Genomic DNA, 115,343 nt, shown 5'->3' with positions numbered 1-115,343 from the left:
TCGAGTAGTCGCGGACCATTTGGTCCAGCATCTTCTGGGGGTCCTCAGCTTGGTCGAGCAAGGCATTGATGTTCGCCTTGGCGAGCTGTGCGATCCGCCCGAAAATGGACTGCTTAACCATGGTGTTGCCTTTCGTCCTGCTCAGTGGTGCCCACTGAATCCAGTGATCAGTTCTTGTACCGCTTCTACGTGGGGGACAGACCCCCCACCTAGTCTTCGTGAGTTAGAAGCTGCCGGAGTCGCCGCCGCCGAAGTCACCTCCGCCGCCTCCGCCGTCGCCACCGAAGAATCCTCCGCCGCCTCCGCCGCCTCCGCCGTCGCCACCGAAGAATCCGCCTCCGCCACCGCCGTCGTTTCCACCGCCCCAGCCGCCTCCGCCGCCGTGCAGGATGGAGTTGATGAGGATGCCGCCGAGGATTGCTCCGCCGAGGCCACCGCCATTGCCTCCGCCGCCGAACATTCCGCCACGGCCGTAGCCTTGGTTGGCGAAGCCGCCGAATTGATCGACGTCGGACTGTGCCAATTGTGCGGCTTGTGATGCCAGCGCCTGGGCCTGCTGGGCGTACGTCAGCGCGGTGACCGGGTCATTGCGGGAAATGGACAGGGCGTAGTCGAGATTCCGTTGGGCTTCGGCCAAGCGGGTACGGGCCTCGGGGCCAACGCCGCCGCGTCGCGCCGCTATGTAGTCCGAGGTAGCGCTGATCTGGGACTGGGCAGCCATGATGGTCTGCTGGAGCGCGGCCTGTGCGCGCCTTGCCTGTTCCTGTTGGTCACGGATTCCCGAGAGGGACTGGTCCAAGGCCTGGTGCGCCTTCTCCACCCGGTCCAGGGTGGCAATGGGATCGATCTTCCCGCCCTGGATTTCAATTTTGACCTGCGCCAGCGCGGCTTCGACTCCGGCCACCGGGCCAGCCAGTTCCGGATGTTCGCCGGACTGGATCATCGCTTTGGCCTGTGCCAGGTCCTGGCTGGTCTCCACCACGGCGCCCTCTAGCGAATTCCGGGCTTCGTCGAGGCTGCCCGCGACCTTGGAGATGGCGTCGATCAGCACGTTGGTCTGGTGCAGGCCCTCTTCCGCAGCGCGGACTGCTACTGCGGCAAGGCTGCTTTCACCCGCGGCGAGCTTTTCCTGTGCCGTAGTTGTCGCGTGCCGAACGAAGGCAAGCCGGTCCTTTGCCTGGGTGATGTTGTCGCTCACGTGGCCAAGTGCGCTGTCTGCGTACTTCTCGCGCAGGCCGTTGAGCGATTGCTCCGCGCTGCTGATCTTTGCCTCGGCTTCGTTGGCGCCGGCAGCAACAGTGGCCAAAGCCTGGGGCGCGTTCTTCTCAAGCTCTCGCAGGGAATCGAAATCGGCTTTCTGCTCGCGCAGCGACTCGAGGGCAGCCTCCGAGCGTCGGATGATTTCACCAAGCCAACTGCGCTGCTGCTCTTCGGTGTCCGGGATGTGGTCGTCGAGTTGTTGCTGCAGCTTGAAGGATTCGGTCATGTGGTTCTTTGCTTCCAGCAAGGCCTTGGTGAAGTTCCCGACGGCGGCATCGCCATATTGCGCCTGGGCGAAGCCGAGCTCCTGCTCGCTGGACTTGATGGTGTCATCCGCTTCGATGAGCAGGGTGCCGGCTTTGCGCCGCAATTCCGCGATGCTCAAGGCGGCCAGGGGATCGAGCTGTTCTCCCTGCGGGCCGTAGCTGGCACTGGATGCCTGGATCTTCTTGCGGCGATTGCGGAAGTACAGGTACGTGCCTACGCCTCCAGCCGCAACCACGCCGGCGCCGATCAAAACGACTGCACCCGAGTCGCCGCTCGGGACTGTGCCGCTGCCCCCGCCAGCGGCATCGCCGACTGCGGCTGCTGTGTCAATGGCGGCCTGGGCGTAGTCCCGCTTGCCCGCGCCCAAGTTGGCCGCGATGGCATTGGACGAAATGGTTGACCTTTTGGAATAGATCGCACTGGCCGAGTTGGGGGCGAAGTAGTACTGACCGGCGGTGGAGATGGCCAGAATGACGTCCGCCCGGCCCATGCCCTTCTTGGTGGCCACTGCCGTGGCCCAAGCCTCGGGGGAGGAGGGGTTTTCGAAGGAATTCACCGTGACCACGTACAAATTGTATTTGTGGTCTTTCAAGAGCTTTTGGATGGCGTCCTGGACCTCGCCCTTCCGGCTTCCCAAAACGTTCGCGTTGTCCACGATGTTCTGGCCGGACGGGATGGTCACCGGGTCGGCTGCCCAGGCTGCTGCGGCCGGAAAGGCCAGCATTCCAGCCAAGCCGATGACGGCGAGTACACGTTTCAACATTGACCGCATGTGCAACCCTTCAGCACGTCTGCGATTGGTCCGGGCCGGAACAATCGAAACAGAATGCATCAGCGCCCCCACGCATGGTTATCAAGCCGCAGGTCGCTGTGGCAATTCCACTTGATACTATGGTGCACCTTTTGGAGCGTCCACAGCGGTAAATATGCCGCCAGCGAAACGGGGAGAGATCCGCCCTTCTCCAGCGTTGAGGGGGCTAGCCGGCGCCATTCGAGGGCACAAGACCGTTCCGATGACGGCGTTCAGCAAGCTCCCAGCGAACGTCGACTCTTGATCCAGCAAGAGCGACGATAGTTAAGGGGACGAGGAAGAAAGGAAGTCCCATGACGGAGAACCCAGCACAGGGCGCCGCGCCTGAGAACAATGGCCCCGAGAACCATGGTCCTGAGAGCACCGGCAAGGCGGAGGCGGACAAGCAAGCCAACTCCCAGCCTACGGCCCCGCTGCCGGCATACCAGCCGGGTCAGGATTTCACAGCGAAGCCCGAATACCCGGCGCAGCCCGAGTATCCGGCGCAGCCGGAATACCCGGCGCAGACCCCGGTCGCTCCGGCACCGTGGGCCCAGGCGCCGTCCGAAAACGCTACCGAGCAGATCCAGGCTCAGCACAGCGCGCCGCAGAACGGAGCGCCCCAACACGGCGCACCCCAGCACAGCGCGGGACCGCAACACCCCTACCCGCAACACCAGCCTTTCTACGGGGGACCGAACCCCGCGCAGCACTATCCCACGCAACAGTTCCCGGCCCACCCGGGCGGTCCGGCGGCTACCCCTAAGCGCAAGCCGGTCTTCGGCGTCGGAACCTTGGTGGCCTGCATCCTGGCAGCCGGTCTCGTGGGTGGAGGCGTTGTGGCCGCCAGCGATCAGTTGTTCAGTAGCCGGACCCCGGCGGCCGCCAGCAGCAACCAGACGGGAACGGTGATCGTCAATAACACGGACGATGTCAACGCCATCACCGCAGCCGCCGCCAAAGCCACGCCCAGCGTCGTGACCATCATGGCCTCGAGCGGAAACCAGGGTGGAACCGGTTCGGGCATCATCCTCGACGACCAGGGCCACATCCTGACCAACACCCACGTGGTGACCCTTGACGGAGCCAGCGCCAACGCCGCGATTGAAGTGCGGTTGAGCGATGGACGCGTCCTGAAGGCGACGGTAGTGGGTACGGACCCGCTTTCGGACCTCGCCATCATCAAGGTGGACAACGCCTCCGGTCTCGTGCCAGCTACCCTGGGTGATTCCAGCAAGATCAACGTCGGGGACAACGCAATCGCCATCGGCGCTCCGCTCGGCCTGCCCGGCACGGTCACCGACGGCATCGTCTCCACGCTCAACCGCACCATCAGCGTGGCATCCTCGGCTGTTCCCAACGGCGGCTCCGACAATTCGCAAAGTGGCGGCCAAGGCGGATTCCAATTCGCCCCTCCAGGCGGCGGCCAGAGCCAGAGTAGTGCGGGCCAGGGCACGGTGTCGCTCAACGTCATCCAGACCGACGCGCCGATCAACCCGGGCAACTCCGGTGGAGCGCTTGTCAACACCAAGGGCGAGATCATCGGTGTGAACGTGGCGATCGCTTCCGCCGGCAGCAGCAGTTCCTCGTCTTCGTCCAGCGGCAACATCGGTGTGGGCTTCAGCATCCCCATCAACAACGCGAAGCGTATTGCGCAGGAACTCATCAAGAACGGCAAGGCCACCCACGGGCAGTTCGGCGTCAGCGTCCAGCCTAAGTCGGCTACGGGAAGCAGTTCCGGGTTCTCGGTGGGGGCGCAGGTCGCAGCCGTGACCGCGGGCTCCGCCGCTGAGAAGGCCGGACTCAAGGTGGGCGACGTCGTCACCAAGTTCGCCGGGATGGACATCACCGATCCCGAGCAGCTCACCGCTGCGGTCCGTGAGCAGCCAGCAGGCGCAACGGTCAAGGTGACCGTCCAGCGCGGCAGTCAGACGCAGGAACTCGACGTGACCTTGGATGCAGCTCCGTAACGGCTGCCCTGTAATAGCCATGCAGTAGCAGTGGATTCCAGCGGGGCAAGCAGTTAGCGGTCGACGACGGCGGGCGGCACCACAGCGGTGCGGCCCGCCGTCTCCGTGTGCTCTTACGCCTGTAGGCGGGAGCCATCCACGAAACAGGAGTTAATGCGGGTACCCGGCGTTGTCCGACTTGTCCCGCAATATGCTTAGCTAGGACGAGCCCGTACGCTGGGCACTCTTGGCCATGCGCCTAGTTGCTGGCCATCCCCGAGCATGGAAGGCTGCCTCGAACACAGTGGGAGATACATTGAAGATTGTTGTTCTGGTCAAGCACGTCCCGGACGCGCAGTTCGACCGACACCTCACCGGCCCAGGCAACACCACGGACCGCGACGAGAGCATCCTGTCCGAACTGGACGAGTATGCGCTTGAAGCTGCGTTGCAGCTCAGCGAGGCCCGCGGCGGTGCGAAGGCCGGCAACGAGGTCATCGCCTTGAGCATGGGTCCCGCCGGTGCCGTGAACGCCGTCAAGAAGTCCTTGCAAATCGGTGCCTCCTCAGGAGCGCATTTGAGCGACGACGCCTTGGCCGGTTCCGACGCCGCCGCCACCTCGCTGGCCCTCGCCGCGGCAATCCGTTATCTCGGCGCCGACTCGCCCGTGGACCTCGTCCTGACCGGCATGGCCTCGACAGACGGCGAAACGTCCTTGGTTCCGGCGCAACTCGCTGAGCGTCTCGGACTCCCTCAAGTCACTTTTGCTTCCTCCCTGGAAGTCAATGGCGAACATGTCGTCGCGCGCCGTGACGGTGACGCCCACGCGGACACCGTGGAGGCAACGTTGCCCGCGCTGGTATCCGTGACGGACCAGATCAACGAGCCGCGATACCCCAACTTCAAGGGCATCCTTGCCGCCAAGAAGAAGAAAATCACGGCACTCACCCTGGCCGACATCGGCGTCGATGCCGCGCAGGTGGGCGCTGCGGGTTCGTTGACCGCCGTCGAGACCGCTGAGGCGCGCCCGCCGCGCACGGCCGGCACCATCATTACCGACGAAGGCGACGCCGGCATCAAGCTGGTTGAGTTCCTGGCCGCCCAGAAGCTGCTCTAAGAGGATTCCGACACATGGCAAAAGCACTTGTATTCATTGACAACCCGGGCGCGGCGCTCAAGAAGAGCAGCCTGGAACTCCTGACGATCGCACGTTCCCTCGGGGAAGCGGTGGTCGCCTTCAACGGCGAGCTGCACGACGACGTCGCCGCCGCCCTGGGGGCGCACGGAGCCTCGGTTCTCTACCGCCCGTCCGCTACGGACCTGGACGACTACCTGGTTGCGCCGAAAGCCGCATATCTTGCTGCGGCAGTTGCGGCCTCCGGGGCCGGGACCGTCCTGCTCGAGAACACGGCCGACGGCAAGGAAATCGCGGCCCGTCTCGGCGTGAAGCTCAACGCCGGCGTCATCACCGATGTGGTGGGCGTCGACGCCGATGGCACGGCCCACAAGTCGGTCCTGGCCGGCTCATACACCACCACGGCCAAGGCGCGCACCGCCGTCGCCGTGCTCACGGTCAAGCCGAACAGTGTCGACGTCGAGGCCCCGGCCGCGGCAGGCACGCCTGAAGCCGTCACTATCGACGTCCCGGCCGATGCCACCGCGAATGCCGCGCGGGTCACCGGGCGCGCGGAAAAGCCGGCCAGCGGCCGTCCCGAGCTTACCGAAGCCCGGATCGTGGTTGCCGGTGGACGCGGTGTCGACGGCGACTTCGGTCCCTTGGAAGAACTGGCCGACGCGCTGGGCGGTGCACTCGGGGCTTCCCGTGCCGCCACGGATGCAGGCTGGATCGGCCACGACTACCAGGTTGGCCAGACGGGCAAGACCGTGTCCCCGCAGCTCTACATCTCGGCGGGCATCTCCGGAGCGATCCAGCAGAAGGCCGGGATGCAGACCTCCAAGGTCATCGTCGCGATCAACAAGGATGCGGAATCGCCGATCTTCGAAATCGCGGACTTCGGCATCATCGGTGACCTCTTCAAGGTTGTTCCGCAGGCCACCGAAGAGATCAAAAAGCGGAAAGGCTGATCCCTTTGTCTTCTGACGCTATGTCAGCAAAGAGCCCGTTCAACGCCTCCACGGAGCGCGTTGAGCGGGTGCTTTGTTTTACCGCCCACCCGGACGACGTCGACTTTGGCGCGGCCGGCACCATTGCTGCCTGGACCGCTGCCGGCGTCGAGGTCAGCTACTGCGTCGTGACCGACGGCGACGCCGGAGGCTTCGATCCTGCCCACCGCGAAGAGATCATTGCGATGCGCGCAGACGAGCAGAGACAAGCCGCTGCCCTCGTCGGCGTGACGGATGTGCACTACCTCCATGAGCGCGATGGCTACCTCGAACCGACGCATGAGGTCATCAAGCAAGTGGTGAAGCTCATCCGCGAAATCCGCCCCGACGTGGTCCTGGCCATGCACCCGGAACGCAATTGGGACAGGATCCAGAAGAGCCATCCGGACCACCTCGCCGTGGGGGAGATCGTGACCCGCGCGGTGTACCCCGCGCTTGAGAACCCTTTTGCCTACCCGGAACTGGCAGAAGCCGGTCTCGATGCCTACAAACTGCCATGGCTGTGGCTCTTCGCCGGTCCCGAAACCCGTGAGAACTATTTCGTGGATGTCACTGAACACATCGACGCGAAACTGGCTGCCATTCGGATCCACGCGAGCCAGCACCCCGATCTGGAAGGCATGGAACGGGCTGTCCGGGGCATGCTCCGGCACAATGCCTCGCGTGCCGGCATGCCGGACGGGCGCAGCGCCGAGGCGTTCCATGTGGTGGAAATCAACGGTTCCCAAACCATCGCCGGTTTCTGAAATTGCTGATGTGTAACCTGTGTCATATGCTTAGTCTCGTTTAAATCATATTTAATTGAGGAAGGCAGACTTTGATGGCGAAGACTGCACAACAGCCGGTATTGGTGATCATGGGCGTCTCCGGTTCCGGTAAATCGACAGTGGCCGGCGTATTGGCCGGCCGGCTGGGTTGGGACCTCGCCGAAGGCGACGACCTGCACCCGGAAGCGAACGTGGCAAAGATGCAGGCAGGGCACGCACTCAGCGATGAGGACCGTTGGCCCTGGCTGGACATCATTGCCGAATGGATCAGGGAGCGCACTGCAGCAGGAAAGCCGGGCATCATCACGTGCTCGGCCTTGAAGAAGCGTTACCGGGACGTCCTGCGCGGCGAGGGCGTCGTGTTCGTCTTCCTCCAGGGGAGCAAGGACAAGATTTCCGACCGGCTGGCTTCGCGCCACGGACACTTCATGCCTCCTTCGTTGCTGGAATCCCAGTTCGATGCATTGGAGGAACCTACGGAGGAAGAGAACCACATCTCACTGTGCGTCTCGGCTTCTCCGGCGGAAGAGGCAGACGAAATCATCGAACGGCTCGGCCTTGAGGCACAGCAGGCCCATCCGGTCGGTGGCGCTGCGTGAACTGGACCGGGCACGACACCCAACTCCTCGTGGTCGCGGCCATCGGCATTGCGCTGATTGTCCTGCTGATCGCAAAATTCAAGGTCCACCCCTTCCTATCCCTCGTGCTGGGTTCGGCATTCGTCGGCCTGGCATCCGGAGTTGGACTCGACAAGGTCATCAGCAACTTCGAAGACGGCGTAGGTGGCGTCCTCAAGGAAGTCGGACTCCTGATTGCCCTCGGCGCCATGCTGGGTAAGCTCCTGGCGGACTCCGGCGGTGCCAACCGGGTAGTGGATACCCTGCTGGAAAAGGCCAAGGGCAACAGGGTCGTCTGGATGATGACCCTGGTGGCGGTCATCATCGGCCTGCCGATGTTCTTCGAGATTGGCCTCGTACTGCTCCTGCCGGTGATCGTCCTGGTCACCCAGCGCTCCAAGATGAAGCTCATGCGCATCGCCATTCCGGCGCTTGCCGGCCTTTCCGTGCTGCACGGCCTCGTGCCGCCGCACCCCGGGCCACTCATCGCCATCAGCGCGGTGAAGGCTGAACTGGGTACCACCTTGGCTCTGGGACTCCTGGTCGCCATCCCCACGGTGATCATTTGTGGTCCGCTGTTTTCCCGTTTGGCCGCGCGTTGGGTTCCTGTGGATGCCCCGGCGGTGGCCGGCGGCGTCGACACCCAGCACGCCGTCGACCTCAGCGAAGTCAAGCGCCAGCCGAGCTTCCTCGTCACCCTGCTGACCATCATCTTCCCGGTGGTGCTCATGCTGCTGAAGGCCATCGCGGACATTGCCTGGCCGGACGCTGCGCATGCCCCCATGATCCGCACCGTCCTGGATTTCATCGGCCAGCCCCTGGCTGCCATGACGTTGGCCGTGCTCGCCGCGATGGTGACATTTGGCTATACCGTTGGATTCACCGGTAGCAAGATCACGTCCAAGCTCAGCGCGAGCCTCGGACCGATCGCCGCGATCCTTTTGATCGTGGGCGCCGGCGGCGGCTTCAAGCAGACCCTCATCGGGGCCGGCGTCGGCGACGCAGTCAAGAAGTGGGCCGAGGGCGCCAATATGTCCGTGCTGGTCCTGGGCTTCATTGTGGCAGTGGCGCTCCGCCTGGCCACGGGCTCGGCAACGGTCGCCACGGTGACGGCCGCGGGCATCGTGGCTCCGCTGGCCAGCAGCCTGACCCTGACGCACGCAGCGCTCCTCGCCTTGGCGATCGGTGCCGGCTCGCTCTTCCTGTCCCACGTCAACGACGCCGGGTTCTGGCTTGTGAAGGAACTTTTCGGCCTGACGGTCGGGCAGACGTTCAAGACGTGGTCGGTCATGGAGACGCTCATCTCGGTGGTCGGTTTCTCCTTCATCATGGTGCTCTCGCTGATCATTTAGCGGGGCTACCCAGCAGCCAGTACGACGGCGGCCCGCCCCCTGTGTTTCCAGTGGGGACGGGCCGCCGTCGCGCTATTCAGGAGAGATGCCCTAACTGAGCTTTTCTGCTGCGTAGACCTTGATGCCTTCCAGCAGGTAGGGCGCCAGACCGACGCGGACCTTGTCGTAATTGGCGGTGAACCGGGGGTCGTCCACATACATCTGTCCCAAGCCCACGTAGGATTCAGCGTTTGGCGTCCAACTGGCGCAGATCCACTTGTAATGCCGGCCGACGGCTGCCTGGACGTCCGGGTGGTCCGCCGGAAGGGCGGCGTCGAAACACCGGGCGAGATCCTGGTTCAGGGCCGCGTACTCCTCCATGAAGGCCTGTTTTTGATTCGTTGTCATCGCCGAGTGCCGTGCCTTGCTCACGTCGACGGCCCGATCGCCCCAGCGTTCGCGCGCCTCGGCTTCGTAGGGGTTGTTGTCGAAATCCTTGAAGATGTTCTCCGCGGTCATGGTTTCTCCTTGACGTAGTGCTGCGATAGTGGCGTCGACCGTCCGGGACATCCGGTCCAGTCGCTCGCGCTCGGCCAGCAGCCAGTTCCTGTGCACGGCAAGTGCCTCCACAGGATCGGTCTGGCCATCCAGAACTTCGCCGATGGTCTCGAGCCCAAGGCCAAGTTCACGAAGCAGAAGGATCTGCTGCAGGCGCAGCAGCTCAGGCTGGCCGTAGTACCGGTAGCCGTTGTGTCCCGTATGGGCAGGCTCCAAGAGTCCGAGTTGGTCATAGTGGCGCAAGGTTCGCGAGGAAACCTTGCTGGCCTTGGCCAGTTCGGAAATGGTCCAGGTATCTGCCTTGTCCTGCTTCATATGTCCAGCGTAGAAGTTGACGCTACGTCAAGGTCAAGACCCGTCGCCAGGAACCCTCGTCGGCGAATTCCGTCGTTACTACGTGAGAGGCGCTGCGGCGACCGTCGGGAGCGTCGGTTTCTTGGAGCCGCCCACGGGTTCCACCGTGATGCCGATGGCTGCCGCGCTGGAAATGCCGGAGACAACCGCCGGATGGCTCAAGGCTTGGGCGTCCATGAGTCCCTGGGATACGGGGTCGGAGCCGTCCTTGGGAATAAGCCACATCTGATAGACCTTGCCGGCCGGGGGCGCCGGAACTCCGTTCATGCGGACCACCACAGCGTTCTTCGAGCTGGAGATGGACACGGTGGCAGTGCCGCCGCCGTTGACGTTGACGGTGGCTTGCCGGACATCGCCGGCCTGCAGTACTTGGTTCACGGGATCGTTCTGCCCGGCTACATAGACGCCCACGCCCACACCGCCAAGCGCGATTACCGCAGCCGCCGCAGCGGCTGCCACCCAACCACGGACGCCGCCGAAACGTCGGCGATCCCGTCGGTTCCGGGCCGCGGCGAGGTCCACGACGTCGGGGGTAACGTGCATCGTGGGGCCGGCCGGCGCTTCGGGAACGGAAGATGGTGCGGACGCTGTGCCGGTTTGTGCGGTACGGGGTTGTTGCGGGAGTTGCCGCAGAATGTCCTGCAAGAGCCCGGGCCGCGGTTCGGCCTCGTCGGCGAAGGAGGTGGCGAGGGTTTCGCGTGACTGCCTGACCCGCTCAAGGAACGCCGAGCGTTCGGGCGCGGTGGCAATGTAGTTGTCGATTTCCGCTCGCTCGGCGTCGCTCAAGGCGTCGAGGGCATAGATCTCGGCAAGCTCCAAGACACGGCCTTCGGCAAGATCAGTGGCTATGTCGGTGGCAAACATCCTGCGGAGGTGACCTTCCTTCCCGGCATTCTGCTTGTTGTCATCGTGTTCGGTCATGTCAGCTCACCCCCAGGCAAGTCTTGAGTCGAAGAAGTCCATCGCGGATGCGGGACTTGATGGTCGGAATCGCGGCACCGAGTTGATCGGCGACCTCCCGGTAGGTGAGCCCGCCATAGTAGGCGAGCCGCACGGATTCCAATTGCGTTTCCGTAAGGGTGCCAAGGCAGCGGGTGACGGCCTCGGCCTCAAGCCGGCTGCTGGCTTCTTCTTCCACCGAATCGTGGTCAAGGAGCTGGCTCGCAGCGCCATATTTCGCTTCGCGGTCCGTAGCGGACTGGGCCGAGCGGACGCGGTCGATCGCGCGCCGATGGGTGATGGTCATGAGCCACGCGAGGGGACTGCCCGCCTCGGGGTTGAATTTGGCCGCGTTCTGCCAGACCTGGATGAAAACTTCCTGGGTGGTATCTTCGCTCAAGCCCGCATCCACCAAGACGCGCTTGGCCATGCCGAAGACCCGCCGCGCAGTGAGCCGGTAGAACTCGCTGAAGGCAGCCCGGTCACCGTCGGCCATCAACCCCAGCAATTCCGCAAGCTGCGCATTGGAGCCGGCTATCAGGCCGGGGGCCTCGGGGCCTTGCACATTCGGTGTATCCATCACCGTCCAGCATAGGTTGCCCGTGACCCTGGCAGTACCAGAAGCACTGCGAGTCTTGAGAGTAGTCACCTGCGCCCCTTCCGCGGCCGTCGCTTCGCCGGCTCCTTGCTTCGCAGGCCAGGAGCCTGCCCAGGCTGTCGGTGCCTGCATAGGGTATTCGGTGCAGGGGGAGTTTTGGATGGGTGATCCGCGGAGGTGAGCTATCGGGGCGGCCAGGCCATCCCGCTAGAGCTTCGCGCCGGCAAAACCATGCTGACGCCAGGCCTCGTACACCGCGATTGAGGCGGCATTGGCAAGGTTCAGCGAGCGGAGGGACGGCAGCATGGGGAGCCGAACGCGGGCCGTGACGTGCGGGTCCTGTTTCAGCCAGTCCGGAAGACCGACGGACTCGGGTCCGAACAGCAAAACATCGCCCTCCTCGTAAGCAATGTCCGTATAGGAGGATTCGCCGTCGGACGTGAATGCGAAGACGCGCTCGGGTTGCAAAGCCGCCCACGCAGCCTCGATGTCCTTGTGCACCGTGACCACCGCGAGGTCATGGTAGTCCAGCCCCGCGCGGCGCAGCTTCGCGTCGGAGAAGTCGAAGCCCAGCGGCTCCACGAGGTGGAGCTCCGCGCCGGTGATGGCGGCGAGCCGGATGGCGTTTCCCGTGTTGCCCGGGATTTCAGGGGTGTGGAAGAGGATGCGGAACACGTATCAATCCTAGCCAGCGAAAATACAGGGTTGTTCCCGCAGGCTCAGTGCATGCCTCGCAGCAGCCGGGCCAGGACCGGGACAACCACAGTGTTGGGCACCGGGCCTGAACTCAGGAACTGCTTGAGGCCGCGGGCCAGCCCGGAGGCATTGACGATTTGCACCGAACCGAAATCTCCGTCCGCGCGCCGGTAATGGTCGATGACCGGCTCGTGCGGGTTGCCGTCCTGGCTATGGACTACTACCCAACCCGTCACATTCAGTTCCGGGAAGATCTCCTGCATGTGGCGGACGATCAGCTCGAGTTGCGGCGGTGGCACCGAACGGCCGCCATGCTTGAGCGCCACACCGTCCCAGGCGTAGGCGCCCTTGGGCAGCAGCATGGAACCGATCAGCGCCAGGCGGTAGCCGGCAAGCAGGGCGTGATCGATGTGGCTGTCGTCCGAGGGGGAGCGGAGCCCGTTGACGAGGCGTGCTGAGGGGATGGCCGGCAGGATCTGGCGGCTGATGAGCTGGACTGTCCGCATTTCGCGCTGAATGCGGGCTTCGGCGCCGAAGATTCCACGCTTCCGGGGAATCCCGTGGATCTGCAGGGCGGCCTCGCCCTTGGAGAGCAGGGGCACCTCGAGGGGATCATCGAAAGGCGGGACATAGACGGGAGCGTCTCCGGCGGTGTTGCGCGGGGCATTCGGCCGGTGGACCCCGGTGGTGCGGGTTTCCGATCCGGGGGCGCCGGCCCCGCCGTAGTCCGGTCTTTGCGTTGGGAAGGGGGTCGACCTGCCCGAAACGCCGCTCGCATAGCGGCGGTCGTACTCCGCACGTCGTTTGGGATCAATCAGGGTCTCGTAAGCGAGCGTGACCTGTCGAAAGACTTCAGGATCACCGCCATGGTCCGGGTGGGCGTTCCTCGCAGCCTTTCGGTAGGCCACTTTGATCTCCTTGTCCGTCGCTGTGACGGGAACCCGGAGGATCTGATAGTGGGAACTGCTGCCCTGAGCCAACCACGGGCCTTTCTCTGGGATTCTGAAGATTCCCGCCGCCCCGGTGCGGAGTGGCGATCTTGGCAAGTCTAGCCAGCCCACCATGAGAACGACGGCGGCCCGGGCTTTAGTTCCCCGGGTCCCGCCCGTGCCGGTGGCATGATTCATGCTGTGAACTCCTCGGCCGGCCCCAATCATCCCTTTGAGCTACCAGGCGCCGGCACTGAAGGCCTGAATGGCTCGCCCCGCCGGAGGATCGTGCTGGCGGTCAATCCCGCTGCAGCGTTTGGCCGGCACGCCCTTGCCGGGGACGAAGCCGCCCGCTGCCTCCGCGCCGCGGGTCTCGACGTCGTCGTACTTCGGCGCAACAGCATGGACGCCCTGCGGGAAGCGGTAGACGAAGCGCTTCGCGCAGGCGCCGGAGCCTTGGTGGTGGTGGGTGGCGACGGCATGGTCCATTTGGGCGTCAACTCTCTTGGCAGGACCGGGTTGCCGCTCGGGATTGTTCCCGTGGGTACGGGAAACGACGTAGCCCGGATGCTTGGACTGCCTTTGCAGGACATCGCGGGATCGTGTGCCCGCGTGATCTCGGCGCTCGCCGACGGCGGCCGGGTCCTCGACGCAGGCCGCATCACCGCTGGCGGACGGACCATATGGTTCGCCGGGGCCGTATCCGCGGGATTCGACGCCGCTGTCAATGAACGGGCCAACTCCTGGAGGTGGCCCCGCGGTACGCTCCGCTACACGCTGGCGATGCTCCGGGAGCTCGGATCGTTCCGGGCCATCAACTACACCGTGACGGCCGACGGCGCGGCATCGAGGGAGGGCGCCATGCTGATTTCGGTGGCCAACGGCCAGTCGATCGGCGGTGGGATGCGCATCGTCCCGGATGCCGCGCCCGACGACGGGTTGCTGGATCTGTTTATCGTCAAGCCTTTGTCCCGGCTAGCCTTCCTTGCGGTCTTCCCGAAGGTCTTCTCCGGCCGGCATACCTCGCACCCGGCGGTGGAAATCCGCCGGGTCCGCTCAGTGCGCCTTGCCGCCGAGAACGTGGTGGCCTACGCCGACGGTGAGCGGATCGGACTCCTTCCCGTGGAAATCGACGTGGTTCCGGGCGCCCTGCGGGTCCTGGCCTGACCAGGCCGGTCAGCGACGGGCGGCCACGGCCAAGCGGTTGAGCGCGAGTGCGCCCACGAGCAGTCCGAAGTCGCGGAGGGCGACGTCGAAGAAGTTCCCGAGCACCAGCAGGTTCACGATGATGCCCAGAAGCCACACGGCCACCAGGAGCGAGCCGAAGCGCGGACGCACAGCTACCGCAATGCCGGCCACAATCTCCACGACGCCCACGATGTACATGAAGGTCTGGGCCGGGACCGGAATCACGGAGGTGGCCGCGGGGGCCAAGTAGATCGTCCAGTGGGTGAGTAGGTTGGCGAACTTGTCCAGGCCGAAAATGATCGGCGCCACGGTGAACACGGTCCGAAGGAGCAGGAATGCCTGCCGCTGGGGATCCATGGACATCAGCGATCCGGTTTTCGCTTGAGCTGGGGATGATGCGGTGTTCATGATTGCTTCTTTCTAAAAATGGATAATTTGATTTTAGAAAGTTCGGAAGGATTAAGCAATGAGTGTTGATTTTAGAGTTAAGCTGGATGCATGACCGGACTTCCCTGGCTGCGTCGACTCTCCGCTGTGGCATCCCTCGACGACGGCAACCGCCGCCGCTTGTACGAGCACGTCTGCGCCGCAAGCGATGCAGTCAGCCGCGACGACGCCGCGATGGCTCTCGGGCTTCCCCGCAGCACTGCCTCCTTCCACCTGGACCGGTTGGTCCGCGACGGGCTCCTGAATGTTGAATTCCGCAAGCTCGGGGGCAAGGTTGGTCCGGGTTCCGGGCGCCCCGCGAAGCTGTATGCGCCCGTCATTGATGAGATCGGCGCCTCTGTTCCGGAGCGCCACTATGACCTCGCCGGGGAAGTGATGGCCTCTGCCATCCAGGACTTGATGGCGAAGGGTGGTTCCCCGCGGGAAGCGCTCCTCGAAACCGCCTACGCCCGGGGCCGCGAGGCCGGCAGTACGGAGCCGCACTTCGAGGATGTCCTGGCGAGCTATGGTTACAGGCCGGAAGCTGACGACGACGGCGGGTACTCCTTGGTCAATTGCCCGTTCCACAGGCTGGCCGAAAGCCACACGAACGTGGTCTGCGCCATGAACGGCGCCTTCCTGAGCGGAGCGGCAGCCGCGTGCGGAATTGCCGAGGACCGGATCGCCGATGACAACCGCGAAGGCCATTGCTGCGCAAGGATCCTTCCGACATCGTGATCCGTCCCGCGGATTAGGGGAGCGGCCTAGGGGGGTCTGCCTGGGCAGGCGCCTTCCGCGCCGGAGCCTGAATTCGCGGGCCTCGATAGACTTGGGTGGTGCCTGTTTACCTGGACCATGCCGCCACCACGCCCCTTGCTGCAATTGCCCTCACTGCCATGACCCGCGAGCTGGCACGGACCGGCAATCCGTCGTCGTTGCACGCTTCCGGACGGCGTGCCCGGCGATCCGTGGAAGACGCGCGCGAGGCCATTGCGGCAGCGGCCGGGGCGCATCCTTCCGAGCTCATCTTCACGTCCGGAGGCACCGAGGCTGACAACCTTGCCGTCAAGGGGATGTATTGGGCCCGCCGCGACGAAGATGGCCGGCGCAAGCGGATCCTTTGCTCCGCGGTCGAGCACCATGCGGTGCAGGACACTGTCGAATGGCTTGAACGGCACGAAGGGGCCGAAGCGGTGTGGCTCCCCGTCGATTCCCAGGGCGTTGTGCGGCTGGACGCTGTGCGGGCGGAGATCGAACGTGATCCGGGATCGGTGGCCCTGGTCACCGTCATGTGGGCAAATAACGAGGTAGGCAGCATCCAGCCCGTCAAGGAGATCGTGGAAATCGCCGCCGCCCACGGCATCCCCGTGCACTCGGACGCAGTCCAGGCGTTCGGATCGATTCCCCTCAGCTTCCGCGAATCAGGGCTCGCCGCGATGTCGGTTTCCAGCCACAAAATCGGCGGACCCGTGGGCGTGGGCGCCCTCTTCCTGGGGCGGTCCACCAAGGTAACTCCGGTCCAGCACGGAGGAGGGCAAGAGCGCGATGTCCGCTCGGGAACCCTGGATACGGCGTCGATCGCGGCATTTGCCGCCGCAGCAGAGTCAGTCGCTCAAAACCTGGTGGCAGAGCGCGAGCGAATCAGCGTCTTGCGGGACCGGATCATCGACGGCGTCAAGGTTGCCGTTCCCGAGGCGGTGTTGCGCGGAACTCCCGGCGACGCCCGGCTGCCGGGCAACGCGCATTTCACGTTCCCGGGCTGTGAAGGTGATTCCTTGCTGTTCCTCCTGGACCTCGCGGGCATCGAATCGTCCACCGGATCCGCCTGCACTGCGGGAGTCCCCAGGCCCTCGCACGTCTTGCTGGCCATGGGGCTGGATGAGGACACTGCCCGCGGGGCACAGCGATTCAGCCTGGGGCACTCTTCGATCGACGCCGACGTCGACGCCCTGCTCAAGGCCCTGCCGGACGCGTACGCCCGGGCGAAGCTCGCCGGAATGGCCGGTCACGAGTCCAGCATCCAGACCGCAGCCACTGTGGCCCGGGGCTACGGTAGCGACCCTGCCAGCGGCCCGGCAGGCGATCAGGTCCCGGGCAACAACTGATCCAGCGGAACGGCAGGATCAGTCAGGCGGTCCACGTCTACCGGGATGCGCCCCGAAATCAGTGCCTTGACGGGCTTCTGTACCCGTTGCTGGTTGACACTCATGCCCGCCACCACGGCGCCGTCCCGCAGCCAGAAGGCAAGGAAGCTGTTCTCCTCCAATGAGCCGCGGATGACGGGTACGGAACCTGCCGCGAGGGTGGGATATCCCCAGTACTCCATCGAGACCTCGAACTGGTCCGTATAGAAATACGGGACCAAGTCGAGCAGGGCGTCCTGTCCCAGCATCGCTTTGGCAGCGACCTTGCCGCCGTTGAGGGCGTTGAACCAGTGCTCGCTGCGGTGGTGCTCGCCGGTGAACGGGTGGAGGGCATTGGCGACGTCGCCAGCCGCGAACACGTCCGGACTGCTGGTCCGGAGCGAAGAATCCACCACGATTCCGTTCCGGATGTCCAGGCCGGCGGCTTCGGCCAGGGCGGTGTCCGGTGCGACGCCGACGGCCACCACCACGAGGTCGGCAGGGAGGACCTCGCCGGAGTCGGTGACAACGGCGGTCGCCACGCCCCCAACGCCGGTGATTTCCGCTGCGCTCGCGGGGAGTCGGAACTGTACGCCGTGCTTTTCGTGCAGGCTCCGGAAGAAACCGCCCAATTCGGGGCCGATGGCCATGCTGAGCGGCACATCTTCCAGGCCCATCAGCGTCACGGTGTTGCCATATGTGCTGGCGGCCGCGGCAAGCTCCATGCCGATCCAACCCGAGCCGACCATCACCACATGCCGGCCTCCGCCTGACAGCTCTTCCTTGAGCCTGCGCGAGTCATTGAAAGTCCGGAACGTCATCACACCGGCAAGATCGGAACCGGGGAGCGGAATCCGGCGCGGCTGCGCCCCCGTGGCGATAAGGAGCTTGCTGAACTGAAGCTCGGTTCCTGAACCCAGCTGTACCGTGTGGGCGGCAGGATCGGCAGCCGCGACGGAATCTCCAAGGAGGAGCTCGACGTCGTTCTCCAGGTACCAGCCGGCCGCCAGCACCGGGACGGTATCCTCGCCGGCTTTGCCCAGGAGGAACTCCTTGGAGAGGGGAGGGCGCAAGTAGGGCCGCTCATTCTCGGCGCAGACCACGGTGATGCGGCCCTGGAAACCTTCGGAGCGCAGGGTCTTGGCAGCCGTCGCGCCGGCCAGCCCGCCGCCTGCAATGACGATGTGTTCAGTGTCCATGGTGACTCGATTCGCGAGGCGTGGGCGGTTCGCTTGGGCAGTCCGCGTGTGCGTGAAAGCAGCACGCGGTCGCAATCTAAAACTGTTAGTTTTGACTTTAGAATCGTCCGCGACGGTGGTCAAGGCATTTTTGGGGCGGATTCCCGCGGACGCTAGAATGGTTGGGCGCGCTTACTCTCTTCAGCCGCAATTCTTCTCTCCAACATCAACAGAAAGCCAGCATGCGAGTTCTTGCAGCCATGAGCGGCGGAGTCGACTCCGCCGTTGCCGCCGCCCGCGCCGTCGAGGCAGGGCACGACGTCGTTGGCGTCCACTTGGCGCTGTCCCGCATGCCCGGAACGCTGCGCACGGGCAGCCGCGGCTGCTGCACCATCGAAGACTCCCGCGACGCCTGGCGCGCCTGCGACGTGCTGGGGATTCCCTACTATGTTTGGGACTTCTCAGAGCGCTTCAAGGAAGACGTTGTCCAGGACTTCATCGATGAATACGCCGCGGGCCGCACTCCCAATCCCTGCATGCGCTGCAATGAGCGGATCAAGTTCGCCGCCCTGCTGGAGAAGGCGATCGCCCTGGGTTTCGACGCGGTCTGCACAGGCCACTACGCCAAGGTCATCCAGGACGCGGACGGCAATCCCGAACTCCACCGTGCGGCCGACTGGGCCAAGGACCAAAGCTATGTGCTCGGCGTCCTGACCCACGAACAGCTCAAGCACTCCATGTTCCCGCTGGCGGAGACTCCTTCCAAGGCCGAGGTCCGCGCAGAGGCCGAGCGCCGCGGCCTGTCCGTGGCGAACAAGCCGGACAGCCATGACATCTGCTTCATTCCGGACGGCGATACCGCAGGCTGGCTCGCCGAGAAGATCGACATGACCACGGGCGACATCGTGGACGAGGCCGGAACCAAGGTAGGGGAGCATCCGGGGGCCAACGCCTTTACCGTAGGCCAGCGCCGCGGCCTCAAGCTGGGCACCCCGGCCGCCGACGGCAAGCCGCGCTTCGTGCTGGAAATCCGGCCCAAGGAAAACAAAGTAGTTGTCGGGCCCGAAGCGCTGCTCGCCATCGACGAGATCCGCGGAATCAAGGTGTCCTGGGCCGGCCTGCCCATCGCCGAGGTCGCTACCGGCGCCGAGTTCGACTGCTATGCCCAGGTGCGCGCCCATGGCGATCCCGTTCCTGCCAAGGCATCTGTAGAACGGCACGTCGACGACTCCGGCATCGAGCGCGAAGGCCTCGTGGTGACTCTTATCGATCCCCTTCGCGGGGTGGCTCCCGGGCAGACCATCGTGCTGTACCAAGGCACCCGGGTCCTGGGCCAGGCAACTATCGACGCCGCCCGGTCCCTCCAGCGCGCGGAGCTCTAGGGCCTCGACTTCCCGGTGATTTGTTCTCCGGGAAGCCGCCCGCAAAATTGTGAGCGCTAACGGGATCCTCTTGCCAACGTTCTGACCGGCGTGCGATGGTCGTCCTTGCCAACCGAACGGACAGTCAAAAGTAAATTTTGTGTCTCAACTCACAAAATCAAACGTTTCACCAGAAAAGCTTCTGATTGAATCGTGGAGTCAGGAGTATGTGCTCCGAGAAAATTACCCACGGCGGTTCGCCGTATCCATCGAACAGAAAGTTCACTGATGGCAATGAACAAAAAAGCCTTGCGCAGCGTTATCGCGTTCGCGGGCATCTCCGTATTCGCTTTGACGGCCTGCACGGGCCCGTCGGGCGGCGGCGGTTCGGCTTCTTCAGCTGCCAGCGGCCCGATCGCTTATGGCACCACCGATAAGGTGACCGCACTCGATCCCGCGGGCTCGTATGACAACGGTTCCTTCATGGTGATGAACCAGGTCTATTCCTTCCTGCTCAACTCGAAGCCAGGAAGCGCCGACCCCGTTCCGGACCTGGCAGCGTCGGCGTCGTTCACGTCGCCCACCGAGTACACCGTCAAAATGAAGCCCGGACTCAAGTGGGCCAATGGCCACACGCTGGACTCCACCGACGTCAAGTTTTCGTTCGACCGGCAGCTCAAGATCAACGATCCCGCTGGTCCTGCAAGCCTGCTCGCAAACCTGGACAGCGTCAGCACCCCTGACGCCAACACGGCCGTTTTCAAGCTGAAGCTCGCCAACGACCAGACGTTCCCGCAGATCCTCAGCAGCCCGGCCGCGCCGATTGTCGACCACCAGGTCTTCCCGGCCGACAAACTGCTTTCTGATGACGACATCATCAAGGCCAAGGCGTTCTACGGCCAGTACACGATCGACAGCTACAAGAAGAACGAGCTCATCAGCCTCAAGGCCTACCCTGACTACCAGGGTGTCCTGGGGAAGCCGGCGAATGACGCCGCCACGATCAAGTACTACGCTGAGCCGACCAACATGAAGCTGGACATCCAGCAGGGCAACATCGACGTTGCCAACCGAAGCCTCAGCGCCACCGACGTCGACGACCTCAAGAAGGACTCGAAGGTCAAGGTCAACGTTGGTCCCGGCGGCGAGATCCGCTACATCACGTTCAACTTCGACACCATGCCGTTTGGCGCCAAGGCGCCCAGTGCCGACCCGGCCAAGGCACTTGCCGTGCGCCAGGCGATCGCCAACCTCGTTGACCGCCAGGCAATCGCGGACCAGGTCTACAAGGGCACATACCTGCCGCTGTACTCCAACGTCCCCAGCGGCTTCCTGGGCGCCAACGAGTCGTTCAAGGATGCCTACGGCGACAACGGAAAGCCGAGCTTGGACAAAGCCAAGAAGGTCCTTTCCGATGCCGGCGTCAAGGACGTCGTCACGTTGAACCTCCAGTACAACCCGGACCACTACGGCAAGTCCTCGGGCGACGAGTACGCCATGATCAAGGACCAGCTTGAGAAGTCGGGCCTCTTCAAGGTCAACCTGCAGTCCACCGAATGGGTGACCTACAGCAAGGCCAGCCGTGCCGACGAGTACCCGCTGTTCCAGTTCGGTTGGTTCCCTGACTTCAGCGACCCCGACAACTACCTGACCCCGTTCTTCCCGAACGGTGGCTTCTTGAAGAACCACTTCAACGACCCCGCCGTGACGGACCTGATCAACAAGCAGCTGACCACCACGGACAAGTCGGCTCGCGAATCGACCATCAAGGACGCCCAGAACGCTTTGGCAAAGGACATTTCCACTTTGCCGCTGCTCCAGGGTGCCCAGGTTGCCATCTCGGCGCAGGGCGTGAACGGCGTCGACAAGACGCTTGACGCTTCCTTCAAGTTCCGATTGGGAACTATTTCAAAGTAAGCAGCCGGTAGGGGGAGGCGGGTGCCAACAGGTGCTTTGCCTCCCCTTATTGCTGATTGCCTCACATATGAGCAAAACCCCGCGCGATCCGCGGGCAATGAACTTTAGGTAGCAATGACAACACTAATAGAGGTGCCCGACGTCGAACCGGACGCGGTCGCTCCCAAAAGCAAATCAGCGGGCGGGGGTCTGGGCAGGTATATCGTGATCAGGTTCTTCCTGATCATTCCCACGATCTTCATCCTCGTGACTCTGGTTTTCTTCCTCATGCGGGTCATCGGAGACCCCATCACCGCAGCGCAGGGCGGCCGGCTTCCTCCGGATGTCCTGGCGCAGCGAATCCACGACGCCGGTTACGACCGGCCGATCATCCTCCAGTACTTCGAATACCTGGGCCAGTTGGTCACAGGCAACTTCGGCACCACGATCACGGACCGGCGCCCCGTCGTCGAAATGCTGTCGACCTTCGGTGCAGCCACCCTTGAACTGTCCATCAACGCGCTGATCGTGGCGCTCGCGGTCGGCATCCCGCTGGGCATGATTGCCGCGCAACGGCGCGACAAGGCAACAGATGCCTTCCTGCGATGCTTCGCCATCCTCTGCTACGCCACTCCGGTCTTCTTCTCCGGACTCCTCCTCAAGCTGACGTTCTCCGTCTGGCTCGGCTGGCTCCCCGTGGCCGGGCGCGTGTCCACGCGCACTGAACTGGCCATGGGCCAACTGGCCGCTCCCACCGGCATTTATTGGCTCGACGCCCTGCGCAGCGGCAATTTCAACGCACTCGGCGACGTCGTGTCGCACGCGGTGCTTCCCGCTGTTGCCCTGGGTCTCCTGACCGCCGGTGTCTTCCTGCGCCTCGTCCGTACGAACGTCATCGGAACGCTTGGCAAGGATTACGTCGAGGCCGGCCGTTCCCGTGGCGTCAGCGAGTTCCGGCTCGTGACAAAGCACGCCTACAAGCCGGCGCTCATCCCCATCATCACCGTCATGGGCTTGCAAATCGCCCTGTTGCTCGGCGGAGCGGTGCTCACCGAGACCACCTTCGAATGGAAGGGACTCGGCTACCAGTTGGTCCAGTACCTGAACGCAAGGGACTTCGTGGCGGTCCAGGGCATCGTGGTGCTGTTGGCCGTCATCGTCGCATCTACCAACTTCGTCGTGGACGTCGTCGCCGCGCTGATCGACCCGCGAGTGAGGTACTGACATGAGCACTGCAGCAATTTCAGGACGGAAGAAGTCCTTCCTGTCCGGACTCCCTGTCATTTCCCACGTCAACAAGAGCGTTGGACTCCAGCGGGGCATGCTCATCACCGGGCTTGTCCTGACCGGGCTCTTCCTCCTCTCCACCGTGCTCGCGCCGTTCATCGCGCCTTACGGCTATTCCCAACTGAGTGACGCTTCCGGTTCGTTCCCCACCCAGGAGGCCCCCAGCAACAAGCACCTGCTCGGCACCACTGTCGGCGGCTATGACGTCCTCTCCCGCGTCCTGTGGGGTTCACAGACCGCCGTCACCGTGATCGTCGTCGCCGTGGCGATGTCCATCTTCCTCGGTGTGGCGCTGGGCCTGCTCAGTGGTTACTTTGGCGGCTGGCTGGACCGGGTGCTGGTAGTCATTGCCGATGCCATTTATGCCTTTCCTTCGCTGCTCTTGGCGATCGTCATGTCCATCGTCATCAGCCGTGGCCAGTCGAGCTTCTGGGGCGGCATCCTCGCCTGCGCCTTCTCGATCACCGTGGTGTTCGTTCCACAGTATTTCCGCGTGATCCGGGCCGAAACCATCAGGCTCAAGGCCGAGCCGTTCGTGGAATCGGCCATGGTCCTGGGCGCGTCCAGCCTCCGGATCATCACCCGGCACATCTTCAAGAACGCCACCAGGACACTTCCGCTGATGTTCACCCTGAACGCCTCCGAAGCGATCCTGACCCTTGCCGGCCTGGGCTTCCTGGGCTTCGGCATTGAACCGTCCTCAGCCGCAGAGTGGGGCTTCGACCTCAACAAGGCCATGGCAGACGCGTCCTCCGGCATTTGGTGGACTGGCGTCTTCCCCGGCATCGCGATCGTCCTCACGGTGCTGGGACTGACCTTGGTCGGCGAGAGCATCAACGATCTCAACGATCCCCGCCTACGCGGTCGCAAGCGTGCCGGGGGCAAGGCCTCCCGCTCCAAGGCCGCGGCAGGAAGCGACGGCAAGAACACAGGGGCCACCACCGCTCCTGAACCAGAAGCAGGTAAGGCATGACCACCAACATCGGCAACATTTCGGACCAGCCGCTGCCATCCGGGCAGCCAGTCCTGGACATCGAACGGCTCAAAGTCACCTTTGCCACGGACAGCGGCGACGTCTACGCGGTCAAGGACGTCAGCCTCGAGGTCAAAGCCGGCGAAGTGCTGGCGATCGTGGGGGAGTCAGGTTCCGGCAAGACCGTCACGGCCAAGACCATCCTCGGATTGCTCCCGGAAACAGCCATCAGCTCGGGAGCCGTGCTGATCAACGGCAACAATGTCATCAGCGTCAGCGCGTCCAAACTGCGCAAGATCCGTGGCCGTGACGTGGCGATGGTCTTCCAGGAACCGTCAACGGCCCTGAACCCGGTGTTCACAGTCGGCTGGCAGATCGCCGAAGGCATCCGGGCCCATGCCTCGGACGGACACCGCGTCTCGGCCAAGGAAGCCAAGAAACGGGCCACCGAAGCCCTGCGGAAGGTGGGTATCCCCGATCCAGAAATCCGCGTCAACTACTATCCCCACCAGCTTTCCGGAGGCCAGAAGCAACGCGTAGTCATCGCGGCTGCGCTCGCCTTGAACCCGGGTTTGATCGTGGCGGACGAGCCGACGACGGCCCTGGACGTCACGGTCCAGGCCGAGATCCTGCAGTTGCTCCGGGACCTGCGGGACAAGTACGGCACCTCGATTGTGCTCATCACGCACAATATGGGTGTCGTGGCCGACCTGGCCGACCGCGTCGTGGTCATGTATCAAGGCGACGTCGTCGAAGAGGCCACCGCCAAGGTCCTCTTCGCCGAGCCCAAGCAGGAGTACACCAGGAAGCTGCTGGCCGCCGTGCCGCACCTCGGCCGCAATTCAGCGTCCGAAGGGGCCACCGAACGGATGCACCAAACCGGAAAGGTCCTGGTTGAGGCCAAGAACCTCACCATCGAGTATCCGGGCCGCCTCGGCAAGCCAGGGTTCAAGGCCGTGGACAACGTCAGCTTCACGGTCTCCGAGAACGAGGTCTTTGGCCTGGTTGGCGAGTCCGGTTCCGGCAAGTCCACCATCGGCCGGGCCATCGCCGGCCTCAACAGGGCGACCGGCGGCAGCCTCAAGGTCCTCGGCTACGAAATGCTGGGCTTCAAGGAGCACACGTTCAAGCCGCTTCGCAAGGACATCGGCTTTGTCTTCCAGGACCCGGCCGCCTCGTTCAACCCCCACCTGACCATCGGTGAGTGCGTAGCGGAACCGCTGCTCATCCATACCCACCCAAGCCCGGCTCAAGCGCGCCTGCGTGTGGCGCAGTTGCTCGAATCGGTGCAGCTGCCGGCGTCGTACGCTGAACGCTTCCCGCACGAGCTCTCCGGCGGGCAGCGCCAGCGTGCTTCGCTGGCGCGTTCGCTCGCGCTCAACCCGCGCCTCCTGATCGCCGACGAGCCCACCTCGGCCCTCGACGTTTCCGTGCAGGCAAAGGTCCTGGAACTGTTCAAGGACATCCAGGAAGAGTTCGGTTTTGCCGCGCTGTTCATCAGCCACGACCTCGCGGTCGTGGACATTCTCTCCCATTGGGTGGGCGTGTTGTACAAGGGCGAGCTCGTGGAGCAAGGGATCGGCAGCCAGATCATGGGCAATCCACAGCACGACTACACCCGCAGGCTCATCGCCTCGCTGCCGGTGCCGGATCCTGACGAACAGGCCCGACGCCGGGAAGAGCACCGCGCGCTGCTGGGCATCTAGCCCTACATTCCCGCAAGAACACATGCCCGCCCTTCTCCGCGAAGGGCGGGCATGTCCGTTCGGCCGCGGCTATTCGGACACGATGGTGATGTTGAAGAGCTTGTCCTTCGGCTGGCGCACGAAGATCCGGAGCCACAGCGGCATCCACATTTCAAGGCCGCGGGCGACGTCGAGCCCGCCCAGGTCGTGGATGTGTTCCGGGAGCCAGCCGAACTCCCGCAGGAGCGCGACGACGGTGGCTTTCGCGTCGTCGTCGTTCCCCGCCACGAAGACGTCATGGGCACCATCGGCGAGCCTGAGTGGATCAACCATCAGGGGAGCAGTCAAGGTGTTGAGGGTCTTGACCACACGGGCCTTGGGGAAGGAACGCTGGATGGTTTCGGCGATGCTGTCGGTATTGCAGACGGAGAGCGACGGCGGGAATCCGGCGGAAAAGTCCAGCGGGTTGGACACATCCACCAGGACCTTACCCGCCAGGTTCGCCGCACCGGCTTCACTCAACGCCGCGAGCGAGACCATGCCCGGGGTTGCGTTGACCACGATCTCGGCCAGGGCTGCAGCCTGCGCGAATGAGCCGGAGCTTGCTCCCGGACCTGCCTGCGCCGCCCACTCCGTCCCCTTGGGATTGCCGGCCTCCCGGGAACCCATCATGACCTCGTGGCCTACCGCCACCAATTTGCTGGCCAGTGCATGCCCCACCATTCCGGTGCCAAGAACTGCGATTTTCATGCGTGCTCTCCTTATCATCGGCGCGGACATGCCCATTCTGCCCCTCAAGGCTCGGCCAGCACACCCTAGACTGGAGGAATGACCGAGCAGAACCACGCCCTCCCCGACGCCGACTCCTTCGATCCTTCCGCCAGCTCCCTCGCCGGCCGTGTGGACCAGGCCGTCATGGACGAGTTGCTCTCCATCCGCTCCAGCATCGACAACATCGACGCCACCCTCGTCTTCCTCCTTGCAGAACGCTTCAAGGCCACCCAGAAAGTGGGCGTCCTCAAGGCGACACACCAGCTTCCTGCTGGGGATCCGGGGCGCGAGTCGGCCCAGATTGCGCGGCTCCGCCGGCTCGCCGAAGAAGCGAACCTCGATCCTGCCTTCGCCGAGAAATTCCTGAATTTCATCATCAGTGAGGTCATCCGGCACCACGAAGCAATCGCCGAAGGCCACCAGGCTTCCATCGCGCAGGCCTGAACACGTGCCTGCCGAAACCGCGCAGAGCCAGGTCACCGCCACGGCATTGGGTCCTTGGCCCGGCACGGATCCTGCTGAGGCAGCACGGGTCATCCGCGGCGAGCTGGGCAGCCCGCACCTGCCGTTCCTGGCCGAGCTTCCGGACCGTGGCGTCGGCTCCGACGCCCTCGGCCGGACGGCATCGCTTCTGGTTGAGTTGGCCATCGATGTGCAGCCGCACGGCTGGCGCCTGGTTGACCGCCCGGGGAAAGACCTTCGGCGTGCGATGTCTGCCCTTTCGACGGACATCAACGTCTTGGCCGACGTTGCCGGCTCGGAGGAATCCTCCGCCGAGGCACTGAAGATTCAGTTGCGCGGCCCCCTGAGCCTCGCGGCGGGCCTCTACCTGCACAACGGGGAGCGCGCTCTGCTTGACTACGGTGCCCGCAGGGACATTGCGGAATCCTTGGCCGCCGGCGTCGCCGAGCACGTATCCCGGGTCCGCGCTGCCGTGCCGGGCGCGGAGATAGTGGTCCAGCTCGACGAACCGGACATTTCTTCCGTGTTGGCCGGCACTATTCCCACGGCGAGCGGCTACCGCACCCTGCGCTCCATCCCGGGCGAGGAGGCCACGGGAGCCTGGCGGTTGGTGATCGACGCGCTGCGGGCAGCCGGAGTAGGCGAGATAGTGATTTCCGTTCCGGAGATCGAAGCCCCGATCCAGCAGATCCTCTCCTCCGGAGCCGACGGCGTCGCTCTTCCGCTCAAAGCACTCACCACGCGCCAATGGGAACAGCTTGCCACGGCGGTGGAAGCGGGCAAACGCCTGTGGGCCGGCGCCCTGCCCATAGACAATCCGCGGGCAACCCTGCCACGCACCGCCGAGCTAGTGGACACCGTCTGGCGGCCCTGGCGCCAACTCGGCCTACCGGCGTCGAGCTTGGGGGCCGTGCGTGTCACGCCTTCGGACGGGCTGGCCGGGTACTCGCCGTCGGGGGCCAAAGAGGTTCTGAACCGCTTGACCCAGATTGCGGATGGGCTGAACCAGCTCGCGCTCGGCTAGCCTGCTGTCCGGCCGCTTCTAGATGCGCCGTTCCCAACGGTCCGGCTCGGCGTAACGGGGGAGCCCGACGACGGCAGTGGCGGTTCGCGCGGCGGCAGCACCATCCGTCGCGGGTAGCGCGGGCGCCAAACGGTAGTCGAAGGAGCCCGCATAGACCAGGACCAGGCCGACGTGTGGCTGAAGGACCTTCACTTGGATCCGGTGCTTGCCTTCTGCCGCATCCCACCACTGCTCCGCGTAGGCCTTCGCATCAAGGGAAGCCGGCAAAGTGAGCCTCAGCGGACCCAGGAACAAACGCGAGGCGCCCGAGACACCGCGAAGCCGCCCCTCCGGAGTCACATCCAGGTCCAATGCCGTGGCCAGCCTGCGATACCGGCCCAAATAGTCGACCAGACGGGCGCCGCCGTCGTTGGTGGTCTCGGCGACAGTGGTGTCATGGAACAACCGGGTGTGCCCGGGAAAGAAGATTTCACGCCGGGCCGTGAGGCTGGACCGTCCGAACGGATCAAAGTGCGCATGGTTTTCGATGCGGAACGGGACGCGTTCGCCGTACTCCGGGAAGAACGCCTCTTCCCCGGCAACCGTGGCAAGGAGGGGACGGAGCCACTTCTGCCGGCAACCGACCACGTCGAACACGCCCTCGCCGATTCCGTAGGATCCGGAGCCCGGGGCCAGGGAGAAATAGTCCTGGAGTTCAGGCTGCAACTGCCGGAACTTGCCGCCCAGCGCCAACTCGTAGATGGGTGTGCTCATGTGCTTTCCTCGGATTCCGGGTTATTGAGATCTGGACTCGGCGCCTGGCCGGGCTACAAGCGGCCCGCAGCCTTTAGCCGAATGTACGCATCCGCCAGGAGCGGCGGCAATTCCAAGGGCTCGGCGTCGACTACCTCCGCACCAAGCTGGCGCAATTGAGCGCTGACGGCCTCACGGTCCAGTAGAGCGCGTTCGGCGGCCGAGGCACGGAAGACCTGGCTCGCCGTTGTGCGTTCCTCCTTCATCCGCCCCAGCAAGGGGTCCCGGACCGATCCGATCAGCACGACGTGCTGCCGCACCAGTTGCGCCACCAAGGGGATGAGACCTTCTTCGGGGGCGCCGCTGTCGAGCGAGGTCAACAGGACCACGAGGGAACGGTGCGCCGAAATGGCCCGTACTTGGGCCGGGATACGGGCCCAATCCATCTCGATCAGTTCCGCCTCGAGCGGAGCCATGGCCTGGACCAAGGAGCCGAGGAGATTGCCTTTTGCCGCTGAGTCGACGCGTCCGCGGACGCGCCTGTCGAAGGCGAAGAAGTCAACGCGGTCTCCGCCTCGCTCAGCCAGCACCGCCAGCAAGAGAGCCGCTTCCATTCCGGTATCCAGGCGGGGCTCGTCATCGATTCGGGCTGCTGCCGTGCGCGAGGTGTCGAGCATGATCACCACGCGGCGGTCCCGTTCCGGGCGCCAGGTCCGGACGACGACGGCGGTGCGCCGGGCGGTTGCCCGCCAGTCGATGGAGCGCACGTCGTCGCCCCGGACGTAGTCGCGGAGGGAATCGAACTCCGTGCCGGCCCCACGGATCTGCACAGCCGCTTTGCCGTCGAGCTCCCGCAGTTTCCGCAGCTTGGACGGCAAATGCCGCTTGGAATGGAACGGCGGCAGGACGCACAGGCGGCCGGGGAGGGCCACGGTCCGTTGCCTGGCAGCCAGGCCAAGCGGGCCAAAGGACCGCAGCGTGACGTGCGGCGCGGTCAGCTCGCCGCGCCGGGTGGGCCGCAGCCGTACCGCCATTCGCCGCCGCTCACCAGCCGGGATCTCGACGCGCTGGACCGCGGCGACGGTCCCGGCGGAGGGCTGCCAGGCGTCACGAACCAGCCCGCGGAAGGTCCGCCGGTTGCCGTTTTCCAGCGTCAGGACGGATTCCGTTTCCGAGTGCAGGGTGACGTTCCCGGGATCCTTTCGCTGCAGGTCGATCTTGGCCGGCGATGCGGCCAGCAAGAGGTCGGACAACACCAGGGCCAGCAGTGCGGCGGTGGTGAGGAGGACCGTACCCCAGGCGGGAAACAGCACCAAAGGGGCCAACGCGGCGAAAGCCAGCAGCACAAAGCGGCCTGTGATCGCCATTCAGTGCGACCTGTCGTAGAGGGTCATGAGGTGGACAGTCATGAGGCGCGGCTTCATCAGCGCGGCACGGGAACAGAGGCCAGGATGCTGCCGAGGACATCATCCACGTGCACACCGTCCATTTGGGCTTCAGGACGAAGACCCACGCGGTGCCTCAAACACGGCAGGGAGAGTGCTTTGACGTCGTCCGGGGTGACGAAGTTGCGTCCGGACAACCATGCCCACGCACGCGAAGTGTTCAGCAGCGCTGTGGCGCCACGCGGGGAGACTCCCAGCTGGAACGACGGCGCCGCTCGCGTCGCCCGCACGACGTCCACGATATAGCCGAGGATCTCGGGGGCCACTGTCACCCCGGCCACCGCGTCCCGGGCATTTTGGAGTTCGGCGACCCCCGCCACTGGCCTGACTCCCGCAGCCAGCAAGTTGCGCGGATCAAAACCCTCCGAATGCCTGCGGACTACTTCGATTTCTTCGGCACGTCCGGGCAGCGGCATGGAGAGCTTGAGGAGGAAGCGGTCCAGTTGGGCCTCAGGCAGGGGATAGGTGCCCTCGTACTCCACGGGGTTCTGCGTGGCGGCAACAATGAACGGCGACGGCAAGGGCCGGGAGAGTCCGTCCACGGATACTTGGCGCTCCTCCATCGCTTCCAGCAGGGAAGCCTGGGTCTTGGGAGGCGTTCGGTTGATTTCGTCCGCCAGCATGATGTTGGTGAAGACCGGACCTTCGCGGAAGGTGAATTCCGATGTGTGAGAATCGTAGACGAGCGAACCCGTGACGTCGCCCGGCATGAGGTCCGGCGTGAACTGGACGCGCTTCGTATCCAGGCTCAGCGCAGTGGACAAGGCACGAACAAGCAGGGTCTTGGCAACGCCCGGAACACCCTCAAGCAGTACGTGGCCCCCGCAGAGCAGTGCGATGAGCATGCCCGTCACCGTTGCATCCTGCCCGACGACGGCTTTGCCTACTTCGTGACGGACGTCCAGCAGGGCTTTGCGGGCAGGGTCGGACTGGGTAGGAGCTTGCGATGGTGGCCCCTGCGACGCCGGGCCTCCCGAGTAGCCATAGTTTCCGTCGCTGAAGCTGTTTGCTTGATTGCTTTGTGCTTGATTACTCATGGGGCGGTTGCCTCCTGCTCGAGTTTTTCGATGCTTTGTGCCCATTGGACCAGTTCGGATTCGGTGCGGGGCCGGTGGTCCAGCAGTAGCGTCCGCAGCTCCGGTGCCGGCCGGTTGATCTTTCGGGCCACCGCATCGAGGACGGCATCTGCGCCGGACTCGGGACCGAGCCGGAAGTGTTTGGCAAGCCTGGTCAAAGTGCCGGACCGCAGATTATCGGCTGCCTGGCCGACGGCGCGGGAATCCTGGTAGAGGCGGGCGCGGCCTTCGGCGGTCTCTACAGCCTTGACCACCACAGGCAGCGGCTCGAACACGAGCGGACCAAGCCGCCTGCCCCGCCACAGCACAGCGAGCAACGCGATCACCGCCAACCACAATCCCAGGAAGCCAACCCACGGTGGTGCCAATTCATTCAGTGTGGGCGGTCCGCTGTCACCTGGTACGTCTCCGAGGCCCGGCAGATACCAGACGAGATCCGGTGTTGGCCCGAGGGTTCGGAGGGCCAAAGCGGCATTGCCTTCCACCTGCAAGAGATCGTTGCTCAGCAAGGCTGCGCTGCCGAGAACCACCAGCCGGCCGTCCGCGCTGGCCGCGTACATCCCGCCGTCGTTGCTACTAGGCCTGTAGCAGGTCACATCGGCACCTGTGTAGAGGAGTGCGCCCTTGCCGGAGACACGCCCCGCGGCGAGTGGATCCGCTTGCACGCATCCCGCTTCCAACGTTGACGTGCCGTTGGGAACCACTCCGGCGTTATGGATTTCGCTGCTCAGTCCTGTCAGGGTTCGGAGGCCGGGGGCCACGACCACCACGCGGGCGGCCGATTGCAGCAAACTGTGCAACTGGGCGGAGTCGAGATAACCATTGAGGTCATACAAGAAGACGGTGGCACCTGGTTTTCTCGCCAGCAGCGAGGTTGTCGCCGCGAACGAATCGGATTCCGTGACCGTGACTCCGTGCCGCCGGAGGATTTCGGCGGCGGCCATGGCACCATCCGGGGCGGGATTGCGGGCAGAGAGGGTTGCCTTGTCCGTGTTCGCGGGGGATTGGGTCAGGGTGACAACGCCCAGTACCGTGACGATTCCCCCGATGATGATCCAGGCCATATGGCGGCGCAACCAGCCCCGCAACTGCGCGGACCACCGGAGTGTTTGAGTGTCCGGTGTCATCGCGGCACCGCCAAACCGCTGGCGGCCTGCCCGGCGAAATCAGGTTTCATGGCCGATAACCGGGTGTCCAAAACCAGCACGGCAGCATGATCGGAAGCGGTGGCGGCTGCCTTCCCGTATTTCACGCCATCGAAGATCTTGGCCGCTTCCTCAAGCCGCGAACTGGCTGCCCCGAACGCGCGCCCCAATTGGGCAGCCGCCTCATCCGCGGTCCGGCCAGCCTGGGTATCAATGACTGCCCGGTCCTCCGCAGAGCGAACCACGGCGCGGAACTGTTCGACGACGGCAGTTTGCCAGTCCCCGCGGCTTGCCGCAGCAGATGCCCGGGCGCGGAAGGCATCGGCATCAGCTGTTGCCTCGCCGTCGAAAACCTCGGCTGATGTCTTCTTCCGGGCGTTGAGCCTCGGCCTGACCACAATCACGGCAACCACGATGAGGACTACGGCCAATGCGGCGATCAACGGCATGCCGATATTTGGCCCGCTGATGGAATTGCCATTCAAAGATCGGAGCCAGTCGATGAACTGGTTCCACATCTGATCGATCCAGCTGGGTTTGGCCGATGCGTACTGCGGCTTGGACAGTTCCTCAACCGCCCACCGTTGGGCCTCCCCGCGGTCCGGATCGACGGGAGGCTCGGAGGCGGAGAAAGAAACGGCGAAGGACACGGAGGCCGGAATCATCCTGTTGGGGAACCCTGACCAGGCATCGGCGGCCATGATTGCGCACCGGCTTGACGTGCCCTGCGGCGGCCCGGAACGCCGTCGGGCTCTTCTCCGGTCTCTAGAAGCCGCAGCAGTTCCACGTCCAGTCCGTCACGTCGCATCCTGAGGTCCATGTAGATCAGGGCTGCCACGGAGGTTTGGAAAGCGAAGCCGACTGCACTTATGAGGACCCCTACGACCTGCGAAAGCACCAGCAGGACCACGGTTGTCGTGGTCACTTGCTGGGCGCTGGCATGAGGCGAAAAGACCGCCGTTAATCCGCCGGACGCCAAGCTCAGGGGAATCTGGATGACCGACCCGATGATACCCACCATGAAGGCCACCAGCAGCGTGATTCCAAGGATCCGCCACCAGTTGCTGGTTGTAAGGGCCCAGGAACGCCGAAGACCGGCGAAGACGCCAAGCTCTTCTACGGTCACCGCGGCCGGAGCCACCAGCACCTTGATGTAAATCCAGATGAACACGGCCAAGGCACCGAATCCCAAAGGAAGGACCAGAAGCAGCCCGACGGGTCCCGTCGCGCTCAGGATGAGGACGGCGAGCACGGACACCGCCACGACGAACAGGAATGATCCGGCAAGCAAGAGGAAGGCGAGGCCAACGAGCGGCCAGATTCGTGAACGGGCAAGGGACCACATTTGCTTGAACCCGGTCGGGCGGTTTAGCGCCGACCTGGCCACGGGGATTGCCATAACGCCCTGAAGGATTGAGGTGAGCACCATGGTGAGCAATGAAATGCCCATGATCCCGGCAGCAAAACCGATGACCGGACCCAGGTAGTTCATCGCTTGGGCCTGCGAAGTGAAACCTCCTACGGGAGGCTGGCCCATCCCGAGCATGCCCAGCGTGGCCACCCCGCTCGATGCACCGATGATGGCTTGGACAATAAGGGCGGAGCCGAACATGGTTTTGGCGTTCCGGCGGATGGTCTGGAAGGCGCCGTCCATGATCTCACCGAAGAAGAGCGGACGGAGGGGCACGATTCCGGGTTTCGGGGGAGCCACATAGCGGGGCTGCTGGCCATAGGGCGGCGGACCCCCGGCCGGCCAACGCGGATCGACCGGCGCGCCCCACGATTGCCCCGGATACTGTGGCGCGCCCCATTGCGGCTGGGTGCCCCACTGTGGCTGGGTGCCTTGCTGTGGAGGACCCCACTGTGGCTGGCCGCCTGGCTGGGCGCCCCACTGCGGCTGCGGTCCCTGTTCAGGCCGGTACCCCGGATCTGGCTGTGACACGTTTTCCTCCCCAAAAGATGCGTCCGCAGCAATGCACGGACCCCGAAAGGGGCCGTTCGCACCAGCCTATAGTTCCGCCGTCGCGCCTCATAGCCCATTCGCTTGCGGGCTGCTGCGCGCCATGCCGTGATTGGGCTCAACGGGACAAAGGCTTGGTGATAAGGGAATATATAACTATGAAGGCACGCATCCTGGTGGTAGACGACGACGAAGCGCTGGCCGAAATGATCGGCATCGTGCTGCGGAACGACGGCTTCGACCCGGTTTTTTGCGCGGACGGCGGGCAAGCGCTGGAGGTCTTCCGCTCCTCAAAGCCAGATCTGGTACTGCTTGACCTGATGCTGCCCGGATCGGACGGCATCGAAGTGTGCCGCCAGATCCGCGGGGAGTCAGACGTTCCCATTGTCATGCTCACCGCCAAATCGGATACCTCCGACGTTGTCCGCGGCCTTGAATCCGGTGCTGATGACTACGTGCCCAAGCCTTTCAAGCCGGCCGAACTCGTGGCTCGCGTCCGCGCCCGGCTGCGCCCGGGAGACCAGAAGGCGCCCGAGACCCTGCGGATTGCCGACGTCACAATCGACGTCGCGGGCCATTTGGTGACCCGCGGCGGAGAGCGGATTTCGCTGACCCCGCTGGAATTCGATCTCTTGGTCGCCCTCGCGCGCAAGCCCTGGCAGGTCTTCACCCGTGAACTGCTCCTTGAGCAGGTATGGGGCTACCGCCACGCTGCCGACACCCGGCTGGTCAATGTCCATGTCCAGCGCCTGCGGTCCAAGATCGAGCGCGATCCGGAAGCTCCTGAAGTTGTATTGACGGTTCGTGGTGTCGGATATAAAGCAGGCGCCTGAGTCTTCCACCGGCGAGTCCGGCACTGACCAAGAGGCCGCGGCGGCCAAGGGGAAACATCCTGCTTCAGGGCATCCTGTCCCGGAGCACACGGACGCCCGGGCACTGAACCTCCCCTGGATCCTGGAGCGCACTCGGATCTGGACGCGCCGCGCCCTGATCCTCGCATTGCGTGTCTCCCGGCTTGTGGTGACCGGACTTCGCCATATTCGGCCCGGAATCCGGTATTTGTGGCGCGCCCTGCTGCGCCGTTGGCGCCGCTCGCTCGAATTCAGGACCGTCGCGGTGACGATCGTGCTGTCGATGGCGTCATTTGCGGTGGTCGGCGCGTACCTCTCAAACCAAATAGCGAACAACCTGTTCCAGGAGCGTTTGAAGCAAGCCGAATCCGAGAGCCGCTACTACGTCAAGCAAGTCCAGGACACTTTCGACGGTTCACAGGCCAACGACCAATCAAGTGTCATCACCCTCGTCTACGACACGCTCAAAGCGGTGGAGGGCAACGGCTCGGTCATCCAGCGGAGATACGTCTTCGAAGCGATGCCCGAACAAACCAAGCCCCGCAACCGGTGGGTGGAATCGCGGGCCTCGGATCAATTGACGGTCCGTGTCATTCCTCCGGCACTGCGCAAGTCGGTGCAGGATTCGGGCAAGGACCAGTACTGGGCTTCAACTGAGTTCCCCGTCGGCAACGAGGATCACCCCGGCATCGCTGTCGGCAACAAGGTCACGTTCAACGGCACGGTCTACGAGCTCTATCTCCTCTATGACCTGGATACCGCCCAACAAACCCTGGACGAAATCCAGAACGTGCTGTGGGCGGGTGGCGCCGCGCTCATCCTGATGATCGGCGGTATTGCCTGGTACGTGACCAGGAACGTCGTGAGTCCAGTGAGCCACGCCGCCGTCGTCTCCGAGAAGCTGGCCGCAGGCCAGTTGCAGGAGCGAATGGTGGTCAAGGGTGAAGACGAGGTAGCCAGGCTGGGCGCCTCGTTCAACCACATGGCCGCGAGCCTGCAAGAGCAGATTACACAGCTGGCCACCTTGTCCCAGATGCAGCAGCGGTTCGTGTCCGATGTGTCCCATGAGCTGCGGACACCGCTCACGACCGTTCGGATGGCAGCCGAAGTGTTGTTTGATGCCCGCGATGACTTCGACCCCATCAACAAGCGCTCCGCAGAACTGCTCTACAACCAGGTGGAGCGTTTCCAGTCGTTGCTCTCGGACCTGCTGGAGATTTCACGCTTCGACGCCGGGGCGGCGGTGTTGGATTCCGAGCCGACGGACATCTTCCAGGTCGTCTCCCATGTCATCGACGGTGCCTCGCCCGTCGCCGCGGAGTACGGCTCCGAAGTGCGCCTTACCTCGCGCCACAAGCGCATCATCGTTGAGATGGACGCCCGCCGGATCGACCGCATCCTGCGGAACCTGCTGCTCAACGCCGTCGAACACGGCGAGGGGAAGCCTGTCCACGTTTCCGTTGCGGCCAACCACGATGCCGTCGCCATCTCCGTGCGTGACTTCGGCATAGGGATGAGCCCGGCAGAAGCAGCGCGGGTCTTCGATCGTTTCTGGCGTGCCGATCCCGCACGTGCCCGGACCACGGGTGGCAGCGGACTGGGACTTTCCATCGCCGCGGAGGACACCAAGCTCCACAACGGTTGGTTGCAGGCCTGGGGTCGCAAGGGATCCGGTTCAAACTTCCGTCTGACGCTGCCTCTCAAGAAGGGCGGCACCATCGTGAAATCACCGCTGCAGCTTGAACCCGCAGACATCCATTTGCCGGGCGCCGCTCCGGAGCGCCAGATGCTCGTTTTGGGTGCGGGCGACCCGCCCCCGGAGCGGGTTTCCGCCGCGGACCCGAGGCCGGGAGATGCTCCGTTGCTGCCGCCTGCACTGCCTCCGGCGGGCAACAACGACGGCGACAAAGCCCCGGGGGGAACGGGACTATGAATTCACTACGGAATTCACGACGCTCTCACCTGTCCCGACGCCCGCATCTGTTAAGGGCCGTGATTGCCGTTCTTGCCGTCCTCATGGTGGTCCTTAGTTCCTGTGCGCAGATCCCACGGTCTGGTCCGGTGGGAAAGAGCAAGGACGAAAGCGCGGGCAACCCGAACGCCCCCGTCTTCTTCCCTCCGCCACCACATCCCGGAGCCACCCCGGAGTCCATCATCGAGGACTTCTATGGTGCAGGCAGTGGTTACGAAGGCGACTACGCGGTGGCCCGGCAATACCTCACGCAGGCGCTGTCCGTCAGCTGGAAGTCCGACAAGCGGACGCTCGTTTTCCGCAAGGCGACCGTCGTCAAGACCGGTGTGGAAAACGAGTTCAAGTACCAGCTGGACCTCGCTTACGCGGTGGACGCCGACGGCGTTGCAACGCAGTTCCCGGAAGGTACCACCGAAACAATTCCGGTGACCCTGGAACAGGTCGACGGCGAGTGGCGGATCTCAGCGGTTCCGGACGGCACCGCCATCCCGGAAGAGACGTTCAAAGTCATCTACGCGGCCCAGCCCATCTATTTCTACGACCCTACGTTTACGTATGCGGTTCCGGACGTCCGGTGGTTCATCAAGAAGAACACTGTCAAAGCGATGACCAGCGCCTTGCTCGACGGTCCTGCGCCTTACCTCCAGGGCGCGGTCGTCAGTGCTTTTCCTTCCGGCATGAAGCTGGCCAGGGAGTCGGTGCCGGTGGTGTCGGGAGCAGCCCAGGTGGACCTTTCCGCGAAGGAACTCGTGGATGCCTCTGCCGAGGACCGGCAGCGCATGCAAAACCAGCTGACCCTGACCTTCCGTAGCCAGCCGGACGTGGTGAACGTTCAGCTGCGGGCTGACCAGGATCTTGTCCGGGTGGAGGACAACGGCTCGGTCCTGCCGCCCGTGCTTGAAAAGAATGCTCCTGCGCGCCAAATCGCCGTCAGCAATGACGAACTCGTGCGCTACGAGAACAACAGGGTGTCGGCCCTTCCGGACATGCAGCCGGTGGCCGGACTGAACCCGAGCGCTCCCGCTGAGTCCCCGACGTCCCAGGCCGTGGCCTTCCTTAACGGTGCCGGAACCGTCCTGTATTCGATGATTCCGGGCCAGCCCGCCCGTCAACTGACAACCAGGAGCACCCTGAGCCATCCCTCCTTCAGCCCGCAGGACTGGGTCTGGACGGCAGGTCCAGGAGCTAGCGGGGCCACCGAGGTCGTGGCGTTCAAACCGTCCAACGTCCCCCAAGGCCAGGCCGTCCCCACGGTGACGATAACGCCGCCATGGCTGGCAGGGCGCGTGGTGAGGGACTTCCGGGTATCCCGCGAGGGGACGCGCGCTCTGGTCATCTCCGAGATGAACGGCAAGTCATCGGTGCAGGTGACCGGTATTTTACGCAACCCTGACGGCACCCCGAAGGACCTGACTGCACCGTTGACTTTGTTCTCTTCCACCCCTGTTGATCAAGGGGTTTGGGTCAATTCAACGACAGTCGCGGTGATGAAAGCCTCGTCAACCGAGAACGTGGTTCCCGAACTGTTGTCCTTGACATCGAGCCAGCCGCAGTTGTTACCGGCATGGCCGAACCTGACGACTATCAGCGCAGGCAACGGACCGGAGCAGATTTTCGGGCAGTCAGGGGCAGGCGTGTTCCAACGAGTGGGCAACGGCTGGGAACTGCAACTCAAGGGCCCGGTAGACCCTTCCTTCCCGGGCTAGTCCCCACCGCCTCCCTAACCTCGCTTCGCTCGGCCAGGGAACCCTGGCGGCGTGGGCCCACCCACCGCCAACGTCGCCATTTGTCCTCACAGGTCTTGTTTTCCACATAGCGCGTTTCGGGAGTGTTGGCCGCGGGCGAGGATCCGGATGCTTGGGGCATGGGTACTTACAGCCGTTGCCGAGTGCGTGACCCTGACCTCGCCGTCGTCCCGAGTGACGCCGCGCGGCATCGGGGCGTCTATTCTGCTCGATGGGCAAGGCTCGCGCAGGGCGTTGGTGAGGCCTTCGTCGAGTTGCTGGCCGTTCTGGCTCCCGTGGAATGTGTGTGCTGTGGTTCCGAGGATTCGGCGCTGTGCGGGGCCTGTGCGCGGCACTTGCGCCTTCTGTGTACCCGTCCGTTCCGCGCTGAAGGGCAGGCACCGGCCTTGCTCACGGCGGATGGGTCCGTGATGCTGCCAGTTGTCGCGGGCGGACACTATCGGGACGAACTGGCCCAGGCCCTGCTTTCTTTCAAGCATCTGGGCCAGGGACGGCTGGCCTCGGTGCTCGCGCCTGCACTGGGCAAGGCCATCCGGTCTGCCGTTGGCGACGGGGTAGGCATCTGTCTTGTACCTGTTCCCAGCAGCAACGCGGCCTTCCGGCGCCGCGGATTCAGTCCGGTCCATCTCTTGCTCGGCCGCTTGCGGCGCTTGGACGCTTTGCCGGGTCTGCAAATGACGGATGCGTTGAAGAAGGCGCCCGGGTTCGGGGCCCGAGGCACCGGAACCCTGGGACAAAGAAACGGGCAAAAGGGCTTGGGCCGCGGAGAGCGTGTGCGGCGTGTCCGCGGCTCCATGACCGTTCGGCTGTTCCGCAAAGGTTCCTTGGAGGGTAGGGCATGCGTCATCGTCGACGACGTCCTCACCACTGGTGCCACCCTCGCCGAAGCCGCCCGGGCAGTGTCGGTGGCTGGAGGCGTGGTGTGTGGCGCGGTGGTCCTTGCGGCCACTCGGCCGCCAGCCGGTAGCGACCTTCCTACGGGTGCGCCGGACACTCAGCCCGAACCGACTCAAACAAAAAATAAGTGACGAAAGGATGAATTACCCGTGTCGATGAACTAACGTCGGTTATGGGTACCAAGAACAGATGTACCTGTCGATAGCGGCTCGGAAAGGGGCTCGACTGTCCGTCAGATCAGCCCCGAGAAGCGCCCTTATCGTGTCACCTGAGTTGTTTGGAGGGCACCATGGAGTTCATGATCAGCGGCCGTAATCTGACCGTTTCGGATCGCTTCCGCGAGTATGCCGGCGAGAAGATTTCAAAGATTGAATCGCTTGGGGACAAGGTCCAGAGGGTTGACGCGAAGGTTTCAAAAGAAACCAACCCGCGCCAGACACCGGGCCAGCTCACGGTGGAAGTGACAGTTCTGGGCCGGGGCCCTGTGATCCGGGCCGAAGCGAGCGCCGCTGACAAGTTTGCCGCCTTTGATCTCGCCTATAGCAAGCTGCTGGAAAGACTCCGCAGGGCCAAGGACCGCAAGAAGGTCCACCACGGCCGCCACACCCCCAAAGCCGTTCGTGAGGCTACTGCGACGCTTGAGCCCGCCAGTGCGAGCGAACCCATTTACGTAGAGGCCAGCAACCACCAGGAGCCAACGACGCCACCGGTGGAGACCTCGCCCTACGACGTCGACAACGACATTCCGGCCGGTGATTCCCCGGTCCTGATTCGTCGCAAGGTTTTCCCCGCCGCTTCGCTCACCCTTGATGACGCGGTGGACAACATGGAATTGGTGGGCCACAATTTCTACCTGTTCGTGGACAAGGAAACCAACACGCCGTCGGTTGTCTACCGTCGTCGTGGCTGGACATATGGAGTAATCACCCTGGACTCCACATGCGAACCAGGAGACGAACCCGTGGAGGAAAAGATCCACGCTTACCGTTCGAATGACCAGGCCGCCACGGCCTAGGCCGCATACGTATTTCCCATGAAAGGACTGGCATGGCCGCTTCGCTGAGCCTGTTGCAGGCACGGCGGATTGCATTGGCAGCCCAAGGACTGGACAAGGAACGGCCCACCGGCCCCGTGACTTCACGGACGGTGGGCCGCACCTTTGCCCGCCTCCAGGTGGTGCAGATCGACTCCGTCAATGTCCTCTCCCGCAGTCACTACCTTCCTTTCTTCTCAAGACTTGGAAACTACGACCGAAGCATCCTTCATGCCATGGCCGGGCGAAGTCCGCGGCGCATGATGGAGTACTGGGCGCACGAGGCGAGCTTCATCCGCCCGGAACACTTTCAGGATCTGCTGCTGTGGCAAAACCGTGCGTGGGTAGGCGCCGCCCACTTGGAACGCGGAATCCGGGAGGACATGGCCAACCGGATCCTCGGCGCCCTCGCAACCGGGCGTCCCCTGACGGCCGCTCAATTGACCGCGCACCTGGGGCACCAGGAAGATCGGCAGCACGATAACTGGGGCTGGAACTGGAACCTGGTCAAAAGGGTTTTGGAGCACTTGTTTGAAGAGGGACTCGTGACGGCTGCGTCGAGGACAGAGCAGTTCGAACGCCGGTACACGCTGACATCGCGGGTCCTCCCACCGGGATTGCCTGCGGTCATCGCTCGCGCAGGAGCGCTCCCGGACGCGGGCTCCGATCTGTCGGCGGTGGCCATGGACCGGCTGATCGACGCCGCAGCCCAGGCCCATGGCATCGGAACAATCCGCTGCTTCGCCGATTACTTCCGGACCCCGGTGAAGGCAGCGGCAGCGTCGATCGACAGGCTCGTTGCCGCCGGGCGTCTGGAGCCGGCCACCGTGCGTGGCTGGGACCGGGCTTTGTTCCGGCATGTGGACGCACGGCTTCCCCGGGCCGCCACGGGCCGCGCATTGCTCAGCCCGTTTGATTCACTGGTCTTTGAGCGTAGAAGGCTCGAGGAGTTGTTCGGCTTCCATTACCGGATCGAAATCTACACACCTGCGGAGAAGCGCAAGTTCGGCTACTACGTGCTGCCTTTCCTCCTCCGTGACGCCGTTGTCGCGCGCGTAGATCTCAAGGCCGACCGCTCGGCCAAGCAGCTTCTGGTGCGTGCCGCCCATGCCGAGCCGGACGCCCCGGCGGACACCGCCGTCGAGCTTTCTGCTGAACTGCGGCTTATGGCCGAGTGGTTGGGGCTCGACGACGTCGTGGTGTCACCGATGGGCGATCTCTCACCGGCGCTTTCCTCGGCAGTGGCCCGCGGCTGAGATCCAGACGTGTCCGGCAGCGGCCTGCGGGCGCCCGGCGCTCCGCTCTCAGGGAAACGAGGCCGCGTGGCGTTGGTCTCTCCCGTAGACTGAAACCGCCAGAATTCGGCAGCTTGAGACTGGGAGCAACTTTACGTGGCATCACTTATCGAAAAACTTCTCCGCACGGGTGACAAAAAAACCCTGAGGCAACTGCGGACCTATGCCGATTCCATCAACGCCCTCGAAGACTCCTTCAAGACCTTCTCCGACGCCGAATTGCGCGAGGAGACGGACAGGCTACGCGCCCGTCACGACGACGGTGAGCAGCTGGACGATCTCTTGCCGGAGGCTTTCGCAGCTGTGCGTGAAGCTTCCTCCCGCACCCTTGGGATGCGCCACTTCGATGTCCAGCTCATGGGTGGGGCCGCTCTGCACCTCGGCAATATCGCCGAAATGAAGACCGGTGAAGGAAAGACCCTCGTGGCCACCGCTCCGGCCTTCCTCAATGCCTTGACTGGCAAGGGCGTGCACGTCGTTACAGTCAACGACTACCTCGCCGAATACCAGTCCGAACTCATGGGCCGTGTCTACCGCTTCCTTGGCCTCAGCAGCGGTTGCATCCTGTCCAACCAGGATCCCGAAGTGCGCCGTCAGATGTACGCGGCAGACATCACCTACGGCACCAACAACGAATTCGGCTTCGACTACTTGCGCGACAACATGGCGTGGGACAAATCCGAGCTGGTGCAGCGCGGCCACCACTTCGCGATTGTCGACGAAGTGGACTCCATCCTCATCGACGAAGCCCGTACCCCGCTCATTATTTCCGGTCCGGCCCAAGGTGACACCAACCGCTGGTACAGCGAGTTCGCCAAGGTCGTGCAGCGTCTCCAGCCTGAAGTCGACTACGAGGTCGACGAAAAGAAACGCACTGTCGGTGTTCTCGAAGCCGGCATCGAGAAGGTCGAGGACTACCTCGGCATCCAGAACCTCTACGAATCCGCCAACACCCCGCTCATCGGCTTCCTGAACAACGCCATCAAAGCCAAAGAGCTCTTCAAGCGGGACAAGGATTACGTCATCCTGGACGGCGAAGTCCTCATTGTTGACGAACACACCGGCCGTATCCTTGCCGGACGGCGTTACAACGAAGGCATGCACCAGGCGATCGAGGCCAAGGAAAACGTCGAGATCAAGGCTGAGAACCAGACCCTCGCCACTGTGACCCTGCAGAACTACTTCCGCATGTACTCCAAGCTCTCGGGCATGACCGGTACCGCTGAAACTGAAGCCGCAGAGTTCATGAGCACCTACAAGCTTGGCGTAGTGCCCATTCCCACCAACCGGGATATGCAGCGCATGGATCAGTCGGACCTCGTGTACAAGAACGAAATCGTGAAGTTCGAAGCCGTCGTGAAGGACATCGCGGAACGGCACGAAATAGGCCAACCCGTGCTCGTAGGTACCACCAGCGTGGAGAAAAGCGAATACCTTGCCAAGCTGTTGGCCAAGGAAGGCATCCGGCACGAGGTCCTGAACGCAAAGAACCATGCGCGCGAGGCCGCCATTGTCGCACAGGCGGGACGCAAGGGCGCCGTCACGGTCGCGACCAACATGGCCGGCCGTGGTACTGACATCATGCTGGGCGGAAACGCCGAGTTCACGGCCATCGCCGAGCTGGCAACGCGGGGCCTGGACCCTGAAGAAAACTCCGAGGAGTATGAGGCCGAATGGCCGGAAGCACTCGAAGCAGCCAAGCAGGCAGTCAAGGACGAGCATGAGGAAGTGCTTGAACTGGGCGGGCTCTATGTACTGGGCACGGAACGCCACGAATCCCGTCGAATCGACAACCAGCTCCGCGGCCGCTCCGGGCGTCAGGGTGACCCGGGAGAGTCCCGCTTCTACCTCTCGCTGACTGATGACCTCATGAGGCTCTTCAACTCCGGCGCCGCCGAGCGGCTCATGAACAGCTCCGTGCCGGACGACGTTGCCCTCGAATCCAAGCTCGTGTCCCGTGCAATCGCTTCGGCCCAGGGCCAGGTTGAAGGGCGGAACGCTGAGCAGCGCAAGAACGTCCTTAAATACGACGACGTCCTGAACCGCCAGCGTGAAGCCATCTATGGCGATCGTCGGAGGATACTGGAGGGCGATGATCTGCACGAAAAGGTCCAGTTCTTCCTGGAAGACACCATCAACGCCCTGATCGATGCCGCGACGTCGGAGGGAACCGGCGACGATTGGGACTTCCACCAACTGTGGACCAACCTCAAGACGCTGTACCCGGTAACTGTTACGGCCCAGGACATCATTGACGAGGCCGGCGGCAAGGCCCGCGTCTCCGTTGAATTCCTCAAAAACGAGATCCTTTCGGACGCGCAGCTCGTTTACAGGGAGCGGGAAGAAGCCATTGGCGACGAGAACATGCGCGAGCTTGAGCGCAGGGTTGTCCTCTCGGTCCTTGGACGCAAGTGGCAGGAACACCTCTACGAGATGGACTACCTCAAGGAGGGCATTGGCCTGCGCGCCATGGCCCAAAGGGATCCCCTGGTCGAGTACCAGCGAGAAGGATTCACAATGTTCCAGAGCATGATGGAGGCCATCCGCGAAGAGAGCGTTGGCTTCCTCTACAACCTGGAAGTGGAAGTAACGCCCGCCGAAGACGTAGTTGTGGTGGATGGCAGCCCTGAAGGCGGTCACGTGGAACATCACGATCCACAGATCCGAGCTGCCGGCCTCGAAGCCCCGGAGAAGCCTGTTCAGCTGCAGTACACGGCGCCGGGCGAAGACGGCGCCAGCCAGACCCGGGTTGAAGGGCGGGCCTCGGGACGCTCAGGCAACCCCGCCAAGGCTGCCGCCGATGACAAACAGCGCGGTTCCAGCAAGAAGAAGCGCCGCTAACTCTCAACTGCTGGACGTATCCAATAAGCGGATGCTTGCAGCGAAACGGAGAAGGACCAGAACCCCGTTCTGGTCCTTCTCCGTTTTTGGTGCCGTTCCTGATGGACCCCGCAGTCAGCCGATTTCGAGGGCGGTGACCTTCCATGCGCCGTTGCTCCCTTCAAGCCTCATGGCTACGGCGCGGGAGCGAAGCTCTTCTGAGACAACCAAGCTGGCCTCGTACACTCCGTCGTTCACCGCGCATACATGCACGGAGCGGACCATCGGACTTCGGTGAAGCCTTGAGTGCCCGCCCTGGGCTCGCGTCAGTGCGGCCCGGTGTTGCAGTGCGCTGAGGCATCCGGGGTCCAGGGTCCGCGAGAGCTGTTGCACCGGCCTGGTGCCGGCAAGGACTTCGACCGCGGCTTGGGCGATACTGCGGGCCAGCGCGCGGATTTCCCGGTTGAGGCTGAGGACCTGAGCCGCTTTGCGGGCGGAAGATGGACCCTCACCGGGCGGACCGCCCATCCGAGCTTTCGCGCGAGGCGAAACCACGATTGAACGCGAGGCAGTGGGTGGCGAAGTCGCCAGCCGGACTGCATTGGCCAGGGTGTGGATGGCTGGTGATGCGCTCATGGACTTCCTCGGTGACGAATCGCTGGTTGGCGGCGGATGGTGGTGGTTCGGCTGGTTGAGCTACTTGGGCGGTGGTCGCAGGATCTGACCCGGGACAACGAGGCCCGGGTCGTCTCCGATGACATGTCGGTTTGCGGAGTACCACTTTGGCCAGTGGAGGGCAATATCGACGTCGCTGGCCAAGGGGCCAAGTTGCCGGGCGGCAATTGACCACAGTGAATCTCCCCGCCTCACCACCACTTCGCGTTGATTTGGCGAGGCAGGCTGTTCCGCGGCCCGCTGCGGCCTGGATCCCAGAAGCCCCGGCTCCGCAGCAGGTGCGCGCGGTTGCCAATGGGGCTCAATCTCCGATGAGCCGGACTCAAGCAAGGGCACGGCTGGCAGGTGGGGCGAAGGACTGGAGCCGGGTGTCCATTGGGCAGGGATGCCGCTGGACGGTGCTGAGGCGCCTGCCGGGCCCCATGCTGGTTCAAGCTGTGACGGTGACGCATTGGCCAGGGGAATTCCCGCGAGATTCAGGCCCAGAATTGCAACAGCCAGTCTGCGCATGAAGGCGGGGCTGAGTTTGGCAGTGGCGCTCGCGCAGCGGCCCTTGCCCGATTGCTGGAGGAGCGCGGCGGTCATTGCCAGAAGGAACGTGGCGATCCACCAGAGCCCGATCCCCAAGCCGGCGGCAGTTGCGATAAATCCCAGGAGGTCTTCGAACGTGGCTGCCTGGAGTCGTCCTGCCGCGGAGTGCCAGCGGTCAATCAAGATCAGTCCTGTGACAGCGAGCAAAAGAGCGAGCGCCAGGATGGTCACTGCCATTGCAACGTCGTTCCGAACGGGTCTGATGCCCTGTTCCATGGGTTCCCCTTACCCAGTTGATGTCATTTGATACGCTTTGATGAAGATTGACCTATTTTGATCACAATAATCGGCATTTGTCTAGGAGTTGCTTGTCGGTGACGAAAGATTGACCATCGAGGGGTGCCCGCTTACGCTGACGCAATGCGTTGGGATGCTCTGTTTGACGACATGGAGGCACAACTGGCCTCTGAGCGATTGCTAGGACTTGAATCCGAAATTTCAGAGCGAGCCCGGGTGGAGCTGGCCGGAATCGACGTCTCCGACAGGCTGCGTGGAGCAATCGGCCAGAAGATTGATGTGAAGCTCCGCTCCGGGACACAGGTGTCCGGGACGCTTAGTCATGTCGGAAGCGAATCGTTGGTCCTGGACGAAGGTCGCCACCAGTGGCTGGTGCCCGTAACGGCGGTATTGATGTATCAGGGCCTGGGACGGCAGGCACGGGCAGGCCAATTAAACGCGTCCCAGCGGCTTGGCTTGGCCAGTGCACTCCGAATGCTGGCCCGCGACAGGGCAGAACTGGCAGTTCATCTGCTTGGGTTGGCCCGGGAGGAGCAGGCGATGCGGGGCGTCATTGATCGCGTGGGCAAGGACCACTTTGATCTCGCCGTCATGTTGCAGGGCGAAGTCCGCCGGTCCGGCAACATCGTGTCTGTGGCGACGGTTCCGTTCCAGTCACTTGCCGCGCTGCGTTCGTTGCGGGGTCAGGACCTATAGCCCGAGCAGCCTCCCACCGCCGCTACCCGGGGCGCTGGACGGAAATCAGGAGGACTTGGATTTGGCCTCTTGGATCATCCTGCTGGCCTCGGCATAGCGTTCCTCGATGTACTGCTCCAGCATCTTCTCTTCGACGCGCCACTGGCCCCTGCCACCCACTTGGATGGCCTTGAGTTCCCCGCTTCGCACCAAAGCGTATGCCTGCGGCGAGTTGATCTGAAGCTGTTCGGCGACATCAGCCAGGGTGAGGAATCGGGGCATGCATCCATTTTGCCACTGTTCGACCCACTTGCTGCGGTTATCCACAGTTTGACGTGATTTGAGGTACACGCCTTTCGAAAGGGCCCGCATGCGGTCAGAATAAAGGCCACTGAAGGTCGTCGCCGACAAATCTATGCAAATGGGGGAGCAGGATGGGTGTAACTACCGCGGCCGCTGCAGCGCGGCTCAGGAAACCGTCATGGAGGGATCCACGACTTTTGGTGGGGATTCTCCTGGTCTTGGCATCGCTGGCTGGAGTCATCGCCCTCGTTGGAACCGCGGACCGCACCATCCAGGTGTATACGGCGCGCGAATCAATTGCCGTGGGCCAGAGAGTCAGCAAGGACGATCTTGCGATCGTCAAAGTCCGGCTCGACGACGTTGAGTCCAGTTACGTGACTCTGGCTGACGGCCTTCCCGAAGGAAGAGTCGCCGTCCAGAGAATTGCCAAGAACCAGCTCGTCCCGCAGGCGAGCCTGGGGGCCGCCGACTCCCTGAACCGCAAACCGGTGGCGATCGCGATCCAGGAATCACTGCCTTCCCAGGCAGTGGCAGGTTCCCGCGTTGACGTCTGGGTAGCCCTCCCCGATGCGCGCAACGGTTTCGGTACACCACAGCTGCTGTTGCCCGGTGCGGAGATCGCCCAGGTCACCGAGGGTGCATCCGCCCTCGGAGCGTCCAAGGAGAAAGTGGTGCTGGTACTTGTGACCGATGAGCAGATGCCGAAACTTCTTGGAGCCCAGGCGAATAAGGCGAAGATTGCTGTGGTTTGGAATCCGGGCGGTGCCGGCAGGTGAGTATCCCCGTTGTCACAGTCGGGCAGTCCCGTGAAGATTTGGTCGAGGGACTCGAGCGGCTCCATGGGCCTGTGACGGTAGTGCGTCGGTGCGGCGAACTCGCGGAACTTCTGGCTGCTTGCCAAAGCGGTCTTGCACGCGCAGCGGTCATAGCCGAAGGTGCTGAGGAGTTGACGGCATCGCTGGTCGATCGGCTGGCGGCGGTCGGGGTTTCCATCGTTGCCCTGAGCGATGACCCGGGGGAGGAGGGCCGCCTGCACAGCATCGGCGTCGTGACGGGGTCGCTGGATGTGGATCCGGCAACGCTGGCTTCCAAGATCTCCGATGCCGTCGGCCAGTTGCCCGGGCAAGGAAGGCGACGCGCGGAGCAGCGAGATTCCGGGTTTGCGGACACCGCCGCAGAACTCCGCCCCAACGATGCGGCGGAAGAACCGGAGCACGTGCCGGCAGGGGCCGGCCGGATCATCGCGGTCTGGGGGCCTACCGGGGCGCCGGGCAGGACTCTTGTGGCTGTCAACATTGCCGCAGAGCTGGCGGCTGAAGGCAAGTCGGTGATCCTTCTCGATGCAGACAGCTACGGGGCCAGTGTGGCGGCGTCGCTGGGCTTGCTGGACGAATCCGCCGGACTGGCGCAGTCTTGTCGACTGGCGGATCAAGGATTATTGGATACTGAATCCCTCAAGCGGATCGCCGCGCCTGTCTTCGCCAAAGCCACCAGCTTCCGGGTTCTTACCGGCATTACGCGCGCGGACCGGTGGACGGAGCTTCGGGCCGCTGCGCTCTCCTCAGTCCTTGAACTCGCCAAGGAGATTGCTGACGTCCTCGTGGTCGATGCAGGTTTCTGCCTTGAGGCGGACGAGGAACTCAGCTTCGACAGCATGGCCCCTCGACGCAATGCCGCAACTCTCCGCAGTATCGAATTGGCGGACACCGTTTACGCCGTAGGCGCGGCCGATGCCGTCGGGGTTCCACGACTCGTGCGTGGCCTCGCGGAACTTGAACGGGCAGTCCCGCAGGCGGCTCCCCGGGTGGTCTTGAACAAGGTCCGGGCAGCATCCGCGGGCCGGTCACCTGAACGTGAGCTCCGCGAAGCATGGGAGCGGTACGGCCCCGGTCATGGCATCGAGGTATTCCTTCCATCCGATCCTGAAGCGTGCGACGCGGCCTTGTTGTCCGGCGCCGTGCTCTTCGAAGCTGCGCCCGAATCTGCCTTACGGCTCGCAATCGCAAAAATGGTCTGTGCACCTGCCCATCAAAATGGCAAATCCTCTGTCATTTATTCCAGAGCAAGGCGACGTCCAAAGCGTTAGGCTCGCCATGTGGGCTGCAAAGACGCAGCAATCGAGATGTGATGGAGGCGTTTGTCGATGTCGTCAGGATCCAGCGTGGAGGATCGTTCTAAACCTGCAGTAGTCCGGGAAGGGTTCTTCGGGGACTACTACGAGCATCTCGCAGAGGAGGACGCCCGCGGATACGCCGGCGAGCAATTGACCTCGAGGGCAGATGCGCACCGGGAAGCCGGACAGAGCCGCAAGCCGGGCACTGCCAACGTCAAAATCGTCAACGAGGCTGATCGCAGTATCCTGTACATCGTCACGGATGATATGCCGTTCCTGGTGGACTCCGTGAACGCCGAACTCGTACGCCAGAATTGCGCTATCCGGTTTGTCATGCACCCGCTCTTCGTGGTTTCGCGTGATCACCTGACGGGCGATCTCTCCGGCATCGCCCGGGTGCCCTCCAACATCGGCATCTCGAGCGGTGACACCGCGGCAATGCCGAATGTCGCGCATCTGATCGCGCAAGGCGACAACGTCTCCCACATGGAGTCGTGGATCGCCGTCGAGGTTGACAGGGTGGCCGACGACTTCCAGAAGGAGCTCGTGGACGGAATCCACCGCGTCCTGAACGACGTCCGCGCCGCCGTCGAAGACTGGCCCAAAATGCGCACGAAGGCGCTGGAACTGGCATCATCCCTGGACAAGGTGGCCCACCCGGAAGACATCGCGGAGCTCAGGCAAGCGCAGGACCTTCTGCGTTGGTTGGACAACGGCAACTTTACGTTCCTGGGTTACAGGGAATACGACCTCATCACCGAGAACGGTGAAGACGTCCTTGAATTGCGCGAAGAGAGCGGCCTGGGACTCTTGAGGGCGGGGGACCACCCGCACCAAATCCAGCACCTCACCGACGCCGGACGCAGGAAGGCGCGCGAGAAGCGTGCCTTGGTCATCACCAAAGCCAACTCGCGTTCCACCGTGCACCGCCCCGCATACCTGGACTACATCGGTGTCAAGAGCTTCGATGTTGCGGGCAACGTCAACGGTGAGCGCCGCTTCATCGGCCTGTTCGCCACGAGCGCGTACACCGGTTCCGTAAGGAACATCCCCATCGTTCGGGAAAAGGTCGACGCCGTGCTCCGCTCGGCCGGTTTCCCGCAGGACTCCCATTCCGGCAAGGACCTCGTCGGTATTCTCGAGACCTATCCCCGTGATGAACTCTTCCAGATTGAGACCGAGGATCTGGCAGCAACGGCGTTGGGCATCCAGCGCCTGCAGGAGCGGCGCCGCACGAAGCTCTTCCTGCGCCCGGATATCTACGGACGATTCATGTCGGCCCTGGTCTACCTGCCCCGTGACCGCTACACCACCAACGTACGGCAACGTATCGAGCAGGAACTTCGCGAGACCTTCGAAGCCGAGAGCATTGACTACGAGGCTCGAATCACGGAGTCTGCGCTCTCGAGGGTGTTCTTCCGTATCCGGCTGCCGCGGGAGGCGGAGCTTCGCGACGTCGACGCGGGGGAGCTCGAAGAGCGGCTTGTCCGGGCTTCGCGGTCCTGGGCTGAAGGAGTTGCAGAGGTGCTCCGCGAGAACACCAGCGGTTTGGATGCCGAGCAACTGTCCGCCCTGTGGGCGGATGCGTTCCCCGCCGGTTACCGTGTCGACTACGAAGTCGAGGACGCCCTCAAGGACATTGAGCGTTTCGAGAAGTACGCCGCCACAACCGATCGCGACGCCGTCGCTGTCCAGGCGGTCCCCGGAGTGCATGTCTACCTGCCCAACGGCGCCGGTGAGCTCCTCGAAGAGGATGCCCGCGTCAAGCTCTACCTCTTGGAACCCAAGAGCCTGAGCCAGATCCTGCCCTACTTCCACAATCTGGGCCTTGAAGTTCTCGATGAGCGACCTTTCGAGATTGAGACGGCTGACCACCGGGACTTCTTCCTCTATGACCTTGGCTTGAAGTACCCCGCGGGCGTCGATCCCGTGGCTACCGGCCAGCTCCTGGCGGACTCCTTCAGCGCCGCAGTGACCGGTGCGGTGGAATCCGACAGTTTCGACCGGCTCGTGCTCCGGGAAGGTATCCACTGGCGGCAGGTTGTCATGCTTCGCGCTTATGCGAAGTACATGCGCCAGATGGGGAACACGAATTCCTTCGAGTTCATTGCAGACACCCTTCTCGCCAACCCGGAGGTTGCCCGCGGCCTGATTGATCTCTTTGGGGCCCGCTTTGATCCTTCTTCGCCTGACGCCGCGCGTCCGGCCCGCCAGGAGAGCGCCCGGGCCACACTGGCCGAAGCGATTGACCAGGTGGCCACGCTCGACGCCGACCGGGTCCTGCGGACTTTCGTCAACCTCATTGAGTCGACGCTGCGCACGAACTACTTCCAAGGGAAGTCGTACGTCAGCTTCAAGCTCGATCCGACCAAGATCGACGGCCTGCCGTTCCCGCGGCCCAAGTACGAGATCTGGGTCTACTCGCCCCGCGTCGAAGGCGTGCACTTGCGTTTCGGCAAGGTGGCCCGTGGCGGCTTGCGGTGGTCGGACCGCCGTGAAGACTTCCGGACCGAGATCCTCGGGCTGGTCAAGGCGCAGACGGTTAAGAACGCCGTGATTGTGCCGACCGGTGCCAAGGGCGGATTCTTCGCGAAGCAACTTCCGGATCCGGCACTCGACCGCGCCGCCTGGATGGCAGAAGGCATCGAGAGCTACAAGACCTTCATCCGCGGCCTGCTCGACCTCACCGACAACCTCGTCACCACAGCCGACGGCGAGAAGATTGTGCCGCCGTCGGACGTTGTCCGTCAGGATGACGACGATTCGTACCTGGTGGTGGCTGCGGACAAGGGCACGGCAACTTTCTCGGACACTGCGAACGGCCTGGCCGCCGAATATGGATTCTGGCTGGGAGACGCATTCGCTTCCGGTGGCTCCATAGGCTACGACCACAAGGCCATGGCCATCACGGCCCGCGGCGCATGGGAGTCGGTCAAGCGCCACTTCAGCGAGCTGGACCTTGACACCCAGACCGAGGAATTCACTGTGGTTGGCGTCGGCGACATGTCCGGTGACGTGTTCGGCAACGGAATGCTGCTCTCCAAGCACATCCGCCTGCTGGCCGCCTTCGACCACCGCCACATCTTCCTGGACCCGACGCCGGATGCGGCTTCGTCCTTCGACGAACGGCAGCGCCTCTTCGAGCTGCCGCGCTCCTCTTGGGATGACTACGACCGCTCGCTCATCAGCGCAGGCGGCGGGGTCTTCCCCCGCCAGGCCAAGGTCATCCCGATCTCGCCGGAGGTCCGCAGCGCACTGGGCCTGCCGGACGGAACAGTTCAGCTGAGCCCTCCGGAACTTCTGCGTGCGATACTGCTGGCTCCGGCCGATCTCCTGTACAACGGCGGGATCGGAACGTACATCAAGGCGAGCACCGAGTCCCACGCCGAGGTGGGGGACAAGGCAAACGACGTCATCCGCGTGAACGGTCGCGAGCTGCGGGTCAAGGTTGTCGGCGAAGGCGGCAACCTTGGAATGACGCAACGAGGACGCATTGAGGCTGCACTGCAAGGTGTCATCCTCAACACCGATGCGATCGACAACTCTGCCGGCGTGGATTGTTCCGACCATGAGGTCAATATCAAGATCTTCGTGGACCGGATGGTTGCCGCAGGGAAACTGGATGCTTCCGAGCGCACCTCGTTCCTCGCCGACATGACCGACGAGGTTGGCCGCCTTGTGCTCGAAGACAACATTGATCAGAACATCCTGTTGCTTAACGACCGCACACGCGTCGCCGAATGGAGCCCGAGCTACGAGCGCCTGATGGACTGGCTTGAGAAGTCCGCCGACCTCAAACGGGATCTTGAAGCGCTTCCGACCACCAACACGCTTCGTGAGCGGCTGGAACAGGGCCAGGGCCTGACGTCCCCGGAACTGTCCGTCCTCGCCGCGTACGCCAAGATCGAATTGGGCTCGGCATTGCGCGACAGCGATCTCGCGGATGATCCCTGGTTCCGCAAGACGATTCGCTCTTACTTCCCGAAGCAGCTCCGCGAACGGTTCGACGCCGAACTGGACACCCATCCCTTGCGGCGCGAGATCATCGCAACCGTGGTGGCCAACGACATGATCAACCTGGGTGGCATCACCTTCGCCTTCCGCACCATGGAGGAGACCTCGGCTACCGAGGTCGCCGTCGCGAAGGCGTTTGTAGCCCTCCGGGAGATCTACGAACTCGACTCGATGGTGCGGGAGCTCAATGCCCTGCCTGCTTCGTTCCCCACGGAACACTGGAGCACAGTCCACCTCGACATCCGGAGACTTCTGGACCGCGCCGTTCGCTGGTTGCTCAGCCAAGGCAACGCCTCGAAGCCGATCTCGGAGATCGTCGCGGAATTCAAGCCGATGATGGATCCGATGCGGGCCAGGGTGCTCGACTACTTGCGCGGCAGCGACAAGGAGCGGGTCACCGCTTGGCTAGAAAAGGCCCGCGCTTGGGGCTTGCCGGACGAGCTTGCCCATCGCTGGGCTGAGCTTTTCGAGAGCTTCGTGCTCTTGGACATCGCCAAGATCGCCCAAAGCCGCGAGGCCCGGGTGGAAGAGGTCAGCAATGTCTACTACGCGGCGTTTGACCGCTTCCACGTCGATTCATTGCTGGAGCGTATTACAGCACTCCCGCGGGATGACCGGTGGCAGGCCCTTGCCCGTGCAGCCTTGCGCGACGACCTCTACTCGACCGTAGCGGACATGACGACGTCGGTGCTCGAATCTACCGACGCCGGCCTCGACGCCGAGGCCCGCTTGCGGGCTTGGGAGAACCTCAACGCCGAGCAGTTGGGGCGTGCGAAGAGCATGTTTGACGAGGTCAACGCGTTGGAGGCCGACGACATGGCTTCTCTGTCGGTAGCATTGAGGCTCTTGAGGTCAATCGTTCGACGCTAGGGACAAGCCCCGGCGTTATATGGAGGTGCAGTGGCAATCTTTACAGACCCCATCAGGGAGCACGCTGATTTCGGGCCTGGAGATGCCGAATGGCTGCACCTCCTGGTCGGCGACTGGCAGATGGTCGCCGACCTTGCGTTCGCGGACTTGGCCCTGTGGTTTCCGCATCCTGAATTCGGTTACATCGCGCTTGCGCACGTCAGGCCGTCGACGAGCCACACGGTGTTTCATGCGGACTTCGTCGGGGAAGGCATCCGCTCGGATCTGCAACCGATAGTCGACAAGGCGTGGTCCAGCCGGTCCATCGAACGCTCCAGCGAAACGAGCTGGAGCAGCGAGATGGCCCTGCGGGTCGAAGCGGTGCCCATGGTCAGGAACGGACGGACCCTTGCCGTCGTCACCTCGCACATGGACCTTTCGAGTTCACGGATGCCTTCCCGCCTGGAGCTCACGTACAGGCAATGCGCCTACGATCTGCTCCGGATGGGCACGCTGGGCCTATGGCCGGACTTCGCTTCACCGACGGGCTCCCGCCGCGGCGCTCCCCGCGTGGGTGACGGCCTCATTAGGCTCGACGCCGACGGCATCGTCCAGTATGCGAGTCCGAACGGCGTCTCCGCATTTCGCCGCCTCGGTGAGGTGGAGACCTTGGAAGGGCGATCCCTCGCGGAAGTAACCGCAGGACTCCTCAAGGACCGGCGGATGGTAGACGAGACGTTGCCGCTGGTCGTGACCGGTCGAATGCCGTGGCGGAGCGAGATCGAGTCCCGCGGAGTCAGCTTGTCCTTGCGCGCGATTCCATTGCGCGACGAAAAGCATCGCTTCGGTGCCTTGGTTTTGTGCCGCGACGTGTCCGAACTGCGACGCCGCGAGCTCGAGTTGGTGACCAAGGACGCGACGATTCGTGAAATCCACCACCGCGTCAAGAACAATCTGCAGACCGTGGCTGCATTGCTGCGCATGCAGTCGCGACGGATGGTCAGCGATGAGGCGAAGCAGGGCCTGGAGCAGGCAATGCGGCGAGTGGCGACGATTGCGTTGGTCCACGAGACGCTTTCGCAGGGGCTAACGCAGAGCGTTGATTTTGATGAACTCATCGGACGCCAGTTCCGGCTTTCGGCCGAAGTAGCGTCCCCTTCGCAGCACGTCCGGACCGAGCGCGCCGGCCTGTTCGGCGAATTGCCGAGCGACTTCGCCACGCCTCTTGCGCTGGTCATCAATGAGCTCGTGACAAATGCCGTGGAGCACGGGCTTGAAGGACGAGCCGGAACAGTGTGGCTGATGGCCGATCGTTCCACGGGGGAGGGCGGCGATGAACTCCTGACCGTGACGATAGCCGATGATGGCGTCGGACTGCCCGAGGGCTCGTACACGGAGGGTCTCGGCCTGCAGATTGTGCGGACGCTTGTCACGAGCGAGTTGGGTGGCAGCATCCAGTGGATGCCGCGCGACGGCGGTGGCACCGCCGTCGAGATCGTCCTGAACCTGGTGCGAAGCTGACCCCAGCTGCTGGCGACGCGCTGTGTCTGTAGCCGTTACGAGGCATACAAAGATGGCCCGGACCTTTTGGTCCGGGCCATCTTTGTATGTTCTCTTTGCCTCAGGCGCCGTGCCTTGTTGGCCTCAGGCGCTTAGGAAGCGCGGCGTGCGCGGGCGGCGCGGCGCTTGAGCGCGCGTCGCTCGTCTTCGCTCATACCGCCCCAGACGCCAGCGTCCTGGCCCGATTCGAGGGCCCACTGAAGGCATGTGTCCACGACGGGACAGCGGCGGCAGACACTCTTCGCTTCCTCGATCTGGAGAAGCGCAGGGCCGGTGTTGCCTACGGGGAAGAAAAGCTCCGGGTCCTTGTCAAGGCAGGCTGCGCGGTTACGCCAATCCATGCTGATCAGTCACTCCATTCGTGAGTACTAGTTATACCTTTTGTGAAAATATTCACGAGAGGCTTCATAGGAAAGGGGACCCATTGGGCCCCCTTGGTCGTCTGAGTCAAGCGTGTCATGTTAACGCCATGTAAACAAGGGGTTCAAGCCTTTGAAACCGTGAGCGATGCATCACATTGGCTGCCGGTCTGCTCACAGGTATTCGACTATGTCCGGTAGTGTGCCAGTGTGTCAAGACCCCCTCTGAACCCTAACCATGACCCAGCAGCGCCCGGCGACGACGGCCAAGGGGCCGCCCACGACAACTCTGGCGGAGCATCCGGCGTAGGAATGCGTCCTGCAGGAATCGTTGTTATTTCGATCGTGGTTGTGCTGGAAGCCCTCGCACTATTGACCGCCGGGGCGCTGTATATATACGAGCTGGTGACTGGGGCTCCGGTGGCCTCATTCTGGGGAGCCGTGTTTACCCTGGGCCTTCTGCTGGCCTTTTCTGCATTGTTGTTTGCCGTGGGACACTTCCTGTTCCGTGGCTACCGCTGGACCCGGGCGCCCGCGTTGGTTGCTCAGCTGTTCGCCTTGACGATCGGATTTCCCACCATGACTGGAGGGCTGATTCCCGCCGGTCTTGCCATGGTGGTGCCGGCATTGGCAGGGATTGTCTTTTTGTTCGACAAGCGGGTCATTGCGTTTGCCTCCCGAACGGGCGGATCCCGCGCCGCGCTCTAACTGTTTCACCTTGGCGCACCTTCTTAGTCCGGAGCGGCGATCTGGAGCGAGCGTGTTTGTCCATTTTCGATCAGGACAGCACGACCCGGCGGTGCTGCGTATTCGACGTCGACGCGGATGCCGAAGAAATCTCCAGCGCTAGGCGACCCATTGCCCAGGAGGATTCCGCTTCCGTGGTTTCGGGCCAGGGATGCAAGGGGCGTCCGCTGCAGAAGGGCCGGGCTTTGCCCCGCAGTTGCCACCACAGAGAAGCCCATACTGGGAAGCTCAGCCAGGAGAATCCCGGTTTCGCTGCTGAGGCGTTCGGCGTCGTCCACGAGGGAGATGACTTCTGCACCCACGAGCTTGCGGGCTGCCTCCCGGTGGAAGTCTGCCCAAAAGGCATCAGGATCGGCACCTCTGGGTGGTGTCCGCCACTGATGGGTTGGATTGAGCAGGGGCAATGCGGTGAGCAATGACGACTTGCCGGAACCAGGGGTGCCAAGCGCGAGGAGGACGGCTGAGCGCGGCAGCGAGATCCAAACAGGTTCGTGTTCGTCCCCGCCAACCCCGAGGAGTACGGATCCCGGCGCACGAGTGCGGGAAGGGGCAGTGGCTTCGGTTCGGCCGTCTGCCGCGAGATCCGAAGCCCGGATGAATTGCGGCAGGGGATCCACCCGGAATGGGCGCCGCGCAGCTTCAGGGGACACGCAGTACGGCCAGGCCGTATTTGGCGGGGGCGCCACGAGCTGGGCGACTGCAGTGTCAACATCAATAAGGTTGCCACCCACGACGGCCCGGCCCCTCAGGGGCTTCGTTGCCGCAAAACGGGGCCACGCCAGCCGTCCTTCTTCTGTGGTCCCGATGGGAAAGTATGCGCGGTTGGGGATTGACGCGAACATGCGCGACGCGGTCAGTTCGCGGTCGCCCGTGACAAGAACAGCCACTCCTGACCTCGGTCCGTCGCGCACGATGGCGTGTACCAGTTCTTCGGCCCATGCCAGGGGCCCGGCGCGCAACTCAGAGACCCAAGAACCCCATCTGGAGATAACCAGAAGAAGGGGGACCTGCCCGACGACGGTCCCTAGGGATTGCCGCGCCGACACTTCAGCCGCGAGCCTTTCCAAGATGCGGACGCCCCTTCTGATGTGGTTGAGCGAGGCAATGGCTCCCACACGTCCCTGGGCTTCCACGTCGGCGAACGAACCGTCTCCGTCAAGGACATAGAGATGGAGTTCCGCGGCACTTCCAACAAGCTGGGCCGCTGCCGCGCGGCAGGCATCTTCAACTCCGCTTCCAGGAGGGCCAACGAGTCCAAGATTGCCGTGGACGAGCGGAGTCCAAAACAGGCCGGCAATCCGTTGTTGCGTGGGCAAGTCGGCCAAGCCAAGGTAGGCCGTCGGGCCTGCTGATGTTCCGGTAGCCGCATGCTTGCCCGCCGATGCGCTAAGGGATTGGTGCCACGGGATGGACTCAGGAAGTGCAGGCGCAACAGGCCTCCGGGGCGGTCTACCCCCATGGACGTCCCAAACCCGGTTGATTGCTTTGATGATGGGGCGCGCGGCTTCTGCAGGCGTTGCCTCCGCACCCTGAGTCTCTGCGTCGGCGGTTTCAGACCAACCGCCGAAGCGGAGCGACCCTGCTGCCGGCCGGGCGATGGTCTTCGTGAGTGACCGGGCATTTCCGCTGCCCGAGAGAGTCGCTGACTGAAAGGGCTCGGCGTCTTCCGCCCCTCGAACCATATAGGCGCGGCCAGGCAGACACACCGGAATCGATGCCGCAGCCGGCGAGTTGATGACGTCCCGCGATTCCATTTCTGATTGGACGCGTAGAGCAATGCTGGTGGTGACGTTGGCCCGGATGTCCGCACTCAGTGCACCCTGTGGACGTTGTGTTGCCATGATCAGGTGGATGCCCAGGGACCGGCCCAGGGTGGCAATCCGCATTAACTCGGCCACGGCAGCCGGGGCGTCTTCAATGAGCATCCGGAATTCGTCGATCACGAGCACCAGACGTGGAAGGACAGTCCATTGGCTTCTTCGTCCCGCCACAGCCCCGCCCCCAGTCACCGTGGCCTTGGCCCAGTATGCGGGCAAATCAGGGACACCGGCCTTCGCGAGGATCGCTTCCCGCATCCGAACCTCGGCACGGAGGGACGAAAGAGTCCGCTCAAGTTCGTGTTCGCTGAGATCCGTAAGCATTCCGACGCTTTGCGGCAGATCGACCAAAGGCCCGAGGCCCGAACCTCCCTTGAAATCAACAAACAGAAAGTTGACCCGGTCCGGGCTGTGGGTCAGCGAGATCGCCGACACTATAGTTCGCAGAAGCTCGGACTTTCCCGATCCCGTAGTTCCCGCCACGAGGAGGTGCGGGCCGTCCGAAACCAAATCAAGGGAACGGGTCCCCTCGGCTCCTTGCCCGATGACCGCGGATAGCCCTCTGCCTGCTGAAGAATCTCGCCAACGGGCCGCGATGCTGGAGGGGTTGTTCGGAAGCAGTTCGGCAAGCAGGCACGTAGAGGGGACAACCGTCGCCCTTTCTGTCGCCACGCCGGGCACCCCTGCCAATGAGCGGCAGTAGCGGTCGAAGACCGAGTGCGGGACAAGGTCAGGGTCAAATTCCGTTTCGGAATGACACGAACGAAGGACTCCGCGTCTGTTCCAGAGCTCGACCACGGAACCGTATTCATCTCCGCTCGCTGTGCGCTGGAAGATTCTCCAACCAGATTCGATCGCCGCTTGCCGGAGTGCGTCGACGCCGGGATCCCGCCCTGGCCCCACCAGAAACAGTGCTCCCGGTCTATCCGCCAGCGCGAAAAGAACAGTCGCGGCTGAAGAGGCGTCCGTGGTCAGGGTGACCCGGGGGAGGAACCGGGCGCTGGTCGGCAAGAGAGCTATGGGTCCGTGTATGAGGACAGGTACGTTGGTTGCGCTGGGAAAGGCAGCTAGCTGCATGAGCAGAAATCTGAACATTCCTTGCACCTTGGCTTCAGGTCCAGCGAGGGAAACGGCTTGGGTAGAGGAATCCAGAACTACCGGAACAGGGCCCAACTGCGGTGGCTGGAAGCTCGGGTCCGCGGGATCGAGTGCAACCCGGGCGTTCTGCGGACTGGTGCCGAGCCGGAGCCAGACATCGCGGCAGCCTACCGGTCCTTGCGCTGCACCGGTGCTTGGCAACGTCAACGGTTTTCGTCCGTGTTCCCTTGAGAGGAAAGCAGCTGAGCCGACAGCATAGGCGAGCTCCGCGGCGGACGGCGAACACCGCCGTCGTCGGGCTCGGTCTTGTTCGACGGCCGCCGCGATCGCTGCAGCCAGAAGGCGGCGCTCACGTCTTCCAGAAATTGCCGGGGCAAGGACCGCGATGGCAGAAATTGCAGTGAATCCGAGGAATATCCACATGCCAGTGGCCAGAGCCATTCCAACTCCCAGCAGGAGCGGAATCCCGGCCGTGAGGAGTAGTTGCGTGCGGCTGCCCGCATCATTGCGCCGCTGCACCGAGAGCGGCTCGGCGACGCCCAGGCCGGCTGCACCCAGTGACTCCGCTCCGAATTCTTCGTTGCCGAAGACGACCGACATGACCGAGCCACCACATCGGATCCTGGATGCGGTTGAGAGAAAAGCGGAGCGGACCTTGCGTCCATCCACCACTGTTCCGTTCGCGCTCCCGTTGTCGGTTATGGTGACTGCCGTTTCGGAGACTGTCAGAACCGCGTGAACCCGGGAAACATCAGGATCCGGGAGGCAAATATCCGCATTGCTCCTACCGATCCTGTAACTGCCTCGTTCCAGCGGAATGACCAGGCCGGCGGCGGGTCCGGCGTGCACCAGCAAGGACAACGCCGCAGGACTGCGTTTGCCGTTAGGGGTGTCTGGTGCCTCCGAATCGGCCCCGTCGACCAACACAGCTCCAGGCATGAGAGGCGCCGAGCCAACGGCGAGGCCGCTGAGTGGCAGCCCGCAGACTGTCAGTTCCCCGGTGCTGAACTCAGCGGCGACTGCGGCCTCGACGACCGCGCCAGGGGTGCCGTTGCCGACGGCTAGAGTCAGTTCAACGGGTTCACTTTGCCGGAACGCCCGTGGGGCCCGGACCAGGGTGCAATGGAATGTCACTGAGTCCGCTCCTTCGGCTCTCGCGGCTGCTGTTCTTCCACCATATTTGTGATCAGGACCGGGTGTTCTTGGTCAGTTGGCCTATGTGGAAAACGCTGTGCTCGCCGGGCAGCGAACGAGCGCAGCGGCAATTGGATGCGGCATCTCAGGTAGGCTTGACCTGCAGCCAATGCAGATCATTAGGCTGCCCGCATTCGAACCAGGAGTATTTGTGACCGCTGACCTCGTCATCGTCGGGTCGGGCTTTTTTGGCCTGACAATCGCAGAACAGGCCGCCACTGAGCTGGGCTTGAAGGTTGTTGTCATTGACCGCCGGCACCACATCGGGGGCAACGCCTACAGCGAAACGGAAGAGCAGACAGGAATCGAGGTGCACCGCTATGGTGCGCACCTCTTCCACACTTCAAACGAGCGAGTGTGGGAGTATGTCAACCGGTTCACGACCTTCACCAACTACGTGCACAAGGTTTACGGCGTGCATAAGGGTGAGGTCTACTCCCTCCCCATTAACCTGGCAACAATCAATCAGTTCTTCCGCGCCAACCTGACTCCTAGCCAGGCGCAAGACCTGATCACGGAGCAAGCTGGTGAACTCGCGGGAACCGATCCGCAGAATCTCAATGACAAGGGCATCCAGCTGATCGGTCGCCCTCTGTACGAGGCATTCATCAAGCACTACACCGGCAAGCAGTGGCAGACGGACCCCAAGGACCTCCCGGCGGGCATCATTTCGCGCCTTCCCGTCAGGTACAACTACGACAACCGTTACTTCAACGACAAGTACGAGGGCCTGCCGACCAACGGGTACACGGCTTGGATCGAGAAAATGGCCGAGCACCCGAACATCGAAGTACGCCTGAACACGGACTTCTTTGACGAATCGCATGAGTATTCAAAAAACAAGGTTGTCGGCAAGATTCCCGTCGTCTATACGGGCCCCGTAGACCGCTACTTCGACTTCGTCGCTGGAGACCTGTCCTGGCGTACCATCGATTTCGAAAAAGAAGTCCTGGACATGGGCGATTTCCAGGGAACGTCTGTTGTCAACTACAACGACGACGACGTCGCGTTCACCAGGATCATCGAGCCGCGCCATTTCCACCCGGAGCGTGGCTACCAGACGGAGAAAACCGTCATCATGCGCGAATTTTCCCGGTTCGCCGAAAGCGGCGATGAGCCGTATTACCCGATCAACACCCCGGATGACCGCGAAAAGCTGCTGAAGTACCGCGATCTCGCAGCCGCTGAGAAGGACGTGCTGTTCGGCGGGCGCCTCGGCACCTACAAGTACCTCGATATGCACATGGCCATCGGTTCTGCACTGTCCATGTTTGACAACAAGATCCGTCCGCACTTCGAAAGCGGCGCAGAAATTGAAAGCGGAGGAGTGGACGCATGAGCGTTTCAACAGAGCCCATGAACCAGGGCGCTACGCCCGGACTGGGCGAAGAATGGCAAACCGTCCATCGTGTTGTCTTTCCGACCGACGGCGACACCGACACGCTTCCGCTGTACCTGGACTTCAACGCGGCCCAGCGAGTTGTTTCTGAGGAATCGCAGACATCCAAATCCGGCTCGGGCGTCACTGCGGTTACGTCGAGCGGGGCAAAGATCCGCTCGGACTTCATCGAGAACCGGCGCCAGCTGCACTTGCCGGCGTATCGGCGGCTTTCCTTTGGCACGTACTTCAATGCGTTCCCGGCGAGCTACTGGCGGGCGCACACGGATGTCACCAGTGTGCGCCTTACGGTCGCGGTCGACGCACCGGCGACCGTTGTCATTCTTCGGTCCAGTGCGAGGGGCACTTCCAACAGGGTTGAAAGCATCAGCGTAGACGCAGGACGTCCGGTAGATGTTGTCCTGCCGTTGGCCAACTTCGGCGACGGCGGCTGGTACTGGTTTGACCTCGTGGCTTCATCTGAGCAGGTCAAACTCCTCGGCGCCGAATGGTCCGTAAGGAAGCCTGAAGGATTCGAAGCAGGCACCGCCACGGTAGCGGTAACTACCTTTAACCGCCCTGATTTCTGCGTCAAGCACCTATCGACATTTGCCGATTCCCCCGAGCTTCTGGACGTGATGGACCGGCTCCTGATCACGGACCAGGGTACGCAGAAGGTGCGGGACCAGGAAGGCTTCGAAGAGGCTGCCGCTCGACTCGGGGACAAGTTCGGACTCATTGAGCAGGGCAACCTGGGTGGTTCGGGTGGTTTTGCGCGCGGCATGCTCGAGACGGTTGAAGACGGCCGAAGCAAGTATGTCCTGCTCTTGGACGATGACGTGATCATCGAAACAGAGGGCGTGTTGCGCGCTATCAACTTCGCTGACTTCACGAGGAAGCCGTCGATCGTGGGCGGCCACATGTTCAACTTGTACGAACGCTCGGTGATGCACAGCTTCGGCGAGGAAGTCAACGAGTACAAGTTCCAGTGGGGCGCGGTCGACAGCACAAAAGAAGCGCATGATTTTTCGGCGAGCAACCTTCGCACGACGCCGTGGATGCATCGCCGGATCGACGTGGACTTCAACGGCTGGTGGATGTGCTTGATTCCGACCAGTGTTCTGCGCGACATCGGACTCTCTCTTCCGGTATTCATCAAGTGGGACGACGCCGAATACGGCATCCGGGCCCGCCGCCACGGCTACCCGACAGTCACCCTCCCGGGGGCCGCTGTCTGGCACATGCCCTGGACTGAAAAGGATGACACCATCGACTGGCAGGCCTACTTCCACCAGCGAAACCGCTGGCTTGCCGCCCTGGTCTACTCGCCGTACAAGAAGGGCGGATTCCTGCCGCGCCAGAGTTTCATGGTGGATGTCAAGCACCTGTTGTCGATGCAGTACTCGGCGGTCGAGCTTCGGTTGGATGCCCTTGAGGACCTGCTCAAGGGACCTTCTCACTTGCACCAGACAATTCGGACCAAGCTCCCCGAAATTCGTGCGCGACGCGCGGACTTCGATGATGCCCGCATCACAAAGGAAGTAGCAACCTTCCCGCAAGTAAAGCGTGTGAAGCCGCCCAAGCGTGGAAAGAAGCCGTCTTCTCCGAAGTCAATTTTCGCTGCCCTCGCGACGGCTGCATCAGCAGGGGTTCGCCAGGTGCAAAGCGTAAGGCCTGGAGCCCTCGAGCACCCCGAGGCCCTCGTTCCGGCAATGGATGCCCGCTGGTGGCGGCTGTCCCAGCTGGACTCCGCAATTGTCTCGTCCGCGGACGGAACCGGCGCATCCTGGTACAAGCGCCATCCTGAGCATTTCCGCAACATGATGGCCCGCAGCATCAAGCTCCACCAGCAACTTCTCCAGGACTGGGAAAAGCTTTCCGAGGAGTATTCCCGGAGCCTGCCCGAGTTCACGTCGCAGCAGGCGTGGCGCGAGACTTTCGACGCGGTGACCACTACGACTCCGCAGGAAAAGGCCAACGGGTGACAACTGCGAGTGACTTCAGCGAAACTGCCCCCCTCGTCCGTCCGGGCGTGGGGGGCGGTCTCGCGGACGTGTTCAGACAGCGATTCCTGCTCAAACTCCTTGTCCGGAAAGAACTGCAGATCCGCTACAAGGGGTCGGTTCTTGGGCTGCTTTGGTCCTACGTAAAGCCGGGCGTTCAGTTCCTCGTCTTTTACATTGCCTTGGGCGTCTTTCTAGGACTTGAGAAGAGCGCTCGAAACCCGGACGGTCTGGCCAACTATGCCGTGTACTTGTTCTCCGGAATCGTCCTGATCAACTTTTTCACCGAGGCGCTCAGCAACGCTGCACGTTCGATAGTGGGCAACGGTGGCCTCATTAAGAAGATCTACTTGCCGCGTGAGCTATTCCCCGTTGCGTCCGTCTGGGTTTCCGCCGTACATTTCATTCCGCAGTTGATTGTCCTGGTTGTCGCCTGTCTGTTCGCCGGGTGGCACCCGAGCTTGTTGCAACTCGTCGCAGCCGTCGCAGGTTTCGTGATCGTAGCTATGTTGGCCACCGGTTTAGGACTTCTCTTTGGCTCTGCGAATGTCTATTTCAGGGACTCCGAGAACATCGTCGACATGCTGTTGATGGTTGCGACCTGGACTTCTCCCATCATGTACTCGTGGACCATGGTGCAGAGCAAACTTGGCGCGAGTTGGTACGCCCTCTACCAAGTCAATCCCATCACCATCGGCGTCGAAGCCTTTCATTATGCCTTCTGGCTTCCAACCACCGATGAAACTGCCCCGATGCCGCCGAATCTCCTGCCGCTTTGGATCCCTGTTGGAATCGTGGTTTCCCTTGCAGTTCTCGTTCTCGGCCAGTGGGCATTCCGCCGGCTTGAGGGCCGATTCGCGCAGGAGCTGTGACGATGTCTGTTGCAATCGAAGTTCAGAAGCTGAACAAGCAATTCGTGCTGAGGCATACGCGATCCCTCAAGGAAGCAATTGTCTGGCTCGTGACCGGCCGTAAGGGCGACATCTCGAAGAAGTTCCATGCGCTTCACGACGTCGATCTTGAAATCCAACAAGGTGAGACCGTCGCCTTGTTGGGCTTGAATGGCTCCGGCAAGTCCACGCTGCTCAAGCACATTTCAGGTGTCATGTTGCCGGATAGCGGATCTGTGCGGACGCGAGGCAGAGTCGCAGGCCTTATCGAGGTGGGAGCCGGCTTCCATCACGACCTGTCCGGCCGGGAAAACGTCTACCTGAACGGCGCGATTCTGGGGATGACCGAAGCTCAGATCGACGAACAATTTGATTCCATCGTGGAATTTTCCGAGATCGGCGAGTTCATCGATACCGAGGTCAGGTTCTATTCGTCTGGAATGTACCTTCGCCTGGCGTTCTCCGTCGCCGTTCATACTGACCCCGAGGTTTTCCTCGTGGACGAGATATTGGCAGTTGGAGACGAACCGTTTCAGCGTAAGTGCCTCGCCAGGATCAAGGAGCTTTCCGCAGCAGGGAAGACCCTCGTTGTGGTCAGTCACGACCTTGAACTCGTTTCCCGTATTTGCGATCGGGGAGTGGTTCTCAAGCACGGAAACGTCGTGTTTGACGGAGCCATCGATGACGCTGTGGCTCAGCTCCGAAGCCAAGTCTAAGCACCGCGTTGTAGACCGGAGACTGAAACGCCCCGCCTCTGGCGGGGCGTTTCACCGTTAAGAGCGGTCGAGAACGATCCGGCGGTTGCGGTTCGAGCTAACCGCAGGCGGTCACCTTGAACAGCTTCGCCCCACCGACCTGCGCTAGAAGCTGGAAGCCCGGAGTCGCTTGCTCAATCAAGAGTCCCTTGAAGCCGTGGTCCTCTCCATGAACCTCTTGGGTGCCAAAATTCAAAGCGTAGCCTACGCCGGTCGCATGGACCGCCTTGCACACCTCAGGGTCGCTGACGGCGTCACGGAGGTGATCATTCAGCACGAGGACCGCGGGCGTGTACGTCGTAAGGGTGTGCTTGGACGTCGTGTTTCTGTCGGCCAGGGCGAAAGCCATCGCCGAGCCGTTCCAAGGACTGACCGCAATTGTTGCATTTTGCGGCACGTAGTTGTCGAGCTCTTCGATAAGAGTCATTTCGTCTTTACTCACAAGTGGCGCGTTTGGAGTCGTCGAGTAGATGTTGCGAGCAGACGCTATCGCACTACCGAGTGGAACGGTTTGAAAAGCAAGGGTCATGGCGAGTAGCACTACAGGCAGGACGATCGCACCAACCACTCGAAGATGGTTCTCTGTTCCGAACCATCTGCTTCGAGTCTCCCGCCCAGAGAACCACCAGATCTGGCTCCTTCTGATCAGCCAGGCTAGACCGATGGCTGAAAGGGGTACTGCCACAATCGGCAGCAAGGCTGCCAGCCGGTAGCTGTCGTTGTACCAGACACCGGTCAGCAGATTCCGGAACCACGGGTCTGGACCGGCGGAGACCACCACAAACAACACGGCCGAGACGAGAAACGACCCCAAGAACCACAAGTTATGCCGTCTCCGCGCTAGGACGGCAATTCCCAAAAGCATCAAGCCGCTCACTGCCCACGCCGGGGCGTGGTGCATCGGCGAGTTTGTAATGACTTCTCCAACGGCTTGGCCAACAGTCTGGACCGGCTTCCAGCCCGACGCCTCCACCGGCGGCCGAATCAATTTCCACATGACCGCCATGACTGCAAACGCGAGGAGCAGCGCAATTCCGAAAAAGATGATGCCCTTGTAGCCCTGAGCTTGCTTATGTTTGCGAACCCAGTACCGAATGTAGCTGAAGAGGAGGATGGGCGCTGACAGGGCCACGAGAGACATGAGCCCGTTCGGATGTGCAATCGCGAGTCCTGCTGCAAGGCTGGGGGCTAGGGCAAAACGGGCGAGAGCCGGTATCCGCGTGATGTCGCCGGCCGCAAAAAACACGGCTACGCCAGCCAAGGCCGTCGGGAGCATACATAGTGCGAGGAAGTTTGGGTACAGGACGCCAAAATCCAACAACAATAGGGGGAAAGCACTGAACCCTGCCGCGAGGAGGCCAGCGGCACCTACGACGTAACCATTCCCCTTTGTGACAACACGCGTCAGGAACATGCAACCGAGCGGCCACACTATGGCTGCAATGCAGATGTTTAGGACGTTGACAGCGACGCTGATCGGAGCGCCGGTGATCTGCACTACGAGGGATGCGAGGTCATGCCAGGCTGCAGGGTAGAAGTACGGCGGATTGTCGCCATTGGTCATGCTCGTGAGGGTCAGGGACGAGCCATTGGCGGTGTCGAGGATGTAGCGGACCGCATTGAGATGGAATACGTTGTCAAACGTCTGGGAAATGTTGTCCGGCCGGTCGAAAGCCTGGCGAAGTTGGAACGCTATGGAAATGCTGCCGACTATGAAACCGATTCCGGCAGCGTATGTTTTGGCTGTGGGCCGCCTGAAATTTAGTCGAAATCGTACGGCGAGCTTGTCAGCCGTTAGATAGCTCGCCGCGAACAAAACGGCTGCCACGGCGATAGCCGCGACGATGACTGGCATAAGTGACCATGAGATTCCCAAATAGGGAAGGACGATGGCAGTACACGCGACAGCGAAGACACTGAGCACAGGTGCTACTGCAAGGAAGGTCAAGCCCCGAAGGCCCAACGACGCGGCGATCAAGCTCCCGGGAACAAAGAGGACTGCCAAGCTGGCAAGAAAAACTGGAAGCGTTGAATACCAACTCAATTGGACTCCACCTGTAACTTAAGGATGTTCGACGACCGGCAAATATGGTGTCCTAGCCGTCGAGGAGCCCGAGCAAGTACTGGCCGTACCCGCTCTTCACCAGAGGTTCGGCCCGCTGGCGGAGTTCGTCGTCAGTCAGGAAGCCTTGGCGCCACGCGATTTCCTCGGGCGCGCCGATCTTGAGGCCCTGACGGTTCTCTACAGTACGGATGAAATTGGAGGCGTCATTGAGATCGTTGAACGTCCCGGTATCAAGCCACGCCGTGCCTCGGGGGAGAATTTCGACGCGGAGTTTTTCTCTCTCGAGGTATGTGCGGTTCACATCCGTTATTTCCAGCTCGCCTCGCGCTGACGGCTGCAGGTTCTTGGAAATGTCGACGACGTCGTTGTCATAGAAGTACAGGCCTGGAACAGCGTAGTGGGATTTCGGCTTTTCAGGCTTCTCCTCAAGGGATATAGCTTTCCCAGTCTCGTCGAATTCCACGACACCGTAGGCTTTGGGGTCGCCGACCCAGTAACCGAAGACTGCGCCGCCGTCGATGTTGGCGTGCCGGCGCAACTGCGTCCCCATCCCTTGGCCGTAGAAGATATTGTCACCCAGAACCAAAGCCACGGTGTCGTTTCCGATGTGGTCCGCGCCAAGGATGAAGGCCTGGGCGAGGCCGTCGGGGGAGGGCTGCTGAACATAGCTGAGGTTGATGCCAAACTGCGAGCCATCGCCGAGGAGACGCTGGAACTGCTCGGCGTCGTGGGGTGTGGTGATGATGAGGATGTCGCGAATCCCCGCCAGTATGAGCGTCGACAGGGGGTAATAGATCATCGGCTTGTCGTACACAGGAACTAGTTGTTTGCTGATACCGAAGGTGATCGGGTGCAACCGGGATCCAGTTCCGCCGGCCAAGATTATTCCACGCATGGGCTCAATCCTTCCGTATAGGATCCGCCACGGCAAACTAGAGGTCGTCTGCTTGGTAAGATCGACGGGTCCTGGAAGCCGAGATGAGTGGAACTTGTAGATATGTCTTCAGCAACGGCTGTCGGGACTGCGACTCTGGCGCGGCAACAAATTTCAGGGCACAAGCGCCGGCTGGACATCGAAGGTCTCCGCGCCATCGCGGTGATGGCCGTTGTGCTCGACCACCTGATCCATTGGCCGCAGGGTGGCTTTGTCGGCGTGGATATCTTCTTCGTCATCTCCGGCTATTTGATTTCCGGAATACTCCTTCGGGAGGCTATGGACACTGGACGGATTTCTTTCAAACAGTTCTATATCCGCCGGATCAAACGCATTTTGCCAGCTGCCGTTTTGGTACTTAGTGCCACTTTGACGGCGGCCTACATTATTTTTTACGGTGGGCGGGCCGCCGCCATCGCCGGAGACACGTTCTGGGCGTTGCTTTTTTCGGCCAACTGGCGATTCGCGATCCTTGGGACCGACTACATGAATTCGGGCGCTTCCGTATCGCCTATTCAACACTACTGGTCTCTGGGCGTCGAAGAGCAGTTCTATATCGTCTGGCCCTGGATCATCCTGGCCGCTCTCTTCCTCGCGCGTCGTTGGAAGGCAAACAAGCGGGGGACCCTGACGATCCTGTCCTTCGCCATAGCGCTGCCCATTGCTTTGTCTTTTGCTTTCTCGCTTTGGGAGACGCATTCAAGCCACACGGTCGCCTATTTTTCCACCTTCTCGCGCGGATGGGAACTGGCTGCAGGCGCCCTGTTGGCAGCACTCACTGCAACCTTCCGGGGCTTCGTCCGGCAAATCCGCGTTGCTTTGCTGTGGCTGGGCCTGGCAGTCCTGCTGTCTTCGGTGCTAATCATCACGCCCGAGACGCCGTTTCCCGGTCCGTTTGCTCTGTTCCCAGTGCTCGGGTCGTGCTTGGTCATCCTTGCCGGGACCGGCGCCCATGACGGCTACTATGATCGCCACGCGTGGGTTCTGACCAATCCCGTCAGTCGGTACATCGGTAAGATCTCTTACTCGCTTTACCTTTGGCATTTCCCGGTCATAGTGCTGCTTGTTGCCTTTGTCCCGGTTGAATCCAAACGATATTACGTAATCGCTGTAGCAGTAATGGGCGCACTGTCGATCGCATCATTCAAGTTTGTCGAGGATCCGATTCGAAAGTCCCGCTGGGGTTCGCCCAAGAGTGCTGCTTCTTTGCCGAAGCGATCCGGACCTGGTCGGCGTCGTCGCTCGATCGCCGGTGTTGCCGTTTTCGTTGCCGTAGTTGTGTGTGCTCCTGTGATCGCGTTTGCGACCGTCGCTCAACAATCGGCGTCCAGTGGTCCGGCGACGCCCGATTCCGCGGGCCAGAAGAACTCAATTGCAGCAACTGTCTCGGGACGACAGGAACAATTGCGAGCAGCCTTGGGGGCCAGCGTCTGGCCTACGCTTACGCCAAACCCGGCCGAGATGGGTCCTGACGGCGCTTTGGCGAAACCTGCTGAGTGGATTAAGGACGGCTGCTTGGGCGGTACCCTGTCTCCTTTGGCACACGACAAAGATGTGACCGTGAACGCGCAGCGGTGCATCTACGGGTCCGAGTCCGCGAAACGGACTCTGATAGTTTTTGGGGACTCCACGACGATGAGCTTTGTTCCGGGGATCCGCAAGGCGTTGGAGGGCCAGGACTGGAAGGTTTACATCTACACGGTGGCCGCATGTTCGCCGACGTTGGTTCAGCCGGCGGCGGACGCATCAGCTGACGAATGCGTCAAGTTCAAGTCTTGGGTTCAGGGCGAGATCAAACGAATTCGACCCGACACCGTAGTGTCGTCATTCTTGCGAAACGATGGGCACTTGGCCAGTAAGGCGACGGGCGCTGCCGCGGACGCCGAGTGGCAGCACAACATCAGCGAGATGGGGAAATTTGTAACGTCGGTTGGTTCACGCTACGTGTTGTTGGAGGCTCCCGCACCGGCCAAGGCTGAACCGAGCCAATGCATCACGCGGTTCAGTACTCCAGGCGACTGCATCACGGTCAGAAAATCCGAATTCGACAACCAAAGCGCGGTCGAAGCCCGGGCGATTTCCAGCATCGGTGCCAATGCCGTATTCGTTCCAACGAAGGATTGGTTTTGCGTCGATGGACGCTGTCCGGCCTTTATTGGCGGAACAGCCCTTTACGCAGACATCAACCACATAAGCGCATTGGCATCGGAAGAACTTGCCCCGCTGATCAAGGACGTGCTCAGCCCGGTTGCGACCGGTTAGCCGCAAATATTGTGATCGATGAGGCAAGCTAAAACACTCGGGGGTACCGGGCGCGGAAGTGGGCGACCATTTGTCGCCCTGCCGTCAGAACTCCGCGCTATGGTTCCCTATTTTCGGATGCGGGGACGAGTCGCGCTCTCGATAGGTCGTGGACCAGAAACACCACGCACGCCGTCGAGGACACCGTGTAGCGCGTTGATCAATCGGGCACGCCGATGCGGGGCAAGCAAGGTCACGATGGCAAGGTGCCGGTAGTCCGCCAAGAACCCCTTCAACGTCCAGAGCGAATACCGGCGGCCATATTGGCGCGCCAGCAGGATCCTGTTCCGGAACAGGTAGTAATAGCGCCAGTCAGCGGCGGTACGGATATTCAGCGGGTGACCGCCGAAGGACAGCTCACGGCCAAAGAGTCTGGCCCTGGCAGGGCTTCCCAGCGTGTGGTCCAGAGCGGCATCCGGAGCAATGACAGCGCGTAGTCCGTCGGCGGTGCACCGCAGGTAAAACTCGCTGTCCACACCGTCGATGAAAAGGCTGGACTGAAACATGCCTAGCCGCTCGAACACCGGGACAGGTATGAGGAGCCCCGACTGGATGGGTTCTCCGCCGAGCTGAATACCGTTCATGACCGGTCCGCGTCGAACAGGGAGCCCCCTGACGGACCCTGGTGCCACCATGCCAACGCGGACATTGGCGGCCAAGGCGGCCGTCGCCGCCGATTTCAGGGCGGCGACGTAGCCGTCGTCGAGTAGCGAGTCCTGGTCCATGGTGAGGATGTAGTCCGGCTTAGCGGCTCCCGAAAGGGCAACAGAAATGCCGGCATTCAGCGCGGCAGCAATTCCGGAGTTTTCAGCGAGACGTTCGACATTGCAACCCATGCCGGCCAGTTCGTCAAGGATACTGGTGGGGTCGTGGGGGCTACCGTCGTCCACTACGACCACAGTGTCCACCTGTTTGAGAAGCGCTGCGGCGTTGGCCAGCACCCCGTCGGACGGGTTAAACAGGGAAACGATAGCGGCAGTCGAGGGCAATGTCTTTTTCCGTCCTCGTCAGGCGGGCTGTACGTCGGGCTGGACGTCGATCCAGTTGGCGAGGCGGTCAATGCCTTGGGCCAGGTTGTACTGCGGCGTCCAGCCGAGCACCTCTTCCGCGGCCGTGACGTCTGCCCAGGCGTGACGAACGTCGCCCTGCCTGTATTGACCGGTGACGTGGGGTGCAGGAGCATTGTAGTGCGCGGCGATAAGCTGTGCAGCCGTGCCGATGGTCTGGTACTCGCCCGAACCGATGTCCATTGGCTCACCCTGGACGGTGGGGGAGACCGCCCCCGCGACGATGGCCGAAGCGACGTCGTCGATCAGGATGAAGTCACGGCGGACCTCACCGTCTTCGTAAAGGGGAATTGACTTGCCCCCCATGGCCATCCTGCAGAACAGGCTCATGATTCCCGTGTAGGGGTTGATAAGCGACTGGCCTGGGCCGTAGACATTCTGCAGCCGCAGGATGACGGTTTCGACGCCGTAGGACTTTGCCCAGGCCTGCAGGACGTGCTCCTGGGCAAGCTTGGTGGCTCCGTAGACACTGACCGGTGCGGGGAACGTTTCGGACGCCTTCATGGCTACCGGGGTAGCACCCAGGAAGTCCCACTGGGCCTTGTCCAAGGTCTGGCTGGTGCGCTGGCCAGGGTAAAACAATTTGCCGTCGACGTCGGCCCAGGCGCCTTCGCCGTAGACCGCACGGCTCGAGGACAGCACGATCCGTCGCGGGAGCTTGCCATGGCGGTTCAGGCCATCGAGAAGCTGGGAAGTGCCGACGACGTTGACGTGAGTGTGGCGGGTCGACTCTTCGAGAGACTGGCTTGTGCCGGTTTCGGCGGCAAGGTGGATCACGACGTCGGGGGTCACGTCCGCCAAGACGGTGTCCCAGGTTGCGGCATCCGCGACGTCGGCGACGACGAGTTCGGCTTTCGGGTGCAGATCCGCGGGCCGCTCACCAGAAGCATGGATTTGAGGGTGCAAGTTGTCGACCACAACCAACCGGTCGAAGGCTTCGACCAGGGCGGAGGAAACAGCGCAGCCGATGAAGCCGGCGCCGCCTGTGACGAGGACAGTACCACCGGGGCGGGCAGGACTAGTTGTAGAAGTCACCATTGGACCTTTCGTAGCGGAAGTTATTTTCCGAAAGTGTGTCGGACGAGAGCCTTTACGGCGGAGTTATTGCGACTTGCGGCCGCCTTGGGAAGGAGGGCCGCAGCGTGTGCGCGGGACGTTAGCCTGAGCCTTGCCGATCGGGCTGCCTTCGTCCAACCGAGGTCATCGGCTTGGGCTGCGGCGACCTCGAAATACTCCCGTTCACCGGCGAAGCGGGAGCCATCCACGAGTTTGGTCGAGGATGCACTATTCGAATGCCTGCGGTACTGGAAGCAAAGCGCCGGATCGATAAGTAGCTGGTCGCCGTTGAAAATCATGTCCATGATCAAGGCGAGATCCTGGATGATCGGGAAGCCGTCGCGGAAGTCCACCTTCCGGATCTTGTCCGTACGAAAGGCGAGGGACGGCCAGTAAAGCCAATCTCCGTGCATGAGGTTGGTGGCGATTGACTCTCCGGCCACCAGCTGCCGACCGCCGCCTCTGGGCTTGATGATCCTTTGCTTCACCAGATCAACAAGTGTGGCCACGACCTGCCCATTTTCGTCGATGACTTCCACGCCGGGTTGGATAAGAGCGGCATCGGGGAAGCTGGCATGGGCAGAGAGGATGACATCCACGTAATTCGGCAGCAGGACATCGTCGCAGCCGAGAATTACCATCACTTCCTGGGTGGCAAGCGAGACGCAAGTCCGGTAGTTCTCAGTAATGCCAGCGTTCTGGTCCTTGCGAATGTACTTAACCCGAGGGTCTTCGATACCTGCCATGAACTCGCTGATTTCGGTTCCCGGGTAGGCGTCGTCGACTACTGTCAGCAGCCAATCGTCGTTGTCCTGGCGGAGAACGCTGTAGACGGTCTCCTTCATGTAGTCAGGATCGCCCCAGTAGGGGACAAAAATGTCAAGTGGCATTTAGGCGTCTGAACTTTCCGTAGAGTTTCGCAACGGGTCTGTGGCTTGGGACTCGGCCTCGGTTTCAGCCGTGCGGGTGCCGGCATGGCGGGAGGACTTGCCTTGAGCGAGCGATTCCAACTGTGTCCGAAGGATGGCTACCTCCTCGGCCAAGGCCCGTGTCTCGTCCTCCACGACGGAGATTTCCCAGGACAGATGCAGGCACACGCCGAGGAGCAACAGGATGCTCATAGCAAAAAGAAGGTTTGAAGGCAGCTGGACGCCAACAAGCTCAGCGACAATATTCAGCAGCCTTGGGAATGCCGCGAGGATAAGCGTGGCACCACCGACGAGGAGCCATAGCGCGGCATACTTTTCACGGAGTTTCTTCCGCCGAAGCATTTCGACGACGAGCGCGACAATAACGAGCGCTACCAGGAAAGCGGCGAGATTTGACACCCTAGACTCCTGAAATTTCGTGTAGGCCTGGCGCTGCCGCGCCCACTTTCGATGGTTTCCGGGTGAGCGCCAAGAGGAGCGCGAAAACGGATCTACCCAAATAGACTGCTGCCTTGACTGGATTGTGACTGGGCGTTCCGCCTTGGCGGATCCTCATCTCCACCGGCACTTGGGTTACGGTGCAGCCAGATCGAATTGCGACCACCAATGAATCGATCGTGTCTCCGAGATACTCCGCCGGGTAGTGGTCCAGATACTGGCTGATCGCGCGGTCATTGGCCGCGCGGAATCCGCTCGTAACATCGGTCAGCCGGGTTTTGGCGAGCGATGAGATGACCTTCGCAAGGAACTGCATAGCCCATTTGCGCGGGCCGCCTACTTTGTAGTTCCCTCGATCGGCGAAGCGGGCCCCGATGCAGATGTCCGCATGCTCCAATCCGGCCAACACTTCATCTATGCTGCTCGGATCATGCTGACCGTCCGAGTCGACTTGGATCACCCGCTGGTAGCCGAGGCGGCGAGCGTATTTGAACCCGGCTCGCATCGCGCCTCCAACCCCAAGGTTGAAAGGAAGGTTCAACACGGTGGCGCCAGCCTGCTGGGCAATCGTGGCAGTGTCGTCGGTGGACCCGTCGTTGACCACCAGTACGTCATAGTGGTCACTCGCCGCGAGGACTTCCAAGACGGTGTCACCAACGGCTTCAGCCTCGTTCCAGGCAGGCATGATCACCAAGACGCGCGGTGTGGGGGAGGGTTCCATGTTGTCCAAACTATATCAATTTGCAGTCTGAACGACATCTGGACCGTTGGTTCAGGACCAAGCAGGGCCAGTGACAGTCCCCTAGGATGGTGCTGCGGTTGGCAGACAACGATCGCCGGCCAAAACACCTATTTCACACGATTGAACTGTGGGGACATGAACTACGCAGAAGAGCATTCCGCGCCGCGCATCCGAGTCAGTGTTTGCATGGCTACGTTCATGGGGGCGAAATTTATCCACGAGCAGCTCGACTCCATCCTTTCCCAGCTCTCCGACGATGACGAGGTCGTCATTGTCGACGATGCTTCAAGGGATGAAACGGTCGCAAAGATCTTGGCTGTTACCGATCCGCGCATCAGGTTGATTCGTGCGGAAACCAACCAGGGGTACGTCAGGTCCTTCGGGCAGGCAGTCCTCGCCAGTCGAGGCGAGTTCATTTTTCTGGCCGACCAGGATGACGTGTGGACTGAAGGCCGCGTTGATTCGATGCTGGCGGCCTTGACGACGGCCGCGGTCGTCGCGAGTAATTTCGATGTCCTGGGCGGGGGGCCGAGGCCCAACATTCGCAAGCTGGATTCAGCGGACAGCCGACGACACTTGGGCAACCTCTTCGGAATCCTCATAGGCTATCGCGCCTACTATGGCTGTGGCATGGCATTCCGTCGGGACATCCTTGACCTGTTCAGCCCAATCCCCGGCTATCTTCGCGAATCGCACGACTTATGGCTGGCGATAGTCGGCAATGTATCGGGATCGATCACACACCTGGATCGCAGCACCCTGCTTCGGCGACTTCATGAGGACAACGCAACGCCCCGAGGTTGGAGGTCCCTTCGTGTCATTCTCGCGGCAAGGGTGGTCTTGATCCGCCTAATGCTGGAGGCACGACGGCGGTCCCTCGCATCGCAACGTTGAGGCCAGACCTGTAGTCAACGCCCTGCCGGGCACCGGGCCCGCGATATTCAGCCGGTAAGCTGACTGAATGCAGAAAATCCTTGTCACCGGCGGCGCCGGCTTCATCGGTTCCAACTTCGTCCACTATCTTGTGGCCAACACTGATGCGCGTGTAACTGTCCTGGACAAACTCACGTACGCGGGCAACCCGGAGTCCATCAGCGGCCTGCCGGAAGACCGCGTCACTCTGGTGAAGGGCGATATCGCCGACGCGGCCCTGGTCGACGGACTCGTCGCGGCGACCGACGTCGTGGTCCATTACGCCGCAGAGTCGCACAATGACAACTCCCTGCATGACCCGCGTCCCTTCCTGGACACCAACATCATCGGCACGTACACGCTGATCGAGGCCGCCCGGAAACACGGCAAGCGCTTCCACCACATCTCCACCGACGAGGTCTACGGCGACCTCGAGCTCGATGACCCGGAACGGTTCACCGAGAACACGCCCTACAACCCCTCCAGCCCCTACTCCTCGACGAAGGCCGGTTCAGACCTGCTGGTCCGGGCTTGGGTGCGCTCCTTCGGGTTGCAGGCCACCATCAGCAACTGCTCGAACAATTACGGCCCGTACCAACACGTGGAAAAGTTCATCCCGCGACAGATCACCAATGTGATCGATGGGATCCGCCCGAAGCTCTATGGCAAGGGCGAGAACGTCCGCGACTGGATCCACGCGAACGACCACTCCTCCGCCGTGCTTGCCATCATCGAAAAGGGCCGGATCGGGGAGACGTACCTCATCGGCGCTGACGGTGAGAAGAACAATAAGGATGTCGTGGAGCTGATCCTGGCGCACATGGGCCAGGAAAACGACGCCTACGACCACGTGGTGGACCGGCCGGGCCATGACCTCCGTTACGCGATCGACTCCACGAAGCTGCGCATGGAGCTGGACTGGAAGCCAGAGTTCTCCAACTTCGAGGCCGGCATCGAAGACACCATCAAGTGGTACCGCGACAACGAAGCATGGTGGCGTCCCCAGAAGGCCGAAACCGAGGCCAAGTACAAGGAACAGGGCCAATAGACGATGTCGATCGAGTTTTCCAAGCAGCTGAGCGCCCGCGAAACGCCGATTCCCGGCGTCGTCCTTTACGAACTTCCCGTCCACGGCGACAACCGCGGCTGGTTCAAGGAGAACTGGCAGCGCGAGAAGATGCTGGCACTGGGGCTTCCGGACTTCAAGCCGGTACAGAACAACATCTCCTTCAACGAAAAAGCCGGTACCACCCGCGGCATCCACGCCGAACCTTGGGACAAATTCATCTCCGTGGCTACCGGCAAGATCTTCGGCGCCTGGGTGGACTTGCGCGAAGGGCCGTCGTTCGGTGCCGTATTCACCGCCGAATTGGATCCGAGCCAGGCAATCTTCATTCCCAGGGGTGTGGGCAACGCTTTCCAGACCCTGGAAGACAACACCGCTTACACCTACTTGGTCAACGACCACTGGAGCGCTGACGCACAGGGCCAGTACACCTTCCTGAACCTGGCCGACGAGACAGCGGCCATCGACTGGCCCATTCCGCTCGAGCGGGCCGAGCTCTCGGACAAAGACAAAGCCCACCCGCGCCTGGCGGATGTGCGGCCGATGGGCCCGAAGAAGACGCTGGTTCTAGGTGCCAACGGCCAGCTGGGCAAAGCCCTTCGGGAACTGTACGACGGCGATGCCTCCGTCGAGTTTGCCGGTCGCGCTGAGTTCGACCTCAGTTCCCCGGATGCGATTGCGCAAAAGAACTGGAAGAACTACTCCGCCGTCATCAACGCAGCCGCTTACACCGCCGTCGACGCAGCCGAAACCCCGGAAGGCCGCGAGGCCGCCTGGGAGACCAACGTCGCTGCCGTCGCCCGTCTGGCACGTGCCGCCGTCGAGCACGACCTGACGCTGGTGCATGTCTCCTCCGACTATGTGTTCGACGGCGCTGCTGACACCCACGGGGAAGACGAGCCAGTCTCGCCGCTGGGCGTGTACGGGCAGACGAAGGCCGCCGGCGACGCCGTGGTCAGCGTCGTTCCAAAGCACTACGTCGTGCGCACCAGCTGGGTCATTGGCGAGGGCAACAATTTCGTCCGCACCATGGCTTCCCTCGCCGCACGCGGGATTGAACCTTCCGTCGTCAACGACCAGATCGGCCGCTTGACCTTCACCGAGGATATCGCCGCGGGAATCAAACACTTGCTGGACTCCCGCGCCAGCTACGGCACGTACAACCTCAGCAACTCCGGTGAGCCGCAATCCTGGGCTGACATCGCCGCCGACGTCTACGAGCTCAGCGGTGCGGCACGGGACTCCGTCACAGGCGTCACCACCGAAGAGTACTTCCGTGGCAAAGCCGCCGCTCCACGCCCGCTCAAGAGCGTCCTGGACCTGAGCAAGATCCGGGCAGCGGGATTCGACCCGCGGTCCGCCCGGGAAGCTCTTGACGCCTACCTCGCCACCAGTCCCGCGATCGGCTAGCGGCTGACCGAGATGGCTTATGACTCTTCCTCATTCGGCGTGGTGGCCCTCGCCGCATACCGCCCTGACTGGGACCTTTTCCGGACCCAGCTTCGGTCTATCCAGGATCAAAGCCACACCGATTTTGTCTGCCTGATCTCCGCCGACGGCGGAGACCAGGAGATCGCGGAATTTGTCAAAGCGGAGCTCAACGACGACAGCCGGTTTCGGGTTCTCGGATTCCCGGAAAGGCTGGGGTTTTACGCTAACTTCGAGAGGGCTGTTCAGGCTGTTCCCCCTGAAGCACTTTGGGTGGCGTTGGCGGACCAGGATGATCGGTGGTACCCCTCCAAACTCGCGACGCTTATTCCCCAACTGAATGATGTAGCGCTGGTTTCGGGGCAGGCCAGGGTGGTCCGAAACCCCGGGCATGAGGTTGTGGCTGATTCCACGGCTCGAAAGAACGTTCCTTTTGGCGCATTGGTTGCCCAAAACCAAGTGACTGGAAGCCTTTGCGTCTTCCGCAGGGAACTTCTCGACGTGGCGCTTCCCTTTCCGCGGCTGGAAACCATCACACAGGTCCACGACCATTGGCTCGCAGTGTGCGCCGCCGCCACAGGTGGTGCCGTGGTGGTAGAGGATGTGCTGCAGGACTACGTCCAACACGGCGGCAATGTCCTTGGCGAGGTGGAAGACCACCGAGGCATCCTGTCATCATGGCGGCACCTTGCGTCGATGTCGAAGAAATACCATGGCAGCAAGAGCCTGCTGGCGATGCTGCGCACATCCAACGACCTGAGCTTTGGGTGGCGCCGGGCCATGATGGACTGCCTGAAGACCCGGGTTGCCATCAATTCCACCGACTTGGAGTCGGGTCTTTCGGCCTTTTCCAGCGGTCATGCGTGGGGGCCGACGCTGAGGGTTTTGTGGTCAGGCCTGCGTAGTGGGGACATCGCAGCGCCGTGCGTCCTGGAATTCGTTGCGGGTGCTCCGGCGGAGCTCTTCGTCAACGGATTTGGAGCCCGCAGGCGCTGACTAAGGAGCGGTTGGGCCGGTGCCTGGATCCTGCACGGACGCAGGCACCGGCTTCAGCGCCTGCTCCCTGAAGTGTCGCCTTACGGCCAGCACTTGGAAGGTCGCCACGACAACCTCAGAAACGCCGACCGCCCAGGCCACGCCCGAGCCCCCGTACAGCGCCCCCATGGCGAACATCAGGGGAATGTTTAGGATTGCGCCTAGCGCCGTCGATTTGGCGAGGATGGCACCTTCGCCCAGCGGTATGAGACATGCCAGGCCGACAACTTGGGCCACCAACACTGCCGAGAAGATCAAACCAAAGGGAATGCTTAACGCGTATCCGACAGTGATCTCACCTCGCGAGAAGATCGGGCTTGCCCACGGGATCAGAACTGCCAGGAGCACGCCGCCCAGAGCCCCAACAGCGGGAACGAACTTGGCCACTAGCTGTATGCGTTCCAGGCTGCGGGATCGTCCAGCTTCGGGTATCCAGCCCTGCACGACTTGCAGCACCGGCCCAAACCCGGCCACGGCAAATCTGAACAGTTTGTCCGTGAGGGCATAGAGGGGGACCGCCGATGGGACGACGAGCGAGACTGCGATCATCGGTAGATTGCTGTTGATGGTCCCGGTGCCTGCAGCGATGACGCCGAATTTTTGGTTCCGAAGCCGTTGCATGGCTGGAACGAACCCCAAGTTCACTGTCAGCGGTGTCTCATGTTTACCCTTCATGGCAGCCAGGGCTCCGACCGCGACGGCGATGATGTTAAACGCAAGCAGGCTGCCGGCAAACACGATTGCGTAAGGGAAGAATTGCAGCAGAATCACGCCGGTGATGACGCCTAGTCCTTGGGGGAGCACATCAAAGAACAGAAGGGACCACGGCTTGGCTTGGCCGATGAAATACCAAGAGGCGCCGAGGAACGGCAATAAGTAGGCCAGCGACGCAACCGCAGCAGCCAGGGGATCCACCCGGGTCAACAGAAGAAGCACGAAAAACATCACTGGCGCAGCGAAGAGGAAAAGATAGAGCCGGCTGACAATCGAATCCAAGAACAGCTGGGGCCGCCGTGATACGGGAGTAGAGGCCACCATGGCTGCGCCGACGGTTCCCCACCCGAACGCGACGACGACGCCGAATATCGCCGCCGTCGCTTGCGCCACTGCCAGTTCACCCCATATCCCTGGACCCAAAGTCGATATCACAAAGGGGATGGCGAGGAGATTTACGGCAGTTGAAAACAAAAGCGACGTTGCAAAGCCTCCGAATCGGCGCAGCAGAGCAGAAGCGGGCTTCGAAGCCACGGATGTTCCCCGTTCGTGTCGGTATTTGCGCTTGGCCGATCGGCCCGGCTCATTGGCCGAACAGAATCTTACCTTGGGTATGTCGGCTTCACCGACAGCGTTCGCCCTTTCGCAGGCTGAAGGCGGCCCCGCGTTGGGGCCGCCGCCACACTAGAACGTGACGTTCGTGCAACCCAGGAACGTGTTTCCCAAGGAGAAGGGAGACGTGGCTATTCCATGCGCGCATACCCGGTACGTGCCTCGCTGGAGGATGTTTGTCGACAGCGAGTAACCATGGTCTCCCGTGGTCTTCATCGCGGCGTTGACATCGGGCCTTGGCAGATTGGCGATTATCGGGAAGTACTTTTGCTGGGTGTCTGGCTGTGTCACGTAGACGTGCACCTCAATTGAGGCGCTGGTGGTCGGGTCCATGGCCCATCCGGAGGCGGTCAGGGACGTGACGCCGTTCGTCGTCGAGAGCTTGACCGAGTCCAGATATCCTATGGGCTTGGCACTGACGCCGACCGTGACGGACTTGCAACCGAGCAGGGTGTTGCCTGGGGCGACGGGGCTAAGGGCGATAGCCCAGGAACAGACCCTGTACGTGCCCGGCGCGCTAAGCGGTATGTCAGTCTGGTATCCATGGTCCCCGGGGACTTGAAGAACCTGGTTCACGTCCGTCCGTGGCTGTGAACCAGTGATCTTGTACAGCTGGGTGGTGCCGTCCGGCGCCTGTACGTAGATGTGCACCGCAATTTGCCTGGTGGTGTCTCCATAATCCAGGGCCCAGCCACGCGTGGTCAGCGAGGCCGTGGTGCTGGTCGTCTTCACGTCAACGGAGTCAAGGGACCCGACCGGCATGGCTGCTGCAGCGATGGTGAAGGACTTACATCCCATGTCCGAGTGGAGATACTGGCCCACTGCGTAGAGGCAAATGCGGTAGGTGCCTGCTTTTGTGATGTTGATGTCCTGCTGGAAACCGTGATTGCCTCCAACGCCCAAGACATTATTCACGTCAGGCCGATATGCATTCGCGGGTATCTCATAGAGAGTGCTCGAACCGTCAGGTGCGTATAGATAGGCGTGAGCGGCCGCGGTCGACGATGTGTTGTTCATGTCCACAGCCCATCCACTGACCCTGAAGCTCACCTTGTCCGCGGTGCGGATTTCGTAGGCCTGTTCGAGGTTGCCGATGGGCGGTTCCGCTCCTACGGCCGAGACGGTCTTGCATCCCAATCCAACGTTGGTGAATTTTCCGATGGCGTAGACGCAGACTTGGTAGTTCCCGGACACGGTAACGGGGATTTGTTGCTCAAAACCATGGTTGTCACCAAGTCCCAGAGCTTGATTTACATCCGGTCTATAACCTGTGGCCGGGATCTTGTAGAGCTGCTGGGAGCCATTCGGAGCCGTGACGTAGGCGTGTGCTTCTGTGGTGTTTTGGGGAAGTGCCGTGTCCGCAGCCCAGCCCCGGAACCTTAGCGAAGCGGCCGTGTCGGTTCGTTCTGCGGTGAGGCTATCAAACGATCCCTGCGGCGTCGTGCCCGCAAAGACCGCGAGCGAGGCGTATGAGCCGTTCCATACGTTCGAATCCCCTTGGAACGGGCCGGTGCTGCTGTATTGCCACATGCTGAATTGGTTCCAGCTGGCCGGCAAAACACCCGGCGAATTGCCTGGGGAAGAGGGGTAGGAAGCAATCCACAGCGGGTATGCACTGAAGGAAGCCGAGTTTCCGGTGCATCGAGCCCACCAATCGGTAGTGCTGTAAATAACGGGGTACCGGCCGGTCAGGGCTTGTACGGTGTTCCCGAAATCCGCTATCCAGCTGGTCATCTGCGCACCCGACATGCCATAGCAAACGTCGCCGAAGTAGAAGCCGCCGATTGTTTGGCCCTCATAGGGGTTGTATTCGATGTCCAGGACCGGCGGGAGTGTGTAGCCGTCCGGGCTCCACCCTCCACCGTTTGCGATGAAGTACCTAGCCTGGTCGGCCCCCGAGGACCAGTTGGGAATGGCGAAGTGATACGCGCCGCGGATCATGCCGACGCTGCGTGAGCCGTCGTATTGCTGGGAGAAATTCCCATTGACGTAGTAGTTGCCCTCCGAGGCCTTCACGTAGGCGAAACGTGAACCTTGGTTCCACTGGGATGCCCAATCGACGTTCCCTTGGTACGCGCTGACATCCTGCCCAGCTACGCCTATCGAAGGAGACCAGTGTCCGGTGTCAAGTGCCATGGCGAGCGTTCCTGCCACTGCGCGCGATCCGGTGGGTGCAGCGCTCAACGGAAGGCTTTTGTTGGCCAAGACACGCGGCGACCGCTGGCCCATTTCGGCTCCACCGCTGGGAATCGCCTGGAGCATGGCGCGCTTCATCGCGTCGCCGATAATGGGAGCGCTGCCGGGCATCGCTGGCATTGCGACCGGCGCAGGTGTGGCGACTGGCGCCGTCGTCTCTGCAGCGGGGACTGTCAACGGACTCAGCGCATTTGCTGGAGCAGACGGTCCGGGAACGGGGGAGCCACCAGAAACTGCCGGAGTTAGGACGGGTTTCGTGCCCGCGGGTATTCCTGCTTTTGCAACCGGCGTCTGTGCTGAAGCAGCGGGTATCGCGCTTTCCGATGGGATGGCCCCGGCCACGGTGAGAGTCAAGCCGAGCGCGATACCTAGTGCGACGCCAGCGCGCGCGACGGGGAATCGAGATGCCTTTACAGCGGTGGTTCGTTTCATTTTCAATTCCGGCAAGGTACCGCTCTGTGAGGGCACATGGTGAAAGCTTCGCCTGCAGCTCCGATAATGAACACCTCTGCAGTGCACCATAAAGCCAGCTCCTAACCGGGACACCATAGCATTCGGTGGCAGGAGTGGCCAGAGTTTCATGTGTTGCCAGTGTGACTAGTGGGTGAATAGTTATTCATCGGCTCAGCGTCCGTTTTTGGCGTTGTAGCGGTACATGAACGCAGCCATTGCGTCGCGGTTGACAGGGTTCAGCGGCCGGTAGGTCCGGTCCGAGTATCCGGTGGTGATGCCGGTGGACGCCAGCCAGGTGATTTCGAGGTAGAACGGGCTGGCCGGGGTGAGATCGGCGAACGGTGAGGCACCGGGCGGGTTGTATACGGGTTTGCCGGCAAGTCGGTAGAGGAACGCAGCCATGGCGTCGCGGTTGACAGGATCCGAGGGGCGGTAGGTGCCGTCGGGGTATCCGGTGGTGATACCGGTGGTGGCCAGCCAAGTGATTTCCTTGTAGAACGGTGAAAGCAGCCCAATGTCCCTGAACGGAGAGATGACCGGGGGGATGTAGGTGGGGCTTCCTTTGAGACGGTAGAGGAAAGCGGCCATAGCCTCGCGGGTGACGGGTTGGACGGGGCGGAACGTACCGTCGGGATAGCCCGTGGTGATGCCGTTATAGGCCATCCACGTCACTTCTACGTAGAAAGGGTAGCTGCCGGGGATGTCGGTGAACGAAGGCGGGCTCGAAGGAGTGAATGCTGTCAGACCTTGCGCGGTGCCGAGTCCGGTGGGCCCGTCGTATCCGTAGCCGGCGGTGCACAGATAAGGGAGGTTGCACGTGCCGTTCGCACCGTTGGCAACATCGTTCAGCGCCCAGGGGGAGCCGTAGGCAAGCTGTGCAGGGGAGATTCCCGCAGGCGGAGGGCCGGCGAGGGCGTACGTAGCTGCAATAACGGGGGCGGCAGCGCTGGTTCCGCCAAAGACCATCCACCCGCTCATCCCGCTGCTCGGGGTGCTGTCGTAGACGGCGACGCCGGTGCTCGGGTCGGCAACTGAGGCCAGATCGGCGACGGTGCGGTTGGGACAGCCCGTGTCGTGCTGCCAAGCGGGCTTGGGCTCGTAGGCGGAGCAGCCGCTACCCGGACCGGCTGCGCCGGATCCGGTGGACCCCCAAGCGCGTTCGGTCCAACCCCGGACTTTGCTTGTGTCGAGGGTCAGGGTCGTGCCGCCGGCTGCGACGACGTTGGGGGAAGACGCAGGATAGTTCACGGTGGGCGAGGCGGTGGCGTTCGTGTAGCCGTTGTCACCGGAGCTGGCCACGAGGGGGATCCCGGGGTGATTGAAGTAGAGGGCATCGTATCCGGTGATCCCAGGGGATTCCGGGCCGCCGAAGCTCATCGACACGGCACTGGCACCTAGATTGACCGCGGTATTGACCGCGGTACCCAGATCGGTGAGGGAATTGGAATTGGCCTCGACGAGCAGGATGTTGCAGTTGGGGCAGGCCGCCGAGACCATTTGGACATCGAGGGACGTTTCCTGCGCCCACGCTGCGTTGGGGGACGGCAGGGAGGTCCCGCCGGCCTGGTTCACTTTCCGGAAGCACCCTGAAGCGGAGGAACACGGCCCCTGCCCATACCTCGTCCGGTAGACAGCCAAATCCGCCTCGACAGTCGGGGCATCGTACGGATCGATTACCGCTACGGTTCTGCCGGTGCCGGCGGTGAGTGAGGGCAGCTTATAGGCGGACTGCAGGTCTGCGGGCCCGTACCCGGCGGGGAGGAGCTGCCCGGCGGCCAGGGGACCAGCGACTTCATCGTCGATCTCCGCATGGCACGATGCGTAGCCTGGGGGTGCGTCCCCGCATACCTTAGAGTGGCGGTGGCCCTTCAACCGTGCCATGGCCTGGGCAGCCGGTGTGGGCTGAGGGGGCGGGACTGATGCCGACGATGTGCCAGGAGGGGAGCCGGTTGAACTCTCTTCTGCTTGCGCGGGCGTGACAATCGCGGAAAGTAGCATCAGCACCGCGGCACCGGTCACCAGGCGAGGCCTGCTGAACCAGCGGCGACGAGCGTAACCGCGCGGTGTCGTCGGCATGGAATCCTTCCTTGCACGGGAATTCCGCGTCTGGAGTGGCCAGAGATTCACGTGTTTCTGGTGTGACTTGCGGATAAGACAATTATCCACAGGTCCCCCAAAATGACTTGGTTCCATGTTGCAACCTCCCCTACTTTTAACCTTGTTGAAGGTTTTCCGCAGCGCCTGGGCGCATGCTGCATTGGGGGGAAAATGGAGGCTTTGCGCATCGTCGAGGACGAAGTCCGAGAGCTGATTCGTCGGCGCGGACTGGACCCTTTGAATCAAGCAGTCGAAGTTCACAGGCTCGTCGAGGCCGCCGTGAATGACTACGATGAGCGGGCGCTTCTCGGCCCCTTGCCTCCATTGGGACACTTGGACACGGCACGCAAGTACGTGTTCGACGCCGTTGCCGGCTTCGGTCCGCTCCAGCCACTTCTGGATGACCCCACCATCGAAGAGGTCTGGCTCAACGCGCCCAACGAGGTTTACGTTGCCCGGAATGGCGAATCCGAACTCACCTCGATCAGCCTCAGCGAGCAGCAGGTTCGAGACCTCGTTGAGCGGATGCTTAAGAGTTCAGGGCGCAGGCTGGACCTCTCGTCACCCTTTGTTGACGCGGCCCTGCCTTCATTTATCTAACCCTTTTGGTCATTTTCCCCTATATCTCGGGGGCGCAAGTGTAAGCGACTGTCAGTAACATCATCTTTGCAAGTTCACCGGGCCCGCAGCGCTGGCCTCGCCTCTGCGTGCCCTGATGGATGGCAAAACCCCAGGAAGCTTCGGACGAATCCCGCTGGCATCTACATGTGCCTGACGTTCGGCGCTGCGTCGCGCGAAATGCCCCGCTGGAGCGCGTGAGGACCCGCGTATCGTGTTGGCATAGCCGTGAAAGATGAGCGCCGCCTTATCTCACGAAGGACGGCAGAGATTATCCCGCGGGAGCGGCACGAGGAGATGTTGATCTCGCGTTCCAGGTCATGGTCACACCACCCCGGTCTTGGGGAGGCTTGTGAAAAAGTGAAATATCTCTAATGGTTGTGGCTGGCCTGGGACTGGCTGGCAGACTGGCGTCTGGCCCTGCGGTGTGTGACCCCTGAAATATCTGGCCAGTCAGTGACGGTGCCTTTCGTTGGACTTGTCCACGCCGCGGGGCTGGCGCCGGACTGGCCTGTTCCGATGGCTTGATAGAAGGTCGTCCACGGCTGCGGCCGTGTGACTCGTTAGAGATACGCCTCGCAACAACCGCTTCCAGACCGACGCCGGGAAACCATTCTGTCGAACTTGGAAGGAGATGCTGCGTGACCGTCGTAGCAGACCGATACGAGCATGTTGTGGGCGTTGATACCCACGCCAGAACGCACACGTACGCCGTCATCGAAACCGCCACGGGTCGGACGCTGGACACCTCGACGTTCCCGACCACCCCAGCCGGGCTGAACAGGGCTGTGGGCTGGATTCAGCGTCGGACCGCCGGTCCGGTACTGGTTGCGGTCGAAGGTACTGGCTCGTACGGTGCCAACCTCGCCAGGAACCTGCACGCCGCGGGGATCGCGGTCTGCGATGTCCGTCCGCCCAAACGCGAGGCCCGCGCAGGGAAGGGTAAGTCGGATGAAATCGATGCTGTCGCGGCCGCCCGAACCGCTCTGGTCTCCGGTACCACGCACCTGGCTGCCCCACGGGCGGACGGGATCCGCTCGGCACTGAGGGTGCTGCTTGTTGCCCGCCGCGCCATGGACTCCCGCCGCACAGCGGATCGTAACGCCCTGACGGCTCTCTTACGCAGCTTCGACCTCGGAGTCGACTGCGTGGCCCAGTCAGAGATGCCCAGATCAGCGCGGTCGCGGCTTGGCGTTCCCGCAGCGCTGACGACGCCACGGCTGCTACGATCCGGTCCGAAGCGCGACGCCTCGCATCTTCCGTCCTTGAACTGACCCGTCAGCTCAAGGACAACCGTGCCGCGCTGGCCAAGCATGTTGACGAGCTTGCTCCCGGCCTGCTCGAGGTCTACGGGCTCGGACCAGTGACTGCTGCCGCCGTCCTGGTCGTCTACTCGCACAAGGGCCGGCTGCGCTCGGAGGCGGCGTTCGCCGCCCTCGCAGGTGCTGCGCCGCTGCAGGCGTCCAGCGTTTACACGGCGAGGCCTTGTATTCCCTGAGCCGGAAGGCATTTCGATGGGTGGCTTACAAACGATCGTTACCGTTGGGCGACCGCGGACGGCTTAGCGCCAGTTTTCCGCGAGATGGTCCCCGACCCCTACTTGCACGGCTCGAAAATGAGGACATCGGCGTCTTCGGCGATCGCGAATGGCACTACAACGCCAACCGTGGACGCCACATCGCCGTCGACAACCGCGTCCGAGTAGTTCAGGCGATAGGTGATTCCCTCTCGCAACTGGCGGGGGCGAACGCGGGTCGCAACCTGGTCGCGGCAGCGGTCGCGGTCGCGATCATAGACGAGTACCACAACAAGGCCGGACGCCGGGTCTGCATACTCGACGGAGTACGTTTGGTCCGAGGGTAGCCCGTGGCGGACGACCCGGCCGCGGTGGATCACGTTCCGAACCGATTTGTAAAGCTGGACCATACGACTGGCAGTCGAGCGCTCCTCCAACGACCATCGGGAGATGTCTGCCCCGATGCCGAGAACGCCGGCCATCGCGACCACGAAACGGTACTCAAGCGAAACGGAAGAGCGATCTCGATGACCTGCTTCCTCAGTCACCCATGAACTCATGACGTGTGCTGGATAGGCGGACAGGAAGCCGTGTTGAATCGCCAGCCGATCGCGGGGGCCTGTCTCATCGCTGGGCCACACCACATCAGATAATGCCAGTACGGCATTGTCGATTCGGGCGCCCCCTGACGCGCAGGCCTCAATGGTGACGTTCGGGAACTCCTCCCGGAGCATCCGCATCACTTCGTAGTAGCCGCGGGTGTGTTGCAGGCTCCATTCTCCGCTGTGTGCGTCACCTGCTCGGCCGCCATCGCTGATGGGCCGGTTCATGTCCCATTTCAGGTAGGTGATCGGCGCAGACATCAACACTTGGCGGAGTGCGTTCTTGATGAATTCGATGACGTCAGCCCGCCCGAAATCGAGGACGTACTGGTTGCGCGACGTCAGGAGCGGGCGGTCGCCGGCTCGGTAGATCCACTCCGGCTGCTCCCGAAATAGATCGCTCTCAGGGTTCACGGCCTCAGGCTCGACCCACAACCCGAATCGCATCCCCAGTGACAAGACGTGCTGAGCGAGCTCGTCCAGTCCGTTCGGGAACTTGTCGACGTCGGGAACCCAGTCGCCAAGTCCGGAGGTGTCGTCCTTTCTGCCCTTGAACCAACCGTCGTCGAGAACGAAGACCTCGGTCCCAAGTTCTGCTGCCACCTTCGCCAGGGTGCGCTGCTGCTCGAGATCGACATCGAATTCGGTCGCGTACCACGAGTTGTAGACGACGGGCCGATGTGCCTCCGTGAGATCCCGCGTCAGCGCGACGCGCTGGTACTCATGCCAGGCAGCGGCCACCCCGTCAGCGCCGTCGGAGCTGAATACTCCGACGGCCGGTGGGGAGGTGAATCGCTCGCCCGGTCCCAGTGCGATCTGCAGGGTGTCGTCGTCAGCACCGAGGGAGACACGCAAACGGTCACTCGCCGGCGTGCTTTCAATATTGGCCCGCCAGTTTCCGCTCCATTCGAGCGCCACAGAGTAGGCGTCCGCGCTGGCAGCCGACGCCGGTAGGTTGGCGGTGACGACTGGGGCGAACATTGGCCCTGTGGTGCCGTGACGGGAGCCGAACCCAAACGATCCCCATCCGAAGGTCGCGGTCTGCGGAGTGAACTCCTGCGCCCAGGTTCCTGCAAGGTAGTGGATTTGGGGGTCGCGGCCGACTGGAAGGGGCCACCCCGCGCTGTATGCGCGTCGGAGCCATACCGTTGTCCTCGTCGAATTGTTTTCGAATTCGATGTGCCGGCGAACCGCGTCGTGCCGGGAGTCGGTTTGGACGAAGAGCGTCAGTTGTAAGTCACCTGATTCGTCGACGAATCTCGCTCGTAGCAGCGATCGCTCCGCGGTGACATCGAAGTCCACGCCGTTCTCAGGTGCAAGGTGCCAGCGTGATCCTGTCAGCCCGTTCTCCCTGATGACGACGAGTTCGCTGAAGTCAACCTGTCGATCCCCGAGCGCGGCCAGTTCAAGAGGGGCGATGTCCGCCGCGAACCGGAAGGACGGGATTATGTCGGGTTCGGACCAGGGTTGCGGTGCGCTCGTGAGCTGCTTCCCCCAATGGTCCAGAACCAATCCCGATGAGTTGGGGAGAAGGCTCACTACATAGTCTGAATTCTTCGTCGAAAGGGTCCACTGCCCGGCCATTTGATCTCCTTGTTCGTCCTGATTGGGTCCCCGTTAGCGACAGCTGACTGGTTTCCTGCGCCCACTTGTCCCCGTACTGGTTCGGCATCATGCCGTCCAGGGACTCGTGGTTGCTATTTCGTAGATGTCGGATCGACTGACAGTGGGGAAATGCCTCCCTGCCACCGTAATCATCATCCCGGCCGAACTCACCTCGCGGGCGACCGGGAAGTCCGGTGCAATGTGCGCGGTTGATTCGTATCGTGCTACTTGGCTTCCTGAAAGAGCCGGTTCATCCGTAGTTGGAAGTCGACGTTCGCCCATCCCGGGTGGTGTGGAGCGGAGTTCGACCCGGGCAGCGTTCCCCAGTAGCCAAGGTCGGCACACCGCTGGATGGCGTAGGTCGCGAAGTATCGTCCGACGGGCCCATCCTCGAAATCTGCCTCAGGGTGTATCCGATCCAGCCTTCGCCGATCACCGCGGGCACGTCGTGGTGGGCGGCCCAGACCGTGACCGCCCGTAACCGGGCGTCCAACGCCTGCTTCATCGCGATTTCATGATCTGCGAAGTGCCGGTACATCCACTCGTCCCAGGCAATCGGGTCCACCCAGTCATAGGCGTAGAACATGCTCGGAGTGATCCCCGTCGCCTCGAGCCGCCACGGTTCGATCGTTGTCGTCCATTCGTCGAACGGGGGTGCGTCGTCCCTGAGAATAGACTTCAGTTCCTCGCTGGGGAACACAGGCGGCGCTGCGCGTACCTGCGCCCACGCCTCAAGGGCGCCAAGGACTCCATAGATGTAGAAGTGTTGGTGGGCGACCTGCGCGTTGTCGGGGATGGAAGCCAGATCAAGGTAGGGCGGTATACCGTAGCAAACCGTCGACAAGACATCCGGGTGGGCGTCCTGCAGAAGCCTGAGAGCGCTCTCGAGATACGGTCGTTGCGCCCAGAAAGTATCGAGACCCTCCGAGGGGACCTCCGCCAGACGGGAAAGATCGATCTCGTTGTGTATCTCGACATACGCGATGCGGTCCTCAAGAGACTCGCTCTTGAGGTAGGACACCAGTCTTGACTCGGCAAGGGCAAGTGCCTCGTGCCTCTCCTCCGGGGAGATTGCCCGGAGCATGTCGTGCCAGGACGAGTCTGCGAGAAATGCCGGACTCTGTTGGTATTCCCAGGACGAGACGATAACGAAGCAGCCGTGACGTTTTGCCGCCTCGAAAAGAGCCAGGAGGCGGGTCCGCCCGTTGACCACGGCGCCCCCGACGGCCTTGTACCAGCGCGTGCGCTGCCCGGTGTCGCCGCCCATGTTCACGAACTCAAGCGCCGTCGTGTCGATGTCGTGGTCCCCGAAGAGCAGCAGCGGTGCCGCGCAGATGCGGACGGTGTTGTATCCGCGATCGACGGCCTCAGCGAAGGCACGATCAAGATCGTAAAAGGGTTCGCCCTCGACCGTTTGGGTGTACCAGCTGAAGTCCCACAGGGTGATCGTCAGCTTGGCGGGAAGGTGAAATGGGGTCAAAGCGGTAGTCATCGGATACTTTCCACTGATCGTAATTGCGGCCAGACCGCTGCTCAAGGTTTCAACAGGCCCAGGCAGCGACAACGGCAGGCCGTAAGACTGGACAAGTCCAGTCGGAACATACTCGCGACATTTACCATCCCCCACCGCCTTCACGGCCGGGCACCGCCCTAATTTCTCCGGGCTTCGGTGACCCTCTTTGCCGTGAGGACCGGATGGTACGGGACGGAGTCGGTCAGGCGGGGAATGGCTGAGCTAACTTCCCACTGGGCTGGTCATTGCTCGCAGCGAGCTCCGCCAATTGCGCCGTCAGGACTTCGACTTCCCTATTACGGGCTTCCTGGGGGTCGTCGTGGAAGAGCAGCATCGACGGCAGCGACGTCGCGAAGAAGTCAACCGTCGCAGGGGTGCTTGCAAGCTCGTTCACGTAGCTGCCGAGGTCCTCTGCGAGCTCCTTGGCAGCTTGGGTTCTCCCCAGGCGGCGCAGAGCCAGGATCGACCAGAACGTGTTCGTGCTAAACCGTTTTGTGCTCATGTTCACGAAATCACCGACGGAATCCGCGGCGGTCTGCCACCAGGCCCGTGCTGAGGCGTCGTCACCGAGCCGGGCGTACGCTTCACCGTGAAGCCAGTAGAGGTCTGCAGTGTTGGCGAGGGGGTGTCTGCCCTCGCCGAGACTCTGCGGGGGCTGTAGCGCGCTCCCAATGAACTGACGTGCCGTCTCGGGGTCGCCTGACTCCAGTGCATCTGCCGCCAAGGCCTTGTTCGATTGTTCCCAGGCGTCGAGTACTTGGCCTTCGCCGCCCTCCCAGGGTTGGAAGCAGCGGTTCAGCAGGAGTTCACGGGCGCGTGCAGCGCGGCCATTGAGCGTCAAAAGGTTCGCATAAACTATCGTGAGGTCGTCGCGCGACGCCACCAGACCGGGGTGGCTCTCAAGCAGCGCGAGCCGTGAGGAGTCCCTGGCATCGGTCCGAAGCAGCAATTGGTCGTACTCGTACAACAGCTTCGCATCACCTCCAGCCACGGCCAGGGCAATCTCGAAATGGTCGACGGCCTGCCTTGTGTCGCCGAGCACGTTGTAGGCGGCGATACCGAGATTACGATGCACAATGGCCGCATCTTCCGCGTTGGGAGCGTTGTCAGCGGCCTGCTTCCAAAGTGCGATGGCGGTGTAATACGAGCCTTTGTCGTAGTGCCAGCTTCCAAGCAAGGCGGCAGCCCGTCCATCATGCTCGTCCGTCCTAAGCGCGGCCTTCAGGACACTGACATCGGCGAGCCTGGACGGGAGACAGTGTCGCGCGTCGGTGGTTTTCGCGACCGCAAGTGCCTCAAGCGCCTCCCGCCGTCGGCCCAGGGAATAGAGAATCCGGGCCCGGTGATAGTGGACGAGGGGCCCGACCTGCACCTGACCCAATGCAGTCCAACCGGAGGCCGCGGCCGCCAGGCCCAGTACCCGCAACGAGGCGTCAAGGAATCCGGTTTCCGCATACTCGAGCGCCACATCGAGCAGGGTGGGGGCATCCGTCGTAGACGGACGGCCAGCGAGATCCAGAGCCCAGTGATCCAGCGGGTCCCGCTGCAGCTGCGCTTCCAGAACAGCTTGTGCCTCATCGCCGCGGCCTTGTGCACGCAGGACGAGGACCAACAAACAGGTGGCCTGGGAATGCTCGGAATCGAGTCGAAGGACGTCGCGCAGAGCCGTTTCGCACGCCTCGTAGTCACCTGCACGTGAATGAAGGCGAGCGAGCGCATGGCCGGCGGGCACTCTCCATGCGGCATTCCATATGGCCTTTGCAAGGAGCGGGTGCGCCTCGGTGTCCCGCCCTTGGTGCACCAGGTTGATACCGAGGCGGTAGTGCGCCTCGCCGTCGGCCGGATTGGATACCCGGTGGGTTAGCCGCGTGATTGCCCGCCGCAGGTGTGCTTCGGCGGTGGGGAACTGGGCGCCGCGCTCAAGTCTGGCCGCCATCGCGAGGTTGGAGCGGACATCGCCCGGGTCACGTCGCAGGGCCTCCTCCCAATACGGTTCCGGTGACCTGGTGGCATGACGGTACTGCTCAAGGTACTGGCCTGTGTAGAACAGTTCCTCGGTGGTTCCGATCTCACCAGGTGCCGCCGGTTCCGTGGCGGTTTGCGGCTCCTGGTCCGAAGGGGACGGATCGCGGTGTCTCCAGCGGATGAGAACGGAATCGCCGACGCCCACAGTGAGGGTCACGTCGGTTAGTGAATAGGCGGCATTCGTGACAAACTCTGTCACGAATGGCTGCCCGGGGCCTATCGCCTCAAGGACTTGATGGATCACCGTGCCGGCCCGGTTCGTCAGGGTGATTTTGGCGTTGTCGTATGCCCGTGTTGCGGCGACGCCAATGCGAATTCGTGTGCCAGTCTCGGCAGCTTCGATGTCGAGTCGCACGGCGGCGTTCAGGTTGGCCTGATGGGCCGGGCCGATGTCTTGGATCGGGTACCAGAACTGGCTGAACGTTTTGGTTTCTCCGGGTGCTAGGAACGAAAAGTCGGGCTGATTGTCGGTGTAGACGCCCGCCATCAACTCAACGTATGGCCCGTCGGTGTCAGTGAGGTTCCGATCCCAGGCGTGGCCGAAGTCCGAGTTGCCCCACGTCCACTGCTTCTTGCCCGGTGCGATGTGTCGATCGGCCCAGTGCACAAAACCTGCGCCCCGGCCGTGGTCATAGCCGCCGAAGAAGTCATCCTCCGTTGAGAGGACCATGTAAGACGTGGGCACGGGGATGTTGCGATACCAGTCGAGCCGGTCGCCGTCCGTCCGGTCTTCGGTAATCTGGGCGGGGTAATCCACGCCGTAGTACGGCCCTTTCACGCCGGGGAACGTGGCCATGGCGCGCTTGGCGTGGTCGGCAACGAAGTTGACATCTGTCGGAAAGAACGATTGGTAGTTGTCGTTGACGGCCGCGGCGACGTTCGCCCACCAAAGAAAGGTCTGGGTTTCATCGGTGCGGTTGTATAAGCGCACGCGGGCCTCGATGACGCTGCTGTCCGGCCGTAGCCGTATTCCGTGCATGCCCTTCATGCGGGTGAACGGATCATGATCGCTGCACCAGACGGTGATGGAGCCGTCGTCTTCATGCTCGATGGCGTAGTCCGTGGGAAGAAACGTTGCCGGCCGATGGTGCTGGGGCCAGTTGAACTCGACGCCGCCTGAGAGCCACGGGCCGGCGAGCCCGACCAGAGCAGGTTTGATGACATTGTTTCGGTAGAAGAAGTCATAGTCGGCCGTCTTGTCGTAGCCGATGTGGATGCGTCCGCCGAGCTCGGGCAGGATTACCAGCCGCACCCACTCGTTCTCCAGATGCACCGCACGCCATTCGTGTTGCTGTTTGGTATGGCTGATGCGTTCGTGGAATGGCAGCGGATAGACCCGCCCGGATGATCCCTGGTAGACGCGTGAATCCAGGAACGCCGGATAGCTGCTCGGTTCCGCGGGCAGATATGAATCGATCAAGAGCGGTTCGGACCAGGCGGCGACCGGATCTGCGGCATAGCGCTCCGGAACGGGAGGCAGCCTTATGTGTGACTGCCCCCCGGCGTCCGTTGGTCCCTCAGGAACAAGGCTTTCGTGCAGTTCTTTGGGTGGGTGTGACTGTGGGTCCACACTCATATCGGCTTTGACCATGCGAGCCACACTATGAGCATCGACCCCTTGTACAACAGGAGAAAGCAACCGAATATCTGGAGGAAACAACGGTTTGTGCCTTCAACGTCCCGTCCCTGGCCGTCTGGGCTTTCAACGGCGAAGGCCGCTGGTGTCAGCCCTTGTGTTCCTTGCGGTACCGCAGCGGCGTCACGCCGTGCACCTCTTTGAACTTCCGCGAGAAGTAGTAGGAGTCCGGGTATCCCACGGAGTGCGCCACCGAGGCAATGGACTGATTGGTGGTGTCAAGCAATTCCCGGGCCCTCGCCATCCGTAGCTGGGTTTGGTATTGCAACACCGGGTACCCGGTGCGTTCCTTGAACTGTGCAGCGAAATGGGAAGTGCTCAGCCGCGCCATCGCTGCCAGGCCTGCAACAGTGGTTGCCTCGCCCAGGTGAGTCCGCAGATATTCCGTGGCTTGGTCGACCGCAACGCCGCCCCGGTCCGAGGTTGTGCGGTCCGAGGCGAGCAGGGCCATAAGATGCCAGGCTGCACCGGCTGCGGCGAGCAGGCTGGCCGCGGTGGAGTCTCGTTCCATCCAATGGATAACCTCGGTGAGCAGTGCAACGATCCGGTAGATGTCCGAAAGTTCCCGCACAGGTGCCTGGGGTGTCATTCCCGCCGCCGTGAGGAACTCGGGAAGATCCTGTCCGGCGACGTGCATCCACCACAGGGTCCAGGGGTCCGCGGTATCGGCACCGTAGGCGTGAGGTTGTCCGGGCGGGAGGATGATGACCTGTCCGGCTTTGACGGTGAAGCGGCCACCCTCCGTCTGGCACCATCCGCTGCCCCTGGTGCAGACAATGATCACCGCCTGGGGGATGGGCGTACGTCGCACCCTTCCGTGCGATTGTGCTTTGGGGAAGTAGCCGCAATCGGTCACGACGAGGTGTGCTGTGCCCGGCTGGCGCAAGGCTTCACGCACTCGTGGCCGGGGCAGAACAAACATCCGCTGACCGGGGAATCCGTCCGGGATGGCCAGCGGCAAAGCCGGTACTTCAATCATTGTTTTGTCCAGATAGTCAATTGCTTTCTCCTGTTGCGTAGCCGGGAAGCCGCCGTAATGTGTGTCACATGCTCAGAGTGAAGAGAGTTCCCGCTCCACGCAACAGAGCCACAGGCAAGCATATAGATCTTCCACAAAGGAGTGCTGGATGTCCCCGAACCAACTGAGCAGAGGCCGTACGAAAGCGGCTGCCGCTGCCGTCCTACTCGCCGCGACCCTGCTGGCGCTGTCCGCATGTTCCGGCGGTGCGCCGGCGCAGACAAAGGCGGCCGATGACCCGAACGCGACACTGCTGGTCTGGACCGACGCGACCCGCCAAACCGGGTTTGAAGCGTTCCAGAAGGCCAACCCCGACGTCAAGATGAAGATCGAAACGTACGACCCGGCCGCCTTGCTGACCAAGATCCAGCTCTTCAACCGAAGCGGCTCGGGATGGCCGGATGTCGTCTTTTCCCAGTCACCGGACGACGCAGCCGCACTCTCAAGCAGCCTGTACAACTTCACCGCCCCGCTGGACTCCCTGGTTCCCCAGGATGTCCAGAAGAACTTTGGAACGGCCAACGACACCTGCAAAATTAGCGGCAAGCTGGTGTGTCTGAAGAACGACCTCGCCCAGGACGTCCTCTGGTACAACAAGCCGGTCATGGATAAGTTCGGCTACAAACTGCCGACTACCTGGGACGAGTACCAGGCCTTGGGCAAGAAGGTCGCCGCCGAGCACCCCGGATACATCATCGGCGCGGCCGGCGATGTCAACATCTACTACGACTACCTGTGGTCCAGCGGCTGCCCCCTGCAGACCGTCGTCAATGAGACCGAGGTGAAGATCAACACCAAGGACCCGAAGTGCACCCGGGTGGCGGACATGATTGATCCGCTGCTGGCCAACGGTTCAGTGGCGAAGGCCAGCCCGTTCAGCCCGGACGTTGCCGCCCTGGGCAAGGCACAGAAGGTGCTGATGATACCGGCCGCTTCCTGGTTCGGTGACTTTGTCTTCAAGCCTGCGGCCTCGTTCGGTACCCCCGAAGGCGTGATCGCCGCGGCACCGATGCCGACGTGGTCCGGGGAATCCACGAACTACTCCGGCGCGCAGGGCGGCGGGGTGTACATGGTCTCCCAACACTCCAAGAACACGGCCGGCGCCGCGAAGATCGCCCAGTGGATGGCGACCAGCACCGACTATCAGGCGACTGCGCCGACGTACCCGGCCTATGGGCCCGCGGCCACGGCGTGGGCAGCACGGTTGGCGACGGATAAGTTCTATGCCCAGAACCCCTTCCCCGTCCTGCAGGACGCAGCCGGAAAGATCAACCCCGCCGAAAACCCGACCCGGTACGGTATTTCAGCGGTCACCGCGACGGTTGTCGCCGCGATCACCTCCGGCAAGTCGGTCGCCTCTTCGCTGGCGGATCTGCAGACCCAGCTGGCAGGTCTGGCGCAATCAACCGGCTACGCCGTGACCCAGTAGGCTCCATGTACACCGACTGATATGACGGCCTGGGGGTTGGCGGTGCCGAACCGGCCCCACCAACCCCCACCTCATGTACACCCCGAATTGCACCCCAAATCACCCTGTCAGACATCAGCGAAAGGAATGCGATGACGACATCACGGAGGGCGGCGGCGCGTTCGTCCGCCACGGCCTGGGCGTTCACCGCACCCTATGCGCTGCTGCTGTTGGCCTTCGGTGTGGCGCCGGCGGTCTACGCCATCTACGAATCTTTCACCTCCGCAAAGAACCCCGGATCCCTGGGCCTGGACAGCTATGCGATGGTGCTCCACGACTTCCGGTTCTGGCCTGCCATCGGAAATGTCGCCTTGTTCATGGTGATCTGGATCCCGGTCATGGTCTGCGGGACGATCCTGCTGGCGTTGCTGCTGCACGAACGGGTAGGCCGGCTCAGCAGCACGATGCGGCTGATCTTTTTCCTGCCCGGTGCGGTCACCGGATCCGCAGCCGTCCTTCTCTGGTATTTTATGCTCGATCCGCAGGTGAGCCCGTTCGCGCCCGCATTGCATGCGATGGGCCTACATAACTCCATCGACGTGTTCACCAGTTCTCACCTGGCACCGATCTTCGCGCTTGTTGCGTTCATCACCGGCGTGGGGCAGTGGATTGTCGTCATGTTCGGGGCGCTGCAGGGCATCCCTGAGGAACTGATCGAGTCGGCCAAGCTCGATGGCGCCGGCCCGTTCGGCACAGCGCTGCTGATCAAGCTTCCGCTGATCCGCAAGTATGTCATCTACATGATGATCCTGGCCTTCGCCGCTGCCCTGCAGATTTTTGTGGAGCCGTCGCTGTTCTACTCCATCACCCAGAGCGGATCGGCATGGTGGTCGTTGAACCAGCTCGGCTTCGCTTTCGCGTTCGGCCAGGGTGATTTCGCCCAGGCCGCGACCGTGTCGGTGATACTGCTGGTGCTTTCCGCGGCGGCCGCACTGTTCCTGGTGTTTCGAACTGACTTCTTCAAGACCGAGGTGGAATCATGAGTTCCCACAGCCTTGCCACACGGACCGAAAAGACGGAGCCCGCGCCGGCAAGGACGCGAAGGACCCGGAACCGGGGATGGAAACCGCGGCTGGCGCCCCTGAGCATACTGCGGCTGCTGATCCTGTTCGGCTTCGGCATCTTCTGCCTCGTCCCGCTGATCTGGCTTCTTCTTACGCCGACAAAAACCGACGCCGCGATCCTGGGGGACTTCCCGCTCTCCTTCGGAACCTTTGACCGGCTCGCGGCGGCCTGGCAGCACCTCACCGCCTACAGCGGCGGGATCCTGTTCAAATGGATGCTAAACTCCGTCTACTATTCGGCCGGGTCGCTGGTCATCACGATCGTGACGGGGCTGCTGGCCGGCTATGCGATGGCGACCATGCGCTTCCCCGGCCGCAAGACCATCCTGACGCTCACCCTTTTGTCGATGGTGATGCCGGCGACCGTGACCGTGTTGCCGCTCTTTTTGGAGATCAACGCCGTGGGGCTGACAAACACCGCGGCCTCGGTGATCCTGCCGGCATCGTTCTTCCCGTTCGGGGTGTATCTGGCCTTTGTGTACTTCTCCACCTCCGTGCCCAAGGAACTGCTCGAGGCCGCCCGGCTGGACGGTTGCTCCGAGTTCCGGGCCTTCATTTCCGTGGTGTTGCCGATCGCGAAACCCCTCATCGGGCTGCTCGCGTTCTTCAGCTTCGTAGCCAACTGGAACAACTACTTCCTGCCATATGTGATGCTCTCTGACCAGGACGCGTACAACCTGCCGGTGGGGCTCGGCGCACTCATGGCCGGCTCGCCGGCCCTGCATCCGGAACGTGGCGGCAGTTTCCTGCCGATCACCCGCCCCGAGGTGGCCCTCGCCGGTCTCATCGTGGTCATTCCGATCGCCCTGCTGTTCCTGATCTTCCAGCGTTACCTGGTCCGCGGGATCCTCTCCGGCTCAGTGAAGAGCTAACCAACGAAATGGAGTCTGCCTTGCTTATCACCGCTGTACACGTGGTCCGCGTCGATTTCCCGGCCCACACCCCTCCCTTCAAGTGGCGTGCCGGCCTGCCCGGCTCCGAACCGGCCGGGAGCGGCGCCTGGCTCGTCCTAGAAACCGACACCGGAATCACCGGTCTGAGCTTCGCCCCGCGGGGCGCCCTCCTTGAGGACTTCGTCGATCGGCGGCTGCGCGCGGAGCTCGTCGGCAAGGACGCGATGGCCCGGGAGTTCCTGTGGCACCGGCTCTGGGAGCTGGACCGGATGGAACGCTTCCCGGTCTGGGTATTCGGCATCGTGGATGTTGCCCTGTGGGATCTGGCGGGCAAGCAGACCGGCCTGCCGGTCTACAAGCTGCTGGGCGGGTACCGGGAGTCGATCCCGGCCTACGCGAGCACCGTCACCTTCGGCAGTACCGAGGAGTACCTCGACGTCGCCGACCAGTGCCTGGAGCTTGGCTATTCGGCGATCAAGCTGCATGCCTGGGGCGACGCACGGGCCGATGCCCGCCTGTGCGAGGCGCTGCGCGAGCACGTCGGTGACGAGGTGCCGCTGATGTATGACGGTTCGGCCGGGTTTGACCTGCTCGACGCCACCTACCTGGGCCACGCCCTGGCCGACAGCGGCTATCTCTGGTATGAGGAACCGATGCCGGAGTTCAACATCACCGCCTACAAACGGCTCGCCGAACGCGTCCGGGTGCCCCTGATCGTCGGTGAAGTAGCCGAGGGCGCGCACATGAACACCGCTGACTTCATCGCCAGCGGCTGTGCCTCGGCCGTGCGCACCAGCACCGGGCTCCGGGGCGGATTCACCGGGGCGATGCGGATCGCGCACCTGGCCGATTCCTTCCTGCTCCGGGCGGAAGTCCACGGTGGCGGCCTGGCCGCGGAGCACCTGTGCATGGCCATCTCCAACACCACCTATTACGAGTCATTGGTCGACTCCAACCCGGTCCGCCGCGAAGCTGTGGTCGACGCGTCCGGGAACGTGAGCGCCCCCACCGCACCGGGGGTCGGCTTCGAGGCTCGATGGACCGAGAGCCCCATCCCTTCGGGCTTGCTCACGCTGGCCGACTGACCCGGACCCGGACCTTAAGGAAGGCAGCATGCCCTCCACCACGACAACGAAATCACAGGTTGACCGTGACAGTTATTGACGCCCACCACCACCTGTGGGACCCGGGTATGCGGGACTACCCGTGGATGAGCGACGAACACGCCGCCATCCGCCGGCCGTTCGACACCGAGGACATGCGGCAGGCGATCGCGGGCACCCCGGTGGAGGCCACGGTTCTCGTGCAGGCGCTCGGCAGCGATGAGGAGACCGACTGGCTCCTGGAACTCGGCGGCGCGGACGGGCTGATAGCCGGCGTGGTTGGCTGGGCCGACCTGACCAGCGACCGGATCGCGGAAAGGCTGCACGCCCTCACGGCCCGCACACCCCTCCTCAAAGGGATCCGCCACCTTCTTCATGACGAGCCTGACCCGGACTGGCTTCTCCGGGTGGATGTTTCGGCCGGACTGCATGCGGTGCGGGACGCAGGGCTAGCCTATGATCTGCTGATCCACAGCCCGGACCTACCCGTGGCGGAACAGCTTGCCAGAACCGTTCCAGGCCTCACCCTCATCGTCGACCACGCGGCCAAGCCGGCCATCGCGGCCGGTGAATGGGGCCCGTGGCGTACCGGCCTGCGCCGGCTGGCGCGCCACGAACAGGTCTACTGCAAAATCTCAGGCCTCGTCACCGAAGCCTCCTGGACCGGATGGCGGGAGGCGGACATCGAACGCTACATTCACGCTGTGCTGGAGGAATTCGGCGCCGACCGGTGCATGTTCGGTTCCGACTGGCCGGTATCCCTGCTCGCGGCCAGCTACGCAGAGGTGTTCGACCTGGTCGACACTGCCACAGCCGCCCTCTCCGCGGACGAGCGCCAGGCCATTTTCGGCGGCACAGCCGCCGCCGCCTACAACTTGACACTGTGAAGGAACACCCATGAAACTGATGCGAATCGGCCCCAAGGGCCAGGAGCGGCCGGCCGTGCTGGTCGAGGGCCGGGTCCTGGACGTGGCCTCCCACGTGGTGGACTTCGACCGGACGTTCTTTGAAGAGGACGGGCTGGGGCTCCTGCGCGAAATGATCGCTGCCGGGCAGCTCGCTGAACTCGACGTGAGGGGCCGGCGGATCGGCGCACCCGTCGCGCGGCCGGGACAGATCTTCTGCATCGGCATCAACTACGCCGACCATGCCAGCGAATCCTCCCTCACCATCCCGCCCGAACCGCTGGTCTTTGGCAAGTCAGCACACACCGTTGTCGGGCCCAACGACGATGTGCACCTGCCGCGGGGCAGCACGAAGACCGACTGGGAAGTGGAAATCGGGGTCATCATCGGCCGCCGGGCCCGGTATCTGGGGAGCCCGGAGGACGCATTGGACTGCATTGCCGGGTTGGCCATCTCCCATGATGTGTCCGAGCGCGAGTGGCAGCTCGAACGCCACGGGCAGTGGATCAAGGGCAAGTCGTTCGAGACGTTCAACCCGCTGGGACCCTGGCTCGTGACCCTGGACGAAATCGCCGACCTTGGCGCACTGACCCTCGAACTGGACGTCAACGGCGAAGCACGCCAGCGCGGCTCCTCCAAGGACATGGTCTTCGACATCCCCTACCTCATCTACTACCTCAGCCAATTCACCGTGTTGGAGCCCGGGGACCTCATCAACACCGGCACCCCCGCCGGGGTCGGACTCGGCATGGCACCCCCGCAATACCTCAAGGCGAACGACGTCGTCGATCTTCGCATCGGCGGCCTCGGAGCGCAGCGCCAAAGCATCGTCCCCGCACCGTGATCCCTCAGGAGAAGAACGTGACCACCTGGCAAGGCAAGAATGTGCTCGTGACCGGGGCCGCCAGCGGCATCGGGCTGGAGGTTTCGACGCGCCTGAGCGGGCTCGGCGCCAAAGTCATCCGCCTGGACCGCACCGCCCCCGACAACGCAGAGGACACCTTCGTCACCGTCGACGTCACCGACGGCCCCGCAACACGGGACGCCATCACCGGCGCACTCGCCCCACTGGACCGGCTGGACGCGCTGATCAACTGCGCCGGGATCGGGGCTGTCGGCGGGATCGGGGACAACGACGACGACGAGTGGAAACACGTGTTGGACGTCAACGTCATCGGAACCGTGCGAGTGAGCCGGGCGGCACTGCCAGCGCTGACGAAATCGCCGTCGGCCGCGATCGTGAACGTCAGCTCGATCGCGGCCTGGGCCGGCCTGCCCCAACGTGCCCTGTACAGTGCGAGCAAGGGCGCCGTGCAGGCCCTCACCCTGGCCAGCGCCGCGGACCTTGTCGGCCGGGTGCGGGTGAACTGTGTCTGCCCCGGAACCGTCGACACCCCCTGGGTGGGTCGTCTGCTCGACCGGTCCGCCGATGCGCAAGAAGAGCGCCGTCGTTTGGAAGCGCGGCAGCCGATGGGGCGTCTGGCGACGGCGGGGGAGGTCGCCGCGACGATCATCTGGCTCGCCTCCGAGGAGGCCTCATTCATTACGGGAACTGCGCTGGCGGTCGATGGCGGCATGGCCGGTTTGCGCCTGCCGCCGCGCAACTAAAGGAGAACAGGACCATGGAAACCATCGCACTCCATACCCGCCTCAAGCAGGGGCGGATCGAGGAATACGAGGCCGTCCACGCCGTCATACCACCGGAGCTTGACGCGGCCCTGCGCCGTGCCGGGGTGAAGAGCTGGCGCATCTGGCGCGACGGGCACGACCTCTTCCACTGTGTGGAGGTCCAGGACTGTGCGGCCATGGCGGCCTCCCTCGCCACCGAGCCGGCCGACGAGATCTGGCAGGGCCGGATCTCCCTGCTGCTCGAAGCCCGGAAAGGCGGCATCGGCTCGGACGCCCAATCAGACAACGGGATGTCCCAGGTGTGGGAACTTCCCGCACAACCGCCGTCACAATCGGCTGGATGATTCCAATGCGATGGCCAGGGATGGATGGAACCGGGCCGCTGGCGCTGCCACCCACGCCGGGCCCCGGGCCTCGGCGACCCCGCCCCATTTTGCGAACCAACAATTGAAAGGTAGCCCATGCCCCGCTTCGACCTCGGACTTCCCGAACTCCAGCAATATCGGCCAACCATCGCCGAGCCCGACGACTTTGACGATTTCTGGCGCAATACGCTTGCTGACGCACGGCGCTTTCCCGCCGAACCCGAGCTCACCCGGATTGCCTCCCCGCTCAGCCAGGTCGAAGTTTACGACGTTGTCTTTAACGGTTTCGCGGGTCAGCCTGTGCGTGCATGGCTCCTTCTTCCCGCCGCCCGGACGGGGCGGTTGGCCGCCGTCGTCGAATTCGCAGGCTATGGCGGAGGCAGGGGCCTGCCCCACGACCGGCTCGCCTGGGTCAGCGCGGGCTACGCCCACTTCATCATGGACACCCGAGGCCAGGGAAGCGCGTGGGGCTCCGGGGACACGCCGGACCCCCACGGCACGGGGCCCTCAGCACCCGGGTTCATGACGCGCGGCATCGAACGACCCCAGGACTACTACTACCGGCGCGTATACACCGATGCCGTGCGTGCCATCGACGCCACCCGCACTCTCGACCGTGTGGACCCCGACCGTGTCGCGGTCTGCGGAGGCAGCCAGGGCGGGGGCATTGCCTTGGCCGCAGCCGGACTTGCCGAGGGCCTCATTGCTGTGATGCCCGATGTGCCGTTCCTCTCCCACTTCGAACGGGCCGTCGGAATGACAGGCGAAGGCCCTTATCCGGAGATCGTCCAGTACCTCGCGGTGCACCGCGACCTCGTGGAGCAGACCTTCAACACCCTTTCCTACGTCGACGGGGTGAACTTCGCCAAGCGGTCCACGGCGCCGGCACTCTTCTCGGTTGCCCTGCTTGACCCGGTCTGTCCGCCATCGACGGTGTTCGCCGCCCACAACCACTACGCGGCGGCGTCATCGATCGAGGTCTACCCCTTCAACCAGCACGAGGGCGGAGGGGCGCACCACTGGGTGCGACAGGCAGAGTGGCTGCAACGACAACTTGATTCGTGACCGCGCCGCGAACCTGTTACCGGATTCAGGCCGTGGCGCATCGGCCTGGCCGCGATCGAGAGTGCGGGTTTGGAATCCACCCTGCCGCCGCGTGAACCTCCCGTTTCGGATGCTCACCGGATGACCTCCCGCGGCAGAGACGGACCCGACCCGTCGATCCCCAGACTCTTGACCGGCTGGGACCATGAAGAACAGTAGAGAATGAAGGTTGCCTGATGAAACACTTCCCCAGTCCGGGCAAGGCTGCACCGGTTGCGCAAAGCAATGCACGGTCCCTCGGACGCGGAGGGCTCCGCGTGGGGCCCTATGCGTTCGGAGTGGCGCCGCTGGCCAATCTCGGGCGACAGGTCAGCGAAGCCGACGCTTACGCTGCAGTCGACGCGGCCTGGCAGGCCGGCATCAGATACTTCGATGTCGCCCCGCACTACGGACTTGGACTCGGAGAACAGCGCATCGGTGCGGCCCTGGCCCAACACCCGCGCGGGGAGTACATTCTCTCCACGAAGGTCGGTCGCCTCCTGGTTGACAACCCGGAGGGAATGCAGCCGGACACGGAAGGATTCGACGTCGTGTCGCCGCTGAAGCGAAAGCTGGACTACAGCCGTGACGGGGTGCTCCGCAGCGTCGAGGAGAGCCTGTCCAGGCTGGGCCTGGACTACATCGACATTGCGTTCGTCCACGACCCGGACGACCATTACCGCGAGGCCCTCGATGGCGCGTTCCCCGCCCTCGAGGAGCTCCGCTCACAGGGCCTGATCCGCTCCTACGGTGCCGGCATGAACCAGTCCCGGATGCTTACCGATTTTGTGCTCAACACCGACTTGGACGTCATCATGTGTGCGGGTCGATACACGCTGCTCGAACAGGGCCCACTTGATGACCTCCTGCCCGCCGCAACCAGTCGCGGCGTGTCAATCGTCGCGGCCGCCGTATTCAACTCCGGCATCCTGGCCCGGGACCGCCCGTCACCGCAGGCTACCTACAACTACGAACCAGCACCCAAAGATATCCTGGCGCGGGTCAACGCGATCGCAGACGTTTGTGAGAGGCACTCCGTGCCGCTGCCGGCAGCAGCGATCCAGTACCCCCTTCTTCACCCGACAGTGGCGACCGTCTGCGTCGGGGCTCGGTCCGCTGAACAGGTCACCCGCAACGTCGCGCTCTTCGACGTGCAGATCCCCGGCGCACTCTGGCAAGAACTAGCCGCCAAAGGCCTCATCCGCCCCGATGCAACCCACGCCGCAATGACAGGCATGGCAGGGTCGTGACAGCTCTGATCAATCACAGCCACAGCCACAGCCACGCCGCTGCCTCCCCGCCCGCGCACCGAGCCCACGGCGCAACGCCCGGGGAGATCCCTCGGCCCCGTCCCGCTGTAAAGGGGGCGCGGGTAGCGGGTCCATCTGCCGTCCTCGACCCGACCAGCAACACCGTCAGCGGGGGCAGCCACCATGTGGCACCCATCCTGACACCATCGAGGGAGAACCGTCCTCGCTCAACGGCCGCCATTTTCGGCGGAGACCGCTGTCTCGACCCGGTACCGTCCCCATGAGGGGCCCGACCGAGGCCGGCCATTGGGCGGGTGATGCAAGGACCGAGATCGTTGGGCCAGGTCTGCGTGCAACGATGGTGCCTGCACGTGGGGGAAAGATCGTTTCGCTTCTTGACCGCGGTGGACGTGAATGGCTGGCCCAGCCGGCGACTCCGGTCCCCGTTCCCTCCCGGCCGGGAGCACGGTTTACCGAGGCAGAGATGGCGGGCTGGGACGAATGCGCCCCCTCGATCAACCAATGCACGGTCGGCGGGGTCGCGGTCCCTGACCATGGTGAATTGTGGACGGAGGAGTTTAACGTCGCCGGAGCGACCGCCACCGCCAGGGGGAGATCGTTCGACTACCACTTCGAGCGCTGCATCGAGCCAACCGCGGCCGGTCTCCGCCTGTCCTATCGCGCGGAGGCGCTTCGTGATCGTGTGCCATTTTTGTGGGCCGCGCATCCCCAATTCGTCGCACCGGCCGGATCGTACGTCAGACTCCCGGATGAGGTACAGACAATGGTCGACGTCATGGCGCCCCAGCCCCGATCCCTGCCGTGGCGCCACGAACTCGCAACCATCGACACCGTCGAAAATGGCGGAAGCCGCAAACTTTACATCGACCCCGACAGCCCCGTTTTTGACTCCGCCCTTGTCCGCCCCGGCGGCGCGGAGCTGAGGCTGAGCTGGTCGCACGAGTGCCCCTATTTCGGAATATGGTTTGACCGCTGCGCCTACAGCCGCGAACCGGTCATCGCCCTGGAACCATCGACGGGCTACTTTGACTCGCTCGAAACCGCTGTCAACGCCCGCCGGGTTGCCGTTCTCGAACCCGGACACCCGCTGGAATGGTGGATCGATCTGGAGGCAACCGTGGCAGAAGATGATGCCCGCGACTCCTAGGCTGCCCAGAACCACCCATCACCGCGCGACACGACCCCCTGGAATTGACCAATTGATATCTGGCCGACAATTCCACGTTTTCCGCGCAAGAGCGACCCCCGACCGAGTCGCCTTTTGAACTGCTCCCCGGATGGCGGAGAACCCGGACTGAAATGCCGGGGAGCCCCCACCCGTTTCGATTGATCCAGGTTGGAGTCGGCAATCATCACCCATGGCGGGACGATGTGCGCGTTGGACCCACCCGCGTCATCGCACAGTAGGTCATAACACTGTGGGCCACAACAAAGCCGTCGGGCCCTGCATCGGTCAAGAGCAGAGCCGAAGTGCCCGGTCAAGGGCCACGCTTGCGTGGGTGTGCGCGCCGGGTGCGGATCCCCGGCGCGCCATGCGGCCCCCACCAGTGTTTTGTCCAGATATTCAACGGTTTTGTCCTGCCGGCCGGACGGCGCCGGACTGTAACGTAAGTCACGGATTCACGTTGACGAAGTGGTCCGCCCCAGGCCGCAAGGCAACGACGAGACCATGAGCCAGGCAGGGGCCCGTGACCGAAAGGATCGCACACGGGATGCACCGTCCCCGGGGTGGCCGCGGCCCCAAACCATGTGATTCCACCATGATCGTGCTGATGTTTCAGCGGATTTATGGGTTGAAGAACACCGAACGTCCGCCACGCTTTCGGCTAAACGAGGAAAGGACACTCCATGCCCCTCACCGAGGATTTTGATGTTCCCTCACTCCAGACCCGCCAACCTCCTACCGACACCACCTGGAATCTGCTGACGGGACTGAACGTGGAGATTGAGTTCCATGGCGTGGTCGCGGACGCGGGCATTGTCGACGACGTCACCTTTGATGGGCTGGTTCTCTGGCTCAAACAGAACGGCGTGACCCTGCGCCGCATCGTAGAGAAAGTTCCCGGAGTGAGGGTCCACGTCCTGTAGATCCCAGGCCGCAACGGGCTCTGGCTGGACCCTCGGTGGCAGTCCAGTCCATCCGGCCCTTCGTGGAAGGACTAATTTCTGCGCGGGAAGCGCGTTGATGCGGACCGGTTCAACCGGGTCTTCGCCTCCTCGGGCCCATGCCAGGTTGTGGCCGGCGGCGGGCATTGAGAGTCCCCGGGTCGGTCTCTTAATGCGGGTGTCTGGTTGCGCCCGTTGGATCTGTTGGACGGCGGCCTGATCCGTGTCCATTGGGGTGGTTTGCGGGCCGGTGGATCAGGGAGGCCTGCCCGTTTTTGACGGCGTTCTTGTGCGCTCCGGCGGCGTGGAGCAGAGGCTGGGCCGGTCGCACGGGTGCGCCTATTTCGGACTATGGATTGACCACCGCGCCTACCGCCGCGAACCGCTCATCCACTGGGAACCATCGACGGGCTGCTTTGGCTTGCCCGAAACCACTGTCAAGGCACGCCGGGTTACCTTTCTTGAGCCCCGACACGCGCTGGCATCGGCGTCTAGGGAGCGGCGGGCCGCATCGGCAACTGTTCCGAGCGTGGCCGAGCGGCCGGTGGCGATGCGTCCCCGCCGGCCGGCCGTGGACTCCGCGACGGCGCGGCCAATGTCAGGGTGGCAATCATCGGTTTGTCCAGATATTCAATCGTTTTGTCCTCATAACCAGAAACGCTGAACTGTAACGTGACTCACACTGCTAGGCGGGGTGGAGAAGCGATCTTCCGCAGGCCGCCAGGCAAACGCGACGCCCTAAGTCAAGCAGCAGGGCTGCGAACATTCGTCGCCGGCAGCTTCGCTGTCCACCGAGTAAGGAGTATCCAATGATCCGCACTCCCTTGTCCAGATCCGCCACGCGGCGGTCCGTTCCCGCCGCAGCGATACTAGCGGCGTTCCTTGCAACCCTCGGCGCCGGACTGGCGGCCCCCACGCCCGCGCACGCCGCCATCCAAACCCAGCTTTACGTTTCGCCCACCGGTACGGGGACCTGTGTGCAGTCCAGCCCGTGTTCCGTGGACCAGGCCCAGGCCGCGGTTCGAGCCTTGGCCCGGCCATGGACCGGGGACGTCGTGGTGAACTTGGCCGGGGGCACCTACACACGTACCACGCCGCTGACGTTCGGACCGGCAGACTCGGGCCAGGATGGCTTCAAGGTCAGGTGGCAGCAGGCCGACGCGGGGGCACCCCCCGTCTTTAGCGGTGCACAGACCGTGACCGGGTGGACCCCTGTCGGCACCACCGGCATCTACAAGGCCCCAGTTCCCACAGGGATCACCGACACGCGACAGATCTATGTCAACGGCCAACGCGCCACGCGGGCCCGGAGTGCGTTCAATCCGGCAGGTTTTACACTAACGTCTACGGGTTACACCACAACACCCGCGGCCTCGCTGGCGGCTTACAAGAACCCGGGATCAATCGAATTTGTCTACAACGTGGCATGGACGAACTCGCGCTGCTCGGTCGGCTCTGTTTCCGGAAACACGGTCACTATGGCGAACCCGTGCTGGTTCCACACACACGACAACGGATTTCTGCAGAACAACACCATCTCCTATGTTGAGAATGCCTATGAGCTGCTTACTGATCCCGGCCAGTGGTATTTGGACAAGACCGGAAACGTCGCCGGCGACAGCACCCCGGCACTGTACTACAAGCCCAAAGTTGGCGAAACCCTGACCGGGGCCGGGGCCGCGGTCGTGACCGTGCCCGGGGTTCAGAAGCTGCTCAGCGTCGCCGGAACCGGAACGGCTGCCCGGGTCCACGACCTGCAGTTCGTTGGCATCACGTTCGCGGATGCGACATGGCTGCAGCCGAACTCCGATACCAGCACGAGCCCCAGCACCAGTATCGGTTTCGCCGAGACGCAGGCGAACTTCATCTCCGTCGATGCCACTATTCCGCTCAAAGCCACCCTGGGCGACAAGTTCGCTCGCACCCCCGGCGCGGTGGATATCGCGTACGCCAATGACGTGCTCTTCCAGGGCAATACGCTGGCCCGGCTCGGCGGTGCCGGGCTGGACGTGGAGAAAAGCTCCTACAACATCACCGTTCTTGGCAACAGTATCTCGGACGTGTCCGGCAGCGGCGTGCAGATCGGTGACATCACCCCGCAGGACCAACGGCCCGCGAACACCGCTGACAGGATGCACGACATCACCGTGCAGGACAACTACATCCATGACGTGGCCGTCGAGTTCCAGGGCGGCGTCGGCCTCTTTGCCGGCTTCGTGGACACCCTCAAGGTGCTCCATAACGAGATTGCCAACGTCCCCTACAGTGGCATGTCAATCGGCTGGGGCTGGGGCTGGGCCGATCAGGGAGGCACCGGCGACGGAGGCACACCCGGCGACCCGGGCACGCCCGGCGGGGAGACGAAGGGAAGCACCACCTATACCACCCCGACGATCGCCGCCAATAACCAGATCGACGGCAACTACGTCCACCACTTCATGGCGGCAGGGTCCGACGGCGGCGCGGTCTACATGCAAGGGTCACAGCCCAATTCAACCGAGAAGAACAACTACTACGCCAACTCACCCGACGGAGGCTCGGCCCGGGGCATCTACCTCGACAATGGCACCCAGCACTACACCGTGAGCTCCAATGTCGTGGATCGAGTGAACAGCTGGCTGCTGGTCAATGAGGGGCCCCCCTCGGCAAAAAACAACAGCATAAGCGGCAACTGGAGCAACACCACCAGCAGGTCGTGCTGCTCGTCCATCAACACCTACGGCACCAATACCGACACGGTCGTCGGGCAGGCATGGCCTGCAGGCGCGCTGGCCGTGATCAACGCGGCGGGCCTGGAGACAAATGCGGCGGACAGTTTCGGCACCGTCCACAACTGGGCCGGCAGCCTGCACCCCACGACGTCGACAACCAACCTGGCCAGCGGAGCCACAGCGACGGGCAGCAGCGAATATAGCAGCGCTTACTCGGCGGCGAACGCGATCGACGGTTCCACCCTGTCCCGCTGGGCCGCGGCAAGCGGAGCAACCAACGCAACACTGATCTTGGCCTTCCCCTCCGCGACCGACGTGAACCGGGTGGTCTGGCAGGAAGGGAAAGTCTGGGGCTCCCGGATCCACAACTACACGATTGATTACTGGGACGGCGCCGCCTGGCAGACTGCCACGACCGGGGCTTACCCTGGAGTCAGCCAGGTCGACACCTTCGCCAGTGTCAACACCACCAAGCTCCGGCTTAACATCACCAGCGGTGCGGGTACCTTCATGGTTTCCGAGTTTGAGGCATATCACGACAGCACCGGCGCCGCCAATCCGTGGACGACGGGCGGCGGAACCGCCGCCGATGGGCCCGCCGCGGTGGCGAGCAAGGCGGCGGGCACGTCGGATGCGTTCTTCCGTGACCAGAGCGGGGCGTTGGAGCAGACGACCTGGAATGGTTCGTCCTGGTCGGCGTCCACCAACCTCGGCGGACCGACGGGCGGCACGTTCACCGGTGTCCCGGCGGTCGCCTCATCCGGTGCGGGGCTGTTGGATGTGTTCGTCCGCGGCACCGACAACAAGCTCTACCACCGCGCCTACTCCGGCGGTGCGTGGGAGACAGGATGGGACAACCTCGGCGGGACCCTCACCGATAGTCCGGCGGCGGCCAGCAAGGCCGCCGGCACCGTGGATGTCTTCGTGAACGACTCAACCGGGATCGAGCAGACAACCTGGAACGGCACGACCGCGTCGGCATTCACCAATCTCGGCAGCTCTTTCACCGGTGCGCCGGCGGTGACCTCGTGGGGTTCCGGCCGTCTGGACCTCTTCATCCGGAGCACCAGCAACCAGCTCCTCCACAAGTACTACTCCGGCGGAGCATGGGGCATATCGTGGGAGGACCTCGGCGGGAACCTTAGCGACAGCCCGGCCGCAACCAGTAAGGCCTCCGGCACCCTGGACGTGTTCATCCGCGATACGAACGGCGCGTTGGAGCAGTTGAGCTGGACCGGCACGGCCTGGTCCTCATACACCACCCTCGGCGCACCGGCCGGCAGCACTTTCACCGGTGCACCGGCCGCGGTCTCGTCGGCTTCGGGGGCCCTGGACGTGTTCGTCCGTGGCACTGACAAAAACCTGTACCGGCGCTCCTACGCCAACAGCACATGGGGAACAACGTGGGCCATCTCCGCCGCGTGGTCATCCTTCTTGGCCGATGCTCCCGCGGTGGCGAGCAAGGCGGCGGGCACGTCGGATGCGTTCTTCCGTGACCAGAGCGGGGCGTTGGAGCAGACGACCTGGAATGGTTCGTCCTGGTCGGCGTCCACCAACCTCGGCGGACCGACGGGCGGCACGTTCACCGGTGTCCCGGCGGTCGCCTCATCCGGTGCGGGGCTGTTGGATGTGTTCGTCCGCGGCACCGACAACAAGCTCTACCACCGCGCCTACTCCGGCGGTGCGTGGGAGACAGGATGGGACAACCTCGGCGGGACCCTCACCGATAGTCCGGCGGCGGCCAGCAAGGCCGCCGGCACCGTGGATGTCTTCGTGAACGACTCAACCGGGATCGAGCAGACAACCTGGAACGGCACGACCGCGTCGGCATTCACCAATCTCGGCAGCTCTTTCACCGGTGCGCCGGCGGTGACCTCGTGGGGTTCCGGCCGTCTGGACCTCTTCATCCGGAGCACCAGCAACCAGCTCCTCCACAAGTACTACTCCGGCGGAGCATGGGGCATATCGTGGGAGGACCTCGGCGGGAACCTTAGCGACAGCCCGGCCGCAACCAGTAAGGCCTCCGGCACCCTGGACGTGTTCATCCGCGATACGAACGGCGCGTTGGAGCAGTTGAGCTGGACCGGCACGGCCTGGTCCTCATACACCACCCTCGCCGCACCACCAGCCGGAACGACCTTCACCGGCGCACCGGCCGCGGTCGCTGCCACGTCTTCGACCGTGAATGTTCTCGTTCGAGGAACCGACAACCGTCTCTGGTTCGCAACGACGGGCAGCTAACCCGCGGATGTGGAGTCCTGCCGGCCCAAGGGCCTTCCCGGTCCAGCAGGGCTCCACAGAAGCGGAAGGGCTGGCTTCCTAATCGGGAATCTCATCAAACGATCCTTTATCCGGACATCGACCCCAGCTCGCCTCGATCCCGCCGTTTCTTGTGATTCGCAGCGATAAGTGGCGGAATTTTCGCAGCGCTAAATGGCACCCCTGGTGCCCGTTAGCCGATGGCGAGTTCAATCGGTTGCAACACCCCTTTTATTGTGAGGTGTTGGGCATGTTGTCGAAGAAGGAACGGATCGATAAGGAGGCCCGGTTCTGGATGCTGATGGCCCGGAGCTCGACGCCGGCCGCGGCGGGTCCGTTGGTGGGTGCCGTTGGAGGCCGGTCTCTGCGCGTCTAGGGGACGGGGATGCTGACCGTCGGTTCTTCCCGAAGGGTGGAGAGGTAGGCTTCGAACGCCTGCTCGACCCTTTCCACTGGAAGTCCCTCCATGACGGCTTGCATTGCCAGGCCGTCGGTAAGGCCAACCAGGACGTCGGCTTCGGCCGCGATGTCGATGTCGGGGCGGACGCTGCCGTCCGTTACGCCCTCGCGGAGCACCGCGCACCACCTCTCTCGTGCCCGCGCATAGTAGGCCTGGTACATTTCCAGCAGTGCCGGGTCTGCCCCGAGCCTGCCCACGAATCCGAGCCAGGCGCTGACGTCATTGCGCCGTTCATCGTCCATCGGAAGGATCGCGTAGGCCATTTCGCGTACAGCATCTATTGCCGGGCTGGTGTTCGCAATTCCTTCCAGCCGGGTGTCGGTGCGCTCAAAGGTCTGTGACATTGCGAGCCGGACAAGCTCGCTCTTGTTCGCGAAGTAGTGCTGAATGGTTCCCGCGGACAGCCCCGAGCCGCGGGCGACGCTAAGCATTGTCACGGCATCGAGTCCTTGCTCGCCGACCATTCGCCACACGACCTCCGCAACCCGGGCCCGTCGCTTCTGATGATCGACGATCTTTGGCACCTGCACCTCACAATGTTGGGAACTGAACGGCGGCCGGACGGCAGCATCTTGCGCCGCGGGCCGGTCACCATGTTGATTTGAGGATAGATGAGTCCCGTGAGGCATTGACAAGGCGCGCCGTCTGGTCGATTATTTATTTCATACGAATGAAATAAAAAGGAATGGAAGACAGTGCCAGACACGATTCAACTTGCACGGCCCGTGCGCTCCGGATTTATCAGCGGACTCCCCAAGGCCGAGATTCACTGCCATCTGGCGGGAACGCTCCGCATCGAAACCCTGCGCGAGCTTGCCGCGAAGAACGGGGTATTCCTGGTGAACGGTGGCGACTCATATGATCCCCGGTACCAGCCCCACGCCGTAGCGTCGCTGCAGCTTCTTGACACGGTTGTCTCCACGATCAAGGACCGCGACGACTTCGCCCGCGTTGCCTACGAGGCGCAGATCGATGCGTTCACCAACGCAAACATCAGGTACCGGGAGCTCTTCTTCAACCCGACCCAGCATGGAGCTTTCTGGGCAACCCCGTATTCCGCGATGGTCGATGGGCTCATCGATGGCCTTCGCCAGGCAGAGAAGGAGGTCGGCATCGGTGGCCGGCTCATCCCCTCGATCAATAGGGAGCAGTCACCTGCCGTGGCTACGCAGCTCGTCCAGGCCGTGATCGACAATCCGAGAGATGAAGTCGTCGGGATCGGAATGGATGCAAATGAGATGACCGGGCCCCCGGAAGCGTTCCAGGAAGCTTTCCGGCTCGCCGGCAAGCATGGGATCCGGCGTACGGCCCACGCAGGCGAGTGGGCGCTGCCGCGGAACGTAGGCACGACGCTTGACCTTCTGCATTGTGAACGCCTGGACCACGCGTACTTGTTGGCTTCGGACCGGGACCTCATGGCGCGGGTTGCCGGGTCCGGAATGCACATCGCGGCGTGCTGGTCCACAAGCCTCTATCACGGCTGGGAGAATTCGCCGGAAAACCCGATCGCCGCGATGAAGTCCGCCGGCATCAGTGTCTCCTTGAACACGGATGACCCGGCAGTGGATCAGACCAATCTCAATGATGAATACGCGATGTACGCGCACGCCGTCGGCGCCAGCGAAGCTGACCTTGAAGAACTCACACTCGATGTCCTTGACCACAT

Annotated in this window: 91 protein-coding genes and 1 pseudogene (1 of these 92 running past the window's edge); 56 read left to right on the top strand and 36 right to left on the bottom strand. The window is 62.8% G+C overall.

What is annotated here, in order from left to right; genetic code table 11:
• Both NFJ07_RS04530 and NFJ07_RS04525 read right to left on the bottom strand, forming a co-directional pair.
• Nucleotides 1-121 carry the beginning of a PspA/IM30 family protein gene (locus tag NFJ07_RS04530; protein WP_269992803.1) on the bottom strand. 668 nt of this gene lie to the left of the window's left edge, so only the first 121 of its 789 coding nucleotides appear in the window; the start codon lies at nt 119-121; its stop codon lies beyond the left edge, outside the window.
• Nucleotides 122-223: 102 nt separating this feature from the next.
• The gene (locus tag NFJ07_RS04525) at nt 224-2,299 is read right to left on the bottom strand and encodes a TPM domain-containing protein (protein ID WP_269992802.1); all 2,076 of its coding nucleotides are present in this window, start codon (nt 2,297-2,299) and stop codon (nt 224-226) included.
• 332 nt (nt 2,300-2,631) lie between these two features.
• Between NFJ07_RS04525 and NFJ07_RS04520 the strand changes: the two genes are divergently transcribed.
• The 6 genes from NFJ07_RS04520 (at nt 2,632) to NFJ07_RS04495 (ending at nt 9,126) form a co-directional block, all read left to right on the top strand.
• Nucleotides 2,632-4,287: a S1C family serine protease gene (locus tag NFJ07_RS04520; protein ID WP_269992801.1), complete on the top strand. Its 1,656-nt coding sequence runs from the start codon at nt 2,632-2,634 to the stop codon at nt 4,285-4,287.
• A 295-nt stretch (nt 4,288-4,582) separates the two neighbouring features.
• Nucleotides 4,583-5,383, top strand: coding sequence for an electron transfer flavoprotein subunit beta/FixA family protein (locus NFJ07_RS04515; protein WP_269992800.1), 801 nt, complete (start codon nt 4,583-4,585; stop codon nt 5,381-5,383).
• 14 nt (nt 5,384-5,397) lie between these two features.
• Nucleotides 5,398-6,351, top strand: a complete 954-nt coding sequence (locus tag NFJ07_RS04510) for an electron transfer flavoprotein subunit alpha/FixB family protein (protein ID WP_269992799.1) — start codon at nt 5,398-5,400, stop codon at nt 6,349-6,351.
• 20 nt (nt 6,352-6,371) lie between these two features.
• Nucleotides 6,372-7,136 carry a PIG-L deacetylase family protein gene (locus tag NFJ07_RS04505; protein ID WP_269992798.1) on the top strand — a complete coding sequence of 255 codons (765 nt, stop codon included), beginning with the start codon at nt 6,372-6,374 and terminating at the stop codon, nt 7,134-7,136.
• Between the two features lie 74 nt (nt 7,137-7,210).
• On the top strand, nt 7,211-7,756 hold the full coding sequence (locus NFJ07_RS04500; RefSeq protein ID WP_269992796.1) for a gluconokinase: 546 nt from the start codon (nt 7,211-7,213) through the stop codon (nt 7,754-7,756).
• The gene (locus tag NFJ07_RS04495) at nt 7,753-9,126 is read left to right on the top strand and encodes a GntT/GntP/DsdX family permease (protein WP_269992795.1); all 1,374 of its coding nucleotides are present in this window, start codon (nt 7,753-7,755) and stop codon (nt 9,124-9,126) included. Before NFJ07_RS04500 ends, NFJ07_RS04495 begins: the two co-directional genes overlap by 4 nt.
• Before the next feature lie 90 nt (nt 9,127-9,216).
• On the opposite strand, the gene NFJ07_RS04490 is transcribed toward NFJ07_RS04495, so the two are convergent.
• The 5 genes from NFJ07_RS04490 to NFJ07_RS04470 all read right to left on the bottom strand — a co-directional run bounded on the left by NFJ07_RS04490 (nt 9,217) and on the right by NFJ07_RS04470 (nt 13,230).
• The gene (locus tag NFJ07_RS04490) at nt 9,217-9,978 is read right to left on the bottom strand and encodes a MerR family transcriptional regulator (protein ID WP_269992794.1); all 762 of its coding nucleotides are present in this window, start codon (nt 9,976-9,978) and stop codon (nt 9,217-9,219) included.
• Between the two features lie 78 nt (nt 9,979-10,056).
• Entirely contained in the window at nt 10,057-10,938 is an 882-nt protein-coding gene (locus tag NFJ07_RS04485) for an anti-sigma factor (RefSeq protein ID WP_269992793.1), read from the bottom strand.
• Between the two features lies 1 nt (nt 10,939).
• Nucleotides 10,940-11,536, bottom strand: coding sequence for an ECF RNA polymerase sigma factor SigK (gene sigK / locus NFJ07_RS04480; protein WP_269992792.1), 597 nt, complete (start codon nt 11,534-11,536; stop codon nt 10,940-10,942).
• A 225-nt stretch (nt 11,537-11,761) separates the two neighbouring features.
• The gene (locus NFJ07_RS04475; RefSeq protein ID WP_236811934.1) at nt 11,762-12,229 is read right to left on the bottom strand and encodes a tRNA (cytidine(34)-2'-O)-methyltransferase; all 468 of its coding nucleotides are present in this window, start codon (nt 12,227-12,229) and stop codon (nt 11,762-11,764) included.
• Between the two features lie 44 nt (nt 12,230-12,273).
• A complete protein-coding gene (locus tag NFJ07_RS04470; protein ID WP_269993086.1) occupies nt 12,274-13,230 on the bottom strand; it encodes a J domain-containing protein in 957 nt (318 codons plus the stop codon).
• A 150-nt stretch (nt 13,231-13,380) separates the two neighbouring features.
• On the opposite strand from NFJ07_RS04470, the gene NFJ07_RS04465 reads away from it, so the two are divergent.
• Nucleotides 13,381-14,346: a diacylglycerol/lipid kinase family protein gene (locus NFJ07_RS04465; protein WP_442865285.1), complete on the top strand. Its 966-nt coding sequence runs from the start codon at nt 13,381-13,383 to the stop codon at nt 14,344-14,346.
• Between the two features lie 9 nt (nt 14,347-14,355).
• Here NFJ07_RS04465 and NFJ07_RS04460 read toward each other — a convergent pair whose 3' ends face one another.
• Nucleotides 14,356-14,775: a hypothetical protein gene (locus tag NFJ07_RS04460; RefSeq protein ID WP_269992791.1), complete on the bottom strand. Its 420-nt coding sequence runs from the start codon at nt 14,773-14,775 to the stop codon at nt 14,356-14,358.
• A 90-nt stretch (nt 14,776-14,865) separates the two neighbouring features.
• On the opposite strand from NFJ07_RS04460, the gene NFJ07_RS04455 reads away from it, so the two are divergent.
• Together NFJ07_RS04455 and NFJ07_RS04450 are read left to right on the top strand one after the other, a co-directional pair.
• Nucleotides 14,866-15,531 carry a helix-turn-helix transcriptional regulator gene (locus NFJ07_RS04455; RefSeq protein ID WP_269992790.1) on the top strand — a complete coding sequence of 222 codons (666 nt, stop codon included), beginning with the start codon at nt 14,866-14,868 and terminating at the stop codon, nt 15,529-15,531.
• 98 nt (nt 15,532-15,629) lie between these two features.
• Complete coding sequence (locus NFJ07_RS04450) at nt 15,630-16,898, top strand: cysteine desulfurase family protein (protein WP_269992789.1); 1,269 nt, start codon at nt 15,630-15,632, stop codon at nt 16,896-16,898.
• Here the strand turns inward: NFJ07_RS04450 and NFJ07_RS04445 are convergent.
• Nucleotides 16,877-18,115 carry an NAD(P)/FAD-dependent oxidoreductase gene (locus NFJ07_RS04445; RefSeq protein ID WP_269992788.1) on the bottom strand — a complete coding sequence of 413 codons (1,239 nt, stop codon included), beginning with the start codon at nt 18,113-18,115 and terminating at the stop codon, nt 16,877-16,879. The genes NFJ07_RS04450 and NFJ07_RS04445 overlap by 22 nt on opposite strands.
• A 239-nt stretch (nt 18,116-18,354) precedes the next feature.
• Between NFJ07_RS04445 and mnmA the strand changes: the two genes are divergently transcribed.
• The 5 genes from mnmA to NFJ07_RS04420 all read left to right on the top strand — a co-directional run bounded on the left by mnmA (nt 18,355) and on the right by NFJ07_RS04420 (nt 25,317).
• Nucleotides 18,355-19,476 carry a tRNA 2-thiouridine(34) synthase MnmA gene (mnmA, locus tag NFJ07_RS04440; RefSeq protein ID WP_442865296.1) on the top strand — a complete coding sequence of 374 codons (1,122 nt, stop codon included), beginning with the start codon at nt 18,355-18,357 and terminating at the stop codon, nt 19,474-19,476.
• A 267-nt stretch (nt 19,477-19,743) separates the two neighbouring features.
• Nucleotides 19,744-21,372 (top strand): ABC transporter substrate-binding protein, encoded by a 1,629-nt coding sequence (locus tag NFJ07_RS04435; RefSeq protein ID WP_269992786.1) that lies wholly within the window; start codon nt 19,744-19,746, stop codon nt 21,370-21,372.
• A 114-nt stretch (nt 21,373-21,486) separates the two neighbouring features.
• Nucleotides 21,487-22,575 carry an ABC transporter permease gene (locus tag NFJ07_RS04430; RefSeq protein WP_269992785.1) on the top strand — a complete coding sequence of 363 codons (1,089 nt, stop codon included), beginning with the start codon at nt 21,487-21,489 and terminating at the stop codon, nt 22,573-22,575.
• Nucleotide 22,576: 1 nt separating this feature from the next.
• A complete protein-coding gene (locus NFJ07_RS04425) occupies nt 22,577-23,611 on the top strand; it encodes an ABC transporter permease (RefSeq protein WP_269992784.1) in 1,035 nt (344 codons plus the stop codon).
• A complete protein-coding gene (locus tag NFJ07_RS04420) occupies nt 23,608-25,317 on the top strand; it encodes an ABC transporter ATP-binding protein (RefSeq protein WP_269992783.1) in 1,710 nt (569 codons plus the stop codon). The genes NFJ07_RS04425 and NFJ07_RS04420 overlap by 4 nt, the downstream gene beginning before the upstream one ends.
• A 69-nt stretch (nt 25,318-25,386) precedes the next feature.
• Here the strand turns inward: NFJ07_RS04420 and NFJ07_RS04415 are convergent, their stop codons facing one another.
• Complete coding sequence (locus NFJ07_RS04415; protein ID WP_333482035.1) at nt 25,387-26,046, bottom strand: NADPH-dependent F420 reductase; 660 nt, start codon at nt 26,044-26,046, stop codon at nt 25,387-25,389.
• Between the two features lie 78 nt (nt 26,047-26,124).
• Between NFJ07_RS04415 and NFJ07_RS04410 the strand changes: the two genes are divergently transcribed.
• The gene (locus NFJ07_RS04410) at nt 26,125-26,511 is read left to right on the top strand and encodes a chorismate mutase (protein ID WP_269992782.1); all 387 of its coding nucleotides are present in this window, start codon (nt 26,125-26,127) and stop codon (nt 26,509-26,511) included.
• A gap of 4 nt (nt 26,512-26,515) precedes the next feature.
• Complete coding sequence (locus NFJ07_RS04405; RefSeq protein ID WP_269992781.1) at nt 26,516-27,553, top strand: hypothetical protein; 1,038 nt, start codon at nt 26,516-26,518, stop codon at nt 27,551-27,553.
• A gap of 18 nt (nt 27,554-27,571) precedes the next feature.
• On the opposite strand, the gene NFJ07_RS04400 is transcribed toward NFJ07_RS04405, so the two are convergent.
• The 6 genes from NFJ07_RS04400 to NFJ07_RS04375 are packed head-to-tail and all read right to left on the bottom strand — an operon-like array spanning nt 27,572 to nt 33,893.
• Nucleotides 27,572-28,306, bottom strand: a complete 735-nt coding sequence (locus NFJ07_RS04400; RefSeq protein WP_269992780.1) for a DUF4166 domain-containing protein — start codon at nt 28,304-28,306, stop codon at nt 27,572-27,574.
• A 53-nt stretch (nt 28,307-28,359) separates the two neighbouring features.
• Nucleotides 28,360-29,652, bottom strand: a complete 1,293-nt coding sequence (locus NFJ07_RS04395) for a DUF58 domain-containing protein (RefSeq protein WP_269992778.1) — start codon at nt 29,650-29,652, stop codon at nt 28,360-28,362.
• 56 nt (nt 29,653-29,708) lie between these two features.
• The gene (locus NFJ07_RS04390; protein WP_269992777.1) at nt 29,709-30,767 is read right to left on the bottom strand and encodes an AAA family ATPase; all 1,059 of its coding nucleotides are present in this window, start codon (nt 30,765-30,767) and stop codon (nt 29,709-29,711) included.
• Nucleotides 30,764-31,933 carry a DUF4350 domain-containing protein gene (locus NFJ07_RS04385; protein WP_269992776.1) on the bottom strand — a complete coding sequence of 390 codons (1,170 nt, stop codon included), beginning with the start codon at nt 31,931-31,933 and terminating at the stop codon, nt 30,764-30,766. The genes NFJ07_RS04390 and NFJ07_RS04385 overlap by 4 nt, the downstream gene beginning before the upstream one ends.
• Nucleotides 31,930-32,652, bottom strand: a complete 723-nt coding sequence (locus NFJ07_RS04380) for a DUF4129 domain-containing protein (protein ID WP_269992775.1) — start codon at nt 32,650-32,652, stop codon at nt 31,930-31,932. The genes NFJ07_RS04385 and NFJ07_RS04380 overlap by 4 nt, the downstream gene beginning before the upstream one ends.
• On the bottom strand, nt 32,613-33,893 hold the full coding sequence (locus tag NFJ07_RS04375) for a hypothetical protein (RefSeq protein WP_269992774.1): 1,281 nt from the start codon (nt 33,891-33,893) through the stop codon (nt 32,613-32,615). Before NFJ07_RS04375 ends, NFJ07_RS04380 begins: the two co-directional genes overlap by 40 nt.
• 176 nt (nt 33,894-34,069) lie before the next feature.
• Here NFJ07_RS04375 and mtrA point away from each other — a divergent pair, with 176 nt between their 5' ends.
• From mtrA to secA, 7 genes are all read left to right on the top strand, one after another.
• Nucleotides 34,070-34,744, top strand: a complete 675-nt coding sequence (gene mtrA, locus NFJ07_RS04370; protein ID WP_059387541.1) for an MtrAB system response regulator MtrA — start codon at nt 34,070-34,072, stop codon at nt 34,742-34,744.
• A gap of 103 nt (nt 34,745-34,847) precedes the next feature.
• The gene (mtrB, locus tag NFJ07_RS04365) at nt 34,848-36,695 is read left to right on the top strand and encodes an MtrAB system histidine kinase MtrB (RefSeq protein ID WP_442865295.1); all 1,848 of its coding nucleotides are present in this window, start codon (nt 34,848-34,850) and stop codon (nt 36,693-36,695) included.
• A complete protein-coding gene (locus NFJ07_RS04360) occupies nt 36,692-38,440 on the top strand; it encodes an LpqB family beta-propeller domain-containing protein (RefSeq protein WP_269992772.1) in 1,749 nt (582 codons plus the stop codon). Before mtrB ends, NFJ07_RS04360 begins: the two co-directional genes overlap by 4 nt.
• Nucleotides 38,441-38,598: 158 nt before the next feature.
• Nucleotides 38,599-39,507: a ComF family protein gene (locus NFJ07_RS04355; RefSeq protein ID WP_269992771.1), complete on the top strand. Its 909-nt coding sequence runs from the start codon at nt 38,599-38,601 to the stop codon at nt 39,505-39,507.
• Between the two features lie 158 nt (nt 39,508-39,665).
• Nucleotides 39,666-40,391 (top strand): ribosome hibernation-promoting factor, HPF/YfiA family, encoded by a 726-nt coding sequence (gene hpf, locus NFJ07_RS04350; RefSeq protein WP_234748144.1) that lies wholly within the window; start codon nt 39,666-39,668, stop codon nt 40,389-40,391.
• Nucleotides 40,392-40,423: 32 nt separating this feature from the next.
• A complete protein-coding gene (locus tag NFJ07_RS04345) occupies nt 40,424-41,665 on the top strand; it encodes a winged helix-turn-helix domain-containing protein (protein ID WP_269992770.1) in 1,242 nt (413 codons plus the stop codon).
• A gap of 135 nt (nt 41,666-41,800) precedes the next feature.
• On the top strand, nt 41,801-44,545 hold the full coding sequence (gene secA, locus NFJ07_RS04340; protein ID WP_269992769.1) for a preprotein translocase subunit SecA: 2,745 nt from the start codon (nt 41,801-41,803) through the stop codon (nt 44,543-44,545).
• A gap of 114 nt (nt 44,546-44,659) precedes the next feature.
• Here secA and NFJ07_RS04335 read toward each other — a convergent pair whose 3' ends face one another.
• Nucleotides 44,660-45,160 (bottom strand): Rv3235 family protein, encoded by a 501-nt coding sequence (locus tag NFJ07_RS04335; RefSeq protein ID WP_269992768.1) that lies wholly within the window; start codon nt 45,158-45,160, stop codon nt 44,660-44,662.
• A gap of 60 nt (nt 45,161-45,220) precedes the next feature.
• A complete protein-coding gene (locus NFJ07_RS04330) occupies nt 45,221-46,006 on the bottom strand; it encodes a LysM peptidoglycan-binding domain-containing protein (RefSeq protein WP_269992766.1) in 786 nt (261 codons plus the stop codon).
• A gap of 144 nt (nt 46,007-46,150) precedes the next feature.
• Here NFJ07_RS04330 and NFJ07_RS04325 point away from each other — a divergent pair, with 144 nt between their 5' ends.
• Complete coding sequence (locus NFJ07_RS04325; RefSeq protein WP_269992765.1) at nt 46,151-46,723, top strand: hypothetical protein; 573 nt, start codon at nt 46,151-46,153, stop codon at nt 46,721-46,723.
• 45 nt (nt 46,724-46,768) lie between these two features.
• Here NFJ07_RS04325 and NFJ07_RS04320 read toward each other — a convergent pair whose 3' ends face one another.
• Entirely contained in the window at nt 46,769-46,984 is a 216-nt protein-coding gene (locus NFJ07_RS04320; RefSeq protein ID WP_268021148.1) for a helix-turn-helix domain-containing protein, read from the bottom strand.
• 152 nt (nt 46,985-47,136) lie between these two features.
• Here NFJ07_RS04320 and NFJ07_RS04315 point away from each other — a divergent pair, with 152 nt between their 5' ends.
• The 4 genes from NFJ07_RS04315 to NFJ07_RS04300 are packed head-to-tail and all read left to right on the top strand — an operon-like array spanning nt 47,137 to nt 55,502.
• Nucleotides 47,137-47,781: an SAF domain-containing protein gene (locus NFJ07_RS04315; protein WP_269992763.1), complete on the top strand. Its 645-nt coding sequence runs from the start codon at nt 47,137-47,139 to the stop codon at nt 47,779-47,781.
• The gene (locus tag NFJ07_RS04310) at nt 47,778-49,091 is read left to right on the top strand and encodes an AAA family ATPase (RefSeq protein WP_269992761.1); all 1,314 of its coding nucleotides are present in this window, start codon (nt 47,778-47,780) and stop codon (nt 49,089-49,091) included. Before NFJ07_RS04315 ends, NFJ07_RS04310 begins: the two co-directional genes overlap by 4 nt.
• A gap of 57 nt (nt 49,092-49,148) precedes the next feature.
• A complete protein-coding gene (locus NFJ07_RS04305) occupies nt 49,149-54,002 on the top strand; it encodes an NAD-glutamate dehydrogenase (protein ID WP_269992759.1) in 4,854 nt (1,617 codons plus the stop codon).
• A 30-nt stretch (nt 54,003-54,032) separates the two neighbouring features.
• Nucleotides 54,033-55,502, top strand: coding sequence for a sensor histidine kinase (locus NFJ07_RS04300; RefSeq protein ID WP_269992758.1), 1,470 nt, complete (start codon nt 54,033-54,035; stop codon nt 55,500-55,502).
• A gap of 131 nt (nt 55,503-55,633) precedes the next feature.
• Here the strand turns inward: NFJ07_RS04300 and NFJ07_RS04295 are convergent, their stop codons facing one another.
• Entirely contained in the window at nt 55,634-55,882 is a 249-nt protein-coding gene (locus tag NFJ07_RS04295; RefSeq protein WP_003804966.1) for a WhiB family transcriptional regulator, read from the bottom strand.
• Nucleotides 55,883-56,110: 228 nt separating this feature from the next.
• Here NFJ07_RS04295 and NFJ07_RS04290 point away from each other — a divergent pair, with 228 nt between their 5' ends.
• Nucleotides 56,111-56,608, top strand: a complete 498-nt coding sequence (locus NFJ07_RS04290) for a hypothetical protein (protein ID WP_333482034.1) — start codon at nt 56,111-56,113, stop codon at nt 56,606-56,608.
• Between the two features lie 23 nt (nt 56,609-56,631).
• Here NFJ07_RS04290 and NFJ07_RS04285 read toward each other — a convergent pair whose 3' ends face one another.
• The gene (locus NFJ07_RS04285) at nt 56,632-60,696 is read right to left on the bottom strand and encodes an FtsK/SpoIIIE domain-containing protein (protein WP_269992741.1); all 4,065 of its coding nucleotides are present in this window, start codon (nt 60,694-60,696) and stop codon (nt 56,632-56,634) included.
• 211 nt (nt 60,697-60,907) lie between these two features.
• Here NFJ07_RS04285 and glf point away from each other — a divergent pair, with 211 nt between their 5' ends.
• The 4 genes from glf to NFJ07_RS04265 are packed head-to-tail and all read left to right on the top strand — an operon-like array spanning nt 60,908 to nt 65,743.
• Nucleotides 60,908-62,095, top strand: coding sequence for a UDP-galactopyranose mutase (gene glf, locus NFJ07_RS04280; RefSeq protein WP_269992740.1), 1,188 nt, complete (start codon nt 60,908-60,910; stop codon nt 62,093-62,095).
• On the top strand, nt 62,092-64,119 hold the full coding sequence (locus NFJ07_RS04275) for a glycosyltransferase (protein WP_269992738.1): 2,028 nt from the start codon (nt 62,092-62,094) through the stop codon (nt 64,117-64,119). Before glf ends, NFJ07_RS04275 begins: the two co-directional genes overlap by 4 nt.
• Nucleotides 64,116-65,009: an ABC transporter permease gene (locus NFJ07_RS04270; RefSeq protein ID WP_269992736.1), complete on the top strand. Its 894-nt coding sequence runs from the start codon at nt 64,116-64,118 to the stop codon at nt 65,007-65,009. Before NFJ07_RS04275 ends, NFJ07_RS04270 begins: the two co-directional genes overlap by 4 nt.
• Before the next feature lie 2 nt (nt 65,010-65,011).
• Nucleotides 65,012-65,743 carry an ABC transporter ATP-binding protein gene (locus tag NFJ07_RS04265; protein ID WP_269992734.1) on the top strand — a complete coding sequence of 244 codons (732 nt, stop codon included), beginning with the start codon at nt 65,012-65,014 and terminating at the stop codon, nt 65,741-65,743.
• Between the two features lie 97 nt (nt 65,744-65,840).
• On the opposite strand, the gene NFJ07_RS04260 is transcribed toward NFJ07_RS04265, so the two are convergent.
• Both NFJ07_RS04260 and rfbA read right to left on the bottom strand, forming a co-directional pair.
• Nucleotides 65,841-67,787 carry a DUF6541 family protein gene (locus NFJ07_RS04260; protein WP_269992732.1) on the bottom strand — a complete coding sequence of 649 codons (1,947 nt, stop codon included), beginning with the start codon at nt 67,785-67,787 and terminating at the stop codon, nt 65,841-65,843.
• A 91-nt stretch (nt 67,788-67,878) separates the two neighbouring features.
• On the bottom strand, nt 67,879-68,742 hold the full coding sequence (rfbA, locus tag NFJ07_RS04255; RefSeq protein WP_269992731.1) for a glucose-1-phosphate thymidylyltransferase RfbA: 864 nt from the start codon (nt 68,740-68,742) through the stop codon (nt 67,879-67,881).
• Nucleotides 68,743-68,844: 102 nt separating this feature from the next.
• Between rfbA and NFJ07_RS04250 the strand changes: the two genes are divergently transcribed.
• The gene (locus NFJ07_RS04250) at nt 68,845-71,043 is read left to right on the top strand and encodes an acyltransferase family protein (RefSeq protein ID WP_269992730.1); all 2,199 of its coding nucleotides are present in this window, start codon (nt 68,845-68,847) and stop codon (nt 71,041-71,043) included.
• A gap of 107 nt (nt 71,044-71,150) precedes the next feature.
• On the opposite strand, the gene NFJ07_RS04245 is transcribed toward NFJ07_RS04250, so the two are convergent.
• From NFJ07_RS04245 to NFJ07_RS04225, 5 genes are read right to left on the bottom strand one after another with little or no spacing between them, the layout of a single operon-like run.
• Complete coding sequence (locus NFJ07_RS04245) at nt 71,151-72,071, bottom strand: glycosyltransferase (RefSeq protein ID WP_269992729.1); 921 nt, start codon at nt 72,069-72,071, stop codon at nt 71,151-71,153.
• A gap of 18 nt (nt 72,072-72,089) precedes the next feature.
• Nucleotides 72,090-73,187 (bottom strand): NAD-dependent epimerase/dehydratase family protein, encoded by a 1,098-nt coding sequence (locus NFJ07_RS04240; RefSeq protein WP_269992728.1) that lies wholly within the window; start codon nt 73,185-73,187, stop codon nt 72,090-72,092.
• A gap of 20 nt (nt 73,188-73,207) precedes the next feature.
• Complete coding sequence (locus tag NFJ07_RS04235; RefSeq protein ID WP_269992727.1) at nt 73,208-74,095, bottom strand: glycosyltransferase family 2 protein; 888 nt, start codon at nt 74,093-74,095, stop codon at nt 73,208-73,210.
• The gene (locus tag NFJ07_RS04230; protein WP_269992725.1) at nt 74,096-74,533 is read right to left on the bottom strand and encodes a DUF2304 domain-containing protein; all 438 of its coding nucleotides are present in this window, start codon (nt 74,531-74,533) and stop codon (nt 74,096-74,098) included. It abuts the gene before it with no gap.
• Nucleotide 74,534: 1 nt separating this feature from the next.
• Nucleotides 74,535-75,293: a glycosyltransferase family 2 protein gene (locus tag NFJ07_RS04225; protein WP_269992724.1), complete on the bottom strand. Its 759-nt coding sequence runs from the start codon at nt 75,291-75,293 to the stop codon at nt 74,535-74,537.
• 156 nt (nt 75,294-75,449) lie between these two features.
• On the opposite strand from NFJ07_RS04225, the gene NFJ07_RS04220 reads away from it, so the two are divergent.
• The 4 genes from NFJ07_RS04220 (at nt 75,450) to NFJ07_RS04205 (ending at nt 79,716) form a co-directional block, all read left to right on the top strand.
• The gene (locus NFJ07_RS04220) at nt 75,450-76,208 is read left to right on the top strand and encodes a glycosyltransferase (protein ID WP_269992723.1); all 759 of its coding nucleotides are present in this window, start codon (nt 75,450-75,452) and stop codon (nt 76,206-76,208) included.
• 67 nt (nt 76,209-76,275) lie between these two features.
• The gene (gene rfbB / locus NFJ07_RS04215) at nt 76,276-77,274 is read left to right on the top strand and encodes a dTDP-glucose 4,6-dehydratase (RefSeq protein ID WP_269992722.1); all 999 of its coding nucleotides are present in this window, start codon (nt 76,276-76,278) and stop codon (nt 77,272-77,274) included.
• 3 nt (nt 77,275-77,277) lie between these two features.
• The gene (locus NFJ07_RS04210; protein ID WP_269992721.1) at nt 77,278-78,702 is read left to right on the top strand and encodes a bifunctional dTDP-4-dehydrorhamnose 3,5-epimerase family protein/NAD(P)-dependent oxidoreductase; all 1,425 of its coding nucleotides are present in this window, start codon (nt 77,278-77,280) and stop codon (nt 78,700-78,702) included.
• A 12-nt stretch (nt 78,703-78,714) separates the two neighbouring features.
• Nucleotides 78,715-79,716 carry a glycosyltransferase gene (locus NFJ07_RS04205; protein WP_269992719.1) on the top strand — a complete coding sequence of 334 codons (1,002 nt, stop codon included), beginning with the start codon at nt 78,715-78,717 and terminating at the stop codon, nt 79,714-79,716.
• Here the strand turns inward: NFJ07_RS04205 and NFJ07_RS04200 are convergent, their stop codons facing one another.
• From NFJ07_RS04200 to NFJ07_RS04190, 3 genes are all read right to left on the bottom strand, one after another.
• On the bottom strand, nt 79,717-81,003 hold the full coding sequence (locus NFJ07_RS04200) for a lipopolysaccharide biosynthesis protein (RefSeq protein WP_269992718.1): 1,287 nt from the start codon (nt 81,001-81,003) through the stop codon (nt 79,717-79,719). It abuts the gene before it with no gap.
• A gap of 150 nt (nt 81,004-81,153) precedes the next feature.
• The gene (locus NFJ07_RS04195; protein WP_269992717.1) at nt 81,154-83,388 is read right to left on the bottom strand and encodes a lysozyme; all 2,235 of its coding nucleotides are present in this window, start codon (nt 83,386-83,388) and stop codon (nt 81,154-81,156) included.
• Between the two features lie 513 nt (nt 83,389-83,901).
• Complete coding sequence (locus NFJ07_RS04190) at nt 83,902-85,806, bottom strand: S-layer homology domain-containing protein (protein WP_269992716.1); 1,905 nt, start codon at nt 85,804-85,806, stop codon at nt 83,902-83,904.
• A gap of 192 nt (nt 85,807-85,998) precedes the next feature.
• On the opposite strand from NFJ07_RS04190, the pseudogene NFJ07_RS04185 reads away from it, so the two are divergent.
• From NFJ07_RS04185 to NFJ07_RS25905, 3 genes and pseudogenes are all read left to right on the top strand, one after another.
• A pseudogene (locus NFJ07_RS04185) lies at nt 85,999-86,415 on the top strand (CpaF family protein); the annotation flags it as partial.
• Between the two features lie 671 nt (nt 86,416-87,086).
• A complete protein-coding gene (locus NFJ07_RS04180) occupies nt 87,087-87,719 on the top strand; it encodes an IS110 family transposase (RefSeq protein WP_269992715.1) in 633 nt (210 codons plus the stop codon).
• On the top strand, nt 87,617-87,943 hold the full coding sequence (locus tag NFJ07_RS25905) for a transposase (protein WP_333482039.1): 327 nt from the start codon (nt 87,617-87,619) through the stop codon (nt 87,941-87,943). The genes NFJ07_RS04180 and NFJ07_RS25905 overlap by 103 nt, the downstream gene beginning before the upstream one ends.
• A gap of 98 nt (nt 87,944-88,041) precedes the next feature.
• Here the strand turns inward: NFJ07_RS25905 and NFJ07_RS04170 are convergent, their stop codons facing one another.
• The 4 genes from NFJ07_RS04170 to NFJ07_RS04155 form a co-directional block, all read right to left on the bottom strand.
• A complete protein-coding gene (locus NFJ07_RS04170) occupies nt 88,042-90,147 on the bottom strand; it encodes an alpha-galactosidase (RefSeq protein WP_269992714.1) in 2,106 nt (701 codons plus the stop codon).
• Between the two features lie 271 nt (nt 90,148-90,418).
• Nucleotides 90,419-91,660, bottom strand: coding sequence for a cellulase-like family protein (locus NFJ07_RS04165; protein ID WP_269992713.1), 1,242 nt, complete (start codon nt 91,658-91,660; stop codon nt 90,419-90,421).
• Nucleotides 91,661-91,883: 223 nt separating this feature from the next.
• Nucleotides 91,884-95,297, bottom strand: coding sequence for a DUF5107 domain-containing protein (locus NFJ07_RS04160; protein ID WP_269992711.1), 3,414 nt, complete (start codon nt 95,295-95,297; stop codon nt 91,884-91,886).
• A 133-nt stretch (nt 95,298-95,430) separates the two neighbouring features.
• Nucleotides 95,431-96,321, bottom strand: coding sequence for an AraC family transcriptional regulator (locus NFJ07_RS04155; protein WP_269992709.1), 891 nt, complete (start codon nt 96,319-96,321; stop codon nt 95,431-95,433).
• 148 nt (nt 96,322-96,469) lie between these two features.
• Between NFJ07_RS04155 and NFJ07_RS04150 the strand changes: the two genes are divergently transcribed.
• The 14 genes from NFJ07_RS04150 (at nt 96,470) to NFJ07_RS04085 (ending at nt 113,593) form a co-directional block, all read left to right on the top strand.
• Nucleotides 96,470-97,789: an ABC transporter substrate-binding protein gene (locus NFJ07_RS04150; RefSeq protein WP_269992707.1), complete on the top strand. Its 1,320-nt coding sequence runs from the start codon at nt 96,470-96,472 to the stop codon at nt 97,787-97,789.
• A 131-nt stretch (nt 97,790-97,920) separates the two neighbouring features.
• Entirely contained in the window at nt 97,921-98,811 is an 891-nt protein-coding gene (locus tag NFJ07_RS04145) for a carbohydrate ABC transporter permease (protein ID WP_269992705.1), read from the top strand.
• Nucleotides 98,808-99,764, top strand: a complete 957-nt coding sequence (locus NFJ07_RS04140) for a carbohydrate ABC transporter permease (protein ID WP_269992704.1) — start codon at nt 98,808-98,810, stop codon at nt 99,762-99,764. The genes NFJ07_RS04145 and NFJ07_RS04140 overlap by 4 nt, the downstream gene beginning before the upstream one ends.
• A gap of 20 nt (nt 99,765-99,784) precedes the next feature.
• Nucleotides 99,785-100,870 carry an enolase C-terminal domain-like protein gene (locus NFJ07_RS04135; RefSeq protein WP_269992702.1) on the top strand — a complete coding sequence of 362 codons (1,086 nt, stop codon included), beginning with the start codon at nt 99,785-99,787 and terminating at the stop codon, nt 100,868-100,870.
• A 65-nt stretch (nt 100,871-100,935) separates the two neighbouring features.
• Nucleotides 100,936-101,775, top strand: coding sequence for an amidohydrolase family protein (locus NFJ07_RS04130; protein ID WP_269992701.1), 840 nt, complete (start codon nt 100,936-100,938; stop codon nt 101,773-101,775).
• A 10-nt stretch (nt 101,776-101,785) separates the two neighbouring features.
• Nucleotides 101,786-102,637, top strand: a complete 852-nt coding sequence (locus NFJ07_RS04125; RefSeq protein WP_269992699.1) for a fumarylacetoacetate hydrolase family protein — start codon at nt 101,786-101,788, stop codon at nt 102,635-102,637.
• 17 nt (nt 102,638-102,654) lie between these two features.
• Nucleotides 102,655-103,401 carry an SDR family NAD(P)-dependent oxidoreductase gene (locus NFJ07_RS04120; RefSeq protein ID WP_269992698.1) on the top strand — a complete coding sequence of 249 codons (747 nt, stop codon included), beginning with the start codon at nt 102,655-102,657 and terminating at the stop codon, nt 103,399-103,401.
• Nucleotides 103,402-103,415: 14 nt separating this feature from the next.
• The gene (locus NFJ07_RS04115) at nt 103,416-103,766 is read left to right on the top strand and encodes an L-rhamnose mutarotase (protein ID WP_269992697.1); all 351 of its coding nucleotides are present in this window, start codon (nt 103,416-103,418) and stop codon (nt 103,764-103,766) included.
• Nucleotides 103,767-103,883: 117 nt separating this feature from the next.
• Nucleotides 103,884-104,852 carry an acetylxylan esterase gene (locus tag NFJ07_RS04110; RefSeq protein ID WP_269992696.1) on the top strand — a complete coding sequence of 323 codons (969 nt, stop codon included), beginning with the start codon at nt 103,884-103,886 and terminating at the stop codon, nt 104,850-104,852.
• A 215-nt stretch (nt 104,853-105,067) separates the two neighbouring features.
• Nucleotides 105,068-106,120, top strand: a complete 1,053-nt coding sequence (locus tag NFJ07_RS04105; protein WP_269992694.1) for an aldo/keto reductase — start codon at nt 105,068-105,070, stop codon at nt 106,118-106,120.
• A gap of 358 nt (nt 106,121-106,478) precedes the next feature.
• Complete coding sequence (locus NFJ07_RS04100) at nt 106,479-107,288, top strand: hypothetical protein (RefSeq protein WP_269992693.1); 810 nt, start codon at nt 106,479-106,481, stop codon at nt 107,286-107,288.
• Between the two features lie 701 nt (nt 107,289-107,989).
• Nucleotides 107,990-108,229 (top strand): hypothetical protein, encoded by a 240-nt coding sequence (locus NFJ07_RS04095; protein WP_269992692.1) that lies wholly within the window; start codon nt 107,990-107,992, stop codon nt 108,227-108,229.
• An 827-nt stretch (nt 108,230-109,056) separates the two neighbouring features.
• The gene (locus tag NFJ07_RS04090; RefSeq protein ID WP_269992691.1) at nt 109,057-113,199 is read left to right on the top strand and encodes a discoidin domain-containing protein; all 4,143 of its coding nucleotides are present in this window, start codon (nt 109,057-109,059) and stop codon (nt 113,197-113,199) included.
• Between the two features lie 268 nt (nt 113,200-113,467).
• Nucleotides 113,468-113,593 (top strand): hypothetical protein, encoded by a 126-nt coding sequence (locus NFJ07_RS04085; protein WP_269992689.1) that lies wholly within the window; start codon nt 113,468-113,470, stop codon nt 113,591-113,593.
• Here NFJ07_RS04085 and NFJ07_RS04080 read toward each other — a convergent pair.
• Entirely contained in the window at nt 113,590-114,141 is a 552-nt protein-coding gene (locus tag NFJ07_RS04080) for a TetR/AcrR family transcriptional regulator (protein ID WP_269993080.1), read from the bottom strand. The genes NFJ07_RS04085 and NFJ07_RS04080 overlap by 4 nt on opposite strands.
• A gap of 231 nt (nt 114,142-114,372) precedes the next feature.
• Here NFJ07_RS04080 and add point away from each other — a divergent pair.
• Nucleotides 114,373-115,343, top strand: a 971-nt coding sequence (gene add / locus NFJ07_RS04075; RefSeq protein ID WP_269992688.1) for an adenosine deaminase, incomplete at its 3' end; no start/stop codon positions are given.

Origin of the sequence: Arthrobacter sp. B2a2-09, from assembly GCF_027587375.1 — a bacterium.
Taxonomy (GTDB): domain Bacteria; phylum Actinomycetota; class Actinomycetes; order Actinomycetales; family Micrococcaceae; genus Arthrobacter.
This window is presented reverse-complemented; position numbering and strand designations above follow the sequence as displayed.

Bases quoted from the DNA above. Each gene is read 5' to 3' on its own strand.
- NFJ07_RS04100 (WP_269992693.1), top strand. From the start codon at position 106,479: ATGGTGCCTGCACGTGGGGGAAAGATCGTTTCGCTTCTTGACCGCGGT.
- NFJ07_RS04275 (WP_269992738.1), top strand. From the start codon at position 62,092: ATGAGCGTTTCAACAGAGCCCATGAACCAGGGCGCTACGCCCGGACTG.
- NFJ07_RS04490 (WP_269992794.1), bottom strand. From the start codon at position 9,978: ATGAAGCAGGACAAGGCAGATACCTGGACCATTTCCGAACTGGCCAAG.
- hpf (WP_234748144.1), top strand. From the start codon at position 39,666: ATGGAGTTCATGATCAGCGGCCGTAATCTGACCGTTTCGGATCGCTTC.
- NFJ07_RS04380 (WP_269992775.1), bottom strand. From the start codon at position 32,652: ATGGCCGCCGATGCCTGGTCAGGGTTCCCCAACAGGATGATTCCGGCC.
- NFJ07_RS04335 (WP_269992768.1), bottom strand. From the start codon at position 45,160: ATGAGCGCATCACCAGCCATCCACACCCTGGCCAATGCAGTCCGGCTG.
- NFJ07_RS04205 (WP_269992719.1), top strand. From the start codon at position 78,715: ATGGCTTATGACTCTTCCTCATTCGGCGTGGTGGCCCTCGCCGCATAC.
- NFJ07_RS04330 (WP_269992766.1), bottom strand. From the start codon at position 46,006: ATGGAACAGGGCATCAGACCCGTTCGGAACGACGTTGCAATGGCAGTG.
- NFJ07_RS04320 (WP_268021148.1), bottom strand. From the start codon at position 46,984: ATGCCCCGATTCCTCACCCTGGCTGATGTCGCCGAACAGCTTCAGATC.
- NFJ07_RS04080 (WP_269993080.1), bottom strand. From the start codon at position 114,141: ATGGTCGGCGAGCAAGGACTCGATGCCGTGACAATGCTTAGCGTCGCC.
- NFJ07_RS04235 (WP_269992727.1), bottom strand. From the start codon at position 74,095: ATGCCACTTGACATTTTTGTCCCCTACTGGGGCGATCCTGACTACATG.
- NFJ07_RS04220 (WP_269992723.1), top strand. From the start codon at position 75,450: ATGAACTACGCAGAAGAGCATTCCGCGCCGCGCATCCGAGTCAGTGTT.
- NFJ07_RS04505 (WP_269992798.1), top strand. From the start codon at position 6,372: ATGTCAGCAAAGAGCCCGTTCAACGCCTCCACGGAGCGCGTTGAGCGG.
- NFJ07_RS04355 (WP_269992771.1), top strand. From the start codon at position 38,599: ATGGGTACTTACAGCCGTTGCCGAGTGCGTGACCCTGACCTCGCCGTC.
- NFJ07_RS04455 (WP_269992790.1), top strand. From the start codon at position 14,866: ATGACCGGACTTCCCTGGCTGCGTCGACTCTCCGCTGTGGCATCCCTC.
- NFJ07_RS04095 (WP_269992692.1), top strand. From the start codon at position 107,990: ATGCCCCTCACCGAGGATTTTGATGTTCCCTCACTCCAGACCCGCCAA.
- NFJ07_RS04115 (WP_269992697.1), top strand. From the start codon at position 103,416: ATGGAAACCATCGCACTCCATACCCGCCTCAAGCAGGGGCGGATCGAG.
- NFJ07_RS04485 (WP_269992793.1), bottom strand. From the start codon at position 10,938: ATGACCGAACACGATGACAACAAGCAGAATGCCGGGAAGGAAGGTCAC.
- NFJ07_RS04090 (WP_269992691.1), top strand. From the start codon at position 109,057: ATGATCCGCACTCCCTTGTCCAGATCCGCCACGCGGCGGTCCGTTCCC.
- NFJ07_RS04445 (WP_269992788.1), bottom strand. From the start codon at position 18,115: ATGGACACTGAACACATCGTCATTGCAGGCGGCGGGCTGGCCGGCGCG.
- NFJ07_RS04170 (WP_269992714.1), bottom strand. From the start codon at position 90,147: ATGGCCGGGCAGTGGACCCTTTCGACGAAGAATTCAGACTATGTAGTG.
- NFJ07_RS04510 (WP_269992799.1), top strand. From the start codon at position 5,398: ATGGCAAAAGCACTTGTATTCATTGACAACCCGGGCGCGGCGCTCAAG.
- NFJ07_RS04430 (WP_269992785.1), top strand. From the start codon at position 21,487: ATGACAACACTAATAGAGGTGCCCGACGTCGAACCGGACGCGGTCGCT.
- NFJ07_RS04140 (WP_269992704.1), top strand. From the start codon at position 98,808: ATGAGTTCCCACAGCCTTGCCACACGGACCGAAAAGACGGAGCCCGCG.
- NFJ07_RS04145 (WP_269992705.1), top strand. From the start codon at position 97,921: ATGACGACATCACGGAGGGCGGCGGCGCGTTCGTCCGCCACGGCCTGG.
- NFJ07_RS04225 (WP_269992724.1), bottom strand. From the start codon at position 75,293: ATGGAACCCTCCCCCACACCGCGCGTCTTGGTGATCATGCCTGCCTGG.
- NFJ07_RS04435 (WP_269992786.1), top strand. From the start codon at position 19,744: ATGGCAATGAACAAAAAAGCCTTGCGCAGCGTTATCGCGTTCGCGGGC.
- NFJ07_RS04525 (WP_269992802.1), bottom strand. From the start codon at position 2,299: ATGCGGTCAATGTTGAAACGTGTACTCGCCGTCATCGGCTTGGCTGGA.
- NFJ07_RS04410 (WP_269992782.1), top strand. From the start codon at position 26,125: ATGACCGAGCAGAACCACGCCCTCCCCGACGCCGACTCCTTCGATCCT.
- NFJ07_RS04250 (WP_269992730.1), top strand. From the start codon at position 68,845: ATGTCTTCAGCAACGGCTGTCGGGACTGCGACTCTGGCGCGGCAACAA.
- NFJ07_RS04295 (WP_003804966.1), bottom strand. From the start codon at position 55,882: ATGGATTGGCGTAACCGCGCAGCCTGCCTTGACAAGGACCCGGAGCTT.
- mnmA (WP_442865296.1), top strand. From the start codon at position 18,355: ATGAGCGGCGGAGTCGACTCCGCCGTTGCCGCCGCCCGCGCCGTCGAG.
- NFJ07_RS04085 (WP_269992689.1), top strand. From the start codon at position 113,468: ATGTTGTCGAAGAAGGAACGGATCGATAAGGAGGCCCGGTTCTGGATG.
- sigK (WP_269992792.1), bottom strand. From the start codon at position 11,536: ATGGATACACCGAATGTGCAAGGCCCCGAGGCCCCCGGCCTGATAGCC.
- NFJ07_RS04425 (WP_269992784.1), top strand. From the start codon at position 22,577: ATGAGCACTGCAGCAATTTCAGGACGGAAGAAGTCCTTCCTGTCCGGA.
- NFJ07_RS04520 (WP_269992801.1), top strand. From the start codon at position 2,632: ATGACGGAGAACCCAGCACAGGGCGCCGCGCCTGAGAACAATGGCCCC.
- rfbA (WP_269992731.1), bottom strand. From the start codon at position 68,742: ATGCGTGGAATAATCTTGGCCGGCGGAACTGGATCCCGGTTGCACCCG.
- NFJ07_RS04415 (WP_333482035.1), bottom strand. From the start codon at position 26,046: ATGAAAATCGCAGTTCTTGGCACCGGAATGGTGGGGCATGCACTGGCC.
- NFJ07_RS04500 (WP_269992796.1), top strand. From the start codon at position 7,211: ATGGCGAAGACTGCACAACAGCCGGTATTGGTGATCATGGGCGTCTCC.
- NFJ07_RS04165 (WP_269992713.1), bottom strand. From the start codon at position 91,660: ATGACTACCGCTTTGACCCCATTTCACCTTCCCGCCAAGCTGACGATC.
- NFJ07_RS04420 (WP_269992783.1), top strand. From the start codon at position 23,608: ATGACCACCAACATCGGCAACATTTCGGACCAGCCGCTGCCATCCGGG.
- NFJ07_RS04160 (WP_269992711.1), bottom strand. From the start codon at position 95,297: ATGGTCAAAGCCGATATGAGTGTGGACCCACAGTCACACCCACCCAAA.
- NFJ07_RS04190 (WP_269992716.1), bottom strand. From the start codon at position 85,806: ATGCCGACGACACCGCGCGGTTACGCTCGTCGCCGCTGGTTCAGCAGG.
- NFJ07_RS04345 (WP_269992770.1), top strand. From the start codon at position 40,424: ATGGCCGCTTCGCTGAGCCTGTTGCAGGCACGGCGGATTGCATTGGCA.
- mtrA (WP_059387541.1), top strand. From the start codon at position 34,070: ATGAAGGCACGCATCCTGGTGGTAGACGACGACGAAGCGCTGGCCGAA.
- NFJ07_RS04240 (WP_269992728.1), bottom strand. From the start codon at position 73,187: ATGGTGACTTCTACAACTAGTCCTGCCCGCCCCGGTGGTACTGTCCTC.
- NFJ07_RS04400 (WP_269992780.1), bottom strand. From the start codon at position 28,306: ATGAGCACACCCATCTACGAGTTGGCGCTGGGCGGCAAGTTCCGGCAG.
- NFJ07_RS04360 (WP_269992772.1), top strand. From the start codon at position 36,692: ATGAATTCACTACGGAATTCACGACGCTCTCACCTGTCCCGACGCCCG.
- NFJ07_RS04385 (WP_269992776.1), bottom strand. From the start codon at position 31,933: ATGACACCGGACACTCAAACACTCCGGTGGTCCGCGCAGTTGCGGGGC.
- NFJ07_RS04395 (WP_269992778.1), bottom strand. From the start codon at position 29,652: ATGGCGATCACAGGCCGCTTTGTGCTGCTGGCTTTCGCCGCGTTGGCC.
- NFJ07_RS04460 (WP_269992791.1), bottom strand. From the start codon at position 14,775: ATGAACACCGCATCATCCCCAGCTCAAGCGAAAACCGGATCGCTGATG.
- NFJ07_RS04195 (WP_269992717.1), bottom strand. From the start codon at position 83,388: ATGCCCGGCAGCGCTCCCATTATCGGCGACGCGATGAAGCGCGCCATG.
- NFJ07_RS04305 (WP_269992759.1), top strand. From the start codon at position 49,149: ATGTCGTCAGGATCCAGCGTGGAGGATCGTTCTAAACCTGCAGTAGTC.
- NFJ07_RS04390 (WP_269992777.1), bottom strand. From the start codon at position 30,767: ATGAGTAATCAAGCACAAAGCAATCAAGCAAACAGCTTCAGCGACGGA.
- NFJ07_RS04125 (WP_269992699.1), top strand. From the start codon at position 101,786: ATGAAACTGATGCGAATCGGCCCCAAGGGCCAGGAGCGGCCGGCCGTG.
- NFJ07_RS04150 (WP_269992707.1), top strand. From the start codon at position 96,470: ATGTCCCCGAACCAACTGAGCAGAGGCCGTACGAAAGCGGCTGCCGCT.
- NFJ07_RS04105 (WP_269992694.1), top strand. From the start codon at position 105,068: ATGAAACACTTCCCCAGTCCGGGCAAGGCTGCACCGGTTGCGCAAAGC.
- NFJ07_RS04265 (WP_269992734.1), top strand. From the start codon at position 65,012: ATGTCTGTTGCAATCGAAGTTCAGAAGCTGAACAAGCAATTCGTGCTG.
- NFJ07_RS04325 (WP_269992765.1), top strand. From the start codon at position 46,151: ATGCGTTGGGATGCTCTGTTTGACGACATGGAGGCACAACTGGCCTCT.
- NFJ07_RS04155 (WP_269992709.1), bottom strand. From the start codon at position 96,321: ATGATTGAAGTACCGGCTTTGCCGCTGGCCATCCCGGACGGATTCCCC.
- NFJ07_RS04315 (WP_269992763.1), top strand. From the start codon at position 47,137: ATGGGTGTAACTACCGCGGCCGCTGCAGCGCGGCTCAGGAAACCGTCA.
- NFJ07_RS04210 (WP_269992721.1), top strand. From the start codon at position 77,278: ATGTCGATCGAGTTTTCCAAGCAGCTGAGCGCCCGCGAAACGCCGATT.
- rfbB (WP_269992722.1), top strand. From the start codon at position 76,276: ATGCAGAAAATCCTTGTCACCGGCGGCGCCGGCTTCATCGGTTCCAAC.
- NFJ07_RS04110 (WP_269992696.1), top strand. From the start codon at position 103,884: ATGCCCCGCTTCGACCTCGGACTTCCCGAACTCCAGCAATATCGGCCA.